Below are 114,685 nucleotides of genomic sequence, written 5' to 3'. Positions count from 1 at the left end.
GAAATATAGGTGAACCCATCGGCAGAGCATGCCATGTTGATCGCCGACACCGTGTCGCCACCACCCGCCACTGAAATCAGCTTACCAGCTTTGGTCTGCGCCTCAATTTCCGCCAGCATTGCGAAGGTGCCGGTGTGAAACGGGGTCAATTCGAACACGCCCAACGGGCCGTTCATGATCAGTGTTTTTGCGCCATCAATGATCTCGATGATGCGTTTGACAGAGGCCGGGCCGGCATCAAAAATCATCGCATCGCTTGGGCATTCGGTCACCGGAACGACGTCGTTTGCCGCATTGGCTTTAAATTCGCGCGCCACAACCACGTCGATTGGCAAAACGATCTCACAGCCTGCCTCATCGGCCTTTTTCACGATCTCAAGCGCGGTTTCCGCCAAATCATGTTCGCACAGGGATTTACCGACATCGACACCCTCTGCGGCCAGAAATGTGTTGGCCATGCCGCCGCCGATGATCAGATAATCGACCTTGCGCACCAGATTGCCCAACAAATCCAGCTTGGTGGACACTTTCGCCCCGCCAACCACGGCCACCACCGGGCGCTCCGGGGTCGCCAAAGCGGCCTCAAGCGCGGAAAGCTCCGCCTGCATCAACCGACCGGCGCAGCAGGGCAACAATTTCGCCAAACCTTCGGTCGACGCATGAGCACGGTGCGCCGCCGAGAAGGCGTCATTGACATAGACATCGCCCAAAGCCGCCAAGGAGGCGGCGAATTTCGGATCGTTGGTGGTTTCGCCCTCATGAAACCGGGTGTTTTCAAGCAAAAGCACCTCACCCGCGCCAAGATCCGCCACCGCCGTTTTCGCCGGTGCGCCAATGCAATCGCTGGCAAATTTCACCGGCACGCCCAAGACCTTGGCCACCGCATCCACGATCAGCCCAAGGCTCATGTCCGGGACAACCTGGCCTTTCGGGCGACCAAAATGCGCCATCAAGACGGGTTTGCCGCCCTTCGCCAAAATATCGTCGATCGTGGGTTTGATCCGCTCAATCCGTGTGGCATCGGTGACATGGCCCGCCTCAAAGGGGACGTTGATGTCCACCCGTGTGAGCACCACTTTGCCGTCCAAATCCATGTCGTCGAGTGTTTTCCATGCCATGTTTGCGTCCTTTCGGGGAGGTTGCAGCATCTTTGGCCCTTGTTTGCGCTTTAGACACGCTTTCGTCAACTCCGGGCTGCCCCTCTGTGCGCGCTTGCCTCTTTCCCTCGCGCGCGTGCCGCTTTAGAGTGCGCGAAATTATGATGGTGAGGAGGCTTCCATGGCCGAAATTAAAGATCCCGAAAACACGATTATCCTGACGCTTGAAAACGGCGAAGTGGTCATCGAGTTGATGCCCGAAATCGCGCCCAAACATTGCGACCGGATGAAAGAACTGGCCCGCTCTGGCGCCTATGATGGCGTTGTGTTCCACCGCGTGATCGACGGCTTTATGGCGCAAACCGGCGATGTGCAGTTTGGCAACAAAACCAAAGACTATGAGCCGCGTCGTGCCGGCACGGGTGCCTCTGATCTGCCCAATGTCGAGGCCGAGTTCTCCGGCATTCCGCATGATCGCGGCACCATCGGTGCGGCCCGCGCCCAAAACCCGAACTCTGCCAACTCGCAGTTTTTTATCAACTTTTCCGACAACCATTTCCTCAATCGCCAATACACGGTCTATGGCCGGGTGATTTCGGGCATGGATGCCGTGGATAAAATCACCCGTGGCGAGCCGCCGCGTGAGCCCGATGTCATGGTCTCCATGAAGGTGGCCGCCGATGTTTAAATCCGCTCTGACAGCTTTGGCCATTTGCGTGGCCGCGCCAAGCTTTGCGACGGGTCTCGACATCGTGGTTGAAGGCGAGGCCAGTGGCGTGGTCCATATCGACCTGTTCGAGGATGTGGCCCCCGGTCATGTCGCCCAAATCACCGCACTTGCCAATGAGGGCGCTTATGATGGCGTGGTGTTTCACCGCGTGATCGACGGTTTCATGGCGCAAACCGGCGACGTTGAATACGGCAAAATGGGCGCGGAGGGCTTCTCCATGCAGATGGCCGGACGTGGCGGGTCGCATTTTGATGACCTGAAAGCCGAGTTCTCTGACAAGACCTTTGACATCGGCGTCGTTGGCATGGCGCGGTCGCAAAACCCGAACAGCGCCAATGCCCAGTTCTTCATCATGTTCGCCCCCGCGCCGCATCTCGATGGCCAATACACGGTGGTCGGCAAGGTGACGCAGGGGATGGATGTGGTCAACGCGATCAAGCGTGGCACAGGTCCGAACGGGGCCGTCATCGGCGCGCCGGATGTGATGACATCGGTCAAAGTCACCGATTAAGCCATAGCGTAAGACAAAGATCAAAGGGCGCTTTCGGGCGCCCTTTTGTATGTGCCGCCGATTAAAACTCCAACCGCAGCCCCGCCATAAAGGCGCTTTGCGTGTCCGCATAGGACGCCGCCGCATTCAAAGACCATGCCCCGCCAAGCCCGACCTGCGCCCCCAGCGCCACAAGCGCTTGATCCGGCTCCGACAGCGGCACAGAGACGATTTCGCTCAGGGTCACACGCTGACCAACCGGATGGCGATAGGCCAGTTCCAATTCCGTGCCCGCCGCATTGGCCCCGCTGTAAAACAGGCTGGCCGAGGCCGCGCCAGGCCCCAGATCGCGGTTCAGTTGCAGTTTCGCATTGGCCTTGGTTGTGTCGCCATCGACCAGTTCAAGGGCGGCATCGACGCTCATGTTCGGTAGCTCCATACGCCCTGCCACACCCAGGATATAGCTGTCATAATCCTCGACATAATGTAGCGACATCGCCGCCCCATCGCGCATATAAGAAGCCCCAAGTGGCAAGTATTTCGGCTCGGTGATCGTGCCATCCGTGGCGCGGCTGAGGCCCACCTCGCTGCGCTCAAGGGCCGCCGACAGAAACACATCGGTGAGGGCCGGTCGGGCAAAGAGATCATAGGCCGGGCGCGGATTGCCAACCGAAAACCGTTCCTCTTGCGCGGTCTGCCACGTCACCGCGGCGTAGGTCTCGTGCAAGCGCCCAAGATTGCCAAACGCGCCAAAGCTCAGGCCAAGCCCCTCTGTGGGCGTGGCCCATGTCCCATTGCCGCCAAATGCCAGGCCTTCGTCCTTTGAACTGTGATCAAGCCCATCCGTGGCACTCAACATGACCCAGCCACCACCAAGCAACCATGACTCCGCATTGGCCCTCCCGGCACAGGATGCGCCAAAGCCGAGACCGAAACAGAGAGACACCAGTGCAATCCGTGTGGTGTGAGATGGTTTAGAGCAGGTCATAGACCCAATATGTCTTGTGCTGTCGCAGCATTCAAGTTTCAGGGGCGGGTCTTTATGCACATTCGAGTGAGCATAAAATGCCGCGCCCAGAGGCATAGGGGCGCGGCGGAATGTTCATTTATGGTCAAACCTGACCGGTGTTTCAGGCTTTCAATGTCACCAAAGCGTGGCGTTTTTTGCCCGCCGAGAGTTTCAGCGGGGTGGCGAGATCGGCGGCGGTGATCAACAGACCTGCGTCTTTGTGATCGGCATCGTTCACCTTGGCACCATTGTCGGCAAACAGGCGTTTGGCCTCTTTGCCCGTCCCCACAAGGCCCGAGCGCACGAACAGTTGCACGATGGAAATTCCGTCGCCAATCTCCTGTGCACTCAGTTCCAACGTCGGAAGGTCATCGCCCATTCCGCCTTTTTCAAACACTTCGCGCGCCGTGGCCTCTGCCGCCGCTGCGGCCTCCGCCCCGTGTAGCAATGTGGTGACCTCATTGGCCAAAATGATTTTCGCCGCGTTGATTTCGGAGCCTTCCAACGCGCCAAGACGCTCACATTCCTCCACCGGCACTTCGGTAAAGAGCTTCAAAAACCGCCCCGTGTCCGCATCTGTGGTGTTGCGCCAGAATTGCCAGAACTCATAGGGTGACAACATATCGCCATTGAGCCAGATCGCCCCACCTTGGGATTTGCCCATTTTGCGGCCATCCGAGGTGGTCAAAAGCGGTGTGGTCAGGCCAAAGATTTCATTGTCCAACACGCGGCGGGTCAGGTCGATGCCGTTGACGATATTGCCCCACTGATCCGATCCGCCCATCTGCAACACACAGCCATAGCGGCGGTTCAGTTCCAGAAAATCATAGGCCTGAAGGATCATGTAGTTGAATTCGAGGAAGGACAGGCTTTGTTCCCGGTCCAGACGCGATTTCACCGATTCAAACGACAACATCCGGTTGACCGAAAAATGCCGCCCGATGTCGCGCAGGAACTCAAGGTAATTGAGCTGATCCAGCCACTCCGCATTGTTGCGCATCATTGCGGTATTATCTTGCCCTACCGCGTCGCCGCCTGTGGGCGTGGCCTTGCCATCGCCATAGTCGAGGTAGCGGGCAAACACTTTTTGCATCCCGTCGATATTGGCACCGATCTGTTCCGGGGTCAGCAAAGGTCGCTCATCCGCGCGAAACGACGGATCGCCCACTTTCGTGGTGCCGCCGCCCATCAGCGTGATCGGTTTATTGCCGGTCTTTTGGAACCAGCGCAGCAACATGATGTTGAGCAGGTGCCCGACATGCAGCGAGGACGCCGTGGCGTCATAGCCGATATAGGCGGTGACCATCCCTTTGTTCAGATAATCGTCCAGCTCTTGCAGGTTGGTGCAGTCGGCCAGGAACCCGCGTTCAATGATGATACGCAGAAAGTCTGATTTGGGATGGTAGGTCATCGGTCACATTTTCCGTTCAAAGGGTCAGCGCGGCCTGATATATCCGGGCAAAGGCCAAAGGGAAAGAGTGTCATGCGCGGGAACGGTAAAGCAGAGCCAATCTGGGTGGCCGGATGTATGTCTGGCACCTCGTTGGATGGGGTCGATGTGGCCATGGTCCTGACCGATGGGGTGGAGGTTTTCGAATTCGGCGACAGCCATTTTCGCCCCTATTCTGAGCCAGAACAGGCGCTGTTGCGCGCCGAACTGGGGTGGTGGTCCGCCTCAAAAAAGCTGTGCGAGGTGATCGAAACCGCCCATGCGGAAGCGCTTTCAACCCTCAAAGGCTTTGATCTTATTGGATTTCACGGGCAAACACTGGCCCATGACCCGGGTCATGGCCGCACCTGTCAGGCGGGCGACGGCGCGGTCTTGGCCGAAGTGTTCGACGTGCCTGTGGTGTGGGATTTTCGCAGCGCGGATGTCGAAATGGGCGGGCAGGGCGCGCCTCTTGCGCCGTTTTATCACCACGCTTTGGCGCGGCTCATCGGCGCGACATCCCCCGTGGCATTTCTCAATATGGGCGGGGTTGGCAATCTCACTTGGGTCGATCCGCGCGTCGCCGATCCGTCTGAGACGGGCGCTTTGCTGGCCTTTGACACCGGCCCGGCCAATGCCCCGGTCAATGATCTGATGCGCGAACGCCGCAGTATGGCCTATGATGCCGATGGCGCTTTGGCCGCCAGTGGCACGCCCGACATGGCCGCGGTGACGCAGGGGCTGGAACACCGGTATTTTTACAAAATGCCGCCCAAGTCACTGGATCGGAACGATTTTCACGACATCATAAATGCGGTTTCAACTTTGACAGACGCCGATGCCGTCGCCACATTGACCGCTTTCGCCGCCGCCTGTGTCGCCCGCGCGATGGAGCATTGTCCAACCCCGCCGAGCGCGCTTTATGTCACGGGCGGCGGGCGGCACAACACCACTTTGATGACCATGCTCGCCGCCGGGGTGGATTGCCCTGTGCTCCCGGTTGAAGCGGTCGGTTTGGATGGCGACATGTTGGAGGCACAGGCCTTTGCCTTTCTCGCCATGCGCGTCAAACGCGGCTTGCCGACCTCATGCCCCGCAACCACAGGGGTGCGTGCGGCAATTGGCGGTGGGCGTGTGTCGAAGCCCGGTTCATAGGATCTGACCCGTAAGGTGTGAGCAAAGAACACCCCCGATCCACTGCGGAGGGGGGTGTTTTGTCTTTAAAACGCCACGCCTTTCACCTGAGACAGGGGAAAGGCGCAACGCTTTTGGATCGCTTTAGGCGGCTTCGGTCGCGCCCGATTTTGCGGTCAACAGGCCTGCCCCCTTTTCAGAGACAAAGCCAAACAACGTGCCGATGATCATCGAGATCAAGACCATCACCGTGGCCTGCGCGGAGGCGGCCAGATCGCCAATCGCCACGCCGGACAAAAGCGCAAAGCCTGCGGTTGCGGCATAGCCATAAACCGCCGCCGGGATGGTCGCCAAGGCCGGAAGATGCGCGCCCAGCACAAGCACCACAACCGACAGGCCGACGATGATCGAGGTCACGGCGACAGAACCGCCAACCGTTGCCACGACAAACAAGGCGGCCGTGGCGACAACCGCGCCCCAAGCGTGGTTGATGGCGCATTTGCTGATGGAGGAGGCGGTGCCCCCGGTGTGATAATAGGCACCCCAGCCAATAAAGAGCGCCCAAACCTGTAGGCCCAACCCGGTCCCAAGGCAGAGATATGTGGCGACAGACGCCAGCACGCCGATAGAAATCGCCAAAGCGTTGATAAGATTCATGTGACTTTCCTCCCAGTCTGTTCGAGGCGCTTTGCCCTGCGGTCTACAGGTTCTTCTTCGCGCGCCTCTTGATGTGAGCCTAGAGGGACGGGATGTTTCGCGGCTATCGGGACCATGGTGGGTCGGGTCTTGCGACCGACCCGACCAAAGGCGCGCATGCAGTTGCGGCATGAACTGGCCGGTTCTATTGGAAAGCTATTGGGAAAGATCAGGTTTTGAAGGCTGAGATGTGGAACGTGGCTGGCGGGCAGGTAGAGTGGCGGTTCCCCCCCAGCCCCTCCTGTCCGACCAGCGCTTACTCCACCAACCCAACGGGACAGGTAAACACACCACACGTTCCCGCACTCTTTAACTGACGCTAAGTTAACCTTGCGTCAGTTTGGGGCTAGTGTGGAAATCCTTACCTTTGGGGGAAATTTGCGGGGAAAATGCCGTAAATTTCCCCGTTGCCCCGCCGCTTTGTCGGGAGGGCATAACGTAAGGTCATCTTCATTGCCGCCGGTGTTCGTTTTCTGCCTCATGGCGCGTCCCATGATCTTCGTCTTTGGCTGCCCCTTCCGCTGTCATGAGGCAAGGCGGGCATGAGCCGGGAGGGACGTGGGGCTGGATGGCGCATTTTGCTTTGGCTTGGCCTGTGGCTGTGGCATTTGTGTTCTCGCGGAGCGTCTGACCTGTTTTTCTGTCCTGACGAGTGGTCGTGCGCGTTTCCCCTGCGTGATCCGTGCGGCTCAGGTCACGCGCGTGCGATGTCAAAGCCAAGAGGGGCCAGTTCAAACCCCTCAAACCGGAATCCGGGCGAGACCGTGCACCCCACCAACGTATAGTCGCCCGTGCTGCGGGCGGCCTGCCAAACCCCTTTGGGGACAATGAGTTGCGGCTCTTGGCCTTGCGCAAAATCAGGCCCCAACATCACGTCCCGCGCCGGGCCACCGTCCGTTTCGGACAGAGACAGGATCAGCGGTGCCCCGGCATAATAGTGCCAGATTTCGACCGCATCGACGCGGTGCCAATGGCTGTTCTCGCCCGCTTTCAACAAAAAATAGATGCAGGTTCCCGCCGGACGTGCGCCCTCTTCGGCCTCTGCCACCCATGTCTGACGAAAATATCCGCCCTCGGGATGGGGCTGCAACTTCAGGCGCTGGATCAGCGCTTCGGCGGTGGGCGTGCTCATGGGAACCTGCTTTCAAATCTTGGGGATATGCCCGGCCGCATCATCGCGCACCGGCCCATTCTTCCGCGGATCGTCCATCACCTCGATGGCGCGGCGATAGGGCACAAAGCCCGAACGGATGTAAAATCCCACCGCCTGCGGGCTGTCGAGCGTACAGGTGTGCACGAACAACCGTGTGATCGGGCGCTTGAACGCCAAATCCAGCGCCCGCTCCATCATCCACCGCCCAGCACCCGTGCCGATCAGCTCTTTGGATAGGCCAAAAAACGTCAACTCCGTGTTGTCCGGGTCGCGGAAATCCAATTCCAACAGCCCCAACGCCCGCCCGTCTTTGGTCAACGCAGAGACCTCAACATCCTTATGATGCAGGATCGCCGCCAGCGCCGCATCCTCCATATAGAGCCGCGAAAACCACAGCCAATCCTCGCCAACCGCGCGATACAGCCCGCGATACCACGCCAAATCCGGCGCCTCATGCGCCACCAAGGTCACGCCCTCAGGCGCCGCCACATCGCGCGGCGCGGGACGTCTGGTCATCTCAAGATAGGTCACCACCGCCGCCAGCTTGCCGGAGGGGAGGGGATGGATGCCGTCAGAAAGCGGCGAGGCGGGGAGGGGGGATGTTTGGGTCATGGGGAATGGAATGTCTGAAGCTAAAAGCTGGGTCAAGTAGGATTGAATTTAGGACAGGAGCAATCGTGACTATCTTTGCATGCCTTGTGCCTGCCCGAATTTTCTTGGGTAACAATTCTAAAATCGCGAAATGCAGCGCGCTTTTGGGTGACGTTTACATCTTCGCCGTTCTTTGGAAGTGCTCCCTTAATAGCCTCTACGCAGCAATCCGGCTTTGCGCCTAAGTAAACCTCTTTGAGAGTAAGAACGTCTTCCCACTTGAGGAACTTTAAACACCCAACGTCTTTCACAAGGGTTTTCGCCTCATCAAAGAAAATCAAAAGTCTTTGTTCCTCTTCGTAAGACCAATCCAACTCTTTCGTCGCACAGTGAATGATAAGGTCTCCTAGTGGCGTTTCACTTGTGAGCAATGGCAGGGTCTGAGCCTCACGTAACGGGAATACATGTCGATTGCGCGTGTAGTTTACTTCGGCCAATTTGACGCCGGGTTTTTCTTCGTATTCGAAGACAAGGCACGCTCCCCGGTTTTGATCGGCGTAATGCGCCCACATAAGGGGTGAGTAGTGATGGTTAGAAAAGCATATCAATCCCATTTTTTCGTTGGCCTTGGCGGACCAGTCTCGGATTTCTGTGCGAATTTCCCTTTTTGTTGGGATGTCAGTCTTCTCTGGTGCTCGAAAATTTCCGAGTTCAAAGACATCGTTGCATTCATTGAACCGTGATATCTTGAGGTGGCGGTTTTGGAGGTTTGAAATCAAATGCTTCGAAGGCATGAAATAGCAAAGGGTTGGCATGGGAACCTCCTGTAAAAGGGTTAAACAAAAAGCCCCACCAAATTGGCGGGGCTTTGTTCATTTCGTCAATGCTTTAACGGCCTCACGACTTCAAAATAGACGTCCCGGCATATTCCGCCGTCGCGCCCAGTTGTTCCTCAATGCGGATCAACTGGTTGTATTTCGCCATCCGGTCCGACCGCGACAAGGAGCCGGTTTTGATTTGGCCACAGTTGGTTGCCACGGCCAGATCGGCGATGGTGGCGTCTTCGGTTTCGCCCGAGCGGTGCGACATCACGTTGGTGTAACGGGCACGGTGGGCCATATCGACGGCTTTGAGGGTCTCAGACAGGGTGCCGATCTGGTTGACTTTGACCAGCATGGAGTTGGCCACGCCCTGCGCAATGCCGTCGGCAAGGCGCACGGGGTTGGTCACGAACAAATCGTCACCGACAAGTTGCACGCTGTCGCCCAATTTCTCGGTCAACAGTTTCCAACCGGCCCAATCGTCCTCGGCCATGCCGTCTTCGATCGATATGATCGGGTAGTCGGCGCAAAGCGCGGCAAGGTAATCGGCGTTCTCGGCGGAGGTCAAGGATTTGCCCTCGCCCTTCATCTCATATTTGCCATCGACGTAATATTCGGTCGAGGCGGCGTCCAGCGCGAGGTAGATGTCCTCGCCGGGTTTGTAGCCGGCTTTCTCAATAGATTTCATGATGAAATCAAGCGCTTCTCGGGCGGAATTGATGGCGGGCGCAAAGCCACCCTCGTCGCCGATCCCGGTGTTGTAACCTGCCGCCGAGAGCTCTTTTTTCAGCGTGTGGAACACTTCGGAGCCCATGCGAATGGCCTCTTTGATGTTCGCGGCAGAGACCGGCATGATCATGAATTCCTGAATGTCGATCGGGTTGTCGGCATGTTCGCCGCCGTTGATGATGTTCATCATCGGCACCGGCAGGATGCGCGCGGCGGACCCGCCAATGTAGCGGTACAGCGGCAGGGCGGAGTAATCGGCGGCGGCTTTGGCACAGGCCAAAGAGACGCCCAAAATGGCGTTGGCACCAAGGCGGGATTTGTTCGGCGTGCCGTCGAGTTCGATCATCACCGCGTCGATGGCTTCTTGCTCGGTCACGTCCATGCCCACGAGCGCCTCAAGGATTTCGCCGTTGACCGCAGCCACAGCTTCCAAAACGCCTTTGCCCATGTACCGGGATTTATCGCCGTCGCGCTTTTCATTGGCTTCATGCGCGCCGGTCGAGGCCCCTGACGGCACAGCGGCGCGGCCCATGGTGCCGTCTTCCAGAATGACGTCGACTTCGACGGTGGGGTTGCCACGGCTGTCAAGAATTTCGCGGCCGATGATGTCGATGATGGTGCTCATGGCGGAGGTCCCTTTGTGAAATTGGGTAGCATGGGTGTTCGGCGCAAATCTCGCGCGTCACGTTGGTGCTTTGATACCAGTCAAGACGCGCGCGTCAACAATTGAGCGCTAACATCGCGCGCTTCTTTGAGGGTTGTATGACAGAAGCGGCGTTAGCGGTAACTTATTTGGGTCAAAGTGGGAGGATTGGTGCGCGCTTCAGGAGATTGGACGCAAGTGGATGGCCCGTGTTTTGGTGAATGTCTGTTTTTGGCTCATACTTACCACGGTCACGCCTTTCGCCCTTTTTAATGATAGGCAGGCTTAGTTCGTCTGAAGCTTTTCGATAACGTTGTCGACAACGAGATAGCCTGCCCGCGAGAGATGAGGACAGGTTATCAACCTTCCGGCATTCCAGCTTGCAAGGTGCTTCGCAGCTGGAATGCCATGAGCAACGATCACGCGAGGTTTGCATGTCGCCAGCAGAAAATCGAAGGTGTCTGTTCTGCTCTTCGGCATATTCGCCATTTCGGTTGACGGCGTCGCGAAAATATTGGTTTCCAATACATGCGGCACTTGTTTTTTAATCCGATCAATGCGGCGTCGTGTGGCCGAAGGCCCCTTTCCACGGGCCGCCCGTTCGGCGTCATAATCCCTGCGCCATGAAACAAGATCGAACCCTTTGTCTGTCGACCAAAAGCGCCACCAGTCACCGCCAGTCGTTGCGGCGTTATAGCCGACAATCCATATGTCGCACGAAGACGGGTGACCTTGACAGACAAAAGGTCTTTGCGTCGAGGGACGACCAATAATATCTGCAAGCTGTGTTTCTAAATCACTCATAGGTCGAAGTTACCAGGTTACCAAGATTGTTGGACCATATACCGTTGCGTCGAGTGGAAAAGTCCCGCAAAGCCGCCTTCAATACACCAGCCCCTCAAAACCCGTGCGTTTGCGCCTCATCGGCCAGTGTCGCCACCGAAAGCCGCGCCAGTTTGCGTTCGCGCAGATAGGCGTAAAGGCCGGAGGCGATGATCAGTGCGGAGCCGAGATAGGTCATCAGATCGGGGCGTTCGCCAAACACCACGATCCCCACCAACATGGTGAATACCAGACGCGTGTAGCGAAACGGGGTGACGGCGGAGGCATCGCCCAACCGCATCCCTGCCACGATACAGGCATAGCCAATGGTGCCAAACACGATCCCGGCAAGGACCATCAGCGCCTCGGGGGCATCAGGCATCAGCGGCGGCGTACCGGGGGTGAGGGCGAGCATCACCAATGATGCGACTGCGACCGTCAGATAGGCCTGAAATGACACCACATTTGAGGGCACGGCGGCGTCCATGACGCGGGTCATCAGGTCGCGGATCGCCACGGAAAGCACCGCGACGAGCACCCACAAGGCCTCAGGTTCAAAGCCGGAAAGCCCGGGACGGATGATCATCAGTACCCCGATGAAGCCGATGACAATCGCCATCCAGCGCCGCCATCCGACCGATTCATTCAAAAACAACGCCGCGCCCATGGTCACCACCAAAGGCATGGATTGAAACACCGCGCCGACAGTGGAAATATCAACCAAGGACAGCGCCGTGGCAAAGGACAGCGCGGCAAAGGCTTCGGTCCCGGCGCGGGCCAAAATCACCGGGCGCCAATTGCGCCGGACAAAGATCACATTGCCCTTGATCCGGGCGATCATCCCAAAGGCCATACAACTCCCGATCGCGATCAACGCCAAAATCTCGCCCACCGGCAGGGTCTCCGAGAGACGTTTGATAAACATATCCTCGACCGTAAAACTGGCCATAGCGGCGACGACGAGGAGAATGGCGTTGAGATTGTTCATCGGGGCGGACCTTTGCGTTGCTCTCCCGCTTGCCGTGTTCTGACGCGTCTCGCAAGCCCGCACCCCGGATCAAAGCCGCAGATGGGGGGTGCAAAAAGGCGTGAAAGCGTTTCGGCTTAAACGTGAGACAGGTTTAGGCCGAAACGCCGTGCGACCTAACACGGGGTGTGAACGGATCAATAAAAACCCCAAAAGGATGGCGTTCCCAGAACGTTTCAGGACTTTTTGCGCACGCCGTATAATTCAAAGCGATGGCCCTTGAGATCATAGCCCAGCCGGTCTGCGATCTGCTTTTGCAGGGCTTCGATTTCCGGGTCGACAAATTCGATCACTGCGCCGGTTTCGATGTCGATCAGGTGATCATGATGGGCGCGATCTGCCGCCTCATAGCGGGCGCGGCCATCGCCAAAGGCCAGTTTTTCCAAAATCCCGCGCTCTTCAAACAATTTCACCGTGCGGTACACCGTGGCCAGCGAAATGCCCTGATCCTTGGCGGCAGCGCGCCGATGCAATTCCTCGACATCGGGATGATCCTCAGCCTCCTCCAACACGGAGACAATCACCCGACGCTGTTCGGTCAGGCGCAGCCCCTTGGCCTCGCAACGAGATAGGATGGTGTTAGACATCGGGCCTCCGGGTAAACGTGGGGCTAGGGTAGGAAAACGGGCCGGAATGGTCCAGCCCAGTTTTTGATCACACGGGTTGAAAAGGCGTTTTGCGGCGTGCGGCCTGGGTGAGGCAGCTAAAAGCAGAGCCGCCCTTGCATCACCCGGACCGCGTGCCCTTCGATGGTCACGGCCTTTGGCGTGGCGGTCACAGAGATGCGCGACGGTCGCCCCATGTCCTCGCCCTGGTGGATCATCAAAGACAGATCGCGCCCCTCCACCTCACAGAGCAAACGCCCCAAAGCCGCCGCCGCAGATCCGGTCGCCGGGTCTTCGGGTATATTGTCCAGTGGCGCAAACATCCGCATGTGGATCGTCTCCCCATCGCGCACATAGGGCGCTTGGGCAAAATCCAACCCCTGCGGATGGCGGGCGTGGCCGTCGCGCAGGGCCGCAACGTCGATGGCGATGCGTGACAGGGCATCTCGCGAGGTCAGTTCGACAAAGGTAAAGGCCAAGCCCATGCTGGCCATCACCGGGGAGGTGGCGAGATCGGACACCATAAGCCCCAAGGCGCGCGCCACCAGATCGGGGGCGGGCTCGGCGAGGATGTCGAGCGGTTGCGACGCGGTAAACGCGGCGGTGCCGTCCCGGGCTTCGGCCTCAATCAATCCTACCGGCAATTCCAATCGCATCTGTGGCCCGTGCCCCAACTCGGAGAGCGCCACAGCCGCGCCGATGGTCGGATGCCCGGCAAAGGGCACTTCCATCGTCGGCGTGAAAATACGGAGACGTGCGGTGTTGCCGGGGTCTTGGGGCGGCAAAAGAAACACCGTTTCGGAATAATTGAATTCGCGTGCAATCTTTTGCAACTGATCCTCGGGCAGATGTGCCGCATCGGGGATCACCGCCAAAGGGTTGCCGCCAAAAGGACGATCGGTGAACACATCATAGGTGAGATAGGCCGTCATACGTCCAACCTCGGTTCGCGGCCCATGCGTTTGGCCAAAGGCGCAACGGTCAGGCCCTGAACGATGATCGAGAACACCACGACGATATAGGTCGCGGTCAGGATCACCGGTTTCCATTCACTGTCCGGCAAGGAGAGGGCGAGGGCGACCGAGATGCCGCCTTTCAGCCCGCCCCATGTCATGATCGGGATGGTGCCTTTGGAAAAGCTGCGAAAGGGTTTGAGCAACAACACCGGTACGGCCACGGCGGTGAGCCGGGCCAAAAGCGCCAAAAGCACCGCCATTGCACCGCCCAAAACCGACGACATGTCAAAGGCCACGGCAAAGACTTCAAACCCGATCATCAAGAACAGAATGGCGTTGAGGATTTCGTCGATCATCTTCCAAAACGCATCGACATAGCGCCGGGTCTCTTCCGACATGCCGTATTTTGCGCCGACATCGCCGATCAGCAATCCGGCACAGACCGCCATGATCGGCGCGGAGACCTGTAGCGCCACGGCAAGCTCATAGCCGCCGAATGCCAGCCCGAGGGTGATCAACACCTCAAGCGCGTAATCATCAATCAACCGCATGACGCGGAAGGTCAACCAGCCCAAAACGAGTCCCAAAAGCGCGCCGCCAATGGCCTCTTGGGCAAAGAGTTTTGCCGCGCCCTGTACCGCACTGTCCGCATCATGCGCGTCACCATGCCCACCCGTCGCGCCAAAGGCCAGCCCGACCAAAACAAGGTAAACCACATAGCCAACCCCATCGTTGAACAGGCTTTCTCCGGCGATTTTGGTCTCAAGACTTTTCGGTAAAGACGCCTGACGCAACACGCCCAGCACGGCCACCGGATCGGTGGGCGAAATCAACGCCCCAAACGTGAGTGCGATCAACAAGGGCATCCCGGTCATCCAGCTAAAGCTCACGCCGACCACCACGGTCGAGAGGCCGACCCCCAAAGTGGCCATCAAAAACACCGGCCCCCATTGCGCCCGCAGATCAGAGATTTTGACATGCAGCGCGCCTGCAAACAGCAACAGACCCAACATGCCCTCCAGCAACGTGTCAGAGAAATCAAAGGCCATGACCTCGGTGCGGATGGTCTCTTCGACCATGGACGCCGGGAAAACCGCGTCCAACCCGATGATCACCAGCGAGGCGATCAGGGCGACGACGAGAATGCCGATGGAGGAGGGGAGTTTGAGAAACAGGTAATTGATCGCGCCGAACGCGCCTGCGAGGACGATCAAAAGCGAGGCGATTTGCAGAAGAGTCATGGGGAAGCCTTTGCCAGTCAATACCGTCTATGTATCAGGCGAGGCGCGTGCGACTAGGGGAAAGTTTGCCCGCCCCGTAAGGCTTGATCTCGTGTCACCACATCGGCCCAGATCGGTAAATGATCGGAGGCGCGGCGCGACAGGACCGTTTCCATCACCCCGGCGTCGCGCATTTCAAGCCCCTCGGTGAGGGCGATCCGGTCCAGTGCCGCCATCGGGCGGGCGGCGTGAAAGCTGCGACCGGGGGCGAGAATGTCAAAGGTGGCGCGCAGCGGATCAAGGCCTCTGTGCGCGGACCATTCGTTGAAATCGCCAAGGATCACCGTCGGGCGGTTATCAAACGCGTGCAGTTGATCGAGAATGGCATGGAGTTGCTTTTGACGCGACGACCGCAATAGCCCAAGATGCACGCCCACAATCCGCAATCCCGGCACATCAACCGCTACGGCACCGCGCGGCTCCAACCCCGGCAGGGTGAGCCGATGCGTGGCCTCCGCCACCGTGCCTTTGCGTAGTAAAATCGCATTGCCATGCCATCCCAAAGAGACCGGGGAGGTGTTGAGGGGAAGCGCGATAAAATCCGTATGGGTGTCGATCATCCGGGCGGGCAGGGCGGCCGGACGCGCACCCAGCCGCATGTCCGCCTCTTGCAACGCCACCACATCGGCATCCATCGTGTTGATCACATCCAAGATGCGCCCCGGTGCGCGCAGCCCATCGGTCCCGCGGCATTTGCGCAGGTTATACGAGGCGAGGCGCAATGCGCCCATTTCCTTCTTCGTCATCATATGAATAACATAGGAACGCAGGCCTTGGATTGCATCCCATTGCAATTGCATCCCATCGCAGAGGTCTTGTTTTGGCTGCCCCTTGTGTGCGGCGTGTGCGGCGCGACAGTGAAGGACAGATATGAAACGGTTGTTCAAAAACGCCAAATCTCAGCCATTGGTGATGCGGCTGGTTTGGCTGGCGCTGATCTTTGAATTTTGTGCCGGGCTGATTGCCGCGCGCTACGCGTCGTCCTTTGTGGCGCTCGGCACCTTTGGTCTGACGCTTTTGCCGCTGTTGTTTGCAAGCCGCTACCACATTTATGTCCCGCGCTCTTTCATGGCGGGGATCGTGCTGTTCCTGTTTGCCACATTGTTTTTGGGCGAGGTGGGCGATTTCTACAATCGCTATTGGTGGTGGGACGTGGTGTTGCACGCAGGCTCCGCGCTTGGCTTTGGCTTGATCGGGTTTGTGGCGATTTTCATCCTGTTCCAAGGCGACCGTTACGCCGCACCGCCTTGGGCCATCGGCATGTTTGCCTTTTGCTTTGCCATGTCCATCGGCGCGCTTTGGGAGATTTTTGAATATGCGATGGATCAGGCCTTTGGCAGCAATATGCAAAAATCCGGACTGCAAGACACGATGTGGGATTTGATCGTCGATGCGGGGGGCGGCTTGATTGGGGCCATCTCAGGTGCGCTCTATGTGGCGCGCGAGCGGGGGTCGCTATTTGCGGGGCCGTTTGCCGGATTGTTTCGCGATTTCATCACCCGCAATGCCCGTTTGTTCGCCAAATTTCGCTCCAAATAGACGGGCCTGCCCCACTCCATTAGGTGCCGCAGAACGTCTGTGCCACCACCTCATCCTCGGCGGGCGGCTGGATCAAATCACGGTCCGCCTCCGCCAGATCAAATGGCGTGGACAACACCCGCACCAGCCGTAGGGCCAGACTGTCATCGCCCGCCAAAGAGGCTTCAATCGCCTGTTCAATCCGATGCGTGCGCGGGATCACGGCGGGGTTGGCGCGCGCCATGTGGGCGGCAAAATCTGTGGGCCGCCGCGCCTCCCAACGCTCAGACCAGCGATCAAACGCCTCGCGATCCAACAGCCAATCCCGCGCAGTGCCGTCCGACAAGCCACGGAACACATTGGTGAAATCGGCCCCGTCCTGGGCCATCAGGGCCAAAAGGTCTTGGACCAAGGGCACATCGTCCTCGGCCGCATCCGCAAGGCCAATTTTCGCCCCAAACACCCGCCGCCACTCGGCCTGATAAAGCGTAGGAAATCGGTTCAACACCTCGGACAGCGCGTCAATCGCCTGCGCTTGCGACCCAAGTTCGGCCTCCATCAATGGCACCAAACACGACCCAAGCTGCGCCAGATTCCAATGCGCGATCGACGGCTGTTGCTCATAGGCGTAGCGGCCCTGTCGGTCGATCGAGGAATAGACCGCTTTCGGAGAATAGCCGTCGATAAAGGCGCAAGGCCCGTAGTCGATGGTTTCGCCTGAAATGGCCATATTGTCGGTGTTCATCACGCCATGGACAAAGCCCAGCCCCATCCATTTGGCGACCAGATGCGCCTGAGCCGCTAGGATCGCCTCGTAGAGGCCCAGCGTGCCCTCGGCCTGCGGAAAATGGCGGGCGCGGACGTGATCGGCGAGGATTTGCACCGCTTCCACATCTTCCTGCGCGGTGAAATATTGAAACGTGCCGACGCGAATGTGGCTGGCCGCGACCCGTGTCAGGATCGCGCCGGGAAAGGCCCGTTCGCGTTGCACCCGCGCGCCGGTGCGCACGGCGGCCAAGGCCCGCGTGGTCGGGACCCCCACCGCATGCATGAATTCGCTGACAATAAATTCGCGCAACACCGGACCGATCCACGCCCGCCCGTCACCATTGCGCGAATAGGGGGTGCGGCCCGCGCCTTTGAGCTGAATGTCAAAGCGACCTTGCTCTGTGACAGCCTCGCCCAACAACACCGCACGCCCGTCGCCCAAACGCGGCGACCAACCGCCGAATTGATGCCCGGCGTAGACCTGTGCCAAAGGATCGGCCCCATCCGGGATCACATTGCCGGCAAACACAGCCGCGTCCCAATCAGAGGCACCCAACTGCGCCGCAAGCTCTGTGTTGAACAGCACCATTTCGGGCGCGGGCACCTGTTCGGGCGCGATCTTGGTGAAAAACCGCTCCGGCAGGCGGGCGTAGCTGTTGTCAAATTGGACCTCAAATTGGACCATGTCGCGCCCTCCGTTTCCTGTCACAGGTTTATCTAGCTCATCCGTGCAGCCGCGCCACCCGTTCGGTCAAAAGCGCGAAAAAACCGTCCGCATCGGCCTGCGCCATAAACATCGCATTTGGCGCGCGGTCTGTGACCCCCCACCAATCGGCAACGGTCATGCCACGGGTCAGATCGGAGTGGGTTTCAATCTCGACATTGATAAACCGCCCCGAAAACAATTCGGGCTTGATCAGATAGGCAATGACAGTCGGGTCATGCAGCGGGCCACCCAGCGAGCCATATTTTTCCACGTCGAAGCGCTCGAAAAAATCCAGCCACCCGGCCACGACATCGCCCAGATGGGTGCCAAAATCGCGAAAGGCCTGAAGCCTCGGCGCGGTGACCAGTACCTTATGGGTGCAATCCAGTGGCATGACGGTCAGTTTAACACCAGATTTAAACACAATATCAGCAGCTTCCGGGTCAACGTAAATGTTGAATTCGGCGGCGGGGGTGACATTGCCGACCTCAAAATACGCGCCACCCATCAAGACGATTTCCTGAACCTTTTCAATAATATCCGGCGCTTTGTTAAACGCAGTTGCAATGTTGGTCAAAGGCCCCAAAGGACAGAGCGTCACCGTGCTCGCAGGTTCTGCGCGCAGGGTGTCGATGATGAAATCGACGCCGTTTTGATCTTGGAGCGGCATCACTGGATCGGGCAATTCGATGCCGTCCAGCCCGGTCTTGCCATGCACATGTTCCGCCGTCACCAACGTGTGCGCCAGCGGGCGGTCACAGCCTTCGAACACTTTGACATCGGGCCGCCCGGCCACTTCGCAAACCTTGCGCGCGTTCTTCGCAGTCAATGCCAAAGGCACGTTTCCGGCGACCACTGTAATACCGAGGACGTTCACGTCTTCGGGCGACCCAAGCGCCAAAAGGATCGCCATGGCGTCGTCTTGTCCGGGGTCGGTGTCGATGATGATGTTGCGGGGGGAGTTGGGGGACATCGCGCGCCTCTTAGGTATTTCGTCGAGGCGCAGGATGTCTTGGCAGAGCCGGGATGTAAAGGCGGGCCGAGGGTGGCCCGCGCCGTTTTAGCGCGCCGTTTTAGCGCCGCACTTGGCGTGCGCCTGCGGCCCCTTTGATGAGGATGGTGCGAATGCCCGCAAGATCTTCGTTCGAAAGCGATTTGGCCGCGGTGATCCGACGTTGTGCCGCGGTGCCCGTGGGCGCGGCGGAGGTCGGCGGGCGCAGGCGGAACTCATAGGCGGCGACAGAGGCATCCGCAGAGGCCACGCGGACCAGTTCGGCGTCGAAATAGCCAAGCGTGGGCAGGGTTGCGGTGGCGGTGATGATGGCACCAGAGGCCGATTTGACCACGTTGACATCCGAAATGACCGGGGCCAAGGGCCGGGTGTCGACGAAATTCGGATAGCCTTTGCGCGGCGCCAGGGAGGGCAGGACGGTGGCTGCGGTGCCATCATTCAACACGGTGACGGGCTCGGATTTCCCAAACCAGTTCAGAGGGTTGATCCGCGATTCTTTGATCGAGGCACAGCCCGTTACCAACATGAGCACCAACCCAGAAACAATCACCTGACGCCGCATCGGGCCTCTCCCCATAAATCTCTTTGACCAAGGGCTACCTGAAAACAGAAGGCTTGAAAAGGGTCGCAATCGGCGCGGATGCTGGACCTTCTCCCCCTGACGCCTTATGTGAAGGATCAACGGAACAAGGAGAGACCCGATGGCGACGGAGCGCTTTGAAGAGATCGTTGAAACCTTTGAGTTTCTGGACGATTGGGAGGACCGCTATCGCCATGTGATCGAGATGGGCAAAGCCTTCGCCCCCTTGGATGACGCGTTCAAAGTGCCCGCGACCAAGGTTGAGGGCTGCGCCTCGCAAGTCTGGTTGGTGCCAACCATCGAGGGGGGGCGGTTTGACTTTGTCGGAGCCTCGGATGCGATGATCGTTCAGGGGCTGATCGCCATTCTGCACGAACTCTACGCGGGGTTGCGTTTGCCCGAGGTTTTGGCTGTCGATGCCCCTGCGGAATTGGCGCGGCTGGGATTGGACGAACACCTGTCTTCGCAACGCTCAAACGGGCTGCGGGCCATGGTCACCCGCATTCGCGAGACGGCGGCCAAAGCCACAGCGTAATCGCATCAGGTGCGGAGAAAGCGCTCAAGATCGCCATAACCGGTCAACCGGCGCTCGAACGTCAGGCCCAGACGGGCGGCGCAAACGCGCGCGGTTTCGGTCAAATCCGCATCCTCGGTCTGCGCCAGATAGACCAGTTTTTCGTAATTGCCAAAATACATGTCACGTAAATCCGGGTAGCGATCCAACCCCAAGGGTTTCCACACAAAGGCATCAAATTGCCGGGCGAGGAAGTCGGTCAGGTAGAAACTTGTGACTTCGCCATGGGCGGCAAAGGCCTCGGCCCCTTCAAAGAACGAGTAACAATGTGGGGCCGAGATCATCTCTGCCCCGTATTTTTGACACAGATCGGACAATAGCCCGCCTGTGCCACAATCCCCATAGGCCACGAGAATATGGTCATACGCGTTCCGGTGCTTGAGGATCGCGGCCTCGACGGCCGGGATGATTTTTTCAGGCGTGTTGTGCAAGATCGCGGGCAGGCAGGTCAGCGTCAGATGATCCAACCCGTTGGCCGCAATCAGTGCCAGGACCTCGCGCGCCAAAGCGCCACAGGCGATGACCAAGGTCTTGCCTGTGCCGACCTGATCGAGACCCTGATCGCGCAGGGCCTCATCGCTGAGGAGGGTCACGCTCATTTCAGCGTCACAGCCGTCCCGTAGCACATGACCTCAGAGGCGGATTGGGCGATGGCCGAGGTTTGAAACCGCACCGCGACAATCGCATCTGCGCCAAGCTCGGTGGCCTGTGCGATCATCCGATCCATCGCCTGTTCGCGGGCTCCGGCCAACAGGGACGCATATTCTTTCACCTCGCCACCAACGATATTGCGCAGGGATGCGACAATGTCAGAGCCGATGTGTTTGGCGCGCACGGTCGAGCCGCGCACCAGTCCAAGGGAGACGGCAACCTCTCTCCCGGCGACGGTTTCAGTTGTCAAAACAAGCATCTCAAGACTCCGTTTACTTTTCAATTTTGTCGTAATGATCGTCTTCGGTGCTGCGGAGGCGATCTTCCAGGACGCGCCATGCAATATAGCCCACCGCGGCGGCCATGATCACCAAAGGCCAGATCACCGGCATTTGTAAACTGGCCAAAATCATGGATCCCAGCCACAGCGTCCCTAAAATCGCGCCGCCCACGACCACAAGGATTAAGGCCAATTTGTCAATTTTCATGTCTGGCTCCTGCGTTCGTGGGCACACGGTTAGAGTTGATTGTGGCGCGCGGCGATCAGTCGTTTGGCGGTTTCCACCGCAATCGCCGCGTCATCGCAATAGGCATCCGCGCCAATGGCCCGGCCGAATTCTTCGTTCAAGGGGGCACCGCCGCAGAGCACAATATATTTGTCGCGCAGGCCTTGCGCGGACAGGCTCTCAATCACGGTTTTCATGTAGGGCATGGTCGTGGTCAGCAGGGCGGACATGCCGATGATATCCGCGCCCTCGGCCTCTGCCGTGCCAATGTAACTCGCGGCTTCGGTGTTGATGCCCAGGTCGATGATCTCAAACCCCGCGCCTTCCATCATCATCGCCACAAGGTTTTTGCCGATGTCATGAATGTCGCCTTTGACCGTGCCGATGACCATTTTGCCCATTTTCGGCGCGCCGGTTTCGACCAAAAGCGGTTTCAGGATGGCCATGCCGCCCTTCATCGCCTGCGCCGCGCGCAGCACTTCGGGGACAAACAAGATCCCATCGCGGAAATCGTCGCCGACGATCTGCATCCCCGAGACCAGCGCTTTGGTCAGGATGTCATAAGGGGTCCATTTCCGCTCCAACAGGATGCGCACGGATTCTTCGATCTCGTCTTTCAGACCGTCATAGAGGTCATCCATCATCTGTTCGGTCAATTCGTCGTCGTTGAGATCGGACAGGATCAGGTCGTCTTCATTGTCAGACATCTGTCATTCCTTTTTGGACAGCGCCATACTGCGCCTGTGTGTGCGGTGAATTCTGCCAAGTCCCGCGCAAAGGGGTCCCTAAGAATGGGGATTGGCAAATGTTCTCATTTTGTTCTACATCTTGGGCATGGCTCATGATTCCACTCAACACCCAGATTTGCTTGCCGATACGTTGCCGCTTGGGCTTGTGCCCAAGGCGCGTGGGGCGCAGTCGAACGCCAGCGGCCGTTTTGAACGGCTGGCGCGTGAAACCTTTATCGACGGCTGGGACGCTGAGCTTGAGCAAACCATCGCGCGCACCACCACGGTGGACGAACGCCCGCGCAAAATCATCACCCGCAACGCCAGTCCCGACATCCCGTTTGATCGCTCGATCAACCCGTATCGGGGCTGCGAACACGGCTGTTCTTACTGTTTTGCGCGGCCCACCCATGCCTATCTTGGGCTGTCCGCGGGATTGGATTTTGAAACCCGACTGACCCGCAAAAAGGGCGCGGCAGAGGTTTTGGCCCGTGAACTCAGCGCCACATCTTATACCGTGGCCCCGATCGCCATTGGCACCAACACCGATCCCTACCAACCGATCGAGGCGCGCGACCGGGTGATGCGCGGGCTGCTTGAGGTGCTGTCCGCGCACAATCATCCGCTCACGATCACCACCAAAGGCACGTTGATCGAACGTGACATTGACCTGTTGAAACCGATGGCCGCAAAAGGGTTGGTGCAGGTCGGATTGTCTGTCACCACGCTGGGGTCGCGCCTGTCGCGGCAACTCGAACCCCGTGCGCCGGTGCCGGCGCGGCGGTTGAAAACCATGCGCCTTTTGGCCGATGCCGGCATCCCCGTGCGGGTTATGATTGCGCCGATCATCCCGGCGCTGACCGATCATGAATTGGAGGCCATCATGGGCGCCGCCGCCAGTCACGGCGCCAAGGCCGCGGGCTATATCATGTTGCGCCTGCCCTTGGAGGTTGCACCCCTGTTTGAGGATTGGCTGGCCACCCATGTGCCCGACCGGGCGCAACGGGTGATGAACCGGGTGCGCGAGCTGCACGGCGGTCAGGTTTACGACAGCCAGTGGGGCAAGCGGATGAGAGGCGAGGGCGAATGGGCCGAACTCATGGCGCAACGCTTTGACATCGCGCTCAACCGCACCGGCCTCATGACAAAGCTGCCCGCGCTCAGACAGGATCTGTTCGCGGTGCCGCCCAAAGCGGGCGATCAATTGAGCCTGTTCTGAGACCGGGCGGGTCATCTGCGCTTCCCCTCTATGGATCAATCGCGGGCCCGGCGGCGGCCGGACCGTTCGCGTTTGGCGGGGCCTTTGTCATCAGTGCCATCTGAGGTCGAAGAGAAGCCGCCAAGTTTCGCGACGATCAGTTCCAACGTCGGGCGTTCGCCGCGCGGACGGGTTTCAAGCGCCTCTTTCATGGCGCGCAGATGTTCGGGCGTGGTGCCGCAGCAGCCGCCAATGATCGTCGCCCCCGCGTCGCGCGCCATACAGGCGTAATCGCCCATCAATTCGGGTGTGCCATCATAATGGATATGCCCATCCATATAGCGCGGGATGCCGGCGTTGCCTTTGGCAATGATCGGGCGTTCATGACCCTGCGCCGAAAAGCCCAAAACCGTGCGCAACAAATCCGACGAGCCGGTGCCGCAATTGGCACCATAGGCCACGGGAGGCATTGGCATTTTTTCAACCATATCTGCAAGTTGCGCCGAGGTGACGCCCATCATGGTGCGCCCCGCCGTGTCAAAACTCATCGTGCCGACCCAGGGCAGGCCTGCCAAAGTGGCGCCTTCTGCGGCAGCTTTATATTCGTCGGCGGCGGAGATGGTTTCGATCCATGCCACATCGGCACCACCGGCTTTCAGCCCTTCAGCCTGTTCGTGGAACATCTCGACAGCGGCAGAATAGGACAGCGGTCCCATCGGTTCCATGATCTCTCCGGTCGGGCCCATGGACCCGGCCACAATCACCACACGCCCGGCACGATCAGCGACATTGCGACCGATTTCGGCGGCGGCTTTGTTCAGCTCATGCACACGATGTTCGGATTTGTGCAATTTGAGGCGCGAGGCGGTGCCGCCAAACGAGTTGGTGAGGAAAATGTCAGACCCGGCCTCGACCGCGCCCAGATAAAGCCGGGTGATGTTTTCGGGCTTGTCGACATTCCAAAGCTCCGGTGCATCGCCAGAGGACAGGCCCATGTTGAACAGCGTTGTGCCCGTCGCCCCATCAGCCATCAGCCAATCACGGGTTTCAAGAAGTTTGGAAAGGGCGTTGGGCAGGGGGGCGTCGGTCATGGCGGCTCCGGGGGACTGAATAAGGGGGCGCGAGGGCGCGCGGACAAAGAAAAAGGTCCCGGACGGGCGGCCCGACCGGGGATTTGTAGCCCATGTGCCATGTCTGGCCCGATTTATCAAATTCAATCAGGTCATAAAGATCATGAGCGTGCTGCACATTCGCGCGACCAAGAGCGAGCGGAAGAGATGCGCCGTGTTCTTCGCCTCAGCCCGCACCAGTGGCGCGGCGGCGAAACAGATGCAGGGTGCGGTGGGTGGCAAAGCGCGAGGCTTTCATCGGGTTCGCGGTGGGTCTGGGTGGCGGTGCGGTCACCCGGCGCAAAATATCCATACCCGCCACCACAAGCGCCAAGCGAGACGGGGCGGCGAGGTAGAGCGTTTCCCACTGTGGGGCAAAGGCGGATTTGAACCGGCGCAGACCCGCAGCCCCCGATTTGGCAAGAAACTTACCCCGAAGCCAACGGGTCAAAGCGTCATCGTCGTGACCGTCCCAGGGCACAGCGGCCAAGGACAGGCGCGGACAGCCATAGGCGGCAGCGGCACGAATGGCCTCGACAATCAGCAACTGTATCGTGCCATCCGGGGCTGCAGAACCCGCGCGCATCAGATCCAGCGTCATTTCGTGACGGCTTTCGTGCAGGGAAATGAAGGCCACAAGCGTTTCGCCCTGATAGGCGAGAAACACCCTTTGGCAGGAAATATAGCCACGATCATAGGTGCCCATGGAGAACCCGCGCTCCTTGCCGCGCCTGTCGAGCCATTCCTGCGCCACGCGATCCATGTCGGCGAGGGGCAGGTCGCGGGAGCCTTCGCGGACTTTGATATGCGCGTCTTCGGCCTTGCGGATGACCCGGCGCAGTTGTCGGGTTTTTGAGCCTTCGAGCGAAAACTGAGCGGGGACGAGCCAGGCTTCTTGCGCTGTTGGGAGCACTTTCCAACCCGCCCGTCGTGCCGAGGCCGCCATGCGCGCGCCGCATTTATAAATCGCGGGCATGCGGTAGCGCATCCGCGCGGCACGAGACAGCGCGTCGCGGGCGGCAAAAGGGCAGCCCCGCGCAGCAATCGGATCGGAGAGCATGACAAGCGATTGGCCAATCGGGGCAGCAAGGCCAAGGGGGTGGCCCTTTTCCGAGGTCAAAAGGGAGAAATCGCGTGTGCGCAACAGGTTGGCTTCTGCGCGGGGAGCGGAAAACAGCTGTAATTCCATTTCGGGTGTGAGGTAGGGCGCGCTTTTGGTTTTGATCAGACCGGGTTCGCGGGACAGCGAGCATGAGCGGGGCCCACGCAGGATCAGCAGCCCGGCAATCATGGCGGGCAGGGCATAATAGACCACGCGAAACGCCAAGACCGCCCCCAAAAGCTGTTCAAGTTCAACCATGTGCAAAAGGGAGGCCAGCGTGGCCTCAAACGGGCCGACACCGCCCGGTGTCGAGCCGATGATGCCCGCGCCCAGTGAAAACAGATAGGCCGAAATGGTCTGGCCGATGGCAAGATGCACCTCAGGCGGCATCAGCGCATAAAGCGCAAGGCCCGCAAGGATGGTGTCACAAGCGGCCAGCCCGATGACCGTGCCCATGGCGCGCAGGCTGGGCCACGGCACACGCACCAGCGGTCCGGGCGGGTAGACCGAAATCATAGCCATCACAATTGCCAGCGCAATCGCCCCAGTGGCGAGCGATTTCATCCACGGTATATCCGGTTGAAAGGCCAGCACCGCGACGGCCGCGACCACCGCCCAACCGGCCAAAAAGGACAGCGCGACCGCGGCGGAGAGGCGCGCGGCCTGCCAGAGCGTCAATTCCGGCAACATCCGCCAGCGGATCAACGTGCCCGTCAAAGCGCCAAAACCCAAGGATTGCGACAATCCGATCGCCGCGATGCCGGAAAGGCGGGCCGCACGGGCAGAAATACCGGTGCCGAGCTGAGCGTGTAAAACGCGGTCATATTGGCCGACGGCCCAGAAACTGCCCAGGGTGGCAAGCCCGGCGAGACCCCATTGACCGGGGCCGATTGTGGCGACGGATGCGAGAATGGCGGCAAGGTCGAGATGGCCAAGTTTGCCCCAGATCAGCCAACCGATGAACAGGGTCAGTGCCAGCGGCAAAAGCTGTTTGCCCAAAAGCGCGCGCAGGCCGTTTGTCCTCGCCGATTTCGTCGCGCGTGTCACCCCGAGGTGCGGTCGCACCGAACCGGGCCTTGGGCGCATCGGCTCTGAGACGCGAAGGGCCTTTTCGATGTCGAACGGGCTATGGCGCATGGCGAAGGTGGTCCTTTGAGCTGAGCCTGAAATCGGGGCTTACCGCACGTTGTGTCACAAGGCGTGCAAATCCGTGCTCCGTGAGCAATAGCCCCGGTTTTGCCAAGATTCGATTAATCCACGTTCAATTTGATCGCGGCGAGGCCAAAAGTTCCAACAATAAAGACCCAAAGGGGGCTGTGTCTGAGGCGGGGCAGAGGCCACATGAAAACGGCCCGCATGAGTATGCGGGCCGAGATGGCAGAATTGGCGGTGTTTGTTTGGCAGTGACATACACCCGACGACATACACCCGACGACATACACCCGACGGACCCCGGCGAACCGGGGCTGTCAGATCAGCGTATCAAGCTGGGTTTATTGCATCATCTCTTGTTGAGACTCGACCATGAAGGCGGCATATTTCTCGCGGATCGCTGCGGCGGTTGAGCGTGAGCCGAGGTCTGCGGCGACTTTGGCAATCACATCTTCGGCACCGGATTCTTGCATATCGGCGCGGATCACCTCCGCCACATAGGCCAAAGCATCGGCTGCGGATTTGCCCATAATATCGGCGGCCCAAAGCGCAATTTTTTTGTCCGCACGGGCCTCCAACCGAAATTGGGCCTCGGCGTCATGGGCGAATTTGGATTCAAATGCGGCTTCGCGGTCGTCAAATGTGGTCATTGTTGGCTCCTCCTCAACTGCTGATCTTACTTAAAATATGGGACTTATCTTTGCGACATATCAAGACGCATGAATGAATATTTATCAAAAACTTTAAAAGGACACAGCGTGTTGGCATGGGGCAGGTGGCGTTTGGACAGAGTTTTCCGCTCTGGCGGGCGCAAATATGGCGCCGAACTTGCTCCCGGCGTTCCCTTGCCCTAAAGAGCGGCATAAAGAGGCCGGTCGCGATGATTCCCGGCCCATCAGCTTTTGGAGGCCCCATGGCGCGCCGTAAAAAAATCTATGAAGGCAAAGCAAAGACTCTTTATGAGGGTCCAGAGCCGGGCACGCTGATCCAGTATTTCAAAGATGACGCCACCGCGTTCAATGCCGAAAAGCGCGCGACCATCGAAGGCAAGGGCGTGTTGAACAACCGCCTGTCCGAGTTTTTCATGAACGGTCTGACCGCCATCGGTGTGCCGAACCACTTCATCAAGCGCCTGAACATGCGTGAGCAACTGATCCGCCAATGCGAGATCATCCCGCTTGAAGTCATCGTGCGCAACTTTGCCGCCGGGTCCATGGCCAAACGTCTGGGTCTCGAAGAGGGGATGCGCCTGCCGCGTCCGATCATCGAATTCTCCTACAAAGATGACGCTTTGGGTGACCCTTTGGTGCCCGAAGAATACATCATCGCCTTTGGCTGGGCGTCGCAGCAGGACCTCGACGACATCGTCGCCTTGGCTTTGCGGGTGAATGACTTCATGTCCGGGGTGATGTATGGCGTTGGCATCAAATTGATTGATTTCAAAATCGAAATTGGCCGGGTTTGGGAAGGCGATTTCATGCGCCTGATCGTGGCCGACGAGATTTCGCCGGACAGCTGCCGGTTGTGGGACATGGAAAGCGGGCAAAAGCTTGATAAAGACGTGTTCCGCCGCGACTTGGGCTCGCTCACCGATGCCTATTCCGAAGTGGCCCGCCGCCTTGGCGTTTTGCCTACGAACGGCCCGATCGGCGACAAGCCGACCCTGATCAACTAACTTCCTAAAGGATTGCCCACGATGAAAGCCCGCATCGACGTCATGCTGAAAACCGGTGTTCTCGACCCCCAAGGGGCGGCCGTCCAACACGCGCTCGGCGCGCTTGGGTTTGAGGGCGTCAACGAGGTCCGTCAGGGCAAGGTGATCGAATTGGATCTGGCCGATGGCACCTCGGAAGAGTCGATCAAAGAGATGTGCGACAAGCTTTTGGCCAATACGGTGATCGAAAGCTACCGGATCACCATGCTCTGATCTGAGTTGGGTCTGTAAGAGATTGAAAAGCCGCTCCTTTGGGGGCGGTTTTTTTTGATGGGCGATTGGGTTTTCCCAGAGTTCTCTGAGCCGGGGCGTCAGGGGTGCTCCAAAAACCGCTCCACTCGTGCTCGGTCTGTATCGGACAGAACCGGGTCTAGAGATTGAAGGGCGGCAAGGCTCGCATGGATCAAATCCTGGTAAAGTGCTGGGTCCGCTTTTAGTACGCATGGGTCAAGTTTGAGCACCTGCATGAGAAGGTCACCTTGATAAAAATCGCCTTCTGAAAAGGGATTTACCTTAAGGGTTTCAATCGCTTTGGGGAGCAGGAACTTTATGCCAATGCCTTGGCCGATCATGATGCGAAGGTCTTCGACTGTGAATGCGTTTAACGGTTTTTGACGCAATTGATGACAGGTTGTCACAAGATAGGAGCCGAATTTCGGCGCAGGCCACACGTCTTTTTCCAATTGCTCAAGTGTTTTGCGCTCTGTGGCTTTCATGCGATGATGTTCGTGTACAATCCTTGTTTGGTCAAGCCCCGTCCTCCGCAAGGTACAGCGCTCTGGTCCCGCAATCCGTTTCCACATGATCCGGGTCGCCAAATGAGGGGTGGTTTCTTAGGGCTAAGGCACATCCACACAGGAGCCTTTCGATGATCTTTCAAGGACTGCCCTCCCTCACCGCCCATGCGCTGCGCCTTGGCAAACCGGATGCCAATGGCCAGACGCCTGAGCATGTTTTGAATCCCTATGACGCCGCGCCGTGTCGGCATTGTCTGTGCCATGTCCCAAAAGGGGCGGGGATGTTGATCTGTGCGCATCGACCGTTCTCCGCGCCGCAACCCTATGCTGAAACCGGGCCGATCTTTCTGTGCGCCGCCGAGTGCCCGCCTTACTTCAGTTCGGAAATCCCGCAGGTGTTGACCAGCTCGCCGGACTATCTGCTCAAAGCCTATAATGCCGAGGAACGCATTGTCTACGGCACCGGGCGGATCACGCCACAATCCGAGATCAAACCCTATTGCGCCGAATTGCTCGCCCGCGAGGCCATCGCTTTCGTCGACATTCGCTCAGCGCGCAACAATTGTTGGCAAGTCCGGGTGACGCGGGGATGACGCGAGGGGTGACGCGAGGCGACACGGGGGGGGGCAATCCCGACTTGATCCCACCTGCGCGCCCGTGTTTGGTTCAGGCATCCGGTCACCACAGACCCGAATCACAGGCCCCAATCTTAGATAAGATGTTTTGAGATGAATTTTGAGTTTCAATCCGATGTTTTTAAACAGCTTTTAGACCATGCCGCTTGGGCGCGCCCGTTTTGGCAGGAGCGCGACGCTTTGGTCGCGGCTCATAGGTGGAACGTGAATGCGCTCAATCAGGGTGGAAATGCCGCGACAAAAGAGTGGCTGGCGCGCTTTTTGCCTGCGCGCGCGCAGGCCTCTCTCAAGATTTTGCAAGAACCTGAGGCGTATCTCGCGCTGAGCCAAGCCCATGCCCCTCTTGTTGCAGAGTTAGAAACGGCGCCTGAGCTGAGTGCATGTCGTCCGGGCTCGCCCGGAATTGACCACAAAGATGGCCAGTCAATGAACTTTAAGGATGAGATCAAAACCTACACGGCGGGGCAATTCCTCGCGGATGTCATCCTGTTGCTGCAACCGAGCCTACGCGGGCTGACAGTTCCCACGCCTCTGGATCTCTCTGGCATGAGTTTTCCCGTTGGCTTGGATCTTTGCGCAGCTAAATTTGCCTCTAAATTCAGTGCCAAAGACGCGGTCTTTGGGCCGTTTTCAGATTTTAGTGCGGCGCAGTTCGCGGATATGGACCTGTCTGAGGCGTGGTTTAGCCATCTGCCCTCTTTTACGATTGCACAGTTCAAAGGCGATACCAATTTTTCCAACGTTTGCTTTGAGCGAGAACCAACGTTTCACGCGACGCGGTTTTCCGGCGCGACCCGGTTCCTTGGAGCGCAGTTTAAGGAGGGGGCGTCCTTTGCCGGTGCGGTTTTCGAGACCAGCCCAGATTTTTCCGGCGCGGTGTTTCACGGCAGAACATCGTTTGAAGATGCAACGTTTCACGCCTCAGCGCATCTGCGCGGCGCGTCCTTTCCGGGGGTGGTCAATATTTTTGGCCTGCCAAAGGATGTCCAAGACGAGATTTTAAATGCGCATCATCCTTAGTCTCTTGGGGTCTTAGCGCGGCACGCGAAGGGCCTTAATGACTCTTAATCTGAACTTAATATCTGATTTCAATGTCCAAAATGTCCAAAATGTCCAAAAAGACGATCTAAATCGACTGTTTTGCCAAAACAGTTGGCACTCTCTTTGGTCTGGGCAAGGCACAGGCCAAGGGCGCAATGATTGGCAAGGGCCGCCTCTCCTGTTGACTGCCACTGCCTGCCTTTTTCGATCAGCATCTCCTCAAGCCTGTGATCTTGAGCCTTGTAAGCCGCATGTCCAATCGCAACCACACTTGGAAAGATCAGATCATGAACAACATCCAAATCCGGGTGCGCTAAAACCTCAACTGCGAGAGGAAGCACCTCAGTGTGAGCGCCCCAATCGGCATTGAGAGCCTGCATAACCTGATTGACAGTCAACAGCGTTTCAAAGGTTGGACAGGTGAAAACAGTCGCAAGTTTCCCGACAAGAGAGTTTGCCAACGCTTTGTCATACAGTGCATTTTCAATATAGACGGAACAGACGCGTTCAAACGCGTCGTCGTCGAGGTTCAGCGCCTCACTCAGGGTTCGCAATGTTGCCAGCGTCGCCGGATCGGTCGGCTGTCCGGGTTTCCAAGTTCTCGCGAATGCAATCGCTGCGGCGTGGTCGTTTGGGCGTGTCATGCAAAAGCCTCTTTTTCGGATGAAGAAAAATAGAGCATTTTCAATTTTAAATATAGCCGACAGATAGCCCAATCTTGCAAGGGTGGGGCTCAAAGGCCCTCATTTTCTTTGAGTGCTCAGCTTCTTTAAGTGCTCAGCGGCTGTCTCCCATCGCTCGGCGTCGCGGTGTAGAGCGAAACTGAGTGGTGCTGGCCCTTTGCTTGCACCCGGCCCTCAATCCCCACTTGATCCAAACCCTGTCCCATCGTATCAGGCGGGCGAATGCCTCCCATCTGCCTATCTGCCAAGGAGCTCTGCCGATGAAAGCCGCCGTTCTGCAATTCCCCGGATCGAACTGTGACCGCGATATGTACACGGCGCTCAAACGCGCGGGGGCGGATGTCACCATGGTTTGGCATAAGGACGCGGACCTGCCTGAGGGGGTCGATGTTGTCGGCGTGCCGGGGGGCTTTTCTTATGGCGATTACCTGCGCTGTGGTGCGATTGCGGCGAATTCGCCGGTGGTGGCTTCGTTGAAGAAACACGTTGAGCGCGGCGGCTATGCCTTTGGCATTTGCAACGGCTTTCAGGTCCTCACCGAGGCGCGGCTTTTGCCCGGTGCTTTGCTGCGCAACGGCAATTTGAAATACATCTGCCGCACGGTGGGATTGGCCGTTGAAACCACCGACAGCCCCTATACCTCCGCCTATGCCCAGGGTCAGCACATCCGCATCCCGATCGCGCATCACGACGGCAATTTCACCGCCGATGCCGACACGCTGGACATGTTGGAGGGCGAGGGGCTTGTGGCGTTCCGCTATCTTGACAACCCGAATGGATCGGATCGCGACATTGCGGGCATCCTGTCACCGAACCGGCGCGTCTTGGGGATGATGCCGCACCCGGAACGCGCCGCCGAACCTGCGCATGGCAATGAGGACGGGGCTTTGTTCTTTGCCTCGCTGCTCGATGCGGTGGTCTCTGCCTAAACCGGGTTAAGGGTGGGTCAACTCCGGCCCGCCGTGGACCACGCTTTGGACCCCTCTGTGGCGAAACTCCGCTCAAATTGTTGAAAACCGTCAAAAATCCGCTGGGTTTGACGCGGCAGGCGCGCTCGCGACCTCTTGCAGGTCCGGGGCGGGCGGGCGTATTCTGTCCACATGAGTGACCGCGACCTGATGGGGCCGAAAAGGCCGAGAACAATGACCTGGGCCGGGCGGCTGGCGCTTGTTGCGTTTGTCGTGGCGGCCATTGGCGTCATTTGGGTCACCAACCTGTTTCTGACCGAACGCTATACCATCCTGACGCGCAACCGCGCCGAAGTGCGTCAAGCGCTGTACTCGGGCAACTTGCTGTCGGAACTTCAGCGCAATTCCATCGTGCCGATCCTGTTGTCGCGCGATCCGGTTTTGGTCGGTGCGCTGAACTCCAACGATTTCGCCCAGACCTCGCAACATCTGATCTCCTACATTCAGGAAATTGGCGCGGCGGGGATCACGCTTTTGGACGAAAGCGGCCGGGTTGTGGCGGCCACGGATCGGTCGCTATTGGGGGTTAATAATCGCCAATCGCCCTATTTCGTCGATGCGCTGCGTTCCAATGATACGATTTTCAAGACCACCCAGCTTAACAACGGGGCTTATGAATTCACCTACAGCCGCCGGATTGATGTCAATGGCGCGCTGGCCGGGGTGATCGTGGTGCTGGTCGATCTGGCGCGGTTTGAGAAAACATGGGCCGGGATTTCGGACGCGGTGGTGGTGGCCAATTCGGAAGGCCAGATCATCCTGTCGACCGAACCCCGTTGGCGTTCGAAAACCGAAACCGAAGCCTTGGCTGTCACCGACGCGCCAACGGCGATTGAGCGCGCGTTTCAGATCACTACGGATTGGTCGCCGGGCCCTGCCGAGGTCTATTTGGGCGGCGAGGCCTTGATGCGCTTGGAAAGCCGCATTCCGTTTCGCGGCTGGCGGATGACGTCATTCACCGCCTATTCGTCAGTCCGCGAACGGGTGAACGGGTTTTTGGCGCTTGAGATCATGGGCTTTGCCGTGTTGCTGTCTGGTGTGTTCTACCTGACCTCGCGGCGCGCCGTGTCGCGCGCGGGCCTGTTTCAACGCGAAAGTGCCGAATTGCGGCTGTTGAACGCCGCCCTTGAACGCGAGATTCAGGAACGCAAACGGGCAGAGAAAAGCCTAGAGGTGGCGGAACAGACCTTGGCGCAATCATCGAAATTGGCCGTGCTTGGCGAAATGTCGGCGGCGGTCAGCCATGAGCTGAACCAACCCTTGGCGGCGATGAAAACCTATTTGGCCGGCGCGCGCCTGTTGATCAAACGCAAGCGCTCCGAGGAGGCCCTGGCCTCGTTTGGGCGGATTGACGATCTGATCAACCGCATGGCCGCTATCACCAAACAGCTTAAATCCTACGCCCGCAAAGGCTCCGATCAGCTTCAGCCGATTGATTTGCGCGACTGCGTGTCCTCAGCGCTTTCGATGATGGAACCACAGCTCAAACAGCGCTCGGTCGAGATCATTCGCACCCTGCCGCCCGAGCCGGTGATCGTCGATGGCGACCGGGTGCGGTTGGAACAGGTCTTGGTCAATCTGCTTAGAAACGCCTTTGATGCTTGTAAAACCGCATCTGAACCCCAAATCGAAATATTGGTCACAGGCGGCACCCAAGCCGCAGTGACCGTGCGCGACAATGGCACCGGGATCGAGGATCTCGAGACGCTGTTTGAACCGTTCTACACCACCAAGGCGCCGGGGGATGGCGTCGGGCTTGGGCTGGCGATCTCGTCGGGGATTGTGGCCGAACTGGGGGGGAGATTGATGGCGCGCAACCGTCCGGTGGGCGGTGCGGCCTTTGAAATGGTGCTGCCCTTGTCGCGCGAAAGCAGACACGCGGCGCAGTAACGCCGTATCTTATCGTGGCCCACATTTGGGTGGCCCGAATGAAGGTGGCCCAGAGTTTGGGCCGAAAAAGAAGAGGAAAGACCATGGCGACGGCAATGAAAATCGCGATCGTCGATGACGAACAAGACATGCGCCAATCCATCAGCCAATGGCTGGCCCTGTCCGGATTTGACACGGAAACCTTTGCCACGGCGGAGGAGGCGGTGAAAGCGCTTGGGTCGGATTACCCCGGCGTTGTCATCACCGATATCAAAATGCCGGGCATGGACGGGATGCAGTTTCTCAAGAAACTGATGAGCGTTGATAGCGGCCTGCCGGTGATCATGATCACAGGTCACGGCGATGTGCCGATGGCCGTTGAGGCGATGCGCATTGGCGCGTTTGATTTTTTGGAAAAGCCGTTCAACCCGGACCGGATGACGGAACTGGCGAAAAAGGCCACCAATGCGCGGCGGCTGACGCTTGATAACCGGGCGCTGCGGCGCGAGTTGTCCGATGGCACCGGCATCATGAACAAACTCATCGGCGCAAGCCCGGTGATGGAGCGCCTGCGCGAGGATATTCTGGATCTGGGCCAAGCCGACGGTCATGTGTTGATCGACGGCGAAACCGGCACCGGCAAAACGCTGATCGCCCATGCTTTGCATGCGGTGGGCGCGCGGGCCTCGAAGAAATTCATCACCTTTGCCTGCGCCGGACGCGATGAGTATGATCTGTCGAAACGGCTGTTTGGCCCCGACCCGGACGGGCAGATTCAACCGCTGTTCGAAGAGGCACGCGGCGGCACCTTGGTGCTTGAAGACATTGAGGCCATGCCAATGCCGCTTCAGGCGCGTTTGCTGACCCTGATCAACGAACAGGGCACGCCGCCGGAAACCCGGATCATCGCGATTTGCAACCTGCAAGAACAAGGCCGGACCTGCGAGTCCGCGATGCGCCCGGACCTGTTTTACCGCCTGGCGGCGATGAAAATCACCACGCCGCCCCTGCGCGCGCGCGGCGAAGACATCCTGTCGCTGTTCACCCAGTTGAGCCAACAGTTTGCCGAGGAATACGGCTGCGATGCGCCTGAGGTGTCGGCCCAAGAGGCGGCGCAATTGTTGCAAGCACCATGGCCCGGCAACATCCGGCAATTGATCAATGTGGCGGAGCGTTCGGTGTTGCAAAGCCGGCGTGGGTCGGGGTCGATCACCTCGCTGCTCTTGTCAGAATCGGACGCGCCGGAACAGCAAACCATGACCACCGAAGGCAAGCCGTTGAAGGAATATGTTGAAGCGTTCGAGCGGATGTTGATCGACAACACGATGCGCCGCCACAAAGGCTCTATCGTCGCGGTGATGGACGAATTGTGTCTGCCGCGGCGGACGTTGAACGAGAAAATGGCCAAATACAGCCTGCAACGCGCTGATTATTTGTGATCGTTTTGGTCCTGCCCGTGATCTGCCAGTCACCGGGCGGGGCCTATTCACAGACCTGAAAGTCGACGATCCCAGCGCCGGTGCCAAACCGCTCCATGGTGTTGATCTCGATATCGACCAAAAACCCGTCACCGCCGAGGTTTTTTGTACAACAGCCGTCACAGTCCGCATCTGAACAAATGTCGATGGCTTGTGTGGTGATCTCGCGCCCGTCTTGGCGCAGGTGCAGTGTTTTCATGCCCAGCCAGCCCCAATCCTTTTCATGCACCGCCACGATGTTATGCGCGGCGACCCATGCTTCGGTCTGAGTGTCCTCCAAACCGTAAAACTGCCCGGCCCAAGTGCAGCCATTATAGGCCAGGCATTCCTCGCTGTCGGGGGCGGGGTAGGAGGTATAGTTGGTCAGATTGGCCCGATGCCATTCGGGCGCACAGGTGAGCGGTTTGGCCTGACCGAATGTTGGGAGAAGGGCGAAGATGAGGGAAAAGGTGGCTGTGACAGGCAGGGGGCGGGGCATTGCGGGTTCCTTTGGGCACAGCGAGATTGGCGCGTGAGATTGGGACGGTGAGATCAGCAAAGCGCAGATGCCTGAGGTGTGCAAGAGCGGAGGCAGAGAGCCGGGATCAGGTGAGTATGCGTTAAGCTTTTGCGGGTAATAAGGCAAATGTCATGAGGGCCCCCCGTCGTTTGGGACGCATATGCGCGTCGATTGGCGCATGTTTTCCGCGATTTCCAACGTGAACTGCCACTTTGCAAATTTGCGTGTTGTCATAGGGGCGCGGGATCACTACTGATAGGAAGACGCAGGTCTGGCTTGGTGTCCCTTTGAGGTCCCTTGGGTCCTTTGGGACAACGCCGCCCCGGAAACCGCGTGAGACTCATTCGCTGCATGCGAGAGCTGGAGCCGCCTGTGAGGTCCTTGATCCATCTGAGATCAGTGAACCCCATCGACGCCGCCCGCCCGTAGCGCAGACCGATGCCGCCGCTGGGCAGACAAGGTCAGGCATGACAAAGCCAGACGTGATACATCCAGCGGCATGAAACGCCCCTGATGTCCAAGCCGGACAGGGGGATTTGTATGGGGACTAGGGCAGGGCCGAAAGGCGCGCCCGATGTGCCGGAGAAGAACCGCGATGCAACGCGACGAGGCAAGATTAGAGCACAGACGGGACGCTTGCGTCCCCGCGCCCTTGCCCGCACGATCGCTCGCCCCAAAACATCACCCGAAAACCCGCGTGTCGCTCCGAAGGGGAGGCGCGTCTGTTGTGGGTGCCGAAAGACAACAATGGCTAAAAAGATGCTTATCGATGCCACCCACGCGGAAGAGACCCGCGTTGTGGTGGTCGACGGAAACAAGGTCGAGGAATTTGATTTTGAATCTGAAAACAAACGTCAGCTTGCTGGCAACATTTACCTCGCAAAAGTAACGCGCGTCGAACCGTCGCTTCAGGCGGCTTTTGTCGATTACGGCGGAAACCGTCACGGTTTCCTCGCGTTTTCTGAAATTCACCCGGATTATTATCAGATCCCGGTTGCGGATCGCGAAGCCTTGATGGCCGAAGAATTGGCCTATGCGAAAGCGCAGGAAGAGGAAGAGGACAAGCCGAAACGCCCCCGTCGTCGCTCCCGTTCGCGCACGCGCTCAAAGGCCGAAGAGGTGACATCCTCTGATGCGGTCGAGACCCAAGAGGTCGTGGGCGAGGATGCGGATCAAGACAGCACCACACAAGGCAGCGCTCCCCAAAGCATTTCCGGCATGGATGTGATCGAACCGGAGGCCTCCGAGGCCGACGATATGATCGCGGACCCCTCCGGGCACAGCCCGGTCGAAGAGGGCACATCGCCCGCCTTTGCCGTACAGGACACGCCGGTGGAAGAGCCAGCGGAGGAGGGCGACACCGCCTCTGATGACGTGGCCGACGACGAGACCGACGATCAAGACGATGACGGTGATGAGGGCGACGACGAAGACGACGCCGCCGAAACCGCCGCCGACAAAGACGACAGCATCGAAAGCGTGGCCGACGATGACTCCTCTGATGATTTCCGTCCGGTGCGCAAACCGCGCCCGCGCAAATATAAAATCCAGGAGGTCGTCAAAGTCCGCCAGGTGATGTTGGTGCAGGTCGTCAAAGAAGAGCGCGGCAACAAAGGCGCGGCTCTGACCACCTATCTCTCGCTGGCCGGTCGCTATTGCGTTTTGATGCCGAACACCGCGCGTGGCGGTGGTATTTCGCGTAAAATCACCAATATCGCAGATCGCAAGAAACTCAAAGAGATCGCAGGCGAACTTGAAGTGCCGCAGGGTGCTGGTCTGATCGTGCGCACCGCGGGCGCGCAACGCACCAAGACCGAGATCAAACGTGATTATGACTACCTCAAACGGATGTGGGAACAGATCCGCGCGCTGACGCTGAAATCCACGGCGCCTGCGAAAATCTATGAGGAGGGCGACCTGATCAAACGCTCGATCCGCGACCTCTATAACAAAGACATCGACGAGGTGTTTGTGGAGGGCGAGGCGGGGTTCCGTGAGGCGAAGGCTTTCATGGAAATGATCATGCCGACCCATGCCGAGAACGTGAAACATTACGCCGACAGCCTGCCGTTGTTCGCGCGCTTTCAGGTCGAAAGCTACCTCAGCTCGATGTTCAACCCGACCGTGCAACTCAAATCCGGCGGCTATATCGTCATTGATTTGACCGAAGCTCTGGTCGCTGTCGACGTCAACTCCGGCCGCGCCACCAAAGAAGGCTCGATCGAGGAAACGGCGCTCAAAACCAACCTTGAGGCTGCCGAAGAGGTGGCCCGTCAAGCGCGTCTGCGCGACTTGGCCGGTCTGATCGTGATCGACTTTATCGACATGGAAGAGCGCCGCAACAATGCCGCCGTCGAAAAGCGTCTGAAAGACAAGCTCAAAACCGACCGTGCCCGCATTCAGGTGGGGCGCATTTCGGGCTTTGGTCTGTTGGAAATGTCTCGTCAGCGTCTGCGCCCCGGCATGTTGGAAGCCACGACCCAGCCCTGTCCGCATTGTCATGGCACGGGTCTGATCCGCTCGGACGACAACATGGCCCTGACGATCCTGCGCCAACTCGAAGAGGAGGGCACCCGCAAGCGCTCCCGCGAGGTTTTGGTCAAAGCGCCGGTGGCGGTGATCAACTATCTGGTCAATATCAAACGCGAACGCGTCGCCCAAATCGAGGCGCGCTACGGCATGGCCGTGCGTCTTGAGGCTGATCCGTTCATGATTTCACCCGATTTCACCATCGAACGGTTCAAAACCGCGACCCGAGTGATCTTGGCCGAACAAAGCAACGTGATTTCGGCCTCCGCCGATTTGATGGCCGACTATGTTGAGCCTGAAGAGGAGCCGATCGACGCCGTGGTTGAGGAGGCTGAGGCTGTCGAGGTGTCCGAGCCGCGTAGCGTGGATGCCACCGAGGACACGGGCGAAGAAGAGAAGCCGAAAAAACGTCGTCGCCGTCGTCGTCGTCGCCGCAAACCCGGTGAGACGACCGAGGGTCAAGAGGGTGAAAACGGCTCCGATGAGGACAACGGGTCTGATGAGGACAATGGTTTTGATGACAGCGAAAGCGCGCCGGACGATGTGACCCCGGAGGCGGCTGAGGCGGTTGAGGAGGCCCCGGTTGAGAAACCCAAGCGCACCCGCACCCGCTCGCGCAGCACCAAAAAAACGACGCCTGTGAGCGAAGAGGCCGCAGAGGTCAAAGAAGAGACCAAAGAGGAGGTCGCAACGGAGACCGAGTCTGCCGCTGAGGAAGCCCCCGCTGAAAAGCCCAAGCGCACACGGACAAGCCGGGCGCGCAAGCCTGCTGTTGTTGCGGAAGAGGGCGCGGAAGCTGCGGCTGAGACTAAGACTGAGACTAAGACTGCGGCAAAGCCCAAAACCACACGTTCGCGGGCCAAAAAGCCTGTGACCGAAGGCAAGGACGAAGCGGCGGTTGCCAAACCGAAGCCCGCACCGCGCAAACGCAAGACCAAAGCCGAACGCGAGGCCGAAGAAGCCGCAAAAGCGGCAGAGGCGGCAGCAGCGGTTAAAGTGGAGGCTCCTGTGGCGGAAACGCCTGCTGAGGCCCCGGTCGAGACTGTAGCAGAGACTGCGCCAGAGATTGCCGCTGAGGCTGTGGTGGAGACCCCCGTGGTTGACGTTGTTGCGGAACCTGTCGCCGAGGCTGCGCCAGAAACGGCACCAGAGCCCGCCCCGGAGATGGCCGAGGCCAGAGAAAGTGCGTCGGAAAGCGTGTCCGAAAGCGCGTCCGAGACCGCATCAGAGCCAGAGGATGACGGTCCGAAACGCCGCGGTTGGTGGAGTATTGGGCGCTAAATCCGCCTAATTCCGCCTAATAAGATCAAAACGGCCGGGTCAGTCCCGGCCGTTTTTGTATGTATACGCGCGCACCCAACGCAAAAGTGAGGGGGCGCGACATAGCGGACGCTTTTCACAGGCGCGCGGACATGGCATGAGCAGGATATGTTTGGAATCGATCTCTTTGACGCAACCCTCTTGCTCTCCATGCTCGTGGCTTTGGCCGCTGGCATGGTGTCGTTTTTGAGTCCTTGCGTGCTGCCCATCGTGCCGCCTTATCTGGCCTATATGTCGGGCATTTCGATGAATGAACTCACCGGCGGCGGACGTGGCTCGCGCAAGGCGATTGTGCCCGCGATCATGTTCGTTCTGGGCCTGTCCACCGTGTTCTTGTTCATGGGCTTCACAGCCTCGGCGTTCGGGATGTTTTTCCTAAAAAATCAGGAGATTTTCGCCAAAATATCCGGCGTTGTGATCCTGATTTTGGGCCTGCATTTCCTGTCGGTCTTTCGCATTCCGATTCTGGACCGCGAAGCGCGGATGGATGCGGGCGACAAGGGCGGCACAGCGTTCGGCGCCTATATCCTCGGGCTGGCTTTCGCCTTTGGCTGGACGCCTTGCATCGGCCCTCAATTGGGCGCGATCCTGTCCATGGCCGCCTCTGAGGGCTCGGTGTCGCGCGGCACCATGCTTTTGGCCACCTATGCCTTTGGGCTGGGCTTGCCCTTCCTGTTGTCGGCGATTTTCATCACCCGCGCCGTGGGCCTGATGAACCGGCTCAAACGCCATATGGGGGTGATCGAAAAACTCATGGGCGGGTTGTTGGTCTTGGTCGGGCTGATGATGCTGACGGGGGCGTTTTCGCGCCTGTCCTATTGGCTGCTTGAAGCCTTCCCGGTGCTAAGCCAGCTTGGTTAAATCCACCGCTGTCTGACATCTGATCTGCCCGTCTGTGCCGGTGCGGTTTCGGGCTTATTTTCATCATATTTACCCGCTAAGATGCTTGAAAACCAAAGGGTTCGGGCATGACAGCGCAGGACAGAGGGATGGGAGACCAAGAGGTCAAGCGGCGGCGGGTGTTTTACATCCCCGGCTATGACCCAATCCCGCCGCGCCGCTACCGCGAACTTTACCGTAAAGAAAGCCGCGCGCAGGCGGAGATTTCCGGGTATGAGATCGACCTGTCTGCCAAAAAAGGCAGGCGATTTGGCTGGTCGGTGCGCAGCAGCATTAAGGGTGCGCAGACCGAGAGCGAGATCGACGTGCTGGTCTGGTCCGACATTGTCCAAGACAGTATGGACGCCGGGATTTTGCGCACCTATCTGATCCTTGCCCGCACGGCCTGGACCTATATTGGCTCTGGCGCGTTGTTTCGATTGATGAAATTGCGGCGCGGGCCGGTTTTGGCGGCGCTCTATCCGATTGGCGTGTTGCTGTTGCAACTTGGCGTTGCGCTTGGCCTGTTTTGGGGCGTGAGCGCGCTGGCGGGGCGGTTTGGGACGTTCATTCAGTGGCTTGGGATCGCGGCGGGTCTTGGCCTCGCCTATGCGCTTTTGACCTGGTTCAAACGCCAGGACGGTAAGTTTTTCGCCTATTACCTGATGCATGATTACGGGTTTTCGGCGCGTTGGCGCGGCGCGGACCCGCCCGCGCTGGTCACTCGAATGGCGGAATTTCGCGCCGATATTGCCGAGGCCTTGCGCCAGGACTGGGACGAGGTTTTGATCGTCGGCCATTCGTCTGGTGCGCATGTGGGGGTGTCAATTTTGGCGGAGCTTATCCGCAGGGGCGATGTGCCGGACAATGGCCCGGAATTGTCCTTCCTCTCATTGGGGCAGGTGGTGCCGATGGTGTCCTACCTGCCCGAGGCCAAGGCACTGCGCCGGGATTTGGCCTATTTGTCCGCGCGCGAGGAGTTGTTTTGGCTCGATGTCACGGCGCCGGGGGACCCCTGTTCCTTTGCGCTGTGCGATCCGGTGAAAGTCTCCGGTGTCGCACCCGAGGATCAAAAATATCCGCTGGTGATCTCTGCCGCTTTCAAAAATACGCTCTCGCCCGCGCGTTGGAACGCGCTCAAGCGGCGATTTTTTCGTCTGCATTTTCAATATCTTTGCGCCTTTGATCGGCCCGGACCCTATGATTATTTTCAAATCACGGCAGGAGGGCACACCCTTCGCACCCGCTTTGCCACGCACATGCCCAGCCCCAGCCGGATCGACATCCCGGCCAACAGATACACGGACATGGCCCCATAATGACCTCTGATATGATCCCGCCGAAACCGACCCCGCGCCCGGAAAAAACCACCCTGCGCCAGTATGTGAAACTGTTTCGCAAAGATATCCTGTCGGCCCAACCCGCCAAGCTCTATCGCGCGTGGATGGCCGAATATAAAACGCTGTTTTTCCGATCGTTTCTGGTCAATCAACCCGCGCTGGTCAAACGCGTGCTCAATGAAGAGCCGATGAATTTTCCAAAATCGGCGCGCATTGCCGAGGGGCTGCGACCGCTTTTGGGCCATTCGGTGTTTTTGACCAATGGCGAGACATGGCTGCGGCAGCGCCGGATCATTGACCCGGCCTTTGAAGGCGGGCGGCTCAAAGACACGTTTCCGGCGATGTTGGCGGCGGGGCGGGGCATGGTCGAGCGCCTGAGCACAGAGCACGGCGCGTTCGACATCGAACCCCATGCCTCGCATGCGGCGGCGGATGTGATTTTTCGCACCTTGTTTTCCATCCCGATCACCCACCATGTCGCGCGCGACGTGTTTGACGAATTCCAAGCCTACCAACGCGCCCAACCGATCCTCAACATCGCGGCCTTTGTACCGCTGCCGAAATGGATGCCGCGGTTTCATCGCAAACACACCCGCCAAGGGGCCAAGGCGATCCGCCGTTTGATCACCGATCTGACCGTCGCGCGACAGGCCGAGATCGCAGCGGGGCAGGCGCCTGATGATCTGGCGACCAAGATCATGACCACCAAAGACCCGGTCACGGGGCAGGGGTTTGATACCGCTGAGATGGTCGATCAGGTGGCGATTTTCTTTCTTGCGGGCCATGAGACCTCGGCGTCGGCGCTGGCATGGGCGCTTTGGCTTTTGGCCGCCAACCCGCAGGTGCAGGACCGGGTCGCGGCAGAGGGCGCGGCCTTTGGCGATCAACCGACGTTCTCGGATCTCTCGAAATTGCGCTTTACCAAGGATGTGTTCCGCGAAACCCTGCGGCTCTACCCGCCGGTGCCGATGATGGTGCGGGAGGCCAAATGCCCGGTGCGGTTCCGCGAACGCGATGTGCCCAAAGGCGCGCAGATCGTGTTGTCGCCCTGGCATTTGGGGCGGCACGAACGGTTTTGGGACCGCCCCGACGCCTTTGACCCGGATCGGTTCAAAACCGAGAACGGCAAGCAATGTCTGCGCGATGCGTTTATTCCGTTTTCGTCGGGCCCGCGGGTCTGTACCGGGGCGGGGTTTGCCATGGTCGAGGGACCATTGCTTTTGGCCATGATGGCACGCGCTTACCGCATCACGGTGGTGACGGACAAAACGCCGATGCCCGTGGCGCATCTGACCGTGCGCTCGAAAGACGGGATTTGGCTCCGCCTGGAACCACGCCTTTCAGCCTGATCGCGGATGTGAGCGTTTGGGAGATGGCCCGGCGTGAGAAACGTGCGTTCTGTAGGAGCGGCAAAAGTGCGAACAGGCTCCCTGACTGATGGCGCGAGGCTTGAGTTCGGGGAATGCGCGTTCTACACATTCAGGGACTGCTATAGTCTTTCGCGCAAATCTGTGTCGCAGGTTTTTCGCGAAACACTTGAGATAAAAGGACGAAACACATGTCTGCGCCTTCCCCGATCAAACGCGATCTGATTGAGACCATTGGCAACACGCCGTTGATCCGCCTGAATGGCCCGTCAGAGGCCACGGGCTGTGAGATTTATGGCAAGGCCGAGTTCATGAATCCGGGCCAATCGGTCAAGGATCGCGCGGCGCTTTACATCATCCAAGATGCGGTGGCGAAGGGCCTGTTGAAACCCGGCGGCACGATTGTCGAGGGCACGGCGGGCAACACCGGCATCGGTTTGGCGCTTGTGGGGTCCGCTCTTGGGTTCAAAACCGTGATCGTGATCCCGGAAACCCAGTCGCAGGAAAAGAAAGACATGTTGCGGCTTGCAGGCGCTGAATTGGTTCAGGTCCCCGCCGCCCCCTATAAGAATCCGAACAATTATGTGCGTTATTCCGGTCGTTTGGCGGAAGAGCTTGCCATAAGCGAACCCAACGGTGCGATTTGGGCCAATCAGTTCGACAACACCGCCAACCGTCAGGCCCATATTGAAACCACCGGACCCGAGATTTGGGAACAGACGGGCGGTCAGGTTGACGGCTTTATCTGTGCGGTTGGGTCGGGCGGCACTTTGGCGGGCGTGGGCTTGGCGTTGCAGCCCAAGGGCGTCAAAATCGGCATCGCTGATCCCATGGGGGCCGCTCTTTATAGTTTCTATAAAACCGGCGAGCTGACCTCGGAAGGCAGTTCGATCACCGAGGGCATCGGTCAGGGCCGCATCACCGCCAATCTCGAAGGCTTCACCCCGGATTATGCCTATCAGGTGCCCGACGAAGAGGCGCTGCCGGTTGTGTTTGACCTGTTGGAGAATGAGGGGCTGTGCCTTGGCGGCTCCTCCGGCATCAATGTCGCGGGCGCGATGCAAATGGCACGCGAGATGGGGCCAGGGCACACGATCGTCACGGTGCTGTGCGATTATGGCACGCGCTATCAGTCGAAACTGTTCAACCCGGAGTTTTTGAAGGAAAAAAATCTTCCGGTGCCGCAGTGGCTGGACCGTGGACCGCGCGATCTGCCTGACGTATATGAAGGTGTATGATCACACGCATATTCGCCCGCCTTCTTTTAATCCTCTCCCTCGCGCTGCCGCATGGCGTCAGCGCGCAGGAGGTTGCAGCCCCAGATTATAAAGCCTGGGCGAGCCAAGCCAGTGCCGCCGAAAAGCAATTGGCCGACACAGGCACGGCCAATGCCATATTGGAAAACCTGCGCGATGAGTTGGTGGGGTGGCGCACGCAATTCTCGAACGCCCAAAGCACCAACAGCGCGCGGATCGACACGCTCAAGGCCCAGATCGCGGCCTTGGGGGCGGCACCCACCGAGGGCGAAACCGAAGCACCCGAGATCGCCAAACGGCGCAAAGACCTCACGTCGCAATTGGAGGCGGCACAGGCCCCGGTCAAATCCGCCGAAGAGGCCTATACCCGTGCCAACGGTTTGATTTCAGAGATCGACTCCGAACTGACCTCACGACAAACCGACGCCTTGATGAAACTGGGCGGCTCTCCGATCAATCCCACATTATGGCCCGAAGCACTGGCCGCGATCACCCAAACGGGCGTGACCGCATGGACCACGATCTTGGACAATGCCCGCTCCGAAACCGGGATTGCCAAACTCAAAGCCAATGCCGCCACGCTGTTGCTTTATCTGGTGATCGCGTTGGTTTTGGTGGCGCGCGGGCGCTATTGGTCCGAACAATTCACCGGCTTTGTCCGATCGCGTTTTGTCGGGGTTGCCGGGCAGGGCGTGACCGGGTTTATCGCCTCATTGTCGCAAATCATCGCCCCTGTCCTTGGGCTTGTGGCCATTTCCGCCGGGGCCCAGGCGTCCGGGCTTTTGGGGCCGCGTGGCGTCCTTTTGTTCAATGCGGTGACCGCCGTTGGCCTGTCCTATTTCATTTCGCGCTGGGTCGTCGGGCGTACACTTTATGCGGGCGGGCATGACCGGCCTATTTTTGATCTGACAAACGGTCAGCGCGCCGAGATGGCCGGGCATGCCGCCTTGATGGCGGTGATGATTGCGGTGCACGTCACCTTGACCCAGTTGGCCGATCTGGATGGCTATAGCGACGACACCCGAGCGGTTCTGTCCTATCCTTTGGTGGTGCTGACCGCGATTTCCCTTTATCGGTTTTCGTTGATTTTACGCAAAGCCTCGCAAGTCCCGACCCCCTCTGAGGGGGACGAGACCGAAGACGAGGCGGGGCCGCAAAGGTTCACCGCGCTTCTGTCCAATCTCGTTGCACGTCTGGTGCGGCTCGTGGCTGTGGCCGTGGTGCTTTTGGGGGCTGTTGGCTATATGTCGGCAGCGGTATCTGCGGTCTATCCGACCGTGATGTCATTGGCGCTTTTGGCGCTTTTGACCGTGCTGTCGCGTTTGGCTTCTGATGTCTATGCGCTGATCACCCGCCAAAAGGATGATGAGGGCGACGGTTTGGTCCCGGTGCTTTTGACCTTTGCTCTCAGCCTCGCGGCCCTGCCGGTTCTGGCGTTGATTTGGGGCATGCGCAAAGAACGGCTTTGGGACATTTGGGCCCGGATGCGCGAAGGTGTGCCGGTTGGCGGGGTTGATCTGTCCGTGTCGGTGTTTTTGACGCTGATCCTGGTCTTTGCCTTTGGCCTTGGGGCGACGCGGCTGTTGAAAACCGCGCTGTCCACCGCCGTCCTGCCCAAGACCCAGCTCGACAAGGGCGGCCAAAACGCCATCATCGCGGGCGTCGGCTATATCGGTGTGTTCCTATCCGCGATTTTTGCCATCACCTCGGCCGGGATCGACCTGTCGGCGCTGGCGATTGTCGCCGGTGCGCTCTCCGTCGGGATCGGTTTTGGCCTGCAAAACATTGTGCAGAACTTTGTGTCCGGCATCATCCTCTTGATCGAACGGCCGATTTCGGAGGGCGATTGGATCGAGGTGGGCGGCCAGATGGGATATGTCCGCGACATCTCCGTGCGTTCGACCCGGGTCGAGACGTTTGATCGCACCGATGTCATCGTCCCCAACGCCGATTTGATTTCCAATCAGGTCACCAACTACACCCGCGGCAATATGATTGGCCGGGTCATCGTCCCCGTCGGCGTGGCCTATGGCACCGACACGCGCAAGGTCGAAACGATCCTCAAAGAAATTGCCAACGCCCAACCGATGGTCTCGGTCAACCCACCGCCACAGGTGTTGTTTCTGAATTTCGGTGCCGATGCGTTGGAGTTTGAAATCCGTGCGATCTTGCGCGATGTGACCTTTATCGTGGCGGTGAAAAACGACATCAACCATGAGATCGCCCGCCGCTTTGGCGAAGAAGGCATTGAAATTCCCTTTGCCCAACGTGACATTTGGCTGCGCAATCCCGAGGCGCTGACCCCGCGCAGTCGGGCCGGGACCGTGGCCGCCACAGAGACCACCACAGAGACCGCCACAGAGGCAGAAATTTCAGCCATTGTGCCCAGCGACTTTGAGGCGGGCGACGGGGCAGGCGAGGCAGACGGAGACAGCACATGACGCAACCGCTTTTTCGCGAAGATGCCTATCTTCAGGACATCGAAGGCGTGGTCACCGGGCATACGCCCGAGGGCGGGGTGATTTTGGACCAGACGATTTTTTACCCCACTGGCGGCGGGCAGCCGGGCGACAGCGGGCGATTGATCTGGGGCGACACTGGGCTTGCGATTGCCACGACCGTGAAGGGCGAGGGGGCCGAGATCGTTCTTGTGCCCGCCGAACCCGCGCCAATGCCGGAGGTCGGCACCAAAGTGATCCAACGGCTCGATTGGGTCCGCCGCCATCGTCACATGCGCATCCACACCGCGCTGCACCTGTTGTCGGTTGTCATTCCTCTGCCGGTCACGGGGGGCTCCATCGGTGCCGAGAAAGGCCGTCTGGATTTTGCCATGGACGCGCCGCCCGCCGACAAACAGGCGCTCGAAGACGCGCTCAACGCCTTGATCGAACGCGATTTGGTGGTCACGGACGATTGGATCACCGATGAGGCGCTTTTGGCCGACCCGTCGATTGTCAAAACCATGTCGGTGATGCCGCCGACCGGGCAGGGCCGGGTGCGCTTGGTACGGATCGGGCAGGGGGCGGATCAGGTCGATCTACAACCCTGCGGTGGCACCCATGTGGCGCGGACTTCTGAGATTGGGCGCATTCGTTTTGGCAAGATTGAGAAAAAAGGCCGGATGAACCGGCGCGTCACCATCATTCTTGACTAAACACCCCGATTTCGCGCCTCGACAGGCGTGTCCAAGCCTTTGTTTTTACAAAAATGGCCTGCCGGCGTGGCTTGTTTTCCTTCGCTGCATTTTTCTTTGAGAAAATATAGCAACAGGTCTTGCATAGGTCGCGCGCTTCGCGCTATTGAGCGCTCCACGGACAGGTGGCCGAGTGGTCGAAGGCGCACGCCTGGAAAGTGTGTAGGCGGGGAACCGTCTCCAGGGTTCGAATCCCTGTCTGTCCGCCACAATCCCCATTGAAAGCCAGTGACACTGCCCTAATGGGCACGGATTTTTCCGTGTTATCGAAGGGGTTTGCGGGAACTGACCGAACCTCATAGACGCGCCGCCTGGCCGGGCTCAGGCTCAGAATGGCCCTCAGTCTCAATTTGGGCGAACCTCGCCCGTTCCGGTTCGGCCTCGTTTCCCCGTTACATTTTAACGGCCTTTTTTCGATCCTCGCCAAAACCCAATCGCGCGATCCGAACGACGTCGATGGCAACTTAACTAGAACAAACGGTAGGCGCGTTGCTTGAGAGACCAGCGTAAAGTGGCGGATTGCTGGGTTGGGTTCGTTGCTTTGCACGCCAGAGGAAATGAAATGATGCCAATGCTACGTATGCGGACAGCGCCGACTTTGGTTCAGCCGCACTGGTCACCTGTCGGCCCCACCACTCAGTTTCGGCTGCCTTGCTGTCAGCCACGCATCAGCGTCTTGATGCCGCCGATGAATTCGGCGTCATCCTGGCTCTTCCGCTCGTCCAGCAGACGCTCGGCATCGGCGCCCGCACGAAAGCGCAGGCGGTCTCCGGTCTCATTGGCGGCATCCCAGATGACCTCGGCCACCGTTTCAGGTGCGGAAGGATTTGATGCCAGCTTGCCGAACAGGCGGCCCATGGCCTCGGCGGTCGGCGCATAGTCCGAAAGGCTTTCGTCCATCGCGAAATCAAATGAACTGCCGCCGAAGTTCGTCTTGATCATACCGGGTTCGACGATCCGCACCCGAATGCCAAGCGGTTCAAGCTCAAAATGCAGCGCTTCTGACAGGCCTTCGACCGCGAATTTGGTGCCGTGGTAGAGCGTGCCGAGCGGAAAGGTGATCTGACCGCCGATGGACGAGATATTGATGATCGTGCCCGACCCGTTCTGGCGCATGTGCGGCAGGACGGCCTTCGTCACCTCCAAGAGCCCGATCACGTTGGTGTCGAATTGGCGGCGGATCCGGTCCATCGTGAACGCCTCGAGCGCGCCATAGGCCCCGTAGCCTGCATTGTTGAGCAGCACGTCAATCTGGCTGAAACGCTCGATACCCGCTGCAACTGCCGCCGGGATCGACGTTGCATCGGTCACGTCGAGGCCGGTCACCAGCGTATTGTCCAGATCGGCAAGCGTGCTGCCCTTGGAAGGGTCACGCATCGTGGCGATCACGTTCCATCCCTGCGCCTGAAAGTGCCGGGCCGTTGCTTCGCCGATGCCGGAGGAGGCCCCTGTGATCAGAATGGTTTTCATCTTTGTTTCCTTATGCGTTCAGGTCGAGCATCTCGGCGATGCCAAAGTTGGTCAGGACGGTGCGGGTGACGTCGTGGAGCACATCGTTGTAGCGCTCGATCTCAGGGCCGACCCCGACATGGTCCACAACTGTCCGAAACGGCTTTTGTCCAAATGGCTTGTCCAGAATGGCGACGACTGCCTCTGTGATCCGCTCCGGCCGCTGCTCTGGCGTTGCCTCAAGCAACCGGGCCAGTCCCGCGTTGGACAAGCTGGGCACGGCGGCAAACTCGCCGTATTCCGCTTCGCGCGCCGCATCGTTTGGTACGATCAACCCGTCGAAGAAAGCCGTCGGCATGGCCCCGGGTTCGATGATGCAGGACTCGATACCGAACCCAGAAAGCTCGGTCCGGTAGCATTCCACGATGGCTTCCAGCGCCCATTTTGACGCTGAGTATGTGCCGTAAAATGGAGTCGCAATCCGCCCGATCAGGCTGGAAGTATAAAGCACGGTTCCCCGGCCTTGCGCCCGAAGGTGAGGCAACGCGGCCCGCATGACCCGTTGAACACCCATGACATTCACGTCGAAAACACGCGCCATATCCTCTGGAGACATCAGCTCCTGGATGCCGTAAGAGCCGATCCCGGCGTTGTTGAACAGGATGTCGAGCCCGCCGAGTTGTGAGATCGCATCTGCCACGCCGCGCTCGGTGCTGGCCGCGTCGGTCACATCCATCTCGACGATTTTTGCACCCGCAGCCTCAAGCTCGGCGATAGTCCCGGCATTTCTGCCCCTGCGGTTGCGAACGCTTCCAGCGACGTCGTAACCCCGTGCCAGAAGAGCCAGCGCCGTAGGCTTGCCGAAACCACCGGCGATGCCGGTAATCAGAACGTCTTTCATATTTGCGATCCCTTCATGTCAATATGGATACGATAGTCTGGATGATCGCGGAAATATTTCTGATTTGTCCTATTTTCTTGCACGATCCTCCAGTTCTCGTGTTTTTGGTAAATTTTCCCGCCTATCCGTGCTATGGCTCGGGGGCAGAGAAACGGAGGCGGACATGACACCTGAAACACTGCTGAACCGCGTGTCGTCTATTCTCGATCAATCGAGACTTCAGCAGGGCGCGCTGTTTCATGAGGACAGCGCGACGCATCTGCTCCGCCACGAGGTTCCCACAGGCCAGAACGCAACCGTCTATCGCCCGCTGCTGTGCCTCGTCCTGCAAGGCGCCAAGGAGGTCGGGACAAGTGCCAAGTCATTGACCGTGCGTGCCGGACAATCCCTGATTATCAGCCACGCCTTGCCGGTCCTGTCGCGGATCTCCGAGGCAGCACCGGATACCCCATACATCGCGCTCGTCTTCCCCCTTGATCTTGACCTGCTCCGCTCTCTGGCGCCGTCGGTATTGCCGTTGTCGGGCAGCAGGCCCTCAGATCCGTTTTCGATTCACCTGTGCGATACGAACGCCGAGATCGAAGACGCTCTGCGGCGCTATTTCAGCCAATGCGAAACCGACGCGACGAGGCGGCTGTTGGCCCCGATCACCGCCCGTGAAATCCACGCTCGATTGTTGATTGGGCCGCACGGCGATGCGCTGCACAGACTGCTTTGGCACGAAAGCACGGCCAGCCGCATTTTTCAGGCAACACGTGACATACAAACCCATCTCGCCAAACCAATCGTCGTCACGGACCTTGCCGGGAGCGTCGGCATGAGCAGTTCGGCCTTCTTCGAGCAATTCAAGGCCGTGACCGGCACGTCTCCTTTGCAGTACCAGAAAGACCTACGCCTGCTCAGCGCGCGCAATGCGCTTCGGACCTCCGGTGCGAAAGTGTCGGAGATCGCATTCAGTGTCGGATATGAAAGCTCGGCGCAGTTTTCGCGGGAATACTCCCGTAAGTTTGGCCGTTCACCGCGACTAGATCGTTCGCTGGCACCTGTTGCGTAAGTCCCGGCCATGTCCCGGTCTAGCTGTATTCGCCCGCGTCCAAAACCGCCTAACCCTCAGTCGAACACCTGCTCCGGTTGCTCGACCCACGGCAGTTCCGCAACGCCACAGAGGTCGAAGATCGACAGCACCGTGGGCTCGGCCCCAAAGGCGATAGATCCAAAAGGATCAGGCGAGCAAGGGTGGGGCGCGGATCGGCCCGTCGGACAACAGCCGCAGCACCACAATGGCGGCGGGCGCGTCAATGGACGGGAGGTTATGGACCGCAGCAAAAGGCAGGGCAAGCGAGACCGTCAGCTCCGGGGTGTCAAATCCACATGCGCTGGCAGAGACGCAAACCGCGCAGCTTGAGGAGGAAGACGACCCGGATGGGCCATGGCTTTGACCCTGTGCAGGACCCGTGGTGGACGAAGGGACAGCGCCCACCGGGATCAAGACGATACCTTCTCCGGTACAGATTTCGAGAAAGCCGATTTTCTCTCCCGGTGCCGCATGTCCCATGGCGCGCACAGCGCTTGCTCCGGCATGTTCGGCGAAAAACAGCACTTGCAGCAGCATGGCAAACATCGCGACCGTCCGGGCGAGATGGCCCGGTTTGACGGCGGTGGACATGTGCCGAAATGCGCGCATGGGTCTCTGCGGTTTGGACGCAGCATGTGGGCCACGTCGATGGGAAAGAGAAATCGTACGCACAGCGTCGCGGAATGAACGGACAAGATCAACTGGCCAACTGGTCGCATCTCGCCAATGCCTTGCGGGACCGTGACCGGCGCTTTAGAGCGTCGAGATCAGGTCTTGAGGGGGCTGATTTTTGCATTTGTGTGTGGTGTAAAGCGCGTTGGCGGCCTCGGCGCTCATCGGGCGCGCGTAGAGAAAGCCCTGATGCAGATGCAGCCCGAGATCAAGCAACATATCGCGTTGGGCTTCGGTTTCGACGCCCTCGGCAATGACCTCGAATTCCAACGCCTCTGCGAGCCGGGCGATCGAACGCAACGCCTCGCGCGAGCGGCGGTCGATGACGATCCGGTCGATGAGAGATTTGTCGATTTTGACGATGTCGATCGGCAAATGGGTGAGGCGGTTGAGGTTTGAGCCCTCTTTACCAAAATCATCCAAGGCGACACGAATGCCGCGCGCCCGCAGGATGGCGATTTCCACCATCACCTGATCCATGTCGATCCGGTCGGTGATGGCCTGTTCGCCGATTTCCAAAACGATACTATGCGACAGCTCGCAGAGCGGTTCGAATTCGCGTAAAATCGCCTGCGCCGCGCCTTGAAAGCCCAATGATTCCAATCGCGTGTTAAAACAGATATAGGTGCCGGGGCAGGCTGTGAGCGTGTTCAACAGGCTGCGCCGGATGCGCGATGGAATATGGGCATATTCTTCCGCAAGCACCACATTTTGCAACTGAGGCAGGAATTGACGCGGCAACACCACCTCGCCCGAGGCCCGTTGCCAGCGCATCAAAGCCTCAAATCCCACGATCTCTGCGCGCGTGACATTCCAAATCGGTTGCACATATTTGTTGATCTCGCCCGCTTCGAGGGCGCTGATGATGTCACGGTGGGTGGTCAGTTTGCCATCGTCACGCAGCTTTTGTGAAAAGCCCTCGTCGGCGATCACAATGCGGTTGCGCCCGCCTTCTTTGGCCTCGCGCAAGGCCCAATCGGCCCATTTCATCCCGTCCTCCAACCGCATGTCTTGTGTCAACCGAGCCACGCCGATGGACACGGTGCGCGTGATCGGGCCAGAGGCGGTGGTCACGGCCGTCTCAGAGATGGCGCGGGCGAGATCTTCGGCAAATTTACGGTTGGGGCAGCCCTGTGTGGCCGTGCGGATGACGGCAAATTCTTCGCCACCAATCCGTGAGGCGCAGCCATGTGTGCGGGTTTTGTCTTTGAGAACCCCGGCCACTTTGCGCAGCAATTCGTCGCCGGTCTCGTGGCCATACGCGTCATTGACGCTTTTGAAATGATCGACGTCGATCAAAAACACATCGACATCCTGTTTGCGCTTGCTGTCGGCAAACCGGCTGTTAAAGCCGCGCCGGGAATAGAGGCCGGTCAATTCGTCATGGGCGACCAAATGCTCCAGTTTTTGCCGCGCCACAGAGATTTCGGTGATGTCGATCACCATGATGATGTTGAGCCAGCGATCTTCGTTTTCTTCAATCACGCTGCGCAGCTCAACGATCCGGGGTTCTCCTGATTTTGTAAGCAAAGTCAGGGTATTGGATATGGTTTCCTTGTCGCGGGTATTGGCCAGAAGATGCCGCCTAAAGGATTTGGACAACGCTTGATCCTCCGCCGGCATAAAGTCGATCAGATCGCGTCCGAGGGTTTCTTCGCGCGTGTAGCCAAAATGCGCGCTCCATGCATCGGAGACGGAGAGCAGACGCCAATCGCGGTCCTGTGACAGGACAATGGCGGCGTTTCGGTTGAGCAGGGTTTCGGTCAGGCTGCGCTGTGCTTCGAGTTCGGTCACATCGGTCAACAGGATCACATATTTGGGCTGATCGCCCTGCGCGTTCGGGTCGATGATCCGCCGTTGCGCCGTCATTTTACGAATTTTGCCGGACTTGGTGGTCAATTCCAGAACCTTATTGCCTGGCGGTGTGACACCATCGCCAAGCGCGCGCATCTGATCGACAAAACTGCGGGTGTTGGGGGAGGTCAAATCAGCAATGTCGTGACCAATCAAATCCGCTCGGTCATAGCCCAGACTGTCACACAGGGCGGGGGCCACGTTTAGGGTCAAACGGCGGGCGTCCTGAACCAAAAGCAAGGCAGGGCCTTCTTCGAGGGTCATTTTATAGAGCCGACTGTTGCGGTTCAGCTCGGTGGTGGGGCCGTGAGCCTCATCCGATGCAGTGTCTTTTGATGCAGTATCGTTGTTTTGAAACGTCGATCCGGCGCTTTTTTGGGGAGGTGTCAACGCGGCGGCGATGCCTTGGAGTTCGAGCGGTCTAAAGCCCCTTTCGCAGACAAAGCACAGGAGCAGAGACGAGACGACGAAAAACGGCAAATGGATGGCGGAGAGGGTCAGGAAATTCAGGTCCAGCACGAAGCGCAGACAGATTGTCACAAACACCCCCCACATCAACAGGTTGGTGCGCGGAGTTTTGGGATGATACAGCAGCGGTCGGGCCGCAGACACGTTGAGCGCCAGTGCTGTAAGGCACAAAAGCACGAGGCTTTCGCCCGGGTTGAGTTCCAGAAAAACGTGGTTTTTGAGGGGGATGCTCTGTTGTGCCAATTGGCCAAGGGCCATGCCGAAAACCGTGATGCACAGGGCCAAAGCGGTCCAGGCTCTGAGCCAGGATGCGGGTTTTAAAAGTGGGACGATGGAGAGTGCGCCAGAGCCAATCAAGGAGACCAGACTGACATGGCGTGGGTCCGTCAAACTGCCGATCAAAGGCAGGGTTCCTGCGATGGGGCGGCCTTGCAGGTCGGCTAGGCGCAAGATCAAAAGGGCCAAAAGCACAGCCGTTCCATAGAGGAACCGAGACTTGGGGGGCTGGCCGCGCTCCCATCTTAGGTTTTGCAAGATCAAAGAGCCACCGAGGACATAAAACATGACAAGGGTGGTGGGGTGCATGGTTCCCCATCCGGGCAGGACCGTTTGTGGCAAATGCGCCAAGAGGATCACGGTTTCGCTGATCAGGATGGCACCTGGGACGGCCGCGAGGCACAGCACGAACGGTGACAGGCCGATCCGCCACCTCTGTTTGGTCCGGGCCAATTTGGTCTCATGCACGTCACTATGTTTTTTCACGGTGGCTTCTTTTTGAGAGGATGGTTTTGCGATGGAAACCCTATGTATTTGCGGGGACCAGCCCTGTTGCGTGATGCGTGCGGGGGGTGTGGCTGAGTATCTGTGCTTAATTTTCCATTAATACCTTTATCAAAAGGTTAATGAAGCAGAGGTTTTGGAACTCAGCGAAAAACTTTTGTACGCCTGTCTCCGAAAAGCCGGTGATATCGGCCAAACTGCGGTTGCGCGCGCCTTGGCATTGAACTGTAAAGGTTTTTACGATTTTGACCCGCGCTTATGCCCGTGATCCGATAAAATTCTATGGATTGTGTGACGCAAAACAGGGCGACTTAAACGAATCTTCATTTCTTCGAGGCATCCATCAACGGGTGTAGGGCAACTGTGCCCGTTTCATGACCGTAATCTGCTCAAGACCACTGCCATTGAATAAGGGCGTGAAGACGAGGCCAGGAGAAATGAAATGAAGTATATTATGCGGATCAAGCTGGCGAAAAAACTCCCGGCGATCATGATCGGACTGACTATTGTCACCATCGCGATCGCAAATATGGTGGCCTATCGCAACGCATCAAGTTCGTTGCTCACTGAGGCCGAAGAGGCCCTTGTGACCGTGGCTGAAGCGCGCACGCTCGAACTAGAAGCATGGTTGAACAGTGTCGACATTGACCTGAGCAGTCAGACCGAAAACCCAACCGTGATTTCGGCCCTTCGCGGTTTTGGAGAAGCATGGGAGACATTAGACGGCGATCAAACCGAACATTTGAAAAAATGGTATATTGAGGGCAATCCGAATGAAATCGGTCAAAAACAAGCACTCGATTACGCCGAAGATGGATCAGCCTACAGCCAGGTTCATAAGCTCTATCACAGCTACTTCCGAAAGCTGGTGGAGGACAAAGGCTATACCGATGTCTTCGTGTTTTCGCTGACAGGTGATTTGATTTACTCTGTTTTAAAAGAACAGGATTTCGCAACCAATTTTGTTGATGGCGAATACGCCGATACCGGCCTTGGAACCGCGGTCAAAGCCGCGCTGGATGCCACCGGCCCTCAGGTCTATTTTTCAGATTTTTCGACATATGCCCCCTCTCATGACGCGCCTGCCGCCTTCATTGCCGCGCCTGTCCTCGACCGGCGTGGTGTCAAACGCGGTGTCATCGCGTTTCAAATGCCCGCCGAGAGTATTGATAAAATCACGACCCGTTTGACCGGTCTTGGTCGTACTGGTGACTCTTATCTTGTAGGGTCGGATTACCTTTTGCGCACGGATACTATTCACGGCTCCGGCGATGAAACTCTAAAGGTAAAAGTCACGTCTCAATCCGCGAAGAATGCTCTTTTGGGTCAGCATGGATACCTGCGTGAACCTGACGCTCTTACGGAATACGGCACCACTCACGATCAAATTTCGGCCTATTTTCCTGTGACTTACCATGGCGTGAAATGGGGGTTGATTGCAGAGCAAACAATCGAAGAAATCCTTGAACCGGCCGCGGCATTGGCTAAAACAATGGCATGGCAGGGGGCCATGATGACCGCGATCGTGGCACTCATTGCCTATTTCATCGCTCGTACAATCGCGCGACCTCTCACCCGCGTAGAAACGGCAATGCGCACCGTATCCGAGGGAGATTATAGCGTGACGGTCCCCGGCACCGAACGAGGCGACGAAATCGGCATGATTGCGACCGCCCTCGATGAATTCCGTCACTCTTTGGGGCGTGCAGAACAGGCCACGCGTGATGGCCTCTTTAAAGGTGCCGCATTCGAAGGCTCTTCTGCTGCACTGATGATGATTGATACCGATTTCAACATCACCTACATGAACGGCGCAGCCCGTACCTTAATGAAGGAAAACGAAGACAACTTCCGCGTCATGTTTGGAGAGTTCGATGCCGATACAATTGTTGGATCGAATATCGATATTTTCCACAGAGAGCCTGGCCGCATTCGTGCCGTTCTGTCTGATACCTCAAAGATGCCCTTTTCGACTGATATGCGGGTCGGTGATATTCACTTCTCCTTGGTCGTAAACTCAGTTGTGAGCCTCGAAGGGGAACAGATAGGGTGTGTTATGGAGTGGCAAGATGCCACGGACATTCGCACCAACCAAGCGGTGATTTCCGCCTTGGACAGTATCCAAGTCAAAGCGGAGTTTAGCGTTGATGGTCAATTCACGAAGGCCAACGAAAATTTCGCCCGCATGGTCGGTATTGAGGTCGATGATTTGGTCGGTGTCGGCCAAGATGCAATCTTCAACTTTGATGCAGCGCTCGCAGAAAAAAATGGAGCGGTTTGGGATCGTTTGATCCAAGGTGAAAGTGTCCAAGGGCGTTTCAAACTCTTGGATCAAGAAGGCCATACCTCCATTCTCGACGGTACCTTTAGCCCGGTCACTGACGCCTCAGGCCGCCCGTTTCGAATTATTCTTCTCGGCACAGATATCACCGAGAGCCAAGCAACGATCATTGCAGCCGAAGCCGAACGTGAACGGATGCAGGCAGAGCAGGATCGCGTTGTCGAAGGATTGCGCGTCGGTCTCAAAAAGCTGGCCAGTGGTGATCTGACGTCTCGCATTGATGATAAATTTGCCCCTGAATATGAAACGCTTCGCTTCGATTTTAATGAAGCCATTGAAAACCTTCTGACTGCGATGCGCAGTGTTGTTGAAAACGCCGACATGATCCGCGGCGAAGCCTCCGAAATCTCTAATGCCGCCGATGATTTGTCTCGTCGAACAGAAAAACAAGCCGCAACCCTTGAGGAAACGGCGACAGCTTTGGACCAATTGACCTCCTCGGTTCGTTCGGCGGCTGAAGGGGCAAATCAAGCCAGTGACATGGTGGAGACTGCGAAAGCAAATGCGGAAGCTTCAGGTGTGGTCGTGCAAGAAGCCGTTGAAGCGATGAGCCAAATTGAAAGTTCTTCCAATCAGATTTCCAAAATCACATCTGTGATTGATGATATTGCCTTCCAAACCAACCTTCTGGCTTTGAATGCGGGGGTTGAAGCCGCAAGAGCCGGAGAGGCGGGGCGCGGGTTTGCCGTGGTTGCTTCGGAAGTCCGCGCGCTCGCGCAGCGATCATCTGAAGCCGCGCGGGAAATCAATGACTTGATTTCTAAGTCGGGTACTTTGGTGAAACGTGGTGTTGGTCTCGTCGGTGAAACAGGTGAAGCTTTGCGTGGCATTGTGAGTTCTGTTTCCGAAATTTCACATAACGTTTCAGAAATCGCAGTTTCTTCCCGAGAGCAATCTTCCGGGCTTGCAGAAATTAACGTTGCCGTCAATCAACTGGACCAAGTGACGCAACAAAACGCTGCCATGTTTGAACAAACAACGGCAGCGAGCCATTCGCTGACACGCGAAGCCGAAAACCTGATTGTGACAACATCTCGTTTCTCGATTGGAGCGAGCCAAAATGCAAAAACTGTCCGCGCCCAAAGTGTGGATCAGAGAAAAGAGGTTGTCCCGACCCCAACCGCAAAGCCAAGGCCACATGACGTCCCCGTGAAGCAGGTTGTGAATGCCGCACCACGTCCAAGTCAGCCTGTGGCCGAAGACGACTGGGAAGATTTTTAAGCAAGCAGATTGGCATAGCGCCTTAGAACGCGCCAATGCATTCAACAATTGGTTCAACGGGAGTTATGTGTGAAACCGCTACGTGTCTTGATTGTCGATGACTCAGTGACCATGCGTCGCCTCATTCGGTCTATCCTCGAAGCCGACCCCCGCCTTGAAGTCATCGCGGAAGCCGGAACCGCGCGTGAAGCGCGGGATGCTGTAAACACCTACAGACCAGATGTAATGACGCTTGATATCGAAATGCCCAACATGAGCGGGCTTGAGTTTTTGGATCGGCTTATGCGGCATCGACCGATGCCAGTCATAATGGTGTCTACCTTGACCCGAAAAGGAAGTGATGTTGCGGTTGAAGCAATGTCTTTGGGAGCAATCGATTGTATTGAAAAACCGAAAGTTGGGGCCAGTGAGGATACGTTTTCAAAGCTGGCTGATACCGTTGTCCTCGCTGCAAGGGCAAGAGTGTCCGGACCACGTCCTAAAAACCAGACGATAACGCCGCGCCAAAATCGAACATTTCACCGTATTTGTTTGATCGGGGGATCGACTGGGGCTGTTGATGCAATCGAACGCACTTTGCAGAGCTTTCCCTCTGATTGCCCCCCTACGCTTATCACTCAACATATGCCGGAGCCGTTTTTGGTAAGCTTTGCCGCACGCCTTAATCCCCTGGTCGCTCCAGAAGTCAGGCTCGCGGTCGATGGAATGCCCTTGATCCCTGGACAAGTGCTGATTGCGCCAGGGGGAGCGTATCATCTCAATATTGAGGGAAGCTCTACTTTGCGCGTGAATCTTTTTGCGGGGCCCCTTGTTTCTGGACACCGACCTTCCGTGGATTCCATGTTTCTGTCTGCCCGTCACATGGCCCACAAAGTTGTCGCGGGCATTTTAACTGGCATGGGCCGAGATGGAGCCGAAGGGATGCGCGTACTGCGAGAGGCCGGCGCGAAAACCATTGGTCAGAGCAAAGAGACATGCGTTGTCTTTGGAATGCCTCGCGTTGCCGGAGAATTGGGCGGGGTCGAAAAGTGGGCCGACCTTGACAAGTTTGGACAAGAGATCTTGCAACTTGCCGAAACTCCTATTGGTGTGAGGGCAGAATGACTACAATTTCTCAAAAAAAGACCTCAGAGAAATCCACATATATTGCTCAAGGCGAATACGCGATTGGCAATACGGAAGACACTGTCATTTCGACGATTCTTGGTTCGTGCGTTGCTACCTGCCTCTGGGATCCAGTCGCAGGTGTTGGTGGTATGAATCATTTTCTACTTCCCGACGGTCCGTCATCGCGCAGTGACGTCAGCTCATTTGGTGCAAATGCTATGGAGCTTTTGATAAATGCTCTTACGCGAGCCGGCGCAGTTCGTGGCCGTATTCGCGCCAAAGTTTTTGGCGGTGCCGAGATGTATAAGGGGTTGACCAATGCGGGGAATGAAAATGGAGTTTTTGTTCTCTCTTACCTGCAGCGCGAGGGCATTCCATGCGACAGTCAAAGCCTCGGAGGTGCGCAAGCCCGTAGGATTGAATTTATGCCGGCCCTAGGTAAGGCGAGGCAAAAGCTCGTCGCGGATTCTCGCGTGATTGAAGCTGTTCCAAAGCCTGAAAAAACGAATGATATTGAATTTTTTTAGGGCCTGTTGACGTTCATCGGAGCTGAATGATTGTTGCCGCGAGTGAGATGAAAGCGGCGAAGCTCTGATCTGTTTTGCATGACCGCATTGCGATGCCCCTGTATTCTTTGAGTTTCCCGAAGTAATTTTCGATCAGGTGCCGCCATTTGTAGGTCTCTTTGTCGAAACTCGCGGGGAAGCGCCGGTTCGATTTCGGAGGGATGACAGGGGTTATCTCCTGCTCATCAAGAGCAGATCGCAGCCAGTCGGCATCGAAAGCGCGGTCGGCGAGCAGGTGGTCGGCGCAGAGACCTTCGATCAAATCCGCAACGGCGCGCAGGTCATGCGCCTGCCCGGGCATCAGTCTGAAGTCGACGAGGTTACCGTTGACCTCGCGCCCGCCATTGGGCGCATGTAGGCCGCATCTATCAAGCGGGCATGGTGCGGCGGGCAATACCCACAGGAAGGCCGCCATTTCCCTTGCGATGGCGGTGGTGACGACTGTCGACTTTTTGCCCCGTTGGCTGAGTTTGCGATACCGCGCCGTCAGCCGAGCTTGTGCTTTCCAGGCAATGTCCTGAACTTCGGCCGATTGTTTCTGGAGGATGTAGAGCTTCTTCACTCCCGGGCGTGCTGGCAAACGATAGGTCCAAGCACCTTCGATCAGCTTATGACGAACTCGGGAATTGCCCGCCCGGGTAATCCCGCCGCGCTTGGTCGTTTTTCCCGTTGAGTATTCGCTGGGTACGAGCCCCAGATAAGCCATCAGTTTTACCGGCGTTTCAAACCGACGCACGTCCCTGATCTCGGCCATAAACGTGACGGCACTTATCAACGCCACACCCCGCAAGGCCTGCAGCGCATTCACGGCCGGGGCAAGGTCCCATTCCGGCACGAGAGCTTCGATATGTCCAGTCAGCCGGTCCAGGCGCTCCGTGGCATTGCGCTCGGCCTGCAGCATCTCCTGAAGCGCGATCTGATGCGCCGGATGATCGAAGCTCTGGCTTTGCAGCCATCGGCGATACCGCATCGTCCACGGCTTGGTCCGGTGATAGAGCCGTCCGTGGCGCAGCATGAACGCCGAAACGAGCTGACGTTTGTGGCGCTGGTCCTCTGCAGCACTTTCCCGGGCTCGGACCAGATCGCGCATTGCCTCGTGCGTTTCGTCAGGAACCCAGATCGGCGTCAGTTCCCCTGCGCGCAATAGCCGAGCCAGGCGAATGGCATCCAGCCGGTCTGTCTTTACCCGCTCTCCAGCACGCACCGGAATTAACGAAGGCGCGACCACACAACATTCGAAACCGAACGCTCGCACCTGCCGATAAAGGCCATATCCTGTGGGGCCTTACACCATGATCCACCTTAATCAGGTTGCAAACTGGTCGAAAATCTAGGGCGACCTTTCTGGAACGCCTTCAAAACCAAGCGATCTCGCCAGAGTCATCCTCGGAGAGAGCGAAGGGGGCATCAATGTTATCGAATAGTTTATGTGCAAGGTGGCGGAGGCGTATAACGTCGCTTAACGGCTCTATTTTTACGGCTTGTTCGCCATTCGCAGATGCGAGATGTCCCATGACTCTCTGGAGGTCATCCAGAGTTTGGTGAAGGCGGTCGATTGCTTGGAGGCTGCGCTGGACTGCCGGCGAGAGCGTTTTTGCTTCTGCCAATGTGGGGCCAAGTGCAATCTGCACCTCTGCGGCGAGAATAACCAAAGCAACCATTTCATCTTGGATGCGCTTATTGAGTGTCGCCATTGGAATGGCCGCCGCCTCTTCGACGATTTGAGTGATGCCAGCGACTGTTTGAACTGCTTTCATCAAAGTTTCCCCACAATCGCTTCCATTGCCGCTCTTAAACCGGCTGGATCGAAGGGCTTTTTGAGGAAATTGTTCATTCCCAAACGCTTGCCCATGTCAATGATCTCTCGATCTGCGCGTCCAGTTATAAGAAGAAAACCGACACCTCTCGTTGCGCTATTGGAACGAAGCGCGTGCAGCAATTGTAGCCCATCCATTCCAGGCATGTTGTAGTCGGAAATGACGAGATGTACTGGAGCTACGGCCAGTTTTTGCAAAGCAGAAGGCCCGTCAGCGGCACTTGCGACATTTCGAATGCCAAATGAGTCAAGTGCATTGGCGATAAGGCCTCTACTTGTGGACATGTCATCCACGACAATGACACGAAGTTGGTCTCGAAGTGCCATTAGTTGGATCCTTTGCTATTTCTACCCTCAACAGGGCTGGATGGGGGCTCGGTACGAACAGTTTGATATGTGGTTACACCGGCACTCTTGAAAAGAGAGGTGACGCTATCGTTAATGCGTTCAGAATGTCCGAGCATCAGCCAACCGCCTTCTTCAAGCGCTTGTGCATATCGACGATAAAGACGGACTTGAGTTTCCTCATCGAAATAGATCACAACATTTCGGCAAAAGATTGCGTCAAACCTTCCTTTCATTGGCCATTCCGCATGTAGGTTCAGTTGGCGAAATGAAATCATATCTTGGATATCCGAATTCACAGTTAAAACGACTTCACCGTCCTGTTCGGATTTTCTGAAATGTTTCGCGATGATTTCGTCTGTCAGTCCCGTGGTAAGTGAGCCTTTGTACTGTGCCGATTTTGCCAAAGTTAAAACTTCGGGATCAATATCGGTTGCAAGGATTTTAAGGTTCTTCTTTGCTAAGCTTGGGTCCGCATTCAGCAATGTCATGGCAATTGAATATGGCTCTTGACCGTTTGAACACCCGGCGGACCAAATACGAACCTTCCCTCCATTTGCGAGTTTTTGGTGCAGCGATGGCAGGATTGTTTTTGCCAAGAAATCGAAGTGATGACTTTCCCGGAAAAAATGGGAAACGTTCGTTGTTAACGCTGAAATGAAGTTGCCCATCTCGGATTGATCAGTTCCTGCTTCGACAACGTCTAGATATGAATCAAAACTGGACATGCCGAGGGCGCGCAAACGTCGTGTTAAACGAGACTTAACCATAGAAATTTTCGAGGGAGCAAGCACAATGCCTGCCTCTCGCAGAGCAATTTTTGCAATTCGAGCAAAAGCTTGATCCGAAATTGTGCTTTCGATCGCCGGGCGGCCTTTTATGATTGATAGCTCGCTCAAGCGACCTCCTCTCCTTGGGGCGGCATCACTGCCTCCAAGTCTAGAATGCGGATCATCCGGCCATCAACAATCGTAAGAGCAGAAACAAATGTGCGCGCGTCATCGGCGGCCAAGTCTGGCGGCGGTTGCATCTCTTCTGACGGAATCGCAAGGATGTCCGAGACGGCATCGACCATCAAGCCCGCGGTGCGACCTCCGAGGTCAACAACGATGATCACGTTGCGCTCTGTATCTTCACCGGTTTGCAACCCAAGTCTTGCGGCGAGGTCTATGATTGGGAGAACTGTACCGCGTAAGTTTATGACTCCTTTGACAAAAAATGGCGCATGCGGTAGGGAGGTTGCTCTGGCAGATCCTCGAATTTCGCGAACGGACATGATATCGACAGAGTAATCTTGGCCGCCAACGCGGAAGGACAACAGTTCGATCGAGGTTGCGTCAGTCTGTTTTTCGTTGTCAGTCATTGTCTTATCCTACAAGTGAATGCTGGGGCTGGCGGATTTTGGTTCGACCGGAAGCTTGGCTAACAAGATCCATGGGATCGAGGATCAACGCGATTTGTCCATCGCCGAGAATTGTTGCGGCGGCGATGCCAGGGACACGTCCATAGCTTCCCTCCAAGCCTTTGATGACGACTTGCCTCTGATCTTCGATTGCATCAACAGCGAGCGCTGCCCGGTTTCCGTCTTCTTGACCGATCAACAAGACAATTCCGCCGACATAGCTGTCTAATGGGGAGCGATAGCCAAGTTCTGCACCGAGATCGAGAAGAGGAACAAAGCCGCCACGGATTTGAACAACATGGGTTTCTGGGCCGAGCGCTTTCAGATCTCCATCGGTCAGGGTGAGCGTTTCGAGAATGGCATTTAGGGGAACGACAAGTGTTTCATCGGCCACGCGCACGACCATACCATCGAGAACGGCAAGAGTGAGAGGGAGGGAGATTGAAAATGTCGTGCCCTTTCCCTCCTGAGAGGTGATGTTGATACGGCCGCCCAGAGACTGGATTGAGCTTCTGACGACATCCATGCCAACGCCGCGACCGGACAGGTTGGAAATGGCTGAGGCGGTCGAGAATCCGGGCAAGAACAGCAGGTTGTCAATGTCGGAATCTGAAAGCTGTGCATCGGCGGGAACGAGCCCTTTTTCGATCGCTTTTTCTTTCACGCGCTCACGGTTGATGCCGGCACCATCGTCGGCCACCTCAATGACAATGCGACCCGAGCGATGCTGAGCGGTGAGGGTCACATGGCCTTCGCGCGGTTTGCCTGCTGCGAGGCGCACTTCCGGGCTTTCCAAACCATGATCGACGGCATTGCGGATCATGTGGGTGAGCGGATCCGCCAGACGTTCGATAACGGTTTTGTCGACTTCTGTGTTTTCTCCATCGGTGTGAAGTCTGACTTCTTTACCGACAGAGGCAGAAGATTCACGTACGATACGCCCCATGCGTTGAAAGAGCGATTTGATCGGTTGAGCGCGGATCATCATAACGGATTCTTGGATGTCGCGCGTCAGTTGAAGAAATTCTTCCAACCCCGTTGAAACCGGAGAGTTCGGAGGCAGGCCTGCTTCTGCGACAGATTGGCTGAGCATCGCCTGATTGATGACCAATTCGCCGACCAGATTGACAAGGCGATCAATTCTTTCGAGGTCGACCCGAACAGTGGCGCGCGGTTGTGTGGGCGTGCCGGTTGTTTTCGTTGGGCCGCTTGTCGCGTTGGGTGATGAGAGCGAGAACTCATCCTCGGCGTCGTCGGACACCGAAGCGATTGGCGCTGATTTTACGACGGGGGCCGCAGGTGCGTTGGGCATTTCGATGTCGGCCAGCGGGGGAAGGATTGGGTGCGATGGGACCAAGGGCGTGGGTGCGGCCTGTTCCGGCTCGGGGGGAATGACAGGCGCGGATACCGCCGGAGTCAGCTCTGGAAGCGCTGTTGGCGCGGGCCCTGAGAGAGGCGAGATTTCGAGGAGGCACAGGCCGTCGACAAATTCGAAGACTTCGCGCACAGAGAGTTCCGCTTCCTCAGTGTGAACCGTTACCATCCACGACAGATACCCTGTGTCGGGGTTGAGGTGATCGAGTTCAGGAAGGGCACCACATTTACAGACGACGGAGATGTCACCCAAGTCGCGAAGGGCGCGGAACAGGTAGAGAGGTTCGTTGCCAGAGGCGTAAAGGGAATCCTCAGGCTTGAAAATCACCTGAAACCCTTTTGCGCCGCCAACAGGAGAGAGATCCGTGATCTCATCTTCTGTCTCAAACGCGGTGGGGAACGTGCTTAGATCAGGGAGGTCCGGCAGGTTGGGCAAACCGCCCAGATCACCACCAACATCCAGATCAAAAGAGAGGGTGGCCGGGGTGAAATCAAGCGCCTCTTCCTCTTCCTCTTCCAAGCCGACCAGCACGTCGATTTTTTCGAGCGCGGGTCCGGTGATATCTTCTGAGACGGTTTCCTCATCGCGTGCGGCGCGCACCAGGTCACCCAGAATATCGGCACAGGCAAAAAAGAGACGGATGGCTTCGGCATCGGGGACGAAACGTCCTGTGCGCACCTCATCCATGGCTGTTTCAAACCGGTGTGCAAACCGCACGAGGTCATCGAGTCCAAAGGCACCCGCACCGCCTTTGATGGAATGTACGGCGCGGAAGACGACGTTGATCGTCTCCGAGTCTGTATCGCCGTCATCCATCATTTGAAGGCCATCCTGAAGGCTTTCCAGGAGTTCTTCACATTCGATGAAGAATGAGGCGCGGATTTCTGCCATTGGGTCGGACATGAGGAACCTCTTAACCAGCAACCATTTGAAGGGCCTTGACGAGCTTGGCGGGATCGAATGGTTTTACAATCCAACCGGTCGCCCCTGCGGCGCGGGCTTTTGCTTTGAGCTCATCGGCGCTTTCGGTCGTGAGCACGAGAATGGGAATGCGGCTCCATTTTTCTTCCGAGCGCACGGCGTCGATGAAACCAAACCCATCCATGCGGGGCATGTTGATATCGGTGATGATGACATCCGGTTCGATGTCTTCGAGGACTTCGAGGCCATGCACGCCATCTTCGGCGAGATGGGCGGTAAAGCCGGCAGAGGAGAGGGCGAGATTTAGCATATCTCGCATGGTGCGGCTGTCATCGACAGCGAGGACTTCAAGGCTCATGTCCAGGCCTCCGGTTGGGTCAGGGTTTCGGGAGAGAAGCCAAAAAGGCTCAAAATATCGACACAGCCGTCGGAGGCATTGGCCAAACGCGTGGTTTTGCCCTCAGCGGCACGGGATTTGACGCAGGACAGGATCACCTGAAGGGGCAGGCTGCCAAGATGGCGCACGTTGCTTGCGTCAATCACCAACTCAGTGTCGGTGATGGATTTCAATTCGCTCAAAAGCGGAGCCACGGATTGATAGTCGAGCCGGTCGTGGAGTTGGACATGCGTGGTCATGCAGGCGCTCCTAATTTTCGGCAGTGGAAAGACATCTAAAAATTCCCTTACATCTGCGGTCACATCGACTGGTGTAAGGGCAAGGGAGTTAAAACGAAGTTACGTTGTTCAATTTTTATTTGATCACGCAAAAAGGCTCCGAATTTTGACGTTCGGAGCCTTTTTATAAATTTTAACAAGTATTTACGGGTAGATATTGTGCATATGAGAGGCACATCCGGTCAAGGCGGCATAGTCGTCTTCAATCACGGAAACCGAAAAGTTTTTCATGAAACCGGCAAAGCGGCCCTTGTCGCGGAAGGCATCCGAGAAACCGAAAGGTTCAAGATAGGGCGCGATGTGACGCGCCACACCGCCGACCAGATAGACGCCGCCAAAGGGCAATTGGATCAGCGACAGGTTGCCCACCACAGTGCCAAGGATTTTGACAAAGAGCCGCGCGGCCTCAATGGCGCGGGGATCAGTGCCATCCTCGACACCGGCCATAATTTCGGCGGCAGATTTTTCATGCGCATCGCCCGCCTGCGTACCCAAAAACAGATAGACCCGTTCAAGCCCACGCCCCGACAACACGTCCTCAACGGCCGGGAATCCATGTGCGGTTTCGACGAATTGGCACAGTTCAAGCTCATGTTCATTGCGGATCGGCAGGTTGGCATGACCGCATTCAGAGGGGGCCACAAACCGGCCCGTATCGGTTTCAAACACCGGCGCGGCGTTGAACCCGGTGCCAACCCCGACGACAAGACGCACCGCCTGAGGCGCGGCGGGGGCGGCGGTGATGACGGGGCGGATATTGGCCTCATCGACAAAGCCCAAAGCGTGGCCCTGAGCCTGAAGGTCATTGAGAATGGCGACATGTTCCGCCCCGGTGGCGCGGTGCAACGTGTCGCTGTCAATCGTCCAGTCCAGATTGGTCATCGTGCCAACGCCGTCGCGCACAGGGCCGGCCACAGCCACACAGGCGCCTTTGCAATCGACGCTGTCTTCTTCGCCGATATATTGGCGCAACACCGTTTCCAGACCCGGAAACTTGCGGTTGGAATAGCGCCGGATCGTGTCCGGTAAAAGATCGACCCCATGGGCCAGCGCCACACGCGTGTTGGTGCCGCCAATATCGGCCACAAGGGTCAGGGTGTCGGCAGGATGTCGGCTCATGGGTCAGCTCCGCGTCAGCATGTCTTTGAACATGTGATAAGAGGCTTTGGGGGTGCGCTGCAATGTCTCAAAGTCCACATGCACGATGCCAAAGCGTTTTTCATAGCCAAAAGCCCATTCATAATTGTCCAAAAGCGACCAATAGAAAAAGCCTTTGAGGTTGGTGCCATCCTCAATCGCCTGTTTCATCATGGCAAGGTGGTCTTGGACAAAGCCACAGCGCTCGGGGTCATTCACCACACCGTTTTGGACGTGATCCTCCCACGCCATGCCATTTTCCGTCACATAAATCGGCAAATCTCCGACATAGCGCTCCGAGAGCCAAGTCAGGAAATGGTGCAGCCCCTCCGGGTAAATCTCCCAGCCCATTTGGGTCGTGGCGCGGTGCCCGGCGATCTCTTTGGTGTGCGGCCAGGCGGCGGCCTCGGGATCATGGGCGTGGATGTGGCGGGTGTAATAATTGACGCCAAGCCAGTCGAGCGGCTGATGGATCAGGGTCTTGAGATCATCCTCCCAGCCTGTTGGCATATGCGGGGCAAACCCTTCGAGCGCCTCGGCGGGGTAGGTGCCTTTGGTGATCGCTTCGATGAACCAACGGTTGTAGATCGCGTCCTGCACGGCTGCGGCTTTGATGTCCTCGGCTGCGTCGGAGGCCGGGGTCGGGTATTCGAAATTCAACACGATCCCCAAATTGTCCCGCCCCTTGGCGCGCAGCCGGGTCATCGCCTCACCATGGGCTTTGAGAATATGGTGCATGGCACGGGAGGTGGCGCGGATGTCGCGTTTTCCGGGCGCATGGGCACCGATGAAATGCGACAGGTAGGCGACGCACCAGGGTTCGTTGATCGTGGCGATCGAGGTCATGCGATCGCCGATTTTGGCGTCGATGATCTCGACAAAATCACCAAACCAATGATGTACATCCGGGTGGGTCCAGCCGCCCAGATCGGCCAAAGCCGATGGCATTTCCCAATGATAAAGCGTCTGATGCGGTTGCAACCCACGTTCTAATATGGCGTCGGTGAGGCGGTCGTAATAATCCAAGCCCTCTTGGTTGACCTGTCCACGCCCCTCGGGAAGCACCCGCGCCCAGCTTGTCGAAAACCGGTAAGCGTCGAAATGCCCCGCCCGCAACAGGTCCATATCCTCACCATAGCGATGATATTGATCACAGGCTTTTGCGCCATCTTCGGCGTTGATCACATTGCCCGGAGTGGCGGCAAACGTGTCCCAATGGGTCGAGCCCGCGCCGCCGAATTGATGGCCTTCGACCTGATAGGCGGCCGTGGCGGCCCCGAATATAAAATCGTCCGGGAAATCTTTTCGGGTCAAAAGCTGCGGCGTTTTTGTGCGGCCCATCATGGGGAGTCCTCCGGGGGTCTTGTTTGGTTTCGGCCAGTCTGGCACCGGATTGCCTCAAATCTTGGGGAATCTGAGATCCGGCGAGCGGCCATTTCAATGCGTCTATAACGTTTTAGGTAGAGTTCACGGGATGTCAAAGCGCTTTGATGGTTTATTTGAGATTCTTTGCCTGGATCGGGGCGTTTGGCGAAAGGCGCGGTTATGTGGGGCCTCAGCCCTGCGGTGCGGGACCGGTGGTGTGGCCGATAATCAGCTCCGCATCCAACAGCACATGCTGCGCCGGACGGGTGGGATTGACGATCATATCCATCAAGATTTCGGCACAAATCCGTCCGGCTTGGCGCACGGAAGACCGGGTGGCGGTGTAAATCGGCTCGCTGTTGCCATTGCGCAAATAGGAGAGATCGTCATCGTGGATGATCAGCGAAACGTCTTTTCCGATTTTCAAATCCGCCGCATCAAGTGCCCGGCGCACGCCAAAACCGACGATGATCGACGAGGCCAGGAGCGCAGTCGGCGGATGTTCCAGAGCGAGCATTTTTGTCGTCGCTGAAAACCCATATTCCTCTGTCATTTCAGAAGAGTAACAAAGGGTATTATCCTCAGTCACGCCAGCCTGTTCAAGGGCTGTCCGATAGCCAATGCGCCGTTTCGCGGCGAAATCCATCGTTTCCAACCCATTCAAAAGACCGATGCGACGATGACCCAGATCCAGCAAAAACTGCGTGGCGCGCTCAAAGGCGCGGGTGTTGTTCATGTCGACCCAAGAATACTCTTGCTCATCCGTCGAGCCAGATCGGCCATGCACGACAAAGGGCATCCCGATCTCGCGCAACAGTTTGATGCGCGGGTCGTTTTCTTTTGGGCCATGCACGATCACCCCATCGACCGAACCTTTGGCGGCGATTTTGCGATAGGCATCTGATTCAGAGGCATCGGGCACAACCGTCAAATGCATGTCATAATTTTCGCGCGAATAGACCTCTGAGGCACCGGCGATAAAATCGGTGAAGACCGGGTTCACCACCTCATGTTCGGTGGAGAGGGGAATCACATGCCCCACCGCATGATTGCGCCCGGTGGCCAGACCGCGGGCGCGCGTATTGGGGGTGTAATTGTGCTGTTTGGCTGCGGCTTCGACCTTTTTGCGGGTTTTTTCCGACACCTCTGGATAGCCGTTCAGGGCGCGTGACACGGTTGTCTGAGACAGGCCAAGCAGTTCTGAAAGCTGTTTGAGGTTCATGGGGCATCCATTTTATTCGTAGTGTTTTATTCGTAGTGTTTGGTTGGCTGACTGCCACGCTAGACGGTTTTTTGGCCACAGGTAAAGCGGCTTTGGGCAGTGGTTCGATGTGACATTGGCCGATTTTAGGCCGTCCCATCAGAGATCTGCCGTAAGGGAAACCTTATACGGGGTATTTTCACACAGTGAACCCCGAAAGGTTTGATCGTTGTCATTGACTCTTAGGGGAACATGAGGGAATCTAAGGCATGCCAAAGCGCTTTGGGTGTTTGGAATCCATTTGATTTCTCACCTGATGACGCTAGGCTTAGTGTGCCCATGTCGGGGTATGAAAACTGGGAGGTTTACATGAAAAAGACACTTCTTACGGGGGCAGCTACTCTGGCTTTGCTCGCGGGCGCGGCGCAGGCACAAGACCTTGCTGGCCAACAATTGACGATTGCAGGCCCTTGGATCGGTGCCGACCAGGAGATGGTCGAAAAAGTGCTCGCGATTTTTGAAGAAAAGACCGGCGCAGATGTGCGTTACGTTGGGTCTGACAGTTTTGAACAACAAATTATGATCGACGCCGAATCCGGTTCCGCCCCGAACGTCGCTGTGTTCCCACAGCCGGGTCTTGCGGCAGATATGGCCAAACGTGGCTTTCTCACACCGCTGCCCGAAGGCACCGAAGAGTGGGTGAAAGAAAATTACGCCGCCGGTCAATCCTGGATTGATCTGGGCACTTACACGGGCCCTGACGGCAACGACGCGCTTTATGGCTTTTTCTACAAGGTCGATTTGAAATCACTGGTCTGGTATGTGCCGGAAACCTTTGAAGATGCGGGATACGACATCCCGACCTCGATGGAAGAGCTCAAAGCCCTGACCGACCAAATCGTCGCCGATGGCGAAACGCCGTGGTGTATTGGTCTGGGGTCCGGCGGTGCGACCGGCTGGCCGGCAACCGATTGGGTCGAAGACCTGTTGCTGCGCACCCAAACCCCGGATGTCTATGACGGTTGGGTCGACAATTCGATCCCGTTCAATGATCCGCGCATCGTTGAGGCGATCACAGAATTCGGCTGGTTCGCCCGCAATGACGCTTATGTGTCTGGCGGAGCAGGGGCCGTGGCCTCGACCGACTTCCGCGACAGCCCGAAAGGGCTCTTTACCTCGCCGCCGCAGTGCTACATGCACCGTCAGGCGTCCTTCATTCCGGCCTTCTTCCCCGAAGGCACGGTTGTCGGCGAAGACGCGGATTTCTTCTACTTCCCGTCCTATGCTGAAAAAGACCTCGGCAAGCCTGTTTTGGGCGCTGGCACCTTGTGGGCCATCACCAATGACAGCCCGGCGGCACAAGAGTTCATCAAGTTCCTTGAGACCCCTGAAGCTCACGAAGCCTGGATGTCCCAAAGTGGCTTCCTGACGCCGCACAAAGGCGTGGACGCGTCGAAATTTGGCGATGCGCCGACGGCGGCGATGAACGAGATTTTGCTCAACGCGACAACATTCCGCTTTGACGGGTCTGACCTGATGCCGGGTGGCGTGGGCGCAGGCTCGTTCTGGACGGAAATGGTCAACTACGCCGGCGGTAAATCGGCCGAAGACGTGGCGGACGATATTCAGGCCTCTTGGGATGCCCTGAAATAATCAGACAATGTCGGGCGATCCGGGAAGATTGGTTCTCGGGTCGCCTTTGCTCTTGCGTATTTCTCTTTGCTGTCCGTGTGTTCAGGCCAGGGGCAGGGGAGACCACAATCTGTTTTCATGGCCCCGGAAACAGATTTCGCCTCGCAAGATGCAGAACTCCTGTTACGGTTGAAAACACCGCAGCAGATGGAGCGCGGCAGTTGCGCAAAATCGCCTTTTCGTGTTCGATGGACGTAGAGAACCATCGACCCTGAGGCGGAACATAAGCGAAGATCAGTGCACCACGATGTGCTGTGAAACGACGGATTTGGAGCTCAAAGAGGCTCTCAAAGCAAAAGGAGGGGCACATGCATCCAGCAGTACAAGGTCTTTTGACCATTGCTATCGGCGTCAGCGCCTGCATCGGCTATTTCTATTTCTCCAATGTCATCTTGGACAAAGTGATTTTTCCGGCCCGTGGCAAACACGCTGGCCGAAACATCAACCGTGCCAATTTGATCCGACCTTGGTTGTTTCTGTTCCCCGCGATTGCGGCGCTGGGTCTCTATCTGGCCTATCCGGTGGTTGAGACGCTGCGCCTCTCGCTTACAGATCGCGACATGGGCGGGGCGTTTATTGGGTTTGAAAACTACCGCAAAATGTCGATCGACCCGAAGTTCTGGGAAGCGATGCGCAACAACGCCTTGTGGCTTTTGGTCGTGCCTGCCGCCTCCACTGCGATGGGGCTTTTGGTGGCGCAATTGACCGACCGCATCCGCTGGGGTGCGATTGCCAAGTCTTTGATTTTCATGCCCATGGCAATCTCTTTTGTCGGCGCGGCCGTGATTTGGAAACTGGTCTATGACGCGCGCCCGTTGGGCACTGAACAGATCGGCATTCTCAACGCGATCCTGGTCGCTTTGGGCGGTGAGCCGCATACGTTTTTGACCCTGCCGTTTTGGAACAATTTTTTCCTGATGGTGGTGCTGATCTGGATTCAAACCGGTTTTGCCATGGTCATCCTGTCCGCCGCCCTGCGCGGTGTGCCCGAAGAAACGATTGAGGCCGCAATTGTCGATGGCGCCAACCCGTTTCAGATCTTTTTCAAAATCAAAATCCCGCAAATCATGGGCACGATTGTGGTGGTCTGGACGACGATCACCATCACCGTGCTCAAGGTCTTTGACATCGTCTTCGCGATGACCAACGGCCAATGGGAAACCCAGGTTTTGGCCAATTACATGTATGACAAATTGTTCCGTGCCAATGACTGGGGCGTGGGCTCCGCCGCCGCGATGGTGATCATGCTTTTGGTCACGCCGATTTTGGTGTGGAACGTCTACAACGCCCGCAAAGAAATGAAGTAAAGGACAGGACCTATGGACAATATTGCCGGCAAAAAGTCCTCCTTGACCTGGGCCGTCCACATTTCTGTGGCCGTTCTGGTCTTTCTTTGGATGTTCCCGACCGTGGGGCTTTTGGTCTCCTCATTCCGCTCAGCGGATCAAATCTCCGGCTCCGGCTGGTGGAAAGCCCTGTTCCCGCAAGAACAGAATGTGATGATCCGCACCGCAGGCCCCGCGCTTCAGCAACAGATCGACGGCGCCTATGTGATCGAAGGCAACCTGTTTGAACAGGATGACCTGCCGATTGGCACCGTTTCCGTCTGGGGCACCTCCTCGCGCGACATCAATGCCTACAAGCCCGGCGACACTGCCGATCTGGGTGAGGATGGGCAATTGACCATCGCGGAGAATGGCGATTACACCCTGCTTAAAACCACGGAATTTAGTGGATCGCGCGGCGAACGGGTGTTTTTGACGGCCAAAACGCCGCCAACCTTCACATTGCAAAACTACAAGACCGTGCTGTTTTCTGGCCAGGCCACCGATAAGATGGGCAAGGCCTTCCTCAACACGTTCACGGTGACAATCCCGGCCACGGTCATCCCGATCCTGATTGCCGCTTTTGCCGCTTATGCGTTGGCATGGATGGATTTCCCCGGACGCGCACTGTTGATTGCGGCTGTGGTGGCGCTTTTGGTCGTGCCTTTGCAACTGGCGCTCATTCCATTGCTCAGTTTCCACGGCGCGGTGGTGGAGGCGACCATCGCCTTTTTAGGCACGCCAGACCCCGACAACCTGCGCCGCTTTGCCACTGTCAACGGTCTTGGACGGCTGTTGGGGTTTGAACCGGGCGAGGCCGTGTCCTCCAAGGGCTATCTTGGCGTTTGGATGGCGCATACGGGCTTTGGTCTGCCGCTGGCGATCTACCTGTTGCGCAACTATATGGTCGGTCTGCCGAAAGACATCATTGAGAACGCGCGCGTCGATGGTGCCACGGAATTTCAGATTTTCACCAAAATCATCCTGCCGCTGTCCTTCCCGGCGCTGGCGTCTTTCGCGATCTTCCAATTCCTGTGGACATGGAACGACCTCTTGGTCGCTTTGGTGTTCCTGATCGACAGTTCCGGCGACACCACGGTGATGACCCGCCAGATCGTCGAACTTCTGGGCACACGCGGCGGCAATTGGGAAATCCTGGCCACGGCGGCGTTCGTGTCGATCGCGGTGCCGCTGACCGTCTTCTTCTTTATGCAAAAATACCTCGTCCGCGGCCTGCTGGCCGGGTCGGTGAAATAATCAGCAAAATAATCAAAGAGCATCTTGCATGAACGTTATCTCCTCCTCCCCCATGAAACCCTTTACGCGCGAAAAAGATTGGTGGCGCGGCGCGGTGATCTATCAGATCTATCCGCGCTCCTTTCAGGACAGCAACGGCGACGGTATTGGCGACCTGTTGGGCATTGTCCAACGCTTGCCCTATATCGCCTCTCTGGGTGTTGACGCGATCTGGATTTCGCCGTTCTTCACCTCGCCGATGAAGGATTTCGGCTATGACGTCTCGGATTATTGCGACGTGGACCCGATGTTCGGTCATCTGTCCGATTTCGATGCGCTGATCGACACGGCGCACCAATATGGCGTCAAGGTTCTGATCGACCTCGTGCTGTCGCACACTTCGGATCAACACCCGTGGTTCAAGGAAAGCCGCAGCTCGCATGACAATGACAAGGCCAATTGGTACGTCTGGGCCGATGCCAATCCGGACGGCACACCGCCGAACAACTGGCTGTCGATCTTTGGCGGCTCTGCCTGGCAATGGGACGCGGGGCGGATGCAGTATTTCCTGCACAATTTCCTGACCTCGCAGCCGGATTTGAATTTCCACGAACCGCAGGTGCAGGACGCCCTTTTGGATGTCGCCGAATTCTGGCTTCAGCGTGGGGTGGACGGGTTCCGTTTGGACACGATCAACTTTTACACCCATGACGCCGAACTGCGCGACAACCCACCACTTAAACCCGAAGAGCGTCAGGCCAAAACCGCCCCGGCGGTGAATCCCTATACGTGGCAAAACCACATCTACGACAAATCGCGGCCCGAGAACCTTGTGTTCCTGCGCAAGCTGCGCGCGGTGATGGAACCCCATAATGCGGCGGCCGTGGGTGAGGTGGGCGATGACCAACGCGGCATGGAGATCCTTGGCGAATACACCAAGGGCGATGATCTCATGCATATGTGCTACGCGTTTGAGCTGTTGTCGGGCGACACCCCGTCACCGAGCTATATCAAAGGCGTGATGGACCATTTCAACGCGGTGGCTGCGGATGGCTGGGCCTGTTGGGCCTATTCCAACCACGATGTCGTGCGCCACATGACACGGTGGAAGCTCAACGCGGCAGGCGCGCGCGCCTTTACCACTTTGATGATGTGCCTGCGCGGCTCGGCCTGTATCTATCAGGGCGAAGAGTTGGGTCTGCCGGAGGCCGAACTGGCCTTTGAAGACCTGCAAGACCCCTATGGCATTCAATTCTGGCCGGATTTCAAAGGCCGCGATGGCTGCCGCACGCCGATGGTGTGGGAGCGCTCAAACCATCACGGCGGCTTTTCCAACTCCGGGCAGACATGGTTGCCGGTGAGCGCCGATCATCTGCCATTGTCTGTGGCGCAATCAGAAGAAGAGCCGGGTGCCTTGCTGCATCACTACCGTCGCGCGATTGCCTTTCGCCATGCGCATCAGGCGCTCAAAACCGGGGATATGGTGGATATGCGGGTTGAGGACACCTGTTTGATCTTCACCCGCAAGAATGACGAAGAAGAGCTGTTTTGTGCCTTCAACCTGTCGGATCAACCGGCCACGTTGGAGACGCCAAAGGGCGATTGGTATCAGGTCGGCAGCGAATTGAATTCCGCCTCGCCGATGGAGGACGGAAAACTGCATCTTGGACCGTGGCAACCGGCAATCATGCTGCGCGAAAACATCTAAGAGGCGAGGGGAGAGAGACCATGGCAGATCTGAAATTGGAACGTGTCGCCAAGACCTATGGCGGCAAAGTCGAAGTCCTCAAGGACATCAATCTCGACATCAAAACCGGCGAGTTGATCGTGTTCGTCGGCCCGTCGGGGTGCGGCAAATCCACGCTTTTGCGGATGATTGCGGGGCTGGAAAAAATCTCTGGCGGCACGTTTGAGATTGATGGCGAGCGGATGAACGATGTGCCGCCCGCCCAACGCGGCATCGCCATGGTGTTTCAATCCTATGCGCTTTACCCGCACATGACGGTCTATGACAACATGGCGTTTTCGTTGAAAATTGCCAAGAAATCCAAAGAAGAGATCGACGCGGCGGTGACCAAAGCCGCAAAGATTTTGCAGCTTGACGACTATCTCGACCGCCTGCCCAAGGCGCTCTCGGGCGGGCAACGTCAACGGGTCGCCATTGGCCGTGCCATCGTGCGTGACCCGAAAGTCTATCTGTTTGACGAACCGCTCTCCAACCTGGACGCCGCCCTGCGCGTGGCCACCCGTTTGGAGATTGCCCAGCTCAAAGAGTCGATGCCAGACAGCACCATGGTTTATGTCACCCACGATCAGGTTGAGGCCATGACCCTGGCCGACCGCATTGTGGTTTTGGCCAACAAAGGCATCGCACAGGTCGGCAGCCCGCTTGATCTCTATGAACGTCCTGACAATGAATTCGTGGCGCAATTTATCGGCTCTCCGGCGATGAATTTGTTGCCCGGTGAAATCATCGAAACGGGGGCGCTGACCAAGGTCAAACTTGACGGTGAAGGCATTGCCATTTCCGCGATCCCGACCCAGGCCTCGGACATGGGGCGCAAGGTGAATGTCGGTGTGCGGCCTGAGGACATGGTGCTGACGGATGAGTTGGCCATCCTGAACGGCACGGTGGATATTGTTGAGGCCTTGGGCGAGGTGACGCTGTTGTATTTCGTGCCCGAGCGTGGCCACGATCCTTTGATTGCGAAACTCCCCGGCATCCACAACAACCTGCGCGGCACCGAGGTCAAACTCACCGCCGATCCCGCAAAGGTCCATCTTTTTGCCGATGGTCTGACCCTGCGGCCCAAAGACTAAGCCCCAAAGACAGCCATTGAGCCTTTGACAAAGGACAGCCCTCGGGCTGTCCTTTTCGTGTGGGGCGCTCACAAAGGCAAATGCCCCGCGACATCACGGCGCTGCGCAATGCCTTCCTCTAAGCTAGGCAGGGTGGTATTCAACCCCTGCAATATCTGCGCGAAAGGCTCGAACATGTCGCACACTCCGCCCCGCATCATGCCCAAACCGTTCAACACCGCGCCAAAAGGCATTTGGCGCGCCACGCCGCCGGCGATTTTCCCGCCGATCATGGGGCTCTTGGGCCTTGGCCTTGCCTGGCGCAACGCGGCCAAAGTCATGCCTGCGCCCGAATGGATCGGTGAAATGATCTTGGGGGCGGTGTCGCTTTTATACGTCTTTGCGCTTGTGGCCTATTTCGCCAAAGTCGTGCGCCGTCCGGGCGTTGTCGCCGATGATCTGCGCATTTTGCCGGGTCGGGCGGGGTTGTCCGCCGGGGCGGCGAGCGGGTTTTTGTTTGCGGCCGTGCTTGTGCCTTATTCGGTCGCATTCGCCAAAACCGTCTTGGTTCTTGCCCTCGCGGCCCAAGTCATCGTGGCGCTCTTGACCATCCGCTCCTTCGCGCTTGGCCCGGTCGAACAACGCCGGGTCACGCCAGTGTGGCACCTGACCTTTGTCGGCTTCATCATCGCGCCCTTGGCCGCTGTGCCTTTGGGCTGGATTGGCCTGTCGCAGTTCATCTTTGCCACCACCTTGCCGATAGCCGCCGCGATCTATGTGATCTCTGCCGTGCAATTCGCCAAATCCGATGTGCCGCCGCCGCTGCGCCCGCTCTTGGCCATTCACCTGTCACCGCTCTCGCTCTTTGGTATCGTTGCGACGCTTTTGGGCTATACCACGCTGGCCGTGGCCTTTGCCTGGGTGGGTCTCACCGTTTTCATCGTGGCGCTTTTGGCGATCCGATATTTGACCAAAGGTGACTTTTCGGCGCTCTGGGGGGCTTTCACCTTTCCTCTGGTGGCCTTTGTCAATCTGATGCTTGCCGCCGCCACACTCTCGCCCACACCGTTTCGCGTGATCGGCGGTTTGGTCTTGGTCGCGGCCTCCTTGGTGATCGTCTATATCGCCGCCAAAATCATACAGCTTTGGACCAAAGGCAAACTGTCCAAAGCCACCAACGCGGCCTCTGTCTGAGGCCTCAGCGGCTTTGAAATCGACGCTATAGGGCCGCTTCCAACTGGGGTGCGGCCCTAAATATTGCGTGATGCGTCACGAAAAACGGCAAAACGCCCTTTCCATAGGGGGGCATCCATGTAATAGGGACGTGCCAAACCGTATCCCCCATGGAGAGACCCGATGGAGATTCGCGAGGCCCTTACCTTTGATGATGTTTTGCTGGTTCCTGCGGCCAGTTCTGTCCTGCCCTCAACGGCAGACACAGGGACATTTGTCACCAAATCAATCCGGCTGAACATCCCTTTGATGTCCTCGGCCATGGACACGGTCACCGAAGGCCGCATGGCCATCGCCATGGCCCAGATGGGCGGGATCGGTGTCATTCACCGCAATCTCGACATCAAACGGCAATCCGACGAGGTGCGCCGGGTCAAACGCTTTGAAAGCGGGATCGTGTATAACCCGATCACCCTGACCGCCGATCAAACCATCGCGGATGCCAAGGCACTCTGCGCGCAGTATAATTTCACCGGCTTTCCAGTGGTTGACGCAGACCGGCGCGTGGTCGGCATCGTCACCAACCGGGACATGCGCTTTGCCACCTCCGACAACACGCCCGTGTCGCAGGTGATGAGCTCCGACAATCTTGCGATCCTGCACGAGCCTGCCGATCGTGACGAGGCGATTTCGCTGATGAAAGCGCGTCGGATCGAGAAACTTTTGGTCACCGATGCCAATGGCCATCTGACCGGGCTGTTGACCCTCAAAGACACCGAACAAGCCGTGCTGCACCCTTCTGCCTGCAAAGACGACCTTGGCCGTTTGCGTGTGGGCGCGGCGACGACCGTGGGCAACGAGGGCTTTGATCGCTCCGTGGCACTGATTGATGCGGGCTGTGACCTCATCGTCATCGACACGGCGCATGGTCACTCCGAAGGCGTTGCCATGGCGGTCGAGCGGTTGAAAAACTACCGCGAAGACGTTCAGGTCATCGCCGGCAACGTCGCCACAGCCGCCGCCACCAAGGCGCTGATTTCGGCGGGCGCGGATGCGGTCAAGGTCGGCATCGGTCCGGGTTCGATCTGTACCACGCGCATGGTCGCGGGGGTGGGTGTGCCACAACTGACCGCCATCATGGATTGCGCCAAGGCGGCGGGCGATGTGCCGGTGATCGCGGACGGCGGCATCAAATTCTCCGGCGATTTTGCCAAAGCCATCGCGGCGGGGGCCTCTGTGGCCATGGTCGGCTCGATGATCGCGGGCACGGATGAGTCTCCGGGCGAAGTCATCCTCTACCAAGGCCGCTCCTACAAAGCCTACCGTGGCATGGGGTCCTTGGGGGCTATGGCGCGCGGCTCGGCGGATCGGTATTTCCAAAAAGACGCGGCCTCTGACAAACTCGTGCCCGAAGGCATCGAAGGCCAAGTCGCCTACAAAGGCCCGGCGGGCGCTGTGATCCACCAAATGGTTGGCGGTTTGCGCGCGGCCATGGGCTACACAGGCTGTGCCACCGTGGCGGAGATGAAAACCAACTGTGGTTTCGTCAAAATCACCGGTGCGGGCCTGAAAGAAAGCCACGTCCATGACGTGCAAATCACCCGCGAAAGCCCGAACTACCGCGTCGGCTGAGGTGGTTTTGACCAAATCAAACGGGGGCTTGGCGCAGATCGCGGTAAGTCCCCGTTGCTTTTTCATATGGAACCTGTTTTCGCTACATCATGACACCAGCCGCTCGCCTTTCCGCCGCAATCGAAATTCTGGATGACGTTCTCGTTGGCGAAAATGCCGAACGGGTGCTGACAACATGGGCGCGCGGTCACCGCTATGCCGGCTCGAAAGACCGCGCCGCGATCCGCGATCTGGTCTTTGATGCGATCCGCTGTCTGCGCTCTTATGCTTGGCTCGGTGGGGCCGGGGAACGCCCCTCAGGTCGGCAATTGATCCTGGGCGCGTTGCGCGCGGCGGGCACCGATCCCGACACGCTTTTTTGCACCGACCGCTTTGCTCCGCGCCCCTTGCACGAAGGTGAACGCGAGCTTCCCGCGCCGCTTGAAACCGCGCCGCGCGGTGTGCGATTGGATTGTCCGGACTGGCTTTTGCCACTTTATGACGCCAGTTTGGGCGCCGATGCGGATGCCGTACTTGAGCTGTTGCGCCACCGCTCCGAGGTGTTTTTGCGGGTGAATCCGCGCAAGGCAACTTTGGACACGGCCCGTGAGGCCTTGCACAAAGACGACATTGACGCGGTGCCGCATCCTCTGTGCGACACCGCGCTCAAAGTCACCCGCAATGCCCGTGCTGTGGCCCGGTCTCAGGCCTATCTCACGGGGTTGGTTGAGATTCAGGATGTTGGATCTCAGGCGATCCTTGATGTTTTGCCGCTGGAACCCGGACAATCGGTGTTGGATTATTGTGCCGGGGGCGGGGGCAAAGCCTTGGCCATCGGCGCGCGCGCGGATGTGAAATTGACCGCCCATGACATTGATCCCGCCCGGATGCAGGACATCGCCCCACGTGCGTCTCGCGCCGGGATTGACATCACTTTGGCCCGCACCTCTGAATTGGCCAAGGCCTATGATCTGATCCTCTGCGATGTGCCCTGTAGTGGCTCGGGGGCGTTTTCACGCAGCCCACAGGGCAAATGGGCGCTGACCGAAAACCGGCTGTCGCATTTGGTGCAAATTCAGGCGAATATTCTGGACGAAGTTGCGCCGCGTGTGCGTCCCGGCGGCCATCTGGCCTATGCCACCTGTTCGCTTTTCAAAGTCGAAAACGACGATCAAGTGGCCAAATTCGCCGCGCGCCACCCCGAATTCTCCCTGCGCATGAGCCGCCATGTCAGCCCGCTTGAGGGTGGTGACGGATTTTTCATCGCGGTGTTTCAGCGCGCGGTTGTGCTCTGACGCGCTGTTGTGCTCTGAGGTGACGTTTAAAACCCTCATTAGGGGCAATAAAGGTTAACAATACAACTTTACCGATAGTTTTTCGGTGTCTATCCTCCTTCCAACCTCCGCTCTTAAAGCGTCATTAACCAAATCATCGCACAAGAGAGGAACGGATCGGGATCGACCCGATTCACCGGACAGTCTGGGGCATTCTGCTCCCAAAGCCGCGTGCATCGCACGTTTAGAATTGCGTGCACTGCACGTTTAGAATTGCGTGCACTGCACGACGAGGGGGGATATGTGACGAGCGTCAGCATGACAGCGGGCCCATTGTCTAAACAGGCCGAGCGCCTTGCTCCTTATAGTATGACCATTGCCATTGGCGGGCTTTTGCTCTGTGGCGCGGCTCTGGTGTTGCCGCTGCCGCGATTTGGTCTTTTGGCTTTTGGCACTGGGGCGGTCTTGCTTTGGGCTGCCATTCTGGTGCGCCTGCTGACCCATCTGCGCAAAACCGCGCGCAAACGTGTGCACAACGCCCTTGCCCAATTTGTGGCCAATGATGCGGCGCCCTGTTTCACCACGGATCTTGATGGTGTGATCGGCTATGAAAACCGGGCGGCCATCGGTCGGTTTGGCGGGCGGGGCGGAGAGACGCTCTTGGCGGCCCTTGAGGATCTTTTTGCCGCTCCAGCCACCACTTTGGCGCGGCTGCAATCGCGGGCTTTGGCCAAGGGCGGCGCGCGCGAAGATGTGGTGATGCGCCACGGTCATGTGCGCCTTGGTGTGCATATGATCGGGGAGGACGGGTTTCTATGGCGCTTGGACGATATGGTCGAAAAGGGCAGCACCCTGGACGGCGAGGCTTTGGCATTGCCGATGATGACCCTGAGCAAAAATAATGCGGTGCTGTTTATGAATGAGGCCATGCGCCGCTTGATCGGTCATCGCGAAAAGACCTTGGATCGGGTGGTGACCGACCTGCCGCTCCGCCATGGTGATGTGCATGTTTTGTCGGGTGCCGAAGGGCGCGTCTATGCCCGTGTGGCCCAGTTTGAAACGGGCGGCTCTGGGCGCAAGGAAGTGTATTTCTTGCCAGAAAAAACCCCCTCTTTGGGTGAATGGGACGCCTTTGATGCGTTGCCTGTGGCGCTTTTGAAAGTGTCTGTCGATGGTCGGATTTTACAATCCAACCGACCCGCGCGCGAACTTTTGTCGATCATGGCCCATGATCAACTCAGACTCGGCGATTTGGTCGAAGGGCTGGGGCGACCTGTGCAGGATTGGGTGACGGATGTGGCCATGGCGCGGGCGCGCAAGCCGGAATTTGTCCGCGCGGCGCGGCCGCAAAACGACACATTCCTGCAAATCACCCTGAGCCGGGTCGAAGGCAAGGGGGATGAGATCGAATTGATCGCGGTGCTCTCAGATGCAACCGAGCTCAAATCGCTTGAGGCGCAATTTGTTCAAAGCCAGAAAATGCAGGCCATCGGTCAGTTGGCCGGCGGCGTGGCGCATGATTTTAACAACCTTTTGACGGCCATTTCCGGCCATTGTGACCTGTTGCTGTTGCGTCATGACAAGTCCGACCCGGATTATGGCGATCTTGTCCAAATCCATCAAAACGCCAACCGTGCCGCGTCGCTTGTTGGTCAATTGTTGGCCTTTTCACGCAAACAGACCCTCAAGCCCGAGGTCATCGACCTGCGCGATACCCTGTCTGATCTGACCCATTTGCTGAACAGGCTGGTCGGGGAGAAAGTGACCCTTACCCTCAGCCATGACGCGGGTCTGTTGCCAATCCGGGTCGACAAACGCCAGCTTGAACAGGTGATCATGAACCTTGTGGTGAACGCCCGTGACGCCATGCCGACGGGCGGAGAGATCAAGGTCGAAACCCGTAACGAAGTGCTGCGCCAAGCCTTTACCAGAGATCGGGCCACGGTGCCTGCGGGCGAATATGTCGTGGTCAGCGTCTCAGATCAGGGGGTTGGCATTCCGCCTGAGCGGTTGCAAAAAGTGTTCGAGCCGTTTTTCACCACCAAACGGACGGGCGAGGGCACGGGCCTTGGCCTATCGACGGCATATGGGATCATCAAACAAACCGGGGGCTTTATCTTTTTGGACTCCGTGGTCGGGTCTGGCACCGCCTTTACCATCTTTCTGCCTGCGCATACCGCGCGGGCTGAGGCGGTGGTTGAGGCGGCAACCAAACCGATTCCTGATGCATCTGTGCCCACGGAGCGCGGCTCCGGGGTGATTCTTTTGGTCGAAGACGAGGCGCCTGTGCGTGCCTTTGCCTCGCGCGCCTTGCGGTTGCGGGGCTACACGGTGATCGAGGCGGAAAATGCCGAAGAGGCTTTGGAAACGCTCGAAGACAGCAGCCTGCATATTGATGTGTTTGTCTCTGACGTGATCATGCCGGGGATGGATGGGCCAAGCTGGGTCTCGGAGGCCCTTAAAACCCGGCCCGATGTGAAAGTGGTGTTTGTCTCGGGCTATGCCGAGGATCATTTCACGGAACAACAGGCGCGCATCCCCAATTCGGTGTTCCTGCCCAAACCGTTTTCCCTGTCGGAATTGACGGCCACGGTTCAGGCGCAGTTTTATTAAAGATGAGACGGTGTTTCCTTTGGTCTACCGGAAAATTTCCGTACATAAACAAAGATATATCTGTCTATAAAATTATTTTTAAGCAGTTCTTTCGCGGTAAACGATTTGTTAAATATTAGCAGTGCAATTTATCTTTAAATTGGAATGTTAAGAATTGAGTTGAAATGTTCTCTTTTTGTCCCCATAAAGATCCGTGAGAACAAGAGGCGAACAAGAACAGTCCCCAGACCGCCGCATGAGGTGACTTATTTGCACCCGTTGCCGCGCGAGATTTGGTGTGAAATAAGGAAGTGAACAATGGCTACGGCGGCGAACATGACCAAAAAAGATGGCGAAAAGCAAAAGGCGCTCGACAGTGCGCTGGCGCAAATTGAGCGGCAATTTGGCAAGGGCTCGATCATGCGCCTTGGCGCGGACAACCCGGTGCAAGAGATTGAATCCACCTCGACAGGCTCGCTTGGTCTCGACATCGCGCTTGGCATTGGCGGCATTCCGAAAGGCCGGATCGTTGAAATTTACGGCCCGGAGAGCTCCGGTAAAACCACGCTGACGCTGCATTGCGTCGCTGAAGAGCAAAAGAAAAACGGCGTTTGCGCCTTTGTCGATGCCGAACATGCGCTTGATCCGATCTATGCCCGCAAACTGGGTGTGAATTTGGATGAGCTGTTGATTTCCCAACCCGACACCGGCGAGCAAGCGCTTGAAATCGTGGACACTTTGGTGCGCTCCGGCGCGGTGAACCTTGTGGTGGTCGACTCGGTTGCGGCCTTGACGCCGAAATCCGAGCTTGAAGGCGACATGGGCGACAGCTCGGTCGGTGTACACGCGCGTTTGATGTCGCAGGCGATGCGCAAACTCACCGGCTCGATTTCACGCTCCAAATGCACCGTGATCTTCATCAACCAAATTCGGATGAAAATCGGCGTCATGTTCGGCTCGCCCGAAACCACGACCGGTGGCAATGCGTTGAAATTCTACTCTTCGGTGCGTCTGGACATTCGCCGCATCGGCGCGATCAAGGATCGCGACGAGGTGGTCGGCTCTGAAACCCGTGTCAAAGTCGTCAAAAACAAAGTTGCGCCGCCGTTCAAACAGGTGGAATTCGACATCATGTATGGAGAAGGCATCTCCAAAACCGGCGAGCTTTTGGACCTTGGCGTCAAAGCGGGCGTGGTTGATAAATCCGGCGCGTGGTTCTCCTACGGTGATGAGCGCGTGGGGCAGGGGCGTGAAAACGCCAAACGGTACTTGAAAGAAAACCCGCAAATTGCACTTGAGATCGAAGATAAAATCCGTGCGGCGCATGGGTTGGATTTTGATCTGGGCGCGGAATTTTCCCATGACGACATCGTCGATGACGAGGCTGACGAGGCATAAGAATGCGAGATCGGGCTTAGGCCGCCAAAGGACCCAAAGGTTTTCAAGTGAAGAGGGGCCGGAACCATCGCGTTTCGGCCCTTTTCCTATGCGCGGTTATGGACAGGATCGCACAGGGGCGGTAAACCGTCCTGAACGCCAAATCTGGCGGCCCAAAAACGCCTGTAAGGATGAGCCCAACATGCCCAGCGTGAACGATATCCGCTCCACCTTTCTCAACTATTTCGAACGCAACGGTCATAAGGTTGTGGACAGTTCGCCGCTTGTGCCGCGCAACGATCCGACGTTGATGTTCACCAACTCCGGCATGGTGCAGTTTAAAAACTGTTTCACCGGGGTGGAGAAACGCGATTATGTCCGCGCAACCACGGCACAAAAATGTGTGCGCGCCGGCGGCAAACACAACGATCTCGACAACGTCGGCTACACCGCGCGCCACCACACATTCTTTGAGATGCTGGGTAACTTTTCCTTTGGCGACTACTTTAAAGACGACGCCATTCCCTTTGCCTGGGAGTTGATCACCAAGGATTTTGGTATCCCCAAGGACAAACTCTACACCACCGTCTATCACACCGATGACGAGGCGTTTGAGATCTGGAAAAAGGTTGGTGTGCCGGAAGAGCGGATCATCCGCATCGCCACCTCTGACAACTTTTGGCAGATGGGCGACACGGGGCCGTGCGGGCCGTGTACAGAGATTTTCTATGACCACGGCGATCACATCTGGGGCGGTCCTCCGGGCAGCCCTGAGGAAGATGGCGACCGGTTCATTGAAATCTGGAACGTCGTGTTCATGCAAAACGAGAAATTTGCCGATGGCACGATGACCGAACTCGATATGCAGTCGATCGACACCGGCATGGGGTTGGAGCGCATCGCGGCCCTGTTGCAGGGCAGCCACGACAACTATGACACCGACCTGATGAAGGCACTGATCGAGGCTTCGGCCCATGCGACCTCGGTCGATCCCTATGGCGACAAAAACGTCCATCACCGGGTGATTGCCGACCATTTGCGTTCGACCTCTTTCCTGATCGCTGATGGCGTGATGCCGTCCAATGAGGGCCGTGGGTATGTGCTGCGCCGGATCATGCGCCGCGCCATGCGCCACGCGCATCTGTTGGGCGCGAAAGACCCGATCATGTACAAGCTGGTGCCCGAACTGGTGCGCCAAATGGGCGAGGCCTACCCGGAATTGCGTCAAGGTCAGTCGATGATCGAAGAGACTTTGAAGCTTGAAGAAACGCGCTTTATCAATACGTTGGATCGCGGTCTGAAACTTTTGGACGAAGAATTGTCCGGCCTTGAAGAGGGTGCCAACCTGCCGGGCGAAGCGGCGTTCAAACTCTATGACACCTATGGTTTCCCACTCGATTTGACCCAGGACGCGCTGCGCGAACAGGGCCGTGCCGTCGACACCGCAGGCTTTGACGCCGCCATGGCCGAACAAAAAGCCAAGGCCCGCGCGGCCTGGTCCGGGTCGGGTGAGACGGCGGATGCGACCGTGTGGTACGACATTGCCGAAGAGCATGGCGTGACTGAATTTTTGGGCTATGACACCGAGACCGCCGAAGGTCAGGTGATGGCTCTGGTCAAAGGGGGAGGCTCCGTCGCGTCTGCGACGGCTGGCGAAGAGGTCATGGTCGTGGTCAACCAAACGCCGTTTTATGGCGAAAGTGGTGGCCAAGTTGGTGACATGGGGTTGATCCGCGTTGACGGCGGCGCGGTGGACGTGACCGACACGAAAAAGGTGGCTGGTGTGTTCATTCACATCGGCAAAGTCACCACCGGCATGATCAAAACCGGGCAGGCGGCCGAGCTGATCGTCGATCATGCCCGCCGGACCGCGATCCGCGCCAACCACTCCGCCACGCATTTGTTGCATGAGGCGTTGCGCGAAACGCTGGGCTCGCATGTGGCACAGCGCGGGTCTCTGAATGCGCCGGATCGGTTGCGGTTTGACTTTAGCCACACCAAAGGCCTGAGCGCCGAAGAACTGCGCAAGGTTGAAGAGGATGTGAACGGCTACATCCGCCAAAACACCCCGGTCGAAACCCGGATCATGACGCCCGATGACGCCCGCGCGATTGGGGCACAGGCTTTGTTTGGCGAGAAATACGGCGACGAAGTGCGCGTGGTCTCCATGGGTCGCGCCGACACCGGCAAGGGTGCGGATGGCATGACCTATTCGCTCGAACTGTGTGGTGGCACCCATGTCAAACGCACCGGCGACATCGGCCTGTGCGTGATTTTGGGTGACAGCGCGTCAAGCGCGGGCGTGCGCCGGATCGAGGCGTTGACGGGCCAAGCCGCACTTGACCATCTGGCCGAGGCCGCGAACCGCGCGGAAGTGATCGCAGCGGCGCTGAAAACCCCGGTGGGGGAGGTCGTGGAGCGGGTCAAAACGCTGGCCGAGGAACGCAAGAAACTGGAACAAGAGGTGGCCAATCTCAAACGCGAATTGGCCATGGGCGGCGGGGCCAAAGGCGCAACCCCGGCCAAAATGATCAACGGCATCCCCTTCCTCGCGCAAGCGCTCGAAGGCGTGTCGGGCAAAGACCTGCGCGCGTTGATTGACGCCCATAAAACCAACCTCGGCTCCGGCGTGATCTTGTTGATCACCGAAGAGGATGGCAAGGTCGCGGTGGCCTGTGGCGTCACCGATGATCTGACCGCAAAAGTCTCTGCGGTCGACGTGCTCAAGGCCGCGGTGCCTGCCGTAGGTGGCCAAGGTGGCGGTGGTCGACCGGATATGGCGCAGGGCGGGGGCAAGGATTTCTCCGGTGCCGACGCCGCTATTGCCGCCGCTGAAACCCTGTTGAAAGGATAAGATATGCCCGCCCTTTGGATCGCCCATGTGACCGTCACCGATGAGGAGGCTTATGGCAAATATGCCAAACTCGCCGGTCCTGCCATTGCCAAACACGGTGGCAAATTCATCGCCCGTGCGGCGCGCTATGTGCAGCTTGAGGGCAAAGATCGTCCGCGCAATGTGGTGGCAAAATTCGACACGTTGGAAGCGGCGGTCGCCTGTTACCATTCGCCCGACTACCAAGAGGCCTTGAGCCACGCCAAAGGCGCATCCGAACGCGAGCTTTTGGTGGTTGAGACCGAAGAGTAATCGGATCACAGCCTATGAGGTGGCGCGGGAGAGATCCCGCGCCGTTTTATGTGGAATACGGATTTTTCGGCCCGCGATCCTCAGAAAGCGTGTTTGTGCGCTCGGTCACCAAGGCCTCAATCGCATCGGCCAGATGTTCGGTGTCGATGTGATCGTCACCCGCCGCCACGCGGATCAGATGGGCGCGATGCAACACGTCCGTGTGGGTGAACCCCAATGGCGGCTCAAAGCGGTAGCTGGCCAATTCCACCAACATCCCATTCGGTTCGCGGAAATAAATGCTGTCCATAAAACCGCGGTCTTTCGGCCCGGAATGTGTGATCCTGCGCGCATTGAGCCGCGCAACGATGTGATCGAAACTGACTTTTGAGACATTGAACGCCAAGTGATGCAAGGAGCCGGGGCCTTGGTCGATGCGGTGGCGGCCCGGTCTGCGATCCTCTGAGGTGAAGACGGTGATCAACCGCCCGTCGCCCGGATCGAAATACAAATGGCCTTGTTTTGCATCATCGAGATTGGGCTGTTCAAAGACAAAGGGCATGCCCAACACACCCTCCCAAAAGTCAATCGAGCTTTGCCGGTCCGCACCGGTGATGGTGATGTGATGCACACCTTGGGTTTGGATTTTTTTCATCTGATGATCCTCCGTTTGCCCATTATATAGGAAACTTTGGATTTGGGCGCAGTCCCTGTGGCCGCACAGAGTCTGCGCGCCAAAGCGAAAGGCCCGCGTTTTCACACGGGCCTTTATATACTCATTCTGAAACGTCTGAGCCTTAGGCTTTGGACGATTTCGCGTGGCGTTTGCGTTCGTTCGGATCGAGGTAACGCTTGCGCAAACGGATCGCTTTCGGCGTCACTTCGACCAGCTCGTCATCGTCGATATAGGCAATCGCCTGTTCCAAGGTCAGTGTCACCGGGGTGGTGAGGCGCACGGCCTCATCGGTGCCCGACGCACGGACGTTGGTCAGTTGTTTGCCCTTGAGCGGGTTCACTTCGAGGTCATTGTCACGGCTATGCTCGCCAATGATCATGCCCTGATAGACATCGGCCTGAGCGCCGATAAAGAAGTGACCGCGATCTTCGAGTTTCCACAAAGCGTAGGACACGGCCTGACCGCTGTCCATGGAGATCAAAACGCCTTGGCGACGGCCCGGAATGTGACCTTTATAAGGGGCCCAATCGTGGAACACGCGGTTCAAAACGCCAGTGCCGCGGGTGTCGGTGAGGAATTCGCCGTGATAGCCGATGAGACCACGCGACGGCACATGCGCGATGATGCGCGTTTTGCCGTTTTGTTGCTTCATCTCGGTCAGTTCGCCTTTGCGTGCGCCGGTCAGCTTTTCGATCACAGCACCCGAGTATTCGTCATCGACGTCGATGGTGACTTCTTCGATCGGCTCAACTTTGACGCCGTCCAGTTCGCGCATCAAAACCTGCGGGCGGGAGATCGACAGTTCGAACCCTTCGCGGCGCATGTTTTCGATCAAAACGCCCATCTGAAGCTCGCCACGACCGGCAACCTCAAAGGCTTCGCCGCCGGGGGTGTCGGTGACTTTGATCGCCACGTTGACTTCGGCTTCTTTCATCAAACGATCACGGATGACACGCGATTGCACCTTTTTGCCATCGCGACCGGCAAGCGGGCTGTCGTTGATGCCAAAGGTGACGGTGATGGTCGGCGGGTCAATCGGCTGGGCTTCGAGCGGGGTATCGACTTCGAGGGCGCAGAGCGTGTCGGACACGGTGGCTTTCGACATGCCCGCGATGGACACGATGTCGCCGGCGATGGCTTCAGGGATTTCCTGCATGCCAAGACCGCGGAAGGCCTGAATTTTCTTGACCTGGAATTGTTCGATCTTTTGACCGTTACGGGTCAGCGCCTGAATGGTCGCGCCGGTTTTGAGCGTGCCGCTTTCCACGCGACCGGTCAGGATGCGGCCCAAAAACGGGTCGGCGCCCAAGGTGGTGGCGAGCATTTTGAACGGCTCGTGCTGATGCTTGAGCTGACGCGGGGCAGGGACGTGGTTGAGCACGAGGTTGAACAGCGCGTCCAGATTTTTGCGCGGCCCGTCGAGTTCGGCGTCACACCAGCCAGAGCGGCCAGAGGCATACAGATGCGGGAAGTCGAGCTGATCGTCATCGGCATCAAGCGAGGCGAAGAGATCGAAACACTCATCAAGCGCGCGATCCGGCTCGGCGTCCGGTTTGTCGACTTTGTTGAGAACCACGATCGGACGCAGGCCAAGAGCCAGCGCTTTCGAGGTCACGAATTTGGTTTGCGGCATCGGGCCTTCGGCGGCATCGACCAGCAACACAACCCCGTCCACCATGGACAGGATGCGTTCGACTTCGCCGCCAAAGTCGGCGTGGCCGGGCGTGTCGACGATGTTGATGCGATGGCCTTTCCACTCGACCGAGGTGGCTTTGGCGAGAATGGTGATCCCGCGCTCGCGCTCGAGGTCGTTGCTGTCCATGGCGCGTTCAGTGGTGGCCTGATTTTCGCGGTAGGTGCCCGACTGTTTCAGGAGCTCATCGACGAGTGTCGTTTTGCCGTGGTCAACGTGGGCGATGATGGCGATATTGCGAAGATCCATAGGGTGCGGTTTCCGTGTGAGGTATGTCTTGCGCGGGGGCCTACCCGGCCCGGCGGCAAAACACCAGCTTTAAAGCACCAGAGCGGCGAAAAACCCGCATTTGGCGCGTAAAATGCTCATGGGGTGGGAGGGGTCAATGGGTCACAGTTTTTGAGAACACATTGATCACGAGAACCCCGGCGAGGATGAGAGCCATGCCAAGGAGGGCGGGGAGGTCAATTTTTTGACCAAAGGCGACAAGGCCGATGAGGGTGATCAGGACGATGCCCAGCCCGGACCAGATGGCGTACACGATGCCGACGGGCATGACTTTGAGTGTGTGCGACAGGAAATAGAACGACAGGCCATAGCCGATGACCACGATGACCGAGGGCACGAGTTTGGTAAACTGATGCGAGGCATTGAGCGCGGTTGTGCCGATGACTTCGGAGACGATGGCCGCCAAGAGAAAGAGATAATGTTTGGGCATCTTGGTCCCCCCTTACATTGCAATATAACGGTCGCGGCGGTGGTTGATCGCGATCACAAGGTTGACGACGACCGCGCCGAGCAAGGAATAGAGCACCTGCGGTAACGGCAAGATGAAGGCGGCAACGGCAAAGAGGCAGGCGTCAAAGGCCAGTTGCACATAGCCCGCTTTGAATTTGGTCGCGTCTTGCAGGTAGAGCGCCAAAATGCCGATCCCGCCCAGAGACCCGCCATGCCGGAAAATCGCCATCAGCCCCGCGCCGGTCATGAATCCCAGCATGATCGCCCCAAACACCGGGTTGAGCGTTTCAAAGGAGACGAAATGTGGGAAGACCTCGGAAAAGACCGAGATCAGCGCCACACAGGCAAAGGTTTTAAGAACGAATTTCAGCCCCATGCGTTTGTAGCCAAACCAATAGAACGGCAGGTTCACCGCAAAGAACACCCAGCCAAAGGGCAGTTTGAACATATAGGAGATCAACAGCGCCAGACCGGCGGTCTGCCCGGTCACCAGCCCCAGATCGCGCAGCATCACAAGGGCAAAGGCGCACATGGCCGTGCCGAAAATAAACCCCTGCGCATCTTCGAGCAGGCTGTGTGTGTCGGCTTTTGGGTCGGCGGTTTGCATATGGTCCTCGGGGCTTTTTGATGGCCCTGATGCGGACCTCAACTGGCGATATATCTGTCGCGGCGGTGATTAAAGGCGATCACACCATTGAGGATCACCGCGCCCAAGAGGGAATAGAGCACGCGGGACGGTTCGAAAAGGAAGAAAGCCACGGTAAACAGCACAGCATCAAAACAAAGTTGCACAATCCCGGCGCGGATGCCGTATGTATCTTGTACATAAAGCGCGACCACGCCCAATCCGCCCAACGAGCCCTTGTGGCGAAACGTGCCCAAAAGCCCGTACCCGGTCAGGATGCCAAAGGCGATGGTTCCAAACACCGGGTTGAGCGTGTCGAATGACATCCATTTCGGAATGACCGCAACAAGGATCGACAGCGCCGTGACGCAAAGCGCCGATTTGATGGTGAATTCCTTGCCCATGCGAAACCAGGCGAGGGCATAAAACGGGATATTGATCAGCCAAAACACCCAGGAAAAGGAATAGCCGGTGAGATAGGAGATGACCAAAGCCAAACCCGCCGTCTGGCCGGTGATGAACCCGAGCTGGGCGATGATGGTCAAACCGATGGCGGTGGTGATCAGCGCAATGGAGAACCCTTGGAGGTCCTCGAACAGCGTGTGTTTCGCCGGGTTTTGCGGAATGGGAAAAGGTGCGGGCATAGGTGACATGTAGGACAGGAATGCTGACCTGTCTAGCGTAAAATGCTCGCCCGCAGTGACCCAACGAGACGGGGCAGGGAGGCTGCCCTAAAAAGCAGCAGATCATCCAGACTGCGCCATAAACCCAAGCAGAGATTGCGCCAAGGCGGGCGGCGGCGCGGCGCGGGACGGCACGCTCTGTGCTTTGGCCCGATCCGCCTGGGCCTGCGCATGGATGTCCTCAAGCCGATCCAGGTTTTTCTGGGCATAGTCGATGGGATCACCGGCGGGATCACTGGCGCGGCGCGACATTTCGATTTGAATTTTGAACGACTCGAGGATGTCGCTTTTTCGCGTGCCATCAAAAGACGGGCTCTCAAGGATTCCGGCCTCATACAGGCCGTCGCACAGATGTTGTTGAAACCGCGTGCCACGGGTTTCGAGCATCATCATGTCGCTAAATTCATAGACCCCGGCCTCGCGCAGCCGGTCGGTCATGTCGTCGATCTCATCGGGCGACATATCGGTCAAATCATAGTCGGCATAGATCGCCTCAGCCATGGGCGCAGAAGTGGGCGCAGACGTTTGGATGGTGAACCCTGTCTGAGAGGTTGGAGCCCGCGCCTCTGATGTGGCACTGGCCGTTTGTGTGGTGAGGCTGGTTTGGGGGATATTGGCGGCGATCAACATGGGCTGCCTTTCTGCAGGGGTTCGTCAAGAGGGGTCATTCAACAGGGGTCATTCAATCCAAAGTCGCTGGGCCTGAAACAACACAAGGGTTTCGGCCATCTGCGCCGAAGGCCCGGCGGGTGCTGCGGCAGAGGGGCGGTTCATATGCGCCACCTCCAATTTGGCCAACTGGCTGTCGAGCCGTTCGGTGGTTTGGCCATAGCGATGGGCTAAATCGCGTTCGGAGCGGGTTTTGGCCAAAAGATCCATCGGCGCAGACGCGTCAAAGCCGCTGTCCGTCTTATAACCCGGCACATTGGCGCGGGTTTCCATCTCGGTTCGGTAGGCCGCGCCCTGCCGTTCCAACCCCAAAAGAAAGCCAAGATCGTCAAACCCCGCCGATTTCAGTTCGGAGGTCATGTGATCGACCTCTGTCGCCGAAATACGGGTCAGGTCATAACGGGCAAACACCGCATTCGCGCCCGCGGTTTTGGACTTTGCGGCGGTTTTGGCGGTCTCTGCCGATTTTTCGGCCGCGTTTTCAGCCGTGCTGTCGGTGGCGCTTTTTGCAGCTATAGATGTGCCGGTTTGGGATGGCCCACGGGTCTTTTGATCTTGTGTTGGGGCCGCAATTTTGGCCGTGCTGTCAGGCGCGCCAGTGGCCCCGTTCCCCTCCGGCAGCGCGGAGGGCGAACGGAGCGCCTGTTGCTCTTGCGTGCGACCGATGAGGGCCGCAGATGTATAGGCAGATGCCAACTGCATGTCGGAAACCTTCTGTTCTCCGTTTGAGACAGGGTTTAGACACACAGGCTTAAGAGGCCGCTAACATCTAAAATTGTGCGGAAATTTAGCGCCTTACCCGAAGACGAGCGACAGGCCCAAAAGCGCGGATGCCGCCCCCAAAGCGCGCGGCGCAAAAGGATGTGCGCGGGCCATATATTGGGCCAAAATGACACCAGAGCCATGCAGCGCGGCGGTCACAAGGATGAAGCCCGCGCCAAAGGACCATGCGGTGGCGGCCCCCAGTTCGGCACCATGGGCATGACCGTGAAACAGGCCAAAAAACGCCGCCACAGCGACACCGCCCCAAAGGCCGGGTTTGAGCGCCAACATCACAAGGACGCCAAAGAGGATTGAGGAGGCGAGGATCATCGGTTCGACAAAGGGCAACGCCATCCCCATCCGCGCGCCAATATAGCCCAGCGTCATCGCGCCAACAAAGCCCGCAGGCACGGCCCAAATTGCGCGCCCGCCGATCTGAAGCGCCCAAACGCCGACCGCCAGCATCGCCAGAACATGGTCCAACCCGAACAAGGGATGCGAGGCCCCGGCCAGAAATGAGCCATGCTCTTCGGGCGGCAAATGCGCGAAGGCAGGGGTGGCGGTGAGGGCGATCAGGGTCGCAAGGGGGAGGTATTTCATAACTGTTCCTTTTGAGGTCAACATCGACGCCCCGACATGGGTCGCGTCGTGGTGCAGTCTGTCAAAGGGAGGGGGGAGGTGCAAGACTGTGTCGGGGCACATCACAGACACAAAAGGCCGGAGCATTTCGGCCCCGGCCCTGATTTCACAGCGAGAGTGCGGCTTAGCCCACCAAAGCCTTGTTCAGGTTCTCGTCGATTTTTTCCAAGAAGCCCATGGTGGTCAGCCAGCCTTGGTCCGGGCCGACCAAAAGCGCGAGGTCTTTGGTCATAAAGCCACTTTCGACCGTGTCGACGATGACCTTTTCCAAAGTGGTGGCAAAGCGCATCAATTGATCGTTGCTGTCCAGTTTGGCGCGGTGTTTGAGGCCGCCAGTCCAGGCAAAGATCGAGGCGATGGAGTTGGTCGAGGTGGCCTCTCCCGCTTGGTGTTGGCGGTAATGGCGGGTGACGGTGCCGTGGGCGGCTTCTGCTTCGACGATCTTGCCATCTGGCGTCATCAATTGCGAGGTCATCAGGCCCAAAGAGCCAAAGCCCTGAGCCACGGTGTCCGATTGCACGTCACCGTCGTAGTTTTTACAGGCCCAGACGAATTTGCCCGACCATTTCATCGCACAGGCGACCATGTCGTCGATCAGGCGGTGTTCGTACCAGATGCCGGCCTTTTTGAACTCTTCGGCAAATTCGGCCTCATAGACCTCTTCGAAAATATCTTTGAACCGGCCGTCATAGGCTTTGAGGATGGTGTTTTTGGTCGACAGATACACGGGCCAGCCGAGGTTGAGGCCGTAGTTCAACGAGGCGCGGGCAAAGTCGCGGATGCTGTCGTCCAAGTTGTACATCGCCTGATACACACCGGCGGAGGGGGCGTCGTAGACGACTTTCTCGATGACGGTGCCATCGTCGCCGACGAATTTCATCGTCAACTGACCCTTGCCGGGGAACCGGAAATCGGTGGCTTTATATTGATCGCCAAAGGCGTGACGCCCGACCACGATGGGCGAGGTCCACCCCGGCACAAGGCGCGGCACGTTTTTACAAATGATCGGCTGGCGAAAGATTGTGCCGCCAAGGATGTTGCGGATCGTGCCGTTGGGCGATTTCCACATTTGTTTGAGGCCGAATTCTTCGACGCGCTGCTCGTCGGGGGTGATGGTGGCGCATTTGACCGCGACACCGACCTCGCGGGTTTTCATCGCGGCGTCGATGGTGATCTGATCTTCGGTGCGGTCACGTTCCTCGATCCCGAGGTCATAATAAAGCAAATCAATATCGAGGTAGGGCAGGATCAATTTTTTCTTGATGAAATCCCAAATGATGCGGGTCATTTCATCGCCGTCCATCTCAACGATGGGGTTGTCTACCTTGATCTTGGTCATGGGAATGTCCTTGGAACGGAGGAGGGTGGGGAGTCGCCTTTTCATAGCGCATTGAACGGTGAAAGGGAAGTGGGGTATACCAATGTATACCAAGATGAATTGTGTGTGGGCAAAGGCACCTGTGTGTGGTCACAGCCGAGGTGATAAAGTATAGGAGCGCACAGAGGCGCAGGCAAATGGAGGTTTTGGAGTGAAATAGACAGGGAAATGTGGGGTATAATAATACCTATTTTGTAACATGCTGAATTTGCTTTATAAATTAAGAAATACTGCGCTTGACGCGGCGCGCGAAACCGTTAGAAGTCGCCCAATCAAATTCCCACCCTAAAGGGCAAGACAAATGAAAACTTTCTCCGCAACACCGGCGGACATCGACAAGAAATGGATCCTGATCGACGCTGAAGGCGTTGTTCTGGGCCGTCTTGCTTCGATCGTCGCTATGCGTCTTCGTGGCAAACACAAAGCCACCTTCACCCCGTCCATGGACATGGGTGACAATGTCATCATCATCAATGCTGACAAAATCCAGTTGACCGGCAAAAAACGCACAGACGAGCGTTTCTACTGGCACACGGGCCATCCGGGCGGCATCAAATCCCGCACCATCGGTCAGATCCTTGAGGGCAAATTCCCCGAGCGCGTCGTGACCAAAGCGGTTCAGCGCATGTTGCCGGGCGGCAAACTGTCCCGTCAGCAAATGACCAACCTGCGCGTTTACGCAGGGGCAGAGCACCCGCACGAAGCTCAGAATCCCGAAGTTCTGGACGTTAAGTCCATGAACAAGAAAAACACTCGGAGCGCATAATCATGGTTGAAGAAATCAAATCCTTGGACGCGCTGAACGCTGCTGTTGGTGAAACCGCTGTTGTTGCCGCTCCTGTTGAACCGATGCGTGACGCGTTGGGTCGTGCCTATGCAACCGGCAAACGTAAAGACGCGGTCGCTCGCGTCTGGATCAAACCGGGCTCCGGCAAGGTCACCGTGAACGGCAAAGAACAGAACGTCTATTTCGCACGTCCCGTGCTTCAGATGATCCTGCGTCAGCCGTTTACCGTTGCTGGCCGCGAAGGCGAGTTCGACGTTGTCGCAACCGTCAAAGGCGGTGGTCTTTCGGGTCAGGCCGGTGCTGTGAAGCACGGCATTTCCAAAGCCCTCCAGCTTTACGATCCCTCCTTGCGCGCCGCTTTGAAAGCGGCTGGCTTCCTGACCCGCGACTCGCGCGTTGTGGAACGTAAGAAGTTCGGTAAAGCCAAAGCCCGTAAGAGCTTCCAGTTCTCCAAGCGTTAATTTCGCTGGATATATATCGCAAAAGGTCGCCGCAGAGGGTTCTGTTGGCGGCCTTTTTTATGGTCTTTTCACGTCCTTTTTCTGGGACTGCGGCACATGCTCTTGGCCGCTCAAAACGTCCGGGCGATAGTGGCGATCAAGCCCTATCTCATGGAGCGCCTGTGACCCATCCTGACGCGGATACGCCCCCTCACGGATTTTGGCGCAGGGGGTGGTTGCGGCGGTCCGCGACCAAGGGTCCGATTTATATCATTCGAAGGTTCAAATCCCCGTAGTGCCGCTGTCGCCATTGCCCTAAGCTGTTTTGCCAACACATCGGCCCGTTTTATGATGCGTTGCGCCGGGGTGTGAAAAAGAAGAAGTGCGTCATGCAAACGCGAATTGCGCGTGTTTGATGCTAGACAAAGTGGCAAATGCATTGAAATTGTCGGTCATGGAACAGGCCTGAAATAAAACTTCTTGCAAATTTGATCAAATTTGCGGAGCGTAAGGGCAATACCACGCACGAAGGGGAATATGATGACAACTGGGGAAAAATTGCGACGATTTTTCAGGACAGATCAAGGGGTCGGGCTTTTGCTCGTCTCGCCCACGGCACTTTATGCGCTGTTGCTTTTGGCGGTGCCTTTGATTGCGATTGTTGTCATTTCGTTCTTGACCCAGACAGGGGTACGAGATTTTGCCCCCGGCCTGTCATTGGTCAATTACAAAGAGGCGCTGTCAGATCCGCTCTATCGCGAATTGATGCTGCGCTCTTTGATGGTGTCGGGCTCGGTGACGGTGGTCACCGTTCTCTTGGCCTTTCCCATCGCCTATTTCGTCTCTTTCGGGGTCAAGCCAGAGCAAAAATCGCTGTGGATTTTCCTCATCACCATCCCGTTTTGGACCTCCTACCTGATCCGCGTGTTCCTGTGGAAAGTGATCTTGGGCTACAATGGCGTGTTGAACTCCGGGCTGAAACTTGTCGGTATCATCGACGAACCGCTGACTTTCATCCTATATAATGTCAACGCCGTGATCATCACATTGGCCCATGCCTATGCGCCTTTTGCGATCCTGCCGATCTTTGTGGCACTTGAAAAAATCGACCGCTCTTATCTTGAGGCGTCGCGCGATTTGGGGGAAAGCCGCACCATGACCTTTCTGCGCGTGACCCTGCCTTTGGCAGCCCCCGGTGTGGTCGCCGCTGTACTGATCGTCTTTATCCCCACAATTGGGGATTACGTCACGCCGAAACTGGTGGGCGGTCCGGGCGGGACCATGATCGCCAATATGATCCAAACCCAATTCCTGCGCCTCAACAACGCCCCTTTGGGAGCCACTTTGGCGGTCTTGGCGATGTTGATCGTCGCCGTGATCGCGATCGTGTTCCTGATTGTGGGCTACCGGGCCGCAGGCGGCGGTAAAAAAGGAGGGCGCGGCTGATGAAAACGCTCAAAACCTATGCCATTCTCTATCTGGTGTTTCTTTACGCGCCGATCTTCCTGTTGCCGCTGTTTGCATTTAACACCTCGACCATCATCGCCTTTCCGCTGACAGGGTTCACCACCGAATGGTTCACGGCGCTGTTGGACATCACGGAAATGCACAATGCTTTGTTCAACTCCTTCAAGATCGCAGTGACGTCAGCCGTGTTGGCGACGATTTTTGGCATCTTTGGTGCCATGGCCTCGACCCGCTATCACTTTCCGGGCCAAAAGGGCATCATGGGCTTTATCATGCTGCCCTTGGTGCTGCCCGAAATCATCGTCGCGGTGTCGCTCTTGGTGGTGATCCTGAAACTGGGCATGTCCACCGGTTCCTGGTCGGTGATCGCCGGGCATACGTTGATCTGTACACCCTTTGCCATCGCCATTCTCAATTCCGCCTTTGCCGCCCTTGATCCGTCACTGGAAGAGGCGGCTTATGATCTGGGCGAAACCCGCGCTTCGACCTTTCGCCGTGTGACCTTGCCTTTGGTCATGCCGGGGATCGTGTCGGCGCTGTTGATCTCCTTCACCATTTCGATGGATGAATTCATCATCGCCTTCTTCCTCACCGGCGCTGATCCGACGCTGCCGGTCTATCTTTTTTCCATGCTGCGGTTTCCGAAACTGTTGCCCGCCGTGATGGCGCTTGGGACGATCCTTGTGGTTCTCTCGATCCTGCTCATCACTATTGCTGAAATTTTCCGTCGCCGTGGCGCCAAGCGCGCAGGCCTCAAAGACACCGGGGGCTTCCTCTAATGACGATCAAAGCAAAACCTGAACGTAAGCCACTTATTTCGCTTCAGAATATCCAAAAACACTATGGTGAGTATCACGCGCTGCGTGGGATCAACCTTGAGATCGGCGAGGGCGAATTCTTTTCCCTTTTAGGCCCGTCGGGCTGTGGCAAGACCACGCTTTTGCGCACCATCGCAGGGTTTGAGGACATTGATTCCGGCTCTGTCATGCTGGCGGGCAAGGACATGATGGGGGTTCCGGCCAACAAGCGTCCGACCAATATGGTGTTCCAATCCTACGCGATTTTCCCGCATCTGACCGTGGCCGAAAACGTCGCCTTTGGTCTGCGCAAATCGCCAATGTCAAAGGCGGAAAAGGCCGAAGCCGCCGAGGCTGCGCTCAACATGGTGGGTCTCTCAGGGTATGGCACCCGCGCCGCTCATGCGCTGTCTGGTGGGCAACGGCAACGGGTCGCTCTGGCGCGCGCCTTGGTGCTCAAACCGAAAGTGCTGTTGCTCGACGAGCCGCTCTCCGCCCTTGACCGCAAGATGCGCGAACAAATGCAGGTGGAGTTGATCAAGCTGCAACGTGAGGTTGGCATCACCTTTATCCTCGTCACCCATGACCAAGAAGAGGCGCTGGTCATGTCCGACCGGATCGCGGTGATGTTTGAGGGCGAGATTGCACAATGCGATGATCCCGAAGTGCTTTATCGGTGTCCCAAAACCAAACGCGTGGCGGATTTTATTGGCGTGATGAACTTTCTGCCCGCGACCTGTCGCAATGAGGGCGGCAAGAAAATCGTCAATATCGTCGGCCTGGGCGAGACCGAAATCACCGAGGAGCAATGCCCCGAAGGCTTCCCCGAAGGTGCGGCCACGGTCGGGTTTCGCCCGGAAACCTTGACCATCCTTTACGACACGCAAACGCCGACCCACCGCGAAGCGCCCGCGATGATCGAAGAGGTCGTCTATTATGGCGACATGACCTATTACGACGTGAAATTCGACGGGGTGGACACGCCGGTACGCCTGTCGATGCGCAACCTGTTTGGTCGTGACGTGCTTGAGGTCGGCACCCGCGCCCGCATCAGCTGGTCCCCCGGCGCTTTGGTTGTGTTTGGCTAAAGCCCACCCAAACAAGAAAACGGGCTTTGGTTATCGTCTCCAAAGCCCGTTTTATGTCTCACGTTTTATGCCTCAAAGTGAACAGGTTTACCTATTTGTCCTGAGGGATCAGCCCAAGCCCCCGCAGGTAAATTCCGATGCCGGTTTCCAACAGATCCTCGGGCGGAAACGGGCTTTTGGTGCCGGGGGAGCCACGGGCGAACAACTCGACCACGCCATGCGACATCGCCCAGATATGCGCCGAAACCATTTGCGGCGGCGGGCGGTTCTCGGCCGGGATATGTTCAGACAGGTTGACGGCGGCCTGTTCCATCACGCCCAAAGCGCGCGTCGCGACCTGATACAGATCGGGTGTGCGTTGCACCGAAATGCCGCTCTCGAACATCGCCACATAATGCCCCGGATATTTGCGCGCAAAGGCCAGATAGGCACGTCCCACGGCTTCGAAACTCGCCAAGGCCGAAGGCTGTCCGGTCTCATAGGCGTAATCCAACAGATCGGCGAAGACCTCGTAGCCTTGCCGCGCGATCTCGGCGATCAGGTCCTCGCGGCCCTCGAAATGGCGATAGACGGCGGCGGGGGTGACCCCCGCAGTTTTGGCCGCCTCGGATAAGGAAAAGCCGGTCGGGCCCTTTTCCTCAATCAGGCTCAGAGCCGCATCGACCAAAGCCTGACGCAGATTGCCGTGATGATAGCCGCGCTTTTTGGTCATGCGATGCCGCTCATTCGTCCACGTCACCCGTGGTCAGCAAGGCCGGGCCATCAACGATCTTATCGTCAATTGCGCCCAACCCTTTTTCGTCTTTGCCTTTATACTCAATCTGGCTGAGCACAGCGCGGATCGCATTGAGGCGCGCGCGGTATTTGTCATCCGATCGGATTACCGTCCAAGGCGCGATTTCGCTGTGGCTGCGCTCCATCGTCTCTGAAATCGCCACAGTATACGCGTCCCAGCGTTTGAGCCCCTCAACATCAATCGAGGACAGTTTCCATTGTTTCAACAAATCGCCTTCGCGGGCCAAAAAGCGGCGCAATTGTTCGGCACGCCCGACATTGAGCCAAATTTTGAAAAGCTGGATGCCTTCCGACACCAACATGTCCTCGAATTCTGGAAGTTGGTGAAAAAATTTGTCGCGCTGATCATCAGTGCAAAAGCCAAACACCTTTTCCACCACGGCGCGGTTGTACCACGAGCGGTCAAACAGCACCAATTCGCCCTTGGTCGGCAGGTGTTCGACATAGCGTTGGAAATACCATTGCCCGACTTCGCGCTCGGTCGGTTTCGAGAGTGCGACAACGCGCGCCGACCGCGGGTTGAGGTTTTCACGAAAGCGTTTGATCGTCCCGCCTTTGCCCGCCGCGTCACGGCCCTCAAACACGACGACAATCCGCTTGCCGGTCGCACGAATATCGGCCAGCAGCTTGGCCAATTCGCGCTGCAAAGCGTCCATTTCGTCTTGGTAGTCGGATTTCTTCATCCAAGAGGAATAGGGGTAAGTGTCGGACAGAATGTCCTTTTTACTGCCTTCCGCGATGGCTTTGCGGATGCTTTTGGGGGCTTCGTCTGAATAGTAGCGAGAAATCGCGCCATCAAAGGGCAGGTCGGTCATGTCACGGCTTTCGTGTTAATACTCTTAACAATATGGGGCTTTTGGCACGCGAGTGCAATGCAACTGCGCGGGTTAGCGGCCCGCAAGACGTGCGGTCAGTCGGTCGACAGCGGCCACAACATCCTGTGTCGCCACCTGATGCGGCATATGGCCCAGCCCCTCAAGCCGCACCAGATGATCGGAGGCGACGTCGCGGTCCAATCGAGCGGCGTGTATGTCAAGGCCCACGGTGGTATCCGCCGTACCATGCACAGCTTCGATCGGCAGCGTGAGGGAGGGATAATCTGGCGTCATGTCGCGCAGTTGCGCCTTGAGCGTCACGCGTTGCCGGGCGTTTAAGGTCTGGGTTTTGGGGCGCAGGGACAGGCGCGGTTGGAACGAGGCGGTATAGCCCTCAGGCGCATGTTGCGGCGCAAACACCGCGTCTATTTCCGCGGCCAAGACGGGGGAGGGCACATAAGCCATGAGCATCCAGGCAAAGATGTCGCCGATCACCGGGGTCGCGAGCGTGCGGTAAAACAACGACGGTTCACCCGCCCACTCATGCGACGCGGCGGAGACCAGCACCAAACCGACCAACGTTTCCTGATCCTGCAAAGCCCACTCAAGTGCCACTGCGCCGCCGTAAGAATGACCCAAAACCATCACTTTGCGCGGCTCTGACGTGGCAATCGCCTCGCGCAGGGTTTGCGCTTGGGCCGCCACGCTTTCGTCTATGGGCGCAGGCGAATGTCCAAAGCCGGGGCGATCGACAACATAGACGCGGTAGCGATCCGCAAGCGCCGGGGCGAGACGGAATGTCATGTCATAGGTTGACCCGGATGCACCGTGGATCAACACGATGGGGGGCGCATCCTCGGGTCCGTAGTGCGCGACATGGACAATCTGCCCAGAAGACGTGGTGATCAATTCCCCGTTTTGCGGCGCGTTTCGCAGCGCCGTTTGACCGCGTTTTTGGGCGATCAAAACCGTGGCTGCGATCAGCGCAAGGAAAAGGGAGACAATGATCAGAGCTTTACTCACCGATTTTTGCCAAATCGTAGGGTGTGGTTTGATAAATCTCGTTGATCCAGTTGCCGTAGAGCAAATGCGCATGTGAGCGCCAGCGGTTCACCGGACGCAAGGACGGGTTGTCATTCTGAAAGTAATGCAGCGGCGGCACAATCGGTTTTCCGGCATCGACATCGCGGCGGTATTCTTCGTTCAACGTGCCGGTGTCATATTCGAAATGGTTGAAAATATAGAGCGCGCGATGATCCGGGTCTTGTACCAGACACGGTCCGGTTTCATCCGAGCCCAGCAATGGGATCAGCGCCGGAACCGCGTCGATTTCCGCTTGGCGCATTTCGGTCCAGCGGCTCACAGGAATGTAACATTCGTCCGAGAAGCCGCGCAGGTAGGGCGAGGCCGGGGCAAGGTTGTTTTGACGAAACAGACCAAAGGCCTTTTCTTCCAAAACGTGCTTTTTCACCCCGTGGAAATAATTGATCATCGCCATGCCGCCCCAACAGACGCCAAAGGTCGAATGCACATGGGTTTGGGTCCACTCAAACACCTCTTTGAGCTCGTCCCAATAGGTCACCTCTTCAAACGGCAGATGTTCAATCGGCGCGCCGGTGATGATCAGACCGTCGAATTTCTCACCCGAGGCTTTGACCTCGTCAAAGGGTCGATAAAACTCTTCCATATGTTCGGCGGCGGTGTTTTTGGTCTGATGTTCGCTCATCCGGATCAGTTTGAAATCAATCTGCAACGGCGTCGCGCCGATCAAACGGGCAAACTGATTTTCGGTCTGAATTTTCTTTGGCATCAGGTTCAAAAGCGCGATGCGGATGGGGCGGATTTCCTGTGATGCGGCCCGGCCTTCGCCCATGACCATCACCCCCTCAGCCGAGAGCACGTCATAGGCAGGCAGGTTTTCGGGCAAGGTGATGGGCATCTTTCAGGTCCTTCGTGGTGGGAAAGTCATTTAGGCGTGCGAGGCCCGAAAATCAAGCGCCGCACCGATCAGTGCGTCAAAGCCTTCGGGCGTTTTGGCCGCCGCCACGTCTTCGGCGCTCACGGTCACGCCCCAGTTTTCGGCCATGGCGGCATAGCGCGGCTGGCGGTGGGCGAGGGCGCGGGCATAGGTGTAGCGGATGAAATCGTCGGGGTTGACCTCGGCTTCGCCCACGCGTTTTTCCGCGAGATATTCGTCCCAGATTGCTGCCAAAAATTCCGGCTGATAGGCCATCGGTTTGGGCGCACGATCAAAGCGGCGGATCAACTCTTCGGTATGAGCCTCCGAGCCCTTGATCCAGACCAAAAGCGCGTCTTTTGAGAGCGCTTTCAGGATCGGATCGCTCGGGTCTTCGGCATCGACCCATTCACAGATCGACCCACCCGTGTCGCAGACGAAATGCGGATAGCCGTAGAGGTCTTGGGCGCGGCTGATGAAATGACCCGTGTCCATCAATGCGGCCTCTTCGGCGGCGCGAAACAGCGCCTGACGGCGTTGAAATTCGACCATCGGGATGCCGCCCAACTCCGGCGCGCCGGGTTTGCCGAGGAAATAGGAGACAGGGGTCAGATTGTTAAAGGTGATGTTGGATTTGATATAGATGCTGTCGGACAGGAATTGATCGCGCAAAAACGGATCGCGCATCGCCACCTTTTTGAGGTTGTCGTCAATCGCCTCGCCCAGGTAGCGCGTGCCGATCCGGTAATCGACCGAGTAATGATACCAGGCTTTGGTGTCCCGCAACATATTGGAAATATGAGTTTTTCCAAGACCTGACATGCCAAAGAGAATGACTCTTTTGGCGGTGCAGCCGTGCCAGTCTTTGCCCGAGGTGTAACGCATCTCGCATCCTTTGTTGATCCACCCTTGGGTGCCATGTGGGCGCGGCTGGAGCAAGGGGTTTTGGCCAGGGCTGTGTTATGTTTGCACCGGTTTGATGCGCTTGAGCCGCGCCAAAATCCGACCATCAATGACCAAAAGCCCCAACGCGATCAGGCCAAACCCGGCATAGGCCGAGGGGGAGAGGCTTTCGCCCAAAACCACGGCTCCGAGCGCGATCGACACCGGGGCGACGATCAATGTGGTCAGCGAGGTGTTGCCCGCACCCGCCGATTTGAGCACGCGGTAGTAGATCAAATAGGTCACACCTGTGGCCATCACCGAGAGGTACAACAATGCCCCCCATGTGGAGGGCATCAGCGACATCGGCGGCGGACCGGAGGTGACAATCGCCACGGGCAGGGCAAAAACGGCGGCACCCGACAGCATCCCGGCGGCGGCAACTTGTGGTTTGAGATCGGCCAAAAGCCTGCGGCCAATGACATTGGACAGACCATAGGAAATCGTCGCCGCGATCATCGCCAATTGGCTCAGAGAGGTCAGATCAAAGGCATGAAGCGCGTCCGGGCCGATCACCGTGACGATGCCTAAAACGCCCAAAATCACGCCCGCACCTTTGCGCAGACCAAGCTTTTCATCGGCAAAAAACAGCGCTGCAAAGAGCACGCCGAAAATCGCGGTGGAGGCGTTGAGAATGCCCGCAAGTCCCGAGGGAATGCGGTGCTGCGCCCAGGTGATCAACAGAAACGGCAGGGCGGAGGTCAGGCAGCCGACCACGATGAAGCGCCACAGATAGTGGCGCATTGGCGGGACCGGCAGGCCTTTGATCAAGACATAGGACCACAACACCAGTGCCGCGATGGTGACGCGCCCGGCGACGACCCAATAGATTGGCAACTCGCGGATCAACAGCGCGACAGACAGGAAAGACCCGCCCCAGAGCAATCCCATGGCGGCCAGACCAAGCCATGCGGCGGCGGAAATGGTTTTTTGCGGGGCCATGAGATGTGTCCTGTGAATGTCCCGTCGGGACGGTGTCGATCTGTGCGGACCATGGCGGAGGGCAGGTGCGCAGGCAAACCGGAATTTGTGCAAAAGAGGATCACGAAATGTGATCAGAAGCATTAGATACATATGAAAAGGCCCCGCAGAGGGGCGGGGCCTTTGAAACATCCATCTTTACAGGTCGTTTGACCCGTAGATTAGAACGAGTGCGAAACTTTGATGCCAAACGCGGTGGCGTCATTGCCTGTGAACTCACCGAATGTGGTGCCCGGTAACGTTGGGTTTTCGGTTTCGGCATCGCCGATCCAAACGTAGCGCACGCCACCCGAAATCGCGGTTTGCTCGGTGATCTGGTATTTCAGGCCAAGACCCAGCGAGGCGTAGCCATCGGTTGGGCCGAGGTTGCCGGAATAGCCGCCGGTTGATTTTTCATAACCGACCATGATGGAACCGCTCAGTTTGTCATTGAACCGGCGCCCGACACCCAAGCTGTAGGAGATCGTGTCATCGTCGTAATCGACAAGCGCATCGCCCGCATTGGCGACATAGGCGGTTGGCGAAATGTCGAACGCGGTCCATTCGGCCCAACGCACAGAGGCCATCAACAGCGTATCTGCGGCAATCCCGGTTTGAAAATCGAGATTGACCGATTGCGGCAGGCGGGTTTCCATCGGGCTGTCAAAAATGCCGTTCTCGGTCGTGGTGAAATCATGGGTGATTTCAGAGTTATAGGTCAGAGCCGCGCGCAGGGCGATGTCGGGGATCTCGTAGGCCGCGCCAATCACATAGCCCCAATCGGTTTCTGTGGTGGTGTTCATCGTATAGCCGTTGGACAGCGCAACTTTGCCCTTAGAGGTCACTTCACGCACACCACCAAGAACCGAAATGCGGTCGTTGATTTTGTAGCGCAGCACTGCGGTCAGGCTGTTGGAATCGATCGAGGCTGTGGAACCAGTATAGGCGTAGGGCGCGGGTGAGTCCGCGAAGGAATAATTGACGTCAGCTCCGAAAGGCTGGTCAAAAATCAACGCAACGCTGAATTTGTCATTTAGGTCGGTTTTATAGGCGGCACCGACGGATGTGTATGACTCTACCATGTTGCCAGAGGACTGACCCAAGCCGGGAACGACAGTCGTGCCATCATTATAGGTGCCGGTCTGAACGCCCGATACCGTTGGGTTCACGCTCCCAAACGAGAATTCCAAATAGCTGCCATCTTCAAAGATCGGCGCGATGGATTGGCCGGATCGGTCGATCCCACCTGCAAATGCGCCTGTCGCGGTGACCGCACAGGCCAATGCCAAAATTGATGTGTTTTTCATAGTCTCCATCCCTAAACGAGCCCTGGGCGCGTTTCCTTTATTAGTGGTGCCGACACGGTTTTATTTTGTCGATCTGGTGGTTCGGTGGTGATTCAGCGGTGTTGTCACTGAGATGTGTTGGTGTTGCGCGATTTGCCGCACATGTTGTGATTTGAGCCTAAGCCTGTGCGAAATTTCAAGCAATTCTGACGCCGCGTCATAGTTTTAAAATGACTCCTTGCGGTGCGGCAACAGCGTGATCACGCGGGCCATGCCGCTGTGCGACGGGACTCGGAGAGGATGTTGATGTAATTGGCGACAAAAATGATGCCTGCGCCGATAAAAACAAAAATATCAAGGCTTTCCCCATAGAGCAGCATCCCGACCACGCCGATCACCGGCAGGCGTAGAAAGTCTATGGGCGTGACAATCGAGGCGGGGGCGAGGCTGAGCGCTTTGGTCAGGCAAAAATGCGCGCCCAGCCCGGCCAGAGCGATCCAGATGACCCAAGGCAGATCCGTGAGTGTGAGCCAGGCGGCGGAGCCATCCATCATGGCGCAGACACATCCAAACAAAAGTTGCAGCGTCACCATCCAGAACATGATGGCAAGAATCGACACGTTTGCGGTGCGGGTGAGTTGTTTGGTGAACAGGGCCGAGGTGGCAAATCCAAGGGCACAGGCCATGGCGGCGAGCAAGCCGATGGACAGACCGTCCGCGCCAAACGGACGGGCCACGATCAGGATGCCGGCAAACCCCATCAGGGCTGCCAAGGCGCGGGTCGGGGTCATTTTTTCGCCCAAAAACACGGTGGCACCTAAACCCACGAGAATGGGATAGGAGAATTCGAGCGCGAAAAGCTGCGCCAATGGGATCAATGTCAGGGCGAAGAGCCAAAGGTTTTGACCGGCAAAATGGCCCAGATTTCGACCGATGTGGAGCGGCAGAGACCGTGGTCTGAGTTCGGACAGGCGGCCCTGAAATATCGCGACGGGCAGTACGATCATCAGGCCGAACAGCGAACGATATCCCAGAATTTCGAACGTATCGAGGTTGGCGGACACCATGCGCCCGGCCACCGCCATGGAGGAAAACCCGAACACCGCGCCCATCATCCAAAAGGCGGCGCGGATCGGGTGCGTTTGCGCGTTGGTCATAGCACTCTCTTATTGAAATCTCGGGTCATATGTTTGGTGACGCGACCCCAATCTGAGCTGTGGGTGCGGTCTTGATGGGCGGCAAAATCGGTCTCGCTGCGAAACACTTCGCTGACATGAAAACAACACGGGTCCAATTCATCCTGCCAAAGCTCAAAGGACAAACAGCCCGGTTCGGCCTCGCTCAGACGGTGGTGCCGGGGCAAAAGCGCCACGACACTGTCGACCTCATGCGGCTCACAGCGCATCGTTCCTGTCAGCATGACTTTTGCCAAATCGCGCCCTCCCGTCGACTGACCCCCCAGTGGCAGCCGTTTCCCTTTTGACTGCTTAGTTTGAACCAGAGCAGATTCCAAAGAAAAAGTGCTGTGATCACAGGGGCATCCGTGCACAGGTGGTCTTTTGAAACGGGTCATGCTTTGCTGTGGAATGTGATACTTAGCGCTGGGATTTGGGCGCCAAAACGCTCCTGTAATTCTTTTTCCCAGGCGTCAAATTGATCCACGTCGTCATGAGCGGGCCTTGTGGGCCGCAGCAGGGTAAAATCGACGCCATACTGGGCTTGGATCTCGGCGCGCCGGAGGTTAAAATCGTCCATCGTCACACAGGGCAAACCCGCCTGACGCGCTGCATGCAATGTGATGCAGTGGCTGAGGTAGAACATTTGATAGGCCGAGCGAGGCGTCAGCTGTTTTGCCAAAGTTCTGCCCAGTGCAATCTGCCGTTCAAAACTTGGCCGCCGCATCAAAAAGGTAAAGAGCCTTACGCGAGACGTGTCATTGGGCAAAAGGTCCAAGACAACCTTGCGCGTGGCCTTTGAGGACAGCAATTGGATCAGGGTGCAGGGGAGAAAATACTCATTTTTGGGCCAGTCATAGGAGAGGAATTGGCTGTGCGGATCGCGGTAAAGGTAAAAACCACTCTCGTCAGGGCCAATGGGGATGCCCTGTGCATGTTGACCTGACCGGCAAAACCCGAAAAAGGCACGTTTTCCTTGATCTTCTGCGACACGTTTACAGGCGTCTAAATAAGCCAGCGCGCGCGGATGGGGGCGTGTCCGGTAGGTTGTCGAGAGTGTGCTTGATCTGTCGAAGAGTGTCCAAAGCGGTTTGCCCGTCAATGGGTCTTTCAGGAGATATGTGTCGAAATAGCCCCCTGTCCATGCCGGATGCCGCAGCTCTTGTGTCTGCCTGGATTGGTCCTGCCGCATCTGATTGATCCGTGTGAGCGAGCCACAGGATTCGTGAAATGGCTCGTAAAAGACCAGATAGTTGTCAGACGCAAGAAAACATCTGGCAATAGCTGTGCTGCCCGTGCGCCACATCGCATGCGCAAAAACATGGCCTTTGCTGCTGTGAGGTTTGGGGCTCTGAAATGTTTTTTTCATTCATTTCCCCAAACCGATCAACACATGTTGATGTCATACCACAAGGATATCGCCGCCCCAGAAGTCTGAGGTGTTACTCCAGCTCAATCGTGCCCGGCGGCTTCGATGTGCAGTCATAAAACACGCGGTTGATGCCTTTGACCTCGTTGATGATCCGGGTCGAGGTTTCGCCCAGAAAATCATGGGTAAACGGATAATAATCCGCAGTCATGCCATCGACCGAGGTCACGGCACGCAAGGCAAGCGCGAAATCATAGGTGCGCCCGTCGCCCATCACGCCAACGGTGCGCATCGGCAAGATTGCGGCGAAGGCCTGCCAAATTTCGTCATAGAGCCCGTGTTTGCGAATCTGGTCGATGTAAACCGCATCGGCCTTTTGCAGAATCGCCAGTTTTTCGCGGGTGATCTCGCCGGGGCAGCGGATCGCAAGACCCGGACCGGGGAAAGGGTGGCGACCGATGAACGATGCCGGAAGGCCCAGTTCATGACCCAGCGCGCGCACCTCGTCCTTGAACAATTCGCGCAGCGGTTCGACCAGTTTCAACCCCATTTTTTCCGGCAGACCGCCGACATTGTGGTGCGATTTGATCGTCACGGAGGGGCCGCCCGAGAAGGACACAGATTCGATCACATCGGGGTAGAGCGTGCCTTGGGCCAAGAATTTCGCATCCTTGATCTCATTGGCGTATTTCTGGAACACGTCGATGAACAGCTTGCCGATGATCTTGCGCTTGGTTTCGGGGTCAGAGACGCCCTCCAACTCGCCCAAGAACAGGTCAGACTCATCGGCATGGATCAGTTTGATATTGTAATTGTCGCGGAACATTTTCACGACTTGTTCGGCCTCGTTGAGACGCAACAGCCCGTGATCGACGAACACACAGGTCAGTTGCTCTCCAATGGCTTCGTGCAACAGAATCGCGGTGACCGAACTGTCCACACCACCGGAAAGGCCGCAAATCACATGGCTGTCTCCAACCTGTTCGCGAATTTTCGCGATCATTTCTTCGCGGTAGGCACCCATGGTCCAGTCGCCGGTAAAGCCCGCAAGCCGCACGAAATTCTCATATAGCGTTGCGCCGTTCGGGGTGTGATGCACCTCGGGGTGGAATTGCACCGCGTAGAAATGGCGCTCAAGGTCGGCGGTGATCGCAAAGGGCGCGCCGGGGGAGGTGCCGAAGACCTCAAAGCCGGGGGCAATCTCGGCGACATGGTCACCATGCGACATCCAAACCTGTTCGCGGCCCATGCCATCCATAAACCAGCCGTTCAAAAACTCCGGGCGGGTCTCGGTCGGCGTCACATAGGCGCGGCCAAATTCGGCGGTCGCATGTTCGCCCGCTTCGACCCGGCCCCCCAGGTCATGCATCATCACCTGCTGGCCATAGCAAATGCCCAAAATCGGCACGCCCAGATCATAGGCCGCTTTCGGCGGTCGCGGGCTGCCCTCGCGCATCACCGAATCCGGGCCGCCGGAAAAGATGATCGCTTTCGGCGCAATCTCTTTCAGCAACGCCTCGGTGACGTTTTGATAGGGGTGAATTTCGCAAAAGACATTCAACTCACGCAGACGACGCGCAATGAGCTGCGTCACCTGAGAGCCAAAGTCGATGATGAGGAGGCGGTCATGGATCACTTGAGTCATGACATGCCTTTACCCGCAGCTCCGCCTCTGTGGCAAGATGGATTCCCGCCATATGTGCCCAATCGACATGGAATGCGTGTGGATTTTGCAGCTTGCGGAACTTTGCTGTGGTGCGCGGGTCATTTTACACAAAAGAGCCCCCCGTTTCGGCCCCTCTGGATCTCAAAAGAGAGGAGGCGGAAACGAGGGGCATTGGCACCCGGGCGGGGCGCTCAAATCTGGCTCAGGCCGCGGTTTGTTCGCGTGGCAAAAGCCGGGCTTCCCCCATCAGCGCGATCAGCACTTCAACATGGCGTGTTACATTATAGGCGGCGTCGCCCGATCGGCGGGTCTCTTCGATCTTGGCTTCTTCCTCGATCAAAGAGGACACGGCGCGCGCTGGTGAGGGCGCATTGGCGGTGCGCATGACCCGTTTCAGGTCGCGGTTTCGGTTGTAATCATTGAGACCAAAGCGGGCCGCGCGGATCAAAAGGCGAGGGCGGCGCAGCGTGTTGAGCAGGGTTGTGACGTCGTTCATGATCATGGTCTCCTGTTGCATGAATGTCCGCGCTTTTGAGGCATGTCGGTGTTGGACATTTGGCCCCGGTATTGCGGTTCTTCATCACTCTGACACAACCTGAACGTGTGTTGCGCATTGTTTCCGCAATGCGAACGGTCCTTTGCTCCGTTGTTTATGAATTGGAAACGATAATATCAAAACAGGAAACAATTAACGTTTAGGTAACCAATGCAACCCATGGTTGTGGTTAGATTCGGGGACAATTGGTGGGATAACCTGTGCAAAGCCAGTGGATATCCTGTGGATTGGTGAAGGCTCCAAATCTGACTGTGTCTAAAATGGAAACAATGCTGAAGAGTGAACTTGGGGGAACGATGTTGGAAAACGGGAAATATCCATCTGCACAGGGGCGGCCCTTACCGAAATGGGTGCCTCAGGAGGCGCAACGATACCTTGCGCATACGGAGACGGGCGACACCATTCGCGAATTGGCCCGAAAGGGGGGCTGTGCCCCCTCAACCGTGATGCGTCAGGTGCGCAAAGTGGAACAAAAACGCGATGACCCGTTGATCGACGAAGCCTTGACCACTCTCAGCCGTCTCACTGCGAAAGACACGCATGACACGGTTCCGTTTCATGACGCAGGTTGCCCTAAGCCCCCAGCGAAGGACATGGACACGATGACAGACCAAACGCCGTTCGATCACGCCGACGGGCAGACTCCCCCCGATGATGCGACCATTGCCCGCGAAGCCCGCCGCATCCTGCGCCGCCTCTCTGAGCCGGGGGCCTGTCTGGCTGTGGCGCAAGATATGGAAAAGGCCGTGGTTGTGCGGGATCTGCCGGATGGGCGCACCACACGCACCGCCGTCCTGGATCGCCCGATCGCCCAAGCGATGGCGCTCAAGGATTGGATCACGGCGCAGGCCAAGGGTAAAATCACCCGCTACACGATCACTGCCGCGGGCCGCGCCGCGTTGCGCCGGTTTTTGGCCGAAGACGAAAGCGCGCGGGCCGGCTTTGCCGAAGCGCCGATGAAATTTGGTGATCAACACCGCGATTGGGCGTTTCGCGATGAGCCAACACTTACAGACGACAAGCCCAAACGCATCCGCTACAACGCGGCTGAAAGCCCGGTGATGGTTCTGTCTCGGCGGCGTGACAAAGGCGGCGAGACATTTTTGCCGCCCGATCTGGTGGCTGCAGCCGAACGGTTGCGCGAGGATTTTGAACTGGCGCAAATGGGGCCGCGTGTGGCGCAGAATTGGGATCGCTTTCTCACCGGCGGTGGGCGTGGCGAATTTTCCGGCGATTCCAAGGGCTTTGGCCCTGAGTCCGCCAAGGCTCGCGTGGCCGCAGCTTTGGCCGATCTTGGGCCGGGGCTTGGGGATGTTGCGCTGCGCTGTTGTTGTTATCTGGAAGGGATGGAGCAGGCCGAAAAGCGCATGGGCTGGTCGGCGCGTTCGGGCAAAATCGTGCTGCGCATTGCGCTTCAGCGGCTCAAAAAGCATTATGACGAAGCGGGCTATTCAAATCTGATTGGGTGATTGGCGTTAAAAATCGCTCCAGTGGAGCGATTTAGCCAATCACGCGAAAACACAC

105 protein-coding genes, 1 tRNA gene and 1 pseudogene (1 of these 107 cut by a window edge) are annotated in these 114,685 nt (G+C 57.6%); 43 read left to right on the top strand and 64 right to left on the bottom strand.

Translation table 11 applies throughout. The features are described 5' to 3' along the window. A protein-coding gene (locus BLT54_RS01845) for a phosphoglycerate kinase (protein WP_074640478.1) crosses the window boundary here: on the bottom strand, positions 1-1,118 show its 5' portion. 70 nt of this gene lie to the left of the window's left edge; the window shows 1,118 of its 1,188 coding nt (coding positions 1-1,118); it begins with the start codon at positions 1,116-1,118; the stop codon falls past the left edge of the window. 160 nt (positions 1,119-1,278) lie between these two features. On the opposite strand from BLT54_RS01845, the gene BLT54_RS01840 reads away from it, so the two are divergent. Both BLT54_RS01840 and BLT54_RS01835 read left to right on the top strand, forming a co-directional pair. Further along, positions 1,279-1,785, top strand: coding sequence for a peptidylprolyl isomerase (locus BLT54_RS01840; protein WP_074640476.1), 507 nt, complete (start codon positions 1,279-1,281; stop codon positions 1,783-1,785). Then, positions 1,778-2,338 (top strand): peptidylprolyl isomerase, encoded by a 561-nt coding sequence (locus BLT54_RS01835; RefSeq protein WP_074640473.1) that lies wholly within the window; start codon positions 1,778-1,780, stop codon positions 2,336-2,338. Before BLT54_RS01840 ends, BLT54_RS01835 begins: the two co-directional genes overlap by 8 nt. Before the next feature lie 61 nt (positions 2,339-2,399). Here the strand turns inward: BLT54_RS01835 and BLT54_RS01830 are convergent, their stop codons facing one another. Next, on the bottom strand, positions 2,400-3,263 hold the full coding sequence (locus BLT54_RS01830) for a hypothetical protein (protein ID WP_143026710.1): 864 nt from the start codon (positions 3,261-3,263) through the stop codon (positions 2,400-2,402). Between the two features lie 184 nt (positions 3,264-3,447). Then, complete coding sequence (gene tyrS, locus BLT54_RS01825) at positions 3,448-4,737, bottom strand: tyrosine--tRNA ligase (protein WP_074640469.1); 1,290 nt, start codon at positions 4,735-4,737, stop codon at positions 3,448-3,450. A gap of 72 nt (positions 4,738-4,809) precedes the next feature. On the opposite strand from tyrS, the gene BLT54_RS01820 reads away from it, so the two are divergent. Beyond that, positions 4,810-5,910 carry an anhydro-N-acetylmuramic acid kinase gene (locus BLT54_RS01820; RefSeq protein ID WP_074640467.1) on the top strand — a complete coding sequence of 367 codons (1,101 nt, stop codon included), beginning with the start codon at positions 4,810-4,812 and terminating at the stop codon, positions 5,908-5,910. Positions 5,911-6,033: 123 nt separating this feature from the next. On the opposite strand, the gene BLT54_RS01815 is transcribed toward BLT54_RS01820, so the two are convergent. From BLT54_RS01815 to BLT54_RS01770, 11 genes are all read right to left on the bottom strand, one after another. Next, positions 6,034-6,546: a DUF1097 domain-containing protein gene (locus BLT54_RS01815; RefSeq protein WP_074640465.1), complete on the bottom strand. Its 513-nt coding sequence runs from the start codon at positions 6,544-6,546 to the stop codon at positions 6,034-6,036. A gap of 733 nt (positions 6,547-7,279) precedes the next feature. Then, the gene (locus BLT54_RS01810) at positions 7,280-7,717 is read right to left on the bottom strand and encodes a cupin domain-containing protein (protein WP_074640464.1); all 438 of its coding nucleotides are present in this window, start codon (positions 7,715-7,717) and stop codon (positions 7,280-7,282) included. Between the two features lie 12 nt (positions 7,718-7,729). Further along, a complete protein-coding gene (locus BLT54_RS01805) occupies positions 7,730-8,350 on the bottom strand; it encodes a GNAT family N-acetyltransferase (protein ID WP_074640462.1) in 621 nt (206 codons plus the stop codon). A 32-nt stretch (positions 8,351-8,382) separates the two neighbouring features. Beyond that, positions 8,383-9,144 (bottom strand): DUF2971 domain-containing protein, encoded by a 762-nt coding sequence (locus BLT54_RS01800; protein ID WP_074640460.1) that lies wholly within the window; start codon positions 9,142-9,144, stop codon positions 8,383-8,385. Positions 9,145-9,226: 82 nt separating this feature from the next. Then, complete coding sequence (gene eno, locus BLT54_RS01795) at positions 9,227-10,504, bottom strand: phosphopyruvate hydratase (protein ID WP_074640458.1); 1,278 nt, start codon at positions 10,502-10,504, stop codon at positions 9,227-9,229. A gap of 303 nt (positions 10,505-10,807) precedes the next feature. After that, complete coding sequence (locus tag BLT54_RS22090) at positions 10,808-11,326, bottom strand: hypothetical protein (protein WP_143026709.1); 519 nt, start codon at positions 11,324-11,326, stop codon at positions 10,808-10,810. A 94-nt stretch (positions 11,327-11,420) separates the two neighbouring features. Continuing rightward, a complete protein-coding gene (locus BLT54_RS01790) occupies positions 11,421-12,332 on the bottom strand; it encodes a DMT family transporter (RefSeq protein ID WP_074640455.1) in 912 nt (303 codons plus the stop codon). Between the two features lie 215 nt (positions 12,333-12,547). After that, positions 12,548-12,958 carry a Fur family transcriptional regulator gene (locus tag BLT54_RS01785; RefSeq protein WP_074640453.1) on the bottom strand — a complete coding sequence of 137 codons (411 nt, stop codon included), beginning with the start codon at positions 12,956-12,958 and terminating at the stop codon, positions 12,548-12,550. A gap of 116 nt (positions 12,959-13,074) precedes the next feature. Next, positions 13,075-13,908 (bottom strand): PhzF family phenazine biosynthesis protein, encoded by an 834-nt coding sequence (locus BLT54_RS01780; RefSeq protein ID WP_074640450.1) that lies wholly within the window; start codon positions 13,906-13,908, stop codon positions 13,075-13,077. Then, positions 13,905-15,173, bottom strand: a complete 1,269-nt coding sequence (locus tag BLT54_RS01775) for a cation:proton antiporter (RefSeq protein ID WP_074640448.1) — start codon at positions 15,171-15,173, stop codon at positions 13,905-13,907. The genes BLT54_RS01780 and BLT54_RS01775 overlap by 4 nt, the downstream gene beginning before the upstream one ends. A gap of 53 nt (positions 15,174-15,226) precedes the next feature. After that, positions 15,227-15,961: an endonuclease/exonuclease/phosphatase family protein gene (locus BLT54_RS01770; RefSeq protein WP_342707823.1), complete on the bottom strand. Its 735-nt coding sequence runs from the start codon at positions 15,959-15,961 to the stop codon at positions 15,227-15,229. 121 nt (positions 15,962-16,082) lie between these two features. Here BLT54_RS01770 and BLT54_RS01765 point away from each other — a divergent pair, with 121 nt between their 5' ends. Next, a complete protein-coding gene (locus BLT54_RS01765; protein WP_074640446.1) occupies positions 16,083-16,751 on the top strand; it encodes a DUF2238 domain-containing protein in 669 nt (222 codons plus the stop codon). A gap of 19 nt (positions 16,752-16,770) precedes the next feature. Here BLT54_RS01765 and BLT54_RS01760 read toward each other — a convergent pair whose 3' ends face one another. From BLT54_RS01760 to BLT54_RS01750, 3 genes are all read right to left on the bottom strand, one after another. Next, positions 16,771-18,183, bottom strand: a complete 1,413-nt coding sequence (locus BLT54_RS01760) for a protein adenylyltransferase SelO (RefSeq protein WP_074640444.1) — start codon at positions 18,181-18,183, stop codon at positions 16,771-16,773. A 37-nt stretch (positions 18,184-18,220) separates the two neighbouring features. Then, entirely contained in the window at positions 18,221-19,177 is a 957-nt protein-coding gene (locus tag BLT54_RS01755) for a nucleoside hydrolase (RefSeq protein ID WP_074640442.1), read from the bottom strand. Positions 19,178-19,277: 100 nt separating this feature from the next. After that, positions 19,278-19,778 (bottom strand): hypothetical protein, encoded by a 501-nt coding sequence (locus BLT54_RS01750; protein ID WP_074640440.1) that lies wholly within the window; start codon positions 19,776-19,778, stop codon positions 19,278-19,280. Between the two features lie 139 nt (positions 19,779-19,917). Between BLT54_RS01750 and BLT54_RS01745 the strand changes: the two genes are divergently transcribed. Further along, positions 19,918-20,331: a SufE family protein gene (locus BLT54_RS01745; protein ID WP_074640438.1), complete on the top strand. Its 414-nt coding sequence runs from the start codon at positions 19,918-19,920 to the stop codon at positions 20,329-20,331. A 5-nt stretch (positions 20,332-20,336) separates the two neighbouring features. Here the strand turns inward: BLT54_RS01745 and BLT54_RS01740 are convergent, their stop codons facing one another. Genes BLT54_RS01740 through BLT54_RS01725 form a run of 4 tightly spaced genes read right to left on the bottom strand, consistent with a single transcriptional unit; the run spans position 20,337 to position 22,234 of the window. Further along, positions 20,337-20,969, bottom strand: a complete 633-nt coding sequence (locus BLT54_RS01740) for a DUF1638 domain-containing protein (RefSeq protein ID WP_074640436.1) — start codon at positions 20,967-20,969, stop codon at positions 20,337-20,339. Next, complete coding sequence (locus BLT54_RS01735) at positions 20,966-21,280, bottom strand: YbjQ family protein (protein ID WP_074640433.1); 315 nt, start codon at positions 21,278-21,280, stop codon at positions 20,966-20,968. The genes BLT54_RS01740 and BLT54_RS01735 overlap by 4 nt, the downstream gene beginning before the upstream one ends. 13 nt (positions 21,281-21,293) lie before the next feature. Further along, positions 21,294-21,509 carry a hypothetical protein gene (locus BLT54_RS01730; protein ID WP_074640431.1) on the bottom strand — a complete coding sequence of 72 codons (216 nt, stop codon included), beginning with the start codon at positions 21,507-21,509 and terminating at the stop codon, positions 21,294-21,296. 29 nt (positions 21,510-21,538) lie between these two features. Continuing rightward, entirely contained in the window at positions 21,539-22,234 is a 696-nt protein-coding gene (locus tag BLT54_RS01725) for a corrinoid protein (RefSeq protein WP_074640429.1), read from the bottom strand. Positions 22,235-22,325: 91 nt separating this feature from the next. Between BLT54_RS01725 and BLT54_RS01720 the strand changes: the two genes are divergently transcribed. Next, entirely contained in the window at positions 22,326-23,474 is a 1,149-nt protein-coding gene (locus BLT54_RS01720; protein ID WP_143026708.1) for a PA0069 family radical SAM protein, read from the top strand. A gap of 35 nt (positions 23,475-23,509) precedes the next feature. Here BLT54_RS01720 and bmt read toward each other — a convergent pair whose 3' ends face one another. From bmt to BLT54_RS01705, 3 genes are all read right to left on the bottom strand, one after another. Continuing rightward, positions 23,510-24,544: a betaine--homocysteine S-methyltransferase gene (gene bmt, locus BLT54_RS01715; RefSeq protein ID WP_245707931.1), complete on the bottom strand. Its 1,035-nt coding sequence runs from the start codon at positions 24,542-24,544 to the stop codon at positions 23,510-23,512. Between the two features lie 205 nt (positions 24,545-24,749). After that, positions 24,750-26,801 (bottom strand): phosphatidylglycerol lysyltransferase domain-containing protein, encoded by a 2,052-nt coding sequence (locus BLT54_RS01710; RefSeq protein ID WP_074640427.1) that lies wholly within the window; start codon positions 26,799-26,801, stop codon positions 24,750-24,752. Positions 26,802-27,157: 356 nt separating this feature from the next. Then, positions 27,158-27,466 carry a DUF1476 domain-containing protein gene (locus BLT54_RS01705; RefSeq protein WP_074640425.1) on the bottom strand — a complete coding sequence of 103 codons (309 nt, stop codon included), beginning with the start codon at positions 27,464-27,466 and terminating at the stop codon, positions 27,158-27,160. A 263-nt stretch (positions 27,467-27,729) separates the two neighbouring features. Between BLT54_RS01705 and purC the strand changes: the two genes are divergently transcribed. After that, on the top strand, positions 27,730-28,491 hold the full coding sequence (gene purC, locus BLT54_RS01700) for a phosphoribosylaminoimidazolesuccinocarboxamide synthase (RefSeq protein WP_074641420.1): 762 nt from the start codon (positions 27,730-27,732) through the stop codon (positions 28,489-28,491). Positions 28,492-28,512: 21 nt separating this feature from the next. Next, positions 28,513-28,743, top strand: a complete 231-nt coding sequence (gene purS / locus BLT54_RS01695) for a phosphoribosylformylglycinamidine synthase subunit PurS (protein WP_074640423.1) — start codon at positions 28,513-28,515, stop codon at positions 28,741-28,743. Between the two features lie 98 nt (positions 28,744-28,841). Here the strand turns inward: purS and BLT54_RS01690 are convergent, their stop codons facing one another. Beyond that, on the bottom strand, positions 28,842-29,246 hold the full coding sequence (locus BLT54_RS01690) for a contact-dependent growth inhibition system immunity protein (RefSeq protein ID WP_074640421.1): 405 nt from the start codon (positions 29,244-29,246) through the stop codon (positions 28,842-28,844). A 152-nt stretch (positions 29,247-29,398) separates the two neighbouring features. Here BLT54_RS01690 and BLT54_RS01685 point away from each other — a divergent pair, with 152 nt between their 5' ends. Further along, positions 29,399-29,860 carry a DUF1203 domain-containing protein gene (locus BLT54_RS01685; RefSeq protein ID WP_074640419.1) on the top strand — a complete coding sequence of 154 codons (462 nt, stop codon included), beginning with the start codon at positions 29,399-29,401 and terminating at the stop codon, positions 29,858-29,860. Between the two features lie 135 nt (positions 29,861-29,995). After that, entirely contained in the window at positions 29,996-30,922 is a 927-nt protein-coding gene (locus tag BLT54_RS01680) for a pentapeptide repeat-containing protein (protein ID WP_074640417.1), read from the top strand. Between the two features lie 68 nt (positions 30,923-30,990). Here the strand turns inward: BLT54_RS01680 and BLT54_RS01675 are convergent, their stop codons facing one another. Beyond that, positions 30,991-31,680: a hypothetical protein gene (locus tag BLT54_RS01675; protein ID WP_143026707.1), complete on the bottom strand. Its 690-nt coding sequence runs from the start codon at positions 31,678-31,680 to the stop codon at positions 30,991-30,993. 206 nt (positions 31,681-31,886) lie between these two features. On the opposite strand from BLT54_RS01675, the gene purQ reads away from it, so the two are divergent. From purQ to BLT54_RS01660, 3 genes are all read left to right on the top strand, one after another. After that, entirely contained in the window at positions 31,887-32,555 is a 669-nt protein-coding gene (gene purQ / locus BLT54_RS01670; protein ID WP_074640413.1) for a phosphoribosylformylglycinamidine synthase subunit PurQ, read from the top strand. Positions 32,556-32,768: 213 nt separating this feature from the next. Next, complete coding sequence (locus BLT54_RS01665; protein WP_176832803.1) at positions 32,769-34,484, top strand: sensor histidine kinase; 1,716 nt, start codon at positions 32,769-32,771, stop codon at positions 34,482-34,484. 83 nt (positions 34,485-34,567) lie between these two features. Beyond that, complete coding sequence (locus BLT54_RS01660) at positions 34,568-35,902, top strand: sigma-54-dependent transcriptional regulator (protein ID WP_009571327.1); 1,335 nt, start codon at positions 34,568-34,570, stop codon at positions 35,900-35,902. A 43-nt stretch (positions 35,903-35,945) separates the two neighbouring features. On the opposite strand, the gene BLT54_RS01655 is transcribed toward BLT54_RS01660, so the two are convergent. Continuing rightward, positions 35,946-36,419 carry a hypothetical protein gene (locus BLT54_RS01655; RefSeq protein ID WP_074640411.1) on the bottom strand — a complete coding sequence of 158 codons (474 nt, stop codon included), beginning with the start codon at positions 36,417-36,419 and terminating at the stop codon, positions 35,946-35,948. Positions 36,420-37,187: 768 nt separating this feature from the next. Here BLT54_RS01655 and BLT54_RS01650 point away from each other — a divergent pair. The 8 genes from BLT54_RS01650 (at position 37,188) to BLT54_RS01615 (ending at position 48,533) form a co-directional block, all read left to right on the top strand. Further along, positions 37,188-40,250, top strand: coding sequence for an Rne/Rng family ribonuclease (locus BLT54_RS01650; protein ID WP_074640409.1), 3,063 nt, complete (start codon positions 37,188-37,190; stop codon positions 40,248-40,250). Positions 40,251-40,397: 147 nt separating this feature from the next. Beyond that, on the top strand, positions 40,398-41,150 hold the full coding sequence (locus BLT54_RS01645) for a cytochrome c biogenesis CcdA family protein (RefSeq protein WP_074640407.1): 753 nt from the start codon (positions 40,398-40,400) through the stop codon (positions 41,148-41,150). Between the two features lie 107 nt (positions 41,151-41,257). Next, the gene (locus BLT54_RS01640; protein ID WP_245707930.1) at positions 41,258-42,487 is read left to right on the top strand and encodes a hypothetical protein; all 1,230 of its coding nucleotides are present in this window, start codon (positions 41,258-41,260) and stop codon (positions 42,485-42,487) included. Further along, positions 42,487-43,857, top strand: a complete 1,371-nt coding sequence (locus BLT54_RS01635; RefSeq protein ID WP_425429322.1) for a cytochrome P450 — start codon at positions 42,487-42,489, stop codon at positions 43,855-43,857. Before BLT54_RS01640 ends, BLT54_RS01635 begins: the two co-directional genes overlap by 1 nt. Positions 43,858-44,066: 209 nt before the next feature. Then, on the top strand, positions 44,067-45,113 hold the full coding sequence (locus BLT54_RS01630; protein WP_074640403.1) for a cysteine synthase A: 1,047 nt from the start codon (positions 44,067-44,069) through the stop codon (positions 45,111-45,113). Then, the gene (locus BLT54_RS01625; protein WP_074640400.1) at positions 45,110-47,572 is read left to right on the top strand and encodes a DUF3772 domain-containing protein; all 2,463 of its coding nucleotides are present in this window, start codon (positions 45,110-45,112) and stop codon (positions 47,570-47,572) included. Before BLT54_RS01630 ends, BLT54_RS01625 begins: the two co-directional genes overlap by 4 nt. After that, on the top strand, positions 47,569-48,285 hold the full coding sequence (locus BLT54_RS01620) for an alanyl-tRNA editing protein (RefSeq protein WP_074640398.1): 717 nt from the start codon (positions 47,569-47,571) through the stop codon (positions 48,283-48,285). The genes BLT54_RS01625 and BLT54_RS01620 overlap by 4 nt, the downstream gene beginning before the upstream one ends. A gap of 158 nt (positions 48,286-48,443) precedes the next feature. Next, a tRNA-Ser gene (locus BLT54_RS01615) sits at positions 48,444-48,533 on the top strand. Between the two features lie 448 nt (positions 48,534-48,981). Here the strand turns inward: BLT54_RS01615 and BLT54_RS01610 are convergent. Both BLT54_RS01610 and BLT54_RS01605 read right to left on the bottom strand, forming a co-directional pair. Continuing rightward, positions 48,982-49,794, bottom strand: coding sequence for an SDR family oxidoreductase (locus BLT54_RS01610; RefSeq protein ID WP_074640395.1), 813 nt, complete (start codon positions 49,792-49,794; stop codon positions 48,982-48,984). Positions 49,795-49,804: 10 nt separating this feature from the next. Further along, complete coding sequence (locus BLT54_RS01605; protein ID WP_074640393.1) at positions 49,805-50,674, bottom strand: SDR family NAD(P)-dependent oxidoreductase; 870 nt, start codon at positions 50,672-50,674, stop codon at positions 49,805-49,807. Between the two features lie 163 nt (positions 50,675-50,837). Between BLT54_RS01605 and BLT54_RS01600 the strand changes: the two genes are divergently transcribed. Continuing rightward, positions 50,838-51,728 carry an AraC family transcriptional regulator gene (locus tag BLT54_RS01600; protein WP_074640391.1) on the top strand — a complete coding sequence of 297 codons (891 nt, stop codon included), beginning with the start codon at positions 50,838-50,840 and terminating at the stop codon, positions 51,726-51,728. Between the two features lie 168 nt (positions 51,729-51,896). Here the strand turns inward: BLT54_RS01600 and BLT54_RS01595 are convergent, their stop codons facing one another. Together BLT54_RS01595 and BLT54_RS01590 are read right to left on the bottom strand one after the other, a co-directional pair. Further along, positions 51,897-52,358, bottom strand: a complete 462-nt coding sequence (locus tag BLT54_RS01595) for a DUF2946 family protein (RefSeq protein WP_074640389.1) — start codon at positions 52,356-52,358, stop codon at positions 51,897-51,899. 144 nt (positions 52,359-52,502) lie between these two features. Further along, positions 52,503-55,505, bottom strand: coding sequence for a sensor domain-containing protein (locus BLT54_RS01590; RefSeq protein ID WP_074640387.1), 3,003 nt, complete (start codon positions 55,503-55,505; stop codon positions 52,503-52,505). Between the two features lie 460 nt (positions 55,506-55,965). Here BLT54_RS01590 and BLT54_RS21935 point away from each other — a divergent pair, with 460 nt between their 5' ends. The 3 genes from BLT54_RS21935 (at position 55,966) to BLT54_RS01565 (ending at position 60,719) form a co-directional block, all read left to right on the top strand. Continuing rightward, complete coding sequence (locus tag BLT54_RS21935) at positions 55,966-59,085, top strand: methyl-accepting chemotaxis protein (RefSeq protein ID WP_083351642.1); 3,120 nt, start codon at positions 55,966-55,968, stop codon at positions 59,083-59,085. A gap of 69 nt (positions 59,086-59,154) precedes the next feature. Further along, on the top strand, positions 59,155-60,189 hold the full coding sequence (locus tag BLT54_RS01570) for a protein-glutamate methylesterase/protein-glutamine glutaminase (RefSeq protein WP_074640385.1): 1,035 nt from the start codon (positions 59,155-59,157) through the stop codon (positions 60,187-60,189). Then, positions 60,186-60,719, top strand: coding sequence for a chemotaxis protein CheD (locus BLT54_RS01565; protein ID WP_074640383.1), 534 nt, complete (start codon positions 60,186-60,188; stop codon positions 60,717-60,719). Before BLT54_RS01570 ends, BLT54_RS01565 begins: the two co-directional genes overlap by 4 nt. A gap of 13 nt (positions 60,720-60,732) precedes the next feature. On the opposite strand, the gene BLT54_RS22780 is transcribed toward BLT54_RS01565, so the two are convergent. The 12 genes and pseudogenes from BLT54_RS22780 to BLT54_RS01505 form a co-directional block, all read right to left on the bottom strand. After that, positions 60,733-61,173, bottom strand: coding sequence for a transposase (locus BLT54_RS22780; protein ID WP_281241865.1), 441 nt, complete (start codon positions 61,171-61,173; stop codon positions 60,733-60,735). Continuing rightward, a pseudogene (locus tag BLT54_RS01555) lies at positions 61,156-62,043 on the bottom strand (IS110 family RNA-guided transposase); the annotation flags it as partial. The gene BLT54_RS22780 and the pseudogene BLT54_RS01555, both read right to left, overlap by 18 nt. A gap of 70 nt (positions 62,044-62,113) precedes the next feature. Beyond that, positions 62,114-62,515 carry a hypothetical protein gene (locus BLT54_RS01550; protein WP_074640381.1) on the bottom strand — a complete coding sequence of 134 codons (402 nt, stop codon included), beginning with the start codon at positions 62,513-62,515 and terminating at the stop codon, positions 62,114-62,116. Then, a complete protein-coding gene (locus BLT54_RS01545; protein ID WP_009571308.1) occupies positions 62,515-62,901 on the bottom strand; it encodes a response regulator in 387 nt (128 codons plus the stop codon). Before BLT54_RS01545 ends, BLT54_RS01550 begins: the two co-directional genes overlap by 1 nt. After that, on the bottom strand, positions 62,901-63,818 hold the full coding sequence (locus BLT54_RS01540) for a CheR family methyltransferase (protein ID WP_083351641.1): 918 nt from the start codon (positions 63,816-63,818) through the stop codon (positions 62,901-62,903). The genes BLT54_RS01545 and BLT54_RS01540 overlap by 1 nt, the downstream gene beginning before the upstream one ends. Further along, the gene (locus BLT54_RS01535; RefSeq protein ID WP_009571306.1) at positions 63,815-64,282 is read right to left on the bottom strand and encodes a chemotaxis protein CheW; all 468 of its coding nucleotides are present in this window, start codon (positions 64,280-64,282) and stop codon (positions 63,815-63,817) included. The genes BLT54_RS01540 and BLT54_RS01535 overlap by 4 nt, the downstream gene beginning before the upstream one ends. A 4-nt stretch (positions 64,283-64,286) precedes the next feature. Then, positions 64,287-66,599: a chemotaxis protein CheA gene (locus BLT54_RS01530; protein WP_074640378.1), complete on the bottom strand. Its 2,313-nt coding sequence runs from the start codon at positions 66,597-66,599 to the stop codon at positions 64,287-64,289. Between the two features lie 10 nt (positions 66,600-66,609). After that, on the bottom strand, positions 66,610-66,975 hold the full coding sequence (locus BLT54_RS01525) for a response regulator (RefSeq protein ID WP_009571304.1): 366 nt from the start codon (positions 66,973-66,975) through the stop codon (positions 66,610-66,612). Further along, entirely contained in the window at positions 66,972-67,253 is a 282-nt protein-coding gene (locus BLT54_RS01520) for an STAS domain-containing protein (protein ID WP_074640376.1), read from the bottom strand. Before BLT54_RS01520 ends, BLT54_RS01525 begins: the two co-directional genes overlap by 4 nt. Positions 67,254-67,436: 183 nt before the next feature. Beyond that, on the bottom strand, positions 67,437-68,411 hold the full coding sequence (locus BLT54_RS01515) for a glucokinase (protein WP_074640374.1): 975 nt from the start codon (positions 68,409-68,411) through the stop codon (positions 67,437-67,439). Between the two features lie 3 nt (positions 68,412-68,414). After that, positions 68,415-69,773 carry a GH1 family beta-glucosidase gene (locus BLT54_RS01510; RefSeq protein ID WP_074640371.1) on the bottom strand — a complete coding sequence of 453 codons (1,359 nt, stop codon included), beginning with the start codon at positions 69,771-69,773 and terminating at the stop codon, positions 68,415-68,417. 211 nt (positions 69,774-69,984) lie between these two features. After that, complete coding sequence (locus BLT54_RS01505) at positions 69,985-71,016, bottom strand: LacI family DNA-binding transcriptional regulator (RefSeq protein ID WP_074640368.1); 1,032 nt, start codon at positions 71,014-71,016, stop codon at positions 69,985-69,987. Between the two features lie 348 nt (positions 71,017-71,364). Between BLT54_RS01505 and BLT54_RS01500 the strand changes: the two genes are divergently transcribed. The 12 genes from BLT54_RS01500 (at position 71,365) to BLT54_RS01445 (ending at position 89,219) form a co-directional block, all read left to right on the top strand. Beyond that, positions 71,365-72,648, top strand: a complete 1,284-nt coding sequence (locus BLT54_RS01500; protein ID WP_074641407.1) for an ABC transporter substrate-binding protein — start codon at positions 71,365-71,367, stop codon at positions 72,646-72,648. Between the two features lie 347 nt (positions 72,649-72,995). Then, positions 72,996-73,994 (top strand): carbohydrate ABC transporter permease, encoded by a 999-nt coding sequence (locus BLT54_RS01495; RefSeq protein ID WP_074640365.1) that lies wholly within the window; start codon positions 72,996-72,998, stop codon positions 73,992-73,994. 12 nt (positions 73,995-74,006) lie between these two features. Further along, on the top strand, positions 74,007-75,269 hold the full coding sequence (locus BLT54_RS01490) for a carbohydrate ABC transporter permease (RefSeq protein WP_074640362.1): 1,263 nt from the start codon (positions 74,007-74,009) through the stop codon (positions 75,267-75,269). Positions 75,270-75,297: 28 nt separating this feature from the next. Further along, a complete protein-coding gene (locus BLT54_RS01485) occupies positions 75,298-76,956 on the top strand; it encodes an alpha-glucosidase (RefSeq protein WP_143026706.1) in 1,659 nt (552 codons plus the stop codon). Between the two features lie 20 nt (positions 76,957-76,976). Then, positions 76,977-78,068: an ABC transporter ATP-binding protein gene (locus BLT54_RS01480; protein WP_074640360.1), complete on the top strand. Its 1,092-nt coding sequence runs from the start codon at positions 76,977-76,979 to the stop codon at positions 78,066-78,068. Between the two features lie 174 nt (positions 78,069-78,242). Further along, complete coding sequence (locus tag BLT54_RS01475) at positions 78,243-79,241, top strand: TDT family transporter (protein WP_083351640.1); 999 nt, start codon at positions 78,243-78,245, stop codon at positions 79,239-79,241. Between the two features lie 162 nt (positions 79,242-79,403). Continuing rightward, on the top strand, positions 79,404-80,852 hold the full coding sequence (gene guaB / locus BLT54_RS01470; RefSeq protein WP_074640354.1) for an IMP dehydrogenase: 1,449 nt from the start codon (positions 79,404-79,406) through the stop codon (positions 80,850-80,852). An 89-nt stretch (positions 80,853-80,941) separates the two neighbouring features. After that, the gene (locus tag BLT54_RS01465; protein ID WP_074640352.1) at positions 80,942-82,126 is read left to right on the top strand and encodes an RsmB/NOP family class I SAM-dependent RNA methyltransferase; all 1,185 of its coding nucleotides are present in this window, start codon (positions 80,942-80,944) and stop codon (positions 82,124-82,126) included. Between the two features lie 297 nt (positions 82,127-82,423). Continuing rightward, entirely contained in the window at positions 82,424-84,718 is a 2,295-nt protein-coding gene (locus BLT54_RS01460) for a hybrid sensor histidine kinase/response regulator (protein WP_074640349.1), read from the top strand. Between the two features lie 297 nt (positions 84,719-85,015). Further along, positions 85,016-86,095, top strand: coding sequence for a recombinase RecA (gene recA, locus BLT54_RS01455; RefSeq protein WP_074640346.1), 1,080 nt, complete (start codon positions 85,016-85,018; stop codon positions 86,093-86,095). 181 nt (positions 86,096-86,276) lie between these two features. Continuing rightward, positions 86,277-88,928: an alanine--tRNA ligase gene (gene alaS / locus BLT54_RS01450; RefSeq protein WP_074641402.1), complete on the top strand. Its 2,652-nt coding sequence runs from the start codon at positions 86,277-86,279 to the stop codon at positions 88,926-88,928. Between the two features lie 3 nt (positions 88,929-88,931). After that, positions 88,932-89,219 carry a DUF1330 domain-containing protein gene (locus BLT54_RS01445; RefSeq protein ID WP_074640344.1) on the top strand — a complete coding sequence of 96 codons (288 nt, stop codon included), beginning with the start codon at positions 88,932-88,934 and terminating at the stop codon, positions 89,217-89,219. A 46-nt stretch (positions 89,220-89,265) separates the two neighbouring features. On the opposite strand, the gene BLT54_RS01440 is transcribed toward BLT54_RS01445, so the two are convergent. The 9 genes from BLT54_RS01440 to BLT54_RS01400 form a co-directional block, all read right to left on the bottom strand. After that, positions 89,266-89,853 carry a VOC family protein gene (locus BLT54_RS01440; protein ID WP_074640342.1) on the bottom strand — a complete coding sequence of 196 codons (588 nt, stop codon included), beginning with the start codon at positions 89,851-89,853 and terminating at the stop codon, positions 89,266-89,268. Positions 89,854-89,995: 142 nt separating this feature from the next. Next, positions 89,996-91,816 carry a translational GTPase TypA gene (typA, locus tag BLT54_RS01435; RefSeq protein ID WP_074640339.1) on the bottom strand — a complete coding sequence of 607 codons (1,821 nt, stop codon included), beginning with the start codon at positions 91,814-91,816 and terminating at the stop codon, positions 89,996-89,998. A 133-nt stretch (positions 91,817-91,949) separates the two neighbouring features. Further along, positions 91,950-92,285: a DMT family transporter gene (locus tag BLT54_RS01430; RefSeq protein WP_009571285.1), complete on the bottom strand. Its 336-nt coding sequence runs from the start codon at positions 92,283-92,285 to the stop codon at positions 91,950-91,952. 12 nt (positions 92,286-92,297) lie between these two features. Beyond that, on the bottom strand, positions 92,298-92,912 hold the full coding sequence (locus BLT54_RS01425; RefSeq protein WP_009571284.1) for a YitT family protein: 615 nt from the start codon (positions 92,910-92,912) through the stop codon (positions 92,298-92,300). A gap of 38 nt (positions 92,913-92,950) precedes the next feature. Next, complete coding sequence (locus tag BLT54_RS01420; protein ID WP_074640337.1) at positions 92,951-93,574, bottom strand: YitT family protein; 624 nt, start codon at positions 93,572-93,574, stop codon at positions 92,951-92,953. 102 nt (positions 93,575-93,676) lie between these two features. After that, a complete protein-coding gene (locus BLT54_RS01415; RefSeq protein ID WP_074640335.1) occupies positions 93,677-94,243 on the bottom strand; it encodes a hypothetical protein in 567 nt (188 codons plus the stop codon). Between the two features lie 48 nt (positions 94,244-94,291). After that, a complete protein-coding gene (locus tag BLT54_RS01410; RefSeq protein WP_074640333.1) occupies positions 94,292-94,984 on the bottom strand; it encodes a hypothetical protein in 693 nt (230 codons plus the stop codon). A 93-nt stretch (positions 94,985-95,077) separates the two neighbouring features. Beyond that, positions 95,078-95,644 (bottom strand): HupE/UreJ family protein, encoded by a 567-nt coding sequence (locus BLT54_RS01405; protein ID WP_074640331.1) that lies wholly within the window; start codon positions 95,642-95,644, stop codon positions 95,078-95,080. 163 nt (positions 95,645-95,807) lie between these two features. Continuing rightward, entirely contained in the window at positions 95,808-97,022 is a 1,215-nt protein-coding gene (locus BLT54_RS01400) for an NADP-dependent isocitrate dehydrogenase (RefSeq protein WP_074640328.1), read from the bottom strand. 340 nt (positions 97,023-97,362) lie between these two features. On the opposite strand from BLT54_RS01400, the gene rplM reads away from it, so the two are divergent. The 5 genes from rplM to BLT54_RS01375 all read left to right on the top strand — a co-directional run bounded on the left by rplM (position 97,363) and on the right by BLT54_RS01375 (position 101,640). Next, positions 97,363-97,827, top strand: a complete 465-nt coding sequence (rplM, locus tag BLT54_RS01395) for a 50S ribosomal protein L13 (RefSeq protein WP_009571278.1) — start codon at positions 97,363-97,365, stop codon at positions 97,825-97,827. Positions 97,828-97,829: 2 nt separating this feature from the next. Then, a complete protein-coding gene (gene rpsI / locus BLT54_RS01390) occupies positions 97,830-98,309 on the top strand; it encodes a 30S ribosomal protein S9 (protein ID WP_009571277.1) in 480 nt (159 codons plus the stop codon). Between the two features lie 519 nt (positions 98,310-98,828). Then, the gene (locus BLT54_RS01385; protein ID WP_074640326.1) at positions 98,829-99,734 is read left to right on the top strand and encodes an ABC transporter permease; all 906 of its coding nucleotides are present in this window, start codon (positions 98,829-98,831) and stop codon (positions 99,732-99,734) included. Next, positions 99,734-100,534 (top strand): ABC transporter permease, encoded by an 801-nt coding sequence (locus BLT54_RS01380; protein WP_074640324.1) that lies wholly within the window; start codon positions 99,734-99,736, stop codon positions 100,532-100,534. Before BLT54_RS01385 ends, BLT54_RS01380 begins: the two co-directional genes overlap by 1 nt. Then, complete coding sequence (locus BLT54_RS01375) at positions 100,534-101,640, top strand: ABC transporter ATP-binding protein (RefSeq protein WP_074640321.1); 1,107 nt, start codon at positions 100,534-100,536, stop codon at positions 101,638-101,640. The genes BLT54_RS01380 and BLT54_RS01375 overlap by 1 nt, the downstream gene beginning before the upstream one ends. 91 nt (positions 101,641-101,731) lie before the next feature. Here BLT54_RS01375 and BLT54_RS01370 read toward each other — a convergent pair whose 3' ends face one another. The 12 genes from BLT54_RS01370 to BLT54_RS01315 all read right to left on the bottom strand — a co-directional run bounded on the left by BLT54_RS01370 (position 101,732) and on the right by BLT54_RS01315 (position 113,101). Beyond that, positions 101,732-102,352 carry a TetR/AcrR family transcriptional regulator gene (locus tag BLT54_RS01370; RefSeq protein WP_009571272.1) on the bottom strand — a complete coding sequence of 207 codons (621 nt, stop codon included), beginning with the start codon at positions 102,350-102,352 and terminating at the stop codon, positions 101,732-101,734. Positions 102,353-102,362: 10 nt separating this feature from the next. Beyond that, positions 102,363-103,250: a polyphosphate kinase 2 gene (gene ppk2, locus BLT54_RS01365; RefSeq protein ID WP_074640319.1), complete on the bottom strand. Its 888-nt coding sequence runs from the start codon at positions 103,248-103,250 to the stop codon at positions 102,363-102,365. 72 nt (positions 103,251-103,322) lie between these two features. Continuing rightward, positions 103,323-104,273, bottom strand: a complete 951-nt coding sequence (locus BLT54_RS01360) for an alpha/beta fold hydrolase (RefSeq protein WP_176832802.1) — start codon at positions 104,271-104,273, stop codon at positions 103,323-103,325. Further along, positions 104,266-105,189, bottom strand: coding sequence for a homoserine O-succinyltransferase (locus tag BLT54_RS01355; protein ID WP_074640317.1), 924 nt, complete (start codon positions 105,187-105,189; stop codon positions 104,266-104,268). The genes BLT54_RS01360 and BLT54_RS01355 overlap by 8 nt, the downstream gene beginning before the upstream one ends. Positions 105,190-105,219: 30 nt before the next feature. Beyond that, positions 105,220-106,092, bottom strand: coding sequence for an ATPase (locus BLT54_RS01350; RefSeq protein WP_074640314.1), 873 nt, complete (start codon positions 106,090-106,092; stop codon positions 105,220-105,222). Positions 106,093-106,167: 75 nt separating this feature from the next. Next, positions 106,168-107,091 carry a DMT family transporter gene (locus BLT54_RS01345; RefSeq protein WP_074640312.1) on the bottom strand — a complete coding sequence of 308 codons (924 nt, stop codon included), beginning with the start codon at positions 107,089-107,091 and terminating at the stop codon, positions 106,168-106,170. 200 nt (positions 107,092-107,291) lie between these two features. After that, positions 107,292-108,416: an OmpP1/FadL family transporter gene (locus tag BLT54_RS01340; RefSeq protein WP_074640310.1), complete on the bottom strand. Its 1,125-nt coding sequence runs from the start codon at positions 108,414-108,416 to the stop codon at positions 107,292-107,294. Positions 108,417-108,655: 239 nt separating this feature from the next. After that, positions 108,656-109,552 (bottom strand): DMT family transporter, encoded by an 897-nt coding sequence (locus tag BLT54_RS01335; RefSeq protein WP_074640308.1) that lies wholly within the window; start codon positions 109,550-109,552, stop codon positions 108,656-108,658. Then, the gene (locus tag BLT54_RS01330) at positions 109,549-109,827 is read right to left on the bottom strand and encodes a putative quinol monooxygenase (protein WP_074640306.1); all 279 of its coding nucleotides are present in this window, start codon (positions 109,825-109,827) and stop codon (positions 109,549-109,551) included. Before BLT54_RS01330 ends, BLT54_RS01335 begins: the two co-directional genes overlap by 4 nt. A 137-nt stretch (positions 109,828-109,964) precedes the next feature. Then, positions 109,965-110,939 carry a hypothetical protein gene (locus tag BLT54_RS01325; protein WP_074640303.1) on the bottom strand — a complete coding sequence of 325 codons (975 nt, stop codon included), beginning with the start codon at positions 110,937-110,939 and terminating at the stop codon, positions 109,965-109,967. A gap of 73 nt (positions 110,940-111,012) precedes the next feature. Continuing rightward, a complete protein-coding gene (guaA, locus tag BLT54_RS01320) occupies positions 111,013-112,584 on the bottom strand; it encodes a glutamine-hydrolyzing GMP synthase (protein ID WP_074640301.1) in 1,572 nt (523 codons plus the stop codon). 223 nt (positions 112,585-112,807) lie between these two features. Then, positions 112,808-113,101, bottom strand: coding sequence for a DUF6477 family protein (locus BLT54_RS01315; protein ID WP_074641397.1), 294 nt, complete (start codon positions 113,099-113,101; stop codon positions 112,808-112,810). A 356-nt stretch (positions 113,102-113,457) separates the two neighbouring features. Between BLT54_RS01315 and BLT54_RS01310 the strand changes: the two genes are divergently transcribed. Then, positions 113,458-114,630, top strand: a complete 1,173-nt coding sequence (locus tag BLT54_RS01310) for a DUF6456 domain-containing protein (RefSeq protein ID WP_074641394.1) — start codon at positions 113,458-113,460, stop codon at positions 114,628-114,630. The last annotated feature ends 55 nt before the right edge of the window (positions 114,631-114,685 follow it).

It is taken from the genome of Celeribacter baekdonensis (assembly GCF_900102315.1).
Lineage (GTDB): Bacteria > Pseudomonadota > Alphaproteobacteria > Rhodobacterales > Rhodobacteraceae > Celeribacter > Celeribacter baekdonensis.
The sequence above is the reverse complement of the archived record's forward strand: the minus strand, read 5'-3'. Positions and strand labels throughout refer to the sequence as shown.

What these genes read in the sequence shown, in the direction of transcription:
- BLT54_RS01840 (WP_074640476.1), top strand. Translation starts at nt 1,279, where the DNA reads ATGGCCGAAATTAAAGATCCCGAAAACACGATTATCCTGACGCTTGAA.
- BLT54_RS01835 (WP_074640473.1), top strand. Translation starts at nt 1,778, where the DNA reads ATGTTTAAATCCGCTCTGACAGCTTTGGCCATTTGCGTGGCCGCGCCA.
- tyrS (WP_074640469.1), bottom strand. Translation starts at nt 4,737, where the DNA reads ATGACCTACCATCCCAAATCAGACTTTCTGCGTATCATCATTGAACGC.
- BLT54_RS01820 (WP_074640467.1), top strand. Translation starts at nt 4,810, where the DNA reads ATGCGCGGGAACGGTAAAGCAGAGCCAATCTGGGTGGCCGGATGTATG.
- BLT54_RS01815 (WP_074640465.1), bottom strand. Translation starts at nt 6,546, where the DNA reads ATGAATCTTATCAACGCTTTGGCGATTTCTATCGGCGTGCTGGCGTCT.
- BLT54_RS01810 (WP_074640464.1), bottom strand. Translation starts at nt 7,717, where the DNA reads ATGAGCACGCCCACCGCCGAAGCGCTGATCCAGCGCCTGAAGTTGCAG.
- BLT54_RS01805 (WP_074640462.1), bottom strand. Translation starts at nt 8,350, where the DNA reads ATGACCCAAACATCCCCCCTCCCCGCCTCGCCGCTTTCTGACGGCATC.
- BLT54_RS01800 (WP_074640460.1), bottom strand. Translation starts at nt 9,144, where the DNA reads ATGCCAACCCTTTGCTATTTCATGCCTTCGAAGCATTTGATTTCAAAC.
- eno (WP_074640458.1), bottom strand. Translation starts at nt 10,504, where the DNA reads ATGAGCACCATCATCGACATCATCGGCCGCGAAATTCTTGACAGCCGT.
- BLT54_RS22090 (WP_143026709.1), bottom strand. Translation starts at nt 11,326, where the DNA reads ATGAGTGATTTAGAAACACAGCTTGCAGATATTATTGGTCGTCCCTCG.
- BLT54_RS01790 (WP_074640455.1), bottom strand. Translation starts at nt 12,332, where the DNA reads ATGAACAATCTCAACGCCATTCTCCTCGTCGTCGCCGCTATGGCCAGT.
- BLT54_RS01785 (WP_074640453.1), bottom strand. Translation starts at nt 12,958, where the DNA reads ATGTCTAACACCATCCTATCTCGTTGCGAGGCCAAGGGGCTGCGCCTG.
- BLT54_RS01780 (WP_074640450.1), bottom strand. Translation starts at nt 13,908, where the DNA reads ATGACGGCCTATCTCACCTATGATGTGTTCACCGATCGTCCTTTTGGC.
- BLT54_RS01775 (WP_074640448.1), bottom strand. Translation starts at nt 15,173, where the DNA reads ATGACTCTTCTGCAAATCGCCTCGCTTTTGATCGTCCTCGCAGGCGCG.
- BLT54_RS01770 (WP_342707823.1), bottom strand. Translation starts at nt 15,961, where the DNA reads ATGATGACGAAGAAGGAAATGGGCGCATTGCGCCTCGCCTCGTATAAC.
- BLT54_RS01765 (WP_074640446.1), top strand. Translation starts at nt 16,083, where the DNA reads ATGAAACGGTTGTTCAAAAACGCCAAATCTCAGCCATTGGTGATGCGG.
- BLT54_RS01760 (WP_074640444.1), bottom strand. Translation starts at nt 18,183, where the DNA reads ATGGTCCAATTTGAGGTCCAATTTGACAACAGCTACGCCCGCCTGCCG.
- BLT54_RS01755 (WP_074640442.1), bottom strand. Translation starts at nt 19,177, where the DNA reads ATGTCCCCCAACTCCCCCCGCAACATCATCATCGACACCGACCCCGGA.
- BLT54_RS01750 (WP_074640440.1), bottom strand. Translation starts at nt 19,778, where the DNA reads ATGCGGCGTCAGGTGATTGTTTCTGGGTTGGTGCTCATGTTGGTAACG.
- BLT54_RS01745 (WP_074640438.1), top strand. Translation starts at nt 19,918, where the DNA reads ATGGCGACGGAGCGCTTTGAAGAGATCGTTGAAACCTTTGAGTTTCTG.
- BLT54_RS01740 (WP_074640436.1), bottom strand. Translation starts at nt 20,969, where the DNA reads ATGAGCGTGACCCTCCTCAGCGATGAGGCCCTGCGCGATCAGGGTCTC.
- BLT54_RS01735 (WP_074640433.1), bottom strand. Translation starts at nt 21,280, where the DNA reads ATGCTTGTTTTGACAACTGAAACCGTCGCCGGGAGAGAGGTTGCCGTC.
- BLT54_RS01730 (WP_074640431.1), bottom strand. Translation starts at nt 21,509, where the DNA reads ATGAAAATTGACAAATTGGCCTTAATCCTTGTGGTCGTGGGCGGCGCG.
- BLT54_RS01725 (WP_074640429.1), bottom strand. Translation starts at nt 22,234, where the DNA reads ATGTCTGACAATGAAGACGACCTGATCCTGTCCGATCTCAACGACGAC.
- bmt (WP_245707931.1), bottom strand. Translation starts at nt 24,544, where the DNA reads ATGACCGACGCCCCCCTGCCCAACGCCCTTTCCAAACTTCTTGAAACC.
- BLT54_RS01710 (WP_074640427.1), bottom strand. Translation starts at nt 26,801, where the DNA reads ATGCGCCATAGCCCGTTCGACATCGAAAAGGCCCTTCGCGTCTCAGAG.
- BLT54_RS01705 (WP_074640425.1), bottom strand. Translation starts at nt 27,466, where the DNA reads ATGACCACATTTGACGACCGCGAAGCCGCATTTGAATCCAAATTCGCC.
- purC (WP_074641420.1), top strand. Translation starts at nt 27,730, where the DNA reads ATGGCGCGCCGTAAAAAAATCTATGAAGGCAAAGCAAAGACTCTTTAT.
- purS (WP_074640423.1), top strand. Translation starts at nt 28,513, where the DNA reads ATGAAAGCCCGCATCGACGTCATGCTGAAAACCGGTGTTCTCGACCCC.
- BLT54_RS01690 (WP_074640421.1), bottom strand. Translation starts at nt 29,246, where the DNA reads ATGAAAGCCACAGAGCGCAAAACACTTGAGCAATTGGAAAAAGACGTG.
- BLT54_RS01685 (WP_074640419.1), top strand. Translation starts at nt 29,399, where the DNA reads ATGATCTTTCAAGGACTGCCCTCCCTCACCGCCCATGCGCTGCGCCTT.
- BLT54_RS01680 (WP_074640417.1), top strand. Translation starts at nt 29,996, where the DNA reads ATGAATTTTGAGTTTCAATCCGATGTTTTTAAACAGCTTTTAGACCAT.
- purQ (WP_074640413.1), top strand. Translation starts at nt 31,887, where the DNA reads ATGAAAGCCGCCGTTCTGCAATTCCCCGGATCGAACTGTGACCGCGAT.
- BLT54_RS01665 (WP_176832803.1), top strand. Translation starts at nt 32,769, where the DNA reads ATGACCTGGGCCGGGCGGCTGGCGCTTGTTGCGTTTGTCGTGGCGGCC.
- BLT54_RS01660 (WP_009571327.1), top strand. Translation starts at nt 34,568, where the DNA reads ATGGCGACGGCAATGAAAATCGCGATCGTCGATGACGAACAAGACATG.
- BLT54_RS01655 (WP_074640411.1), bottom strand. Translation starts at nt 36,419, where the DNA reads ATGCCCCGCCCCCTGCCTGTCACAGCCACCTTTTCCCTCATCTTCGCC.
- BLT54_RS01650 (WP_074640409.1), top strand. Translation starts at nt 37,188, where the DNA reads ATGGCTAAAAAGATGCTTATCGATGCCACCCACGCGGAAGAGACCCGC.
- BLT54_RS01645 (WP_074640407.1), top strand. Translation starts at nt 40,398, where the DNA reads ATGTTTGGAATCGATCTCTTTGACGCAACCCTCTTGCTCTCCATGCTC.
- BLT54_RS01640 (WP_245707930.1), top strand. Translation starts at nt 41,258, where the DNA reads ATGACAGCGCAGGACAGAGGGATGGGAGACCAAGAGGTCAAGCGGCGG.
- BLT54_RS01635 (WP_425429322.1), top strand. Translation starts at nt 42,487, where the DNA reads ATGACCTCTGATATGATCCCGCCGAAACCGACCCCGCGCCCGGAAAAA.
- BLT54_RS01630 (WP_074640403.1), top strand. Translation starts at nt 44,067, where the DNA reads ATGTCTGCGCCTTCCCCGATCAAACGCGATCTGATTGAGACCATTGGC.
- BLT54_RS01625 (WP_074640400.1), top strand. Translation starts at nt 45,110, where the DNA reads ATGATCACACGCATATTCGCCCGCCTTCTTTTAATCCTCTCCCTCGCG.
- BLT54_RS01620 (WP_074640398.1), top strand. Translation starts at nt 47,569, where the DNA reads ATGACGCAACCGCTTTTTCGCGAAGATGCCTATCTTCAGGACATCGAA.
- BLT54_RS01610 (WP_074640395.1), bottom strand. Translation starts at nt 49,794, where the DNA reads ATGAAAACCATTCTGATCACAGGGGCCTCCTCCGGCATCGGCGAAGCA.
- BLT54_RS01605 (WP_074640393.1), bottom strand. Translation starts at nt 50,674, where the DNA reads ATGAAAGACGTTCTGATTACCGGCATCGCCGGTGGTTTCGGCAAGCCT.
- BLT54_RS01600 (WP_074640391.1), top strand. Translation starts at nt 50,838, where the DNA reads ATGACACCTGAAACACTGCTGAACCGCGTGTCGTCTATTCTCGATCAA.
- BLT54_RS01595 (WP_074640389.1), bottom strand. Translation starts at nt 52,358, where the DNA reads ATGCGCGCATTTCGGCACATGTCCACCGCCGTCAAACCGGGCCATCTC.
- BLT54_RS21935 (WP_083351642.1), top strand. Translation starts at nt 55,966, where the DNA reads ATGAAGTATATTATGCGGATCAAGCTGGCGAAAAAACTCCCGGCGATC.
- BLT54_RS01565 (WP_074640383.1), top strand. Translation starts at nt 60,186, where the DNA reads ATGACTACAATTTCTCAAAAAAAGACCTCAGAGAAATCCACATATATT.
- BLT54_RS22780 (WP_281241865.1), bottom strand. Translation starts at nt 61,173, where the DNA reads ATGGCGGCCTTCCTGTGGGTATTGCCCGCCGCACCATGCCCGCTTGAT.
- BLT54_RS01550 (WP_074640381.1), bottom strand. Translation starts at nt 62,515, where the DNA reads ATGAAAGCAGTTCAAACAGTCGCTGGCATCACTCAAATCGTCGAAGAG.
- BLT54_RS01545 (WP_009571308.1), bottom strand. Translation starts at nt 62,901, where the DNA reads ATGGCACTTCGAGACCAACTTCGTGTCATTGTCGTGGATGACATGTCC.
- BLT54_RS01535 (WP_009571306.1), bottom strand. Translation starts at nt 64,282, where the DNA reads ATGACTGACAACGAAAAACAGACTGACGCAACCTCGATCGAACTGTTG.
- BLT54_RS01530 (WP_074640378.1), bottom strand. Translation starts at nt 66,599, where the DNA reads ATGTCCGACCCAATGGCAGAAATCCGCGCCTCATTCTTCATCGAATGT.
- BLT54_RS01525 (WP_009571304.1), bottom strand. Translation starts at nt 66,975, where the DNA reads ATGAGCCTTGAAGTCCTCGCTGTCGATGACAGCCGCACCATGCGAGAT.
- BLT54_RS01520 (WP_074640376.1), bottom strand. Translation starts at nt 67,253, where the DNA reads ATGACCACGCATGTCCAACTCCACGACCGGCTCGACTATCAATCCGTG.
- BLT54_RS01515 (WP_074640374.1), bottom strand. Translation starts at nt 68,411, where the DNA reads ATGAGCCGACATCCTGCCGACACCCTGACCCTTGTGGCCGATATTGGC.
- BLT54_RS01510 (WP_074640371.1), bottom strand. Translation starts at nt 69,773, where the DNA reads ATGATGGGCCGCACAAAAACGCCGCAGCTTTTGACCCGAAAAGATTTC.
- BLT54_RS01505 (WP_074640368.1), bottom strand. Translation starts at nt 71,016, where the DNA reads ATGAACCTCAAACAGCTTTCAGAACTGCTTGGCCTGTCTCAGACAACC.
- BLT54_RS01500 (WP_074641407.1), top strand. Translation starts at nt 71,365, where the DNA reads ATGAAAAAGACACTTCTTACGGGGGCAGCTACTCTGGCTTTGCTCGCG.
- BLT54_RS01495 (WP_074640365.1), top strand. Translation starts at nt 72,996, where the DNA reads ATGCATCCAGCAGTACAAGGTCTTTTGACCATTGCTATCGGCGTCAGC.
- BLT54_RS01490 (WP_074640362.1), top strand. Translation starts at nt 74,007, where the DNA reads ATGGACAATATTGCCGGCAAAAAGTCCTCCTTGACCTGGGCCGTCCAC.
- BLT54_RS01485 (WP_143026706.1), top strand. Translation starts at nt 75,298, where the DNA reads ATGAACGTTATCTCCTCCTCCCCCATGAAACCCTTTACGCGCGAAAAA.
- BLT54_RS01480 (WP_074640360.1), top strand. Translation starts at nt 76,977, where the DNA reads ATGGCAGATCTGAAATTGGAACGTGTCGCCAAGACCTATGGCGGCAAA.
- BLT54_RS01475 (WP_083351640.1), top strand. Translation starts at nt 78,243, where the DNA reads ATGTCGCACACTCCGCCCCGCATCATGCCCAAACCGTTCAACACCGCG.
- guaB (WP_074640354.1), top strand. Translation starts at nt 79,404, where the DNA reads ATGGAGATTCGCGAGGCCCTTACCTTTGATGATGTTTTGCTGGTTCCT.
- BLT54_RS01465 (WP_074640352.1), top strand. Translation starts at nt 80,942, where the DNA reads ATGACACCAGCCGCTCGCCTTTCCGCCGCAATCGAAATTCTGGATGAC.
- BLT54_RS01460 (WP_074640349.1), top strand. Translation starts at nt 82,424, where the DNA reads ATGACAGCGGGCCCATTGTCTAAACAGGCCGAGCGCCTTGCTCCTTAT.
- recA (WP_074640346.1), top strand. Translation starts at nt 85,016, where the DNA reads ATGGCTACGGCGGCGAACATGACCAAAAAAGATGGCGAAAAGCAAAAG.
- alaS (WP_074641402.1), top strand. Translation starts at nt 86,277, where the DNA reads ATGCCCAGCGTGAACGATATCCGCTCCACCTTTCTCAACTATTTCGAA.
- BLT54_RS01445 (WP_074640344.1), top strand. Translation starts at nt 88,932, where the DNA reads ATGCCCGCCCTTTGGATCGCCCATGTGACCGTCACCGATGAGGAGGCT.
- BLT54_RS01440 (WP_074640342.1), bottom strand. Translation starts at nt 89,853, where the DNA reads ATGAAAAAAATCCAAACCCAAGGTGTGCATCACATCACCATCACCGGT.
- typA (WP_074640339.1), bottom strand. Translation starts at nt 91,816, where the DNA reads ATGGATCTTCGCAATATCGCCATCATCGCCCACGTTGACCACGGCAAA.
- BLT54_RS01430 (WP_009571285.1), bottom strand. Translation starts at nt 92,285, where the DNA reads ATGCCCAAACATTATCTCTTTCTCTTGGCGGCCATCGTCTCCGAAGTC.
- BLT54_RS01425 (WP_009571284.1), bottom strand. Translation starts at nt 92,912, where the DNA reads ATGCAAACCGCCGACCCAAAAGCCGACACACACAGCCTGCTCGAAGAT.
- BLT54_RS01420 (WP_074640337.1), bottom strand. Translation starts at nt 93,574, where the DNA reads ATGCCCGCACCTTTTCCCATTCCGCAAAACCCGGCGAAACACACGCTG.
- BLT54_RS01415 (WP_074640335.1), bottom strand. Translation starts at nt 94,243, where the DNA reads ATGTTGATCGCCGCCAATATCCCCCAAACCAGCCTCACCACACAAACG.
- BLT54_RS01410 (WP_074640333.1), bottom strand. Translation starts at nt 94,984, where the DNA reads ATGCAGTTGGCATCTGCCTATACATCTGCGGCCCTCATCGGTCGCACG.
- BLT54_RS01405 (WP_074640331.1), bottom strand. Translation starts at nt 95,644, where the DNA reads ATGAAATACCTCCCCCTTGCGACCCTGATCGCCCTCACCGCCACCCCT.
- BLT54_RS01400 (WP_074640328.1), bottom strand. Translation starts at nt 97,022, where the DNA reads ATGACCAAGATCAAGGTAGACAACCCCATCGTTGAGATGGACGGCGAT.
- rplM (WP_009571278.1), top strand. Translation starts at nt 97,363, where the DNA reads ATGAAAACTTTCTCCGCAACACCGGCGGACATCGACAAGAAATGGATC.
- rpsI (WP_009571277.1), top strand. Translation starts at nt 97,830, where the DNA reads ATGGTTGAAGAAATCAAATCCTTGGACGCGCTGAACGCTGCTGTTGGT.
- BLT54_RS01385 (WP_074640326.1), top strand. Translation starts at nt 98,829, where the DNA reads ATGACAACTGGGGAAAAATTGCGACGATTTTTCAGGACAGATCAAGGG.
- BLT54_RS01380 (WP_074640324.1), top strand. Translation starts at nt 99,734, where the DNA reads ATGAAAACGCTCAAAACCTATGCCATTCTCTATCTGGTGTTTCTTTAC.
- BLT54_RS01375 (WP_074640321.1), top strand. Translation starts at nt 100,534, where the DNA reads ATGACGATCAAAGCAAAACCTGAACGTAAGCCACTTATTTCGCTTCAG.
- BLT54_RS01370 (WP_009571272.1), bottom strand. Translation starts at nt 102,352, where the DNA reads ATGACCAAAAAGCGCGGCTATCATCACGGCAATCTGCGTCAGGCTTTG.
- ppk2 (WP_074640319.1), bottom strand. Translation starts at nt 103,250, where the DNA reads ATGACCGACCTGCCCTTTGATGGCGCGATTTCTCGCTACTATTCAGAC.
- BLT54_RS01355 (WP_074640317.1), bottom strand. Translation starts at nt 105,189, where the DNA reads ATGCCCATCACCTTGCCCGAAAACCTGCCTGCCTATGACGTGCTCTCG.
- BLT54_RS01350 (WP_074640314.1), bottom strand. Translation starts at nt 106,092, where the DNA reads ATGCGTTACACCTCGGGCAAAGACTGGCACGGCTGCACCGCCAAAAGA.
- BLT54_RS01345 (WP_074640312.1), bottom strand. Translation starts at nt 107,091, where the DNA reads ATGGCCCCGCAAAAAACCATTTCCGCCGCCGCATGGCTTGGTCTGGCC.
- BLT54_RS01340 (WP_074640310.1), bottom strand. Translation starts at nt 108,416, where the DNA reads ATGAAAAACACATCAATTTTGGCATTGGCCTGTGCGGTCACCGCGACA.
- BLT54_RS01335 (WP_074640308.1), bottom strand. Translation starts at nt 109,552, where the DNA reads ATGACCAACGCGCAAACGCACCCGATCCGCGCCGCCTTTTGGATGATG.
- BLT54_RS01325 (WP_074640303.1), bottom strand. Translation starts at nt 110,939, where the DNA reads ATGAAAAAAACATTTCAGAGCCCCAAACCTCACAGCAGCAAAGGCCAT.
- guaA (WP_074640301.1), bottom strand. Translation starts at nt 112,584, where the DNA reads ATGACTCAAGTGATCCATGACCGCCTCCTCATCATCGACTTTGGCTCT.
- BLT54_RS01315 (WP_074641397.1), bottom strand. Translation starts at nt 113,101, where the DNA reads ATGAACGACGTCACAACCCTGCTCAACACGCTGCGCCGCCCTCGCCTT.
- BLT54_RS01310 (WP_074641394.1), top strand. Translation starts at nt 113,458, where the DNA reads ATGTTGGAAAACGGGAAATATCCATCTGCACAGGGGCGGCCCTTACCG.